This window comes from Pseudoalteromonas issachenkonii, assembly GCF_002310795.1.
Classification (GTDB): Bacteria; Pseudomonadota; Gammaproteobacteria; order Enterobacterales; family Alteromonadaceae; genus Pseudoalteromonas; species Pseudoalteromonas tetraodonis.
Window position 1 is genome coordinate 2,479,868 of the sequence record NZ_CP011030.1, and the last position, 115,343, is coordinate 2,595,210.

The 115,343-nt window shown below is 40.6% G+C and carries 110 protein-coding genes, 1 tRNA gene and 2 pseudogenes (1 of these 113 cut by a window edge); 32 read left to right on the forward strand and 81 right to left on the reverse strand.

Features of this window, described 5'->3' with window-relative positions; all coding sequences use genetic code 11:
* The 15 genes and pseudogenes from PISS_RS19155 to PISS_RS11590 form a co-directional block, all read right to left on the reverse strand.
* Positions 1 to 64, reverse strand: partial view of a flagellin gene (locus tag PISS_RS19155; protein ID WP_414704468.1) — the 5' portion only. The gene continues 557 nt to the left of window position 1, outside the view; the window shows 64 of its 621 coding nt (coding positions 1-64); its start codon is at positions 62 to 64; its stop codon lies beyond the left edge, outside the window.
* A 417-nt stretch (positions 65 to 481) separates the two neighbouring features.
* Positions 482 to 892 (reverse strand): annotated as a pseudogene (locus PISS_RS19160) (flagellin N-terminal helical domain-containing protein); the annotation flags it as partial.
* 275 nt (positions 893 to 1,167) lie between these two features.
* Positions 1,168 to 2,427 carry a flagellar hook-associated protein FlgL gene (gene flgL, locus PISS_RS11530; protein WP_013465585.1) on the reverse strand — a complete coding sequence of 420 codons (1,260 nt, stop codon included), beginning with the start codon at positions 2,425 to 2,427 and terminating at the stop codon, positions 1,168 to 1,170.
* Positions 2,428 to 2,429: 2 nt separating this feature from the next.
* Positions 2,430 to 4,436 carry a flagellar hook-associated protein FlgK gene (gene flgK / locus PISS_RS11535; protein WP_058155111.1) on the reverse strand — a complete coding sequence of 669 codons (2,007 nt, stop codon included), beginning with the start codon at positions 4,434 to 4,436 and terminating at the stop codon, positions 2,430 to 2,432.
* 1 nt (position 4,437) lies between these two features.
* A complete protein-coding gene (gene flgJ, locus PISS_RS11540; RefSeq protein ID WP_008113076.1) occupies positions 4,438 to 5,433 on the reverse strand; it encodes a flagellar assembly peptidoglycan hydrolase FlgJ in 996 nt (331 codons plus the stop codon).
* Positions 5,434 to 5,569: 136 nt separating this feature from the next.
* The gene (locus PISS_RS11545; RefSeq protein WP_028833974.1) at positions 5,570 to 6,664 is read right to left on the reverse strand and encodes a flagellar basal body P-ring protein FlgI; all 1,095 of its coding nucleotides are present in this window, start codon (positions 6,662 to 6,664) and stop codon (positions 5,570 to 5,572) included.
* 12 nt (positions 6,665 to 6,676) lie between these two features.
* A complete protein-coding gene (flgH, locus tag PISS_RS11550) occupies positions 6,677 to 7,360 on the reverse strand; it encodes a flagellar basal body L-ring protein FlgH (RefSeq protein WP_013465588.1) in 684 nt (227 codons plus the stop codon).
* A gap of 14 nt (positions 7,361 to 7,374) precedes the next feature.
* A complete protein-coding gene (gene flgG, locus PISS_RS11555) occupies positions 7,375 to 8,163 on the reverse strand; it encodes a flagellar basal-body rod protein FlgG (RefSeq protein ID WP_013465589.1) in 789 nt (262 codons plus the stop codon).
* Positions 8,164 to 8,184: 21 nt separating this feature from the next.
* Positions 8,185 to 8,928: a flagellar basal body rod protein FlgF gene (locus PISS_RS11560; protein WP_013465590.1), complete on the reverse strand. Its 744-nt coding sequence runs from the start codon at positions 8,926 to 8,928 to the stop codon at positions 8,185 to 8,187.
* Positions 8,929 to 9,061: 133 nt separating this feature from the next.
* On the reverse strand, positions 9,062 to 10,384 hold the full coding sequence (gene flgE / locus PISS_RS11565; RefSeq protein ID WP_024602010.1) for a flagellar hook protein FlgE: 1,323 nt from the start codon (positions 10,382 to 10,384) through the stop codon (positions 9,062 to 9,064).
* 58 nt (positions 10,385 to 10,442) lie between these two features.
* The gene (locus PISS_RS11570; RefSeq protein WP_013465592.1) at positions 10,443 to 11,120 is read right to left on the reverse strand and encodes a flagellar hook assembly protein FlgD; all 678 of its coding nucleotides are present in this window, start codon (positions 11,118 to 11,120) and stop codon (positions 10,443 to 10,445) included.
* A 13-nt stretch (positions 11,121 to 11,133) separates the two neighbouring features.
* Positions 11,134 to 11,565 carry a flagellar basal body rod protein FlgC gene (gene flgC, locus PISS_RS11575; protein WP_013465593.1) on the reverse strand — a complete coding sequence of 144 codons (432 nt, stop codon included), beginning with the start codon at positions 11,563 to 11,565 and terminating at the stop codon, positions 11,134 to 11,136.
* Between the two features lie 2 nt (positions 11,566 to 11,567).
* Positions 11,568 to 11,978, reverse strand: coding sequence for a flagellar basal body rod protein FlgB (flgB, locus tag PISS_RS11580; RefSeq protein ID WP_013465594.1), 411 nt, complete (start codon positions 11,976 to 11,978; stop codon positions 11,568 to 11,570).
* A 129-nt stretch (positions 11,979 to 12,107) separates the two neighbouring features.
* On the reverse strand, positions 12,108 to 12,938 hold the full coding sequence (locus PISS_RS11585) for a CheR family methyltransferase (protein WP_013465595.1): 831 nt from the start codon (positions 12,936 to 12,938) through the stop codon (positions 12,108 to 12,110).
* Positions 12,939 to 12,958: 20 nt separating this feature from the next.
* The gene (locus PISS_RS11590) at positions 12,959 to 13,891 is read right to left on the reverse strand and encodes a chemotaxis protein (protein WP_013465596.1); all 933 of its coding nucleotides are present in this window, start codon (positions 13,889 to 13,891) and stop codon (positions 12,959 to 12,961) included.
* A gap of 138 nt (positions 13,892 to 14,029) precedes the next feature.
* Between PISS_RS11590 and flgA the strand changes: the two genes are divergently transcribed.
* The 3 genes from flgA to flgN all read left to right on the forward strand — a co-directional run bounded on the left by flgA (position 14,030) and on the right by flgN (position 15,557).
* Positions 14,030 to 14,737: a flagellar basal body P-ring formation chaperone FlgA gene (flgA, locus tag PISS_RS11595; protein ID WP_167380511.1), complete on the forward strand. Its 708-nt coding sequence runs from the start codon at positions 14,030 to 14,032 to the stop codon at positions 14,735 to 14,737.
* A gap of 75 nt (positions 14,738 to 14,812) precedes the next feature.
* Positions 14,813 to 15,133, forward strand: coding sequence for a flagellar biosynthesis anti-sigma factor FlgM (gene flgM / locus PISS_RS11600; protein WP_013465598.1), 321 nt, complete (start codon positions 14,813 to 14,815; stop codon positions 15,131 to 15,133).
* A complete protein-coding gene (flgN, locus tag PISS_RS11605; RefSeq protein WP_013465599.1) occupies positions 15,126 to 15,557 on the forward strand; it encodes a flagellar export chaperone FlgN in 432 nt (143 codons plus the stop codon). Before flgM ends, flgN begins: the two co-directional genes overlap by 8 nt.
* A 68-nt stretch (positions 15,558 to 15,625) precedes the next feature.
* Here flgN and PISS_RS11610 read toward each other — a convergent pair whose 3' ends face one another.
* Entirely contained in the window at positions 15,626 to 16,084 is a 459-nt protein-coding gene (locus tag PISS_RS11610) for an LPP20 family lipoprotein (protein WP_010387855.1), read from the reverse strand.
* Positions 16,085 to 16,223: 139 nt separating this feature from the next.
* On the opposite strand from PISS_RS11610, the gene PISS_RS11615 reads away from it, so the two are divergent.
* Positions 16,224 to 17,411: a flagellar assembly protein T N-terminal domain-containing protein gene (locus PISS_RS11615; RefSeq protein WP_013465600.1), complete on the forward strand. Its 1,188-nt coding sequence runs from the start codon at positions 16,224 to 16,226 to the stop codon at positions 17,409 to 17,411.
* 14 nt (positions 17,412 to 17,425) lie between these two features.
* Here the strand turns inward: PISS_RS11615 and PISS_RS11620 are convergent, their stop codons facing one another.
* A complete protein-coding gene (locus PISS_RS11620; RefSeq protein ID WP_024602007.1) occupies positions 17,426 to 18,325 on the reverse strand; it encodes a LysR substrate-binding domain-containing protein in 900 nt (299 codons plus the stop codon).
* Between the two features lie 114 nt (positions 18,326 to 18,439).
* Between PISS_RS11620 and PISS_RS11625 the strand changes: the two genes are divergently transcribed.
* The 4 genes and pseudogenes from PISS_RS11625 (at position 18,440) to PISS_RS11640 (ending at position 22,460) form a co-directional block, all read left to right on the forward strand.
* Positions 18,440 to 19,168 (forward strand): glutathione peroxidase, encoded by a 729-nt coding sequence (locus PISS_RS11625; RefSeq protein ID WP_008466566.1) that lies wholly within the window; start codon positions 18,440 to 18,442, stop codon positions 19,166 to 19,168.
* Positions 19,169 to 19,222: 54 nt separating this feature from the next.
* Positions 19,223 to 20,671 (forward strand): dihydrolipoyl dehydrogenase, encoded by a 1,449-nt coding sequence (locus PISS_RS11630; RefSeq protein WP_058155113.1) that lies wholly within the window; start codon positions 19,223 to 19,225, stop codon positions 20,669 to 20,671.
* 133 nt (positions 20,672 to 20,804) lie between these two features.
* Entirely contained in the window at positions 20,805 to 21,737 is a 933-nt protein-coding gene (locus PISS_RS11635) for a DHH family phosphoesterase (protein ID WP_058155114.1), read from the forward strand.
* 318 nt (positions 21,738 to 22,055) lie between these two features.
* A pseudogene (locus PISS_RS11640) lies at positions 22,056 to 22,460 on the forward strand (DUF1801 domain-containing protein).
* A 332-nt stretch (positions 22,461 to 22,792) separates the two neighbouring features.
* On the opposite strand, the gene PISS_RS11645 reads toward PISS_RS11640, so the two are convergent.
* The 17 genes from PISS_RS11645 to rppH all read right to left on the reverse strand — a co-directional run bounded on the left by PISS_RS11645 (position 22,793) and on the right by rppH (position 38,769).
* Positions 22,793 to 22,867: transfer RNA gene (locus tag PISS_RS11645), tRNA-Arg, on the reverse strand.
* Between the two features lie 74 nt (positions 22,868 to 22,941).
* The gene (locus tag PISS_RS11650) at positions 22,942 to 23,619 is read right to left on the reverse strand and encodes a FlgO family outer membrane protein (RefSeq protein ID WP_013465605.1); all 678 of its coding nucleotides are present in this window, start codon (positions 23,617 to 23,619) and stop codon (positions 22,942 to 22,944) included.
* 8 nt (positions 23,620 to 23,627) lie between these two features.
* Positions 23,628 to 24,305 carry a FlgO family outer membrane protein gene (locus PISS_RS11655; protein WP_013465606.1) on the reverse strand — a complete coding sequence of 226 codons (678 nt, stop codon included), beginning with the start codon at positions 24,303 to 24,305 and terminating at the stop codon, positions 23,628 to 23,630.
* Positions 24,306 to 24,317: 12 nt separating this feature from the next.
* Positions 24,318 to 24,911, reverse strand: coding sequence for a FlgO family outer membrane protein (locus PISS_RS11660; protein ID WP_013465607.1), 594 nt, complete (start codon positions 24,909 to 24,911; stop codon positions 24,318 to 24,320).
* 67 nt (positions 24,912 to 24,978) lie between these two features.
* Positions 24,979 to 25,641: an SPOR domain-containing protein gene (locus PISS_RS11665; protein WP_013465608.1), complete on the reverse strand. Its 663-nt coding sequence runs from the start codon at positions 25,639 to 25,641 to the stop codon at positions 24,979 to 24,981.
* Between the two features lie 18 nt (positions 25,642 to 25,659).
* Positions 25,660 to 28,620, reverse strand: a complete 2,961-nt coding sequence (locus PISS_RS11670; protein WP_232311322.1) for an MSCRAMM family adhesin SdrC — start codon at positions 28,618 to 28,620, stop codon at positions 25,660 to 25,662.
* A gap of 33 nt (positions 28,621 to 28,653) precedes the next feature.
* Positions 28,654 to 29,478 (reverse strand): fimbrial biogenesis chaperone, encoded by an 825-nt coding sequence (locus PISS_RS11675; protein WP_013465610.1) that lies wholly within the window; start codon positions 29,476 to 29,478, stop codon positions 28,654 to 28,656.
* Positions 29,479 to 29,499: 21 nt separating this feature from the next.
* Complete coding sequence (locus PISS_RS11680; protein ID WP_013465611.1) at positions 29,500 to 29,949, reverse strand: DUF4402 domain-containing protein; 450 nt, start codon at positions 29,947 to 29,949, stop codon at positions 29,500 to 29,502.
* Positions 29,950 to 29,988: 39 nt separating this feature from the next.
* The gene (locus PISS_RS11685; RefSeq protein WP_013465612.1) at positions 29,989 to 30,579 is read right to left on the reverse strand and encodes a DUF4402 domain-containing protein; all 591 of its coding nucleotides are present in this window, start codon (positions 30,577 to 30,579) and stop codon (positions 29,989 to 29,991) included.
* A 136-nt stretch (positions 30,580 to 30,715) separates the two neighbouring features.
* Positions 30,716 to 31,312, reverse strand: a complete 597-nt coding sequence (locus PISS_RS11690) for an SPOR domain-containing protein (protein WP_013465613.1) — start codon at positions 31,310 to 31,312, stop codon at positions 30,716 to 30,718.
* 70 nt (positions 31,313 to 31,382) lie between these two features.
* Positions 31,383 to 32,234: an SPOR domain-containing protein gene (locus PISS_RS11695; RefSeq protein WP_198147829.1), complete on the reverse strand. Its 852-nt coding sequence runs from the start codon at positions 32,232 to 32,234 to the stop codon at positions 31,383 to 31,385.
* Between the two features lie 276 nt (positions 32,235 to 32,510).
* Positions 32,511 to 33,389 (reverse strand): UTP--glucose-1-phosphate uridylyltransferase GalU, encoded by an 879-nt coding sequence (gene galU / locus PISS_RS11700; protein ID WP_058155117.1) that lies wholly within the window; start codon positions 33,387 to 33,389, stop codon positions 32,511 to 32,513.
* 17 nt (positions 33,390 to 33,406) lie between these two features.
* A complete protein-coding gene (locus PISS_RS11705; RefSeq protein ID WP_013465616.1) occupies positions 33,407 to 34,258 on the reverse strand; it encodes a thymidylate synthase in 852 nt (283 codons plus the stop codon).
* A gap of 13 nt (positions 34,259 to 34,271) precedes the next feature.
* The gene (gene lgt, locus PISS_RS11710; RefSeq protein WP_013465617.1) at positions 34,272 to 35,075 is read right to left on the reverse strand and encodes a prolipoprotein diacylglyceryl transferase; all 804 of its coding nucleotides are present in this window, start codon (positions 35,073 to 35,075) and stop codon (positions 34,272 to 34,274) included.
* 12 nt (positions 35,076 to 35,087) lie between these two features.
* Positions 35,088 to 35,897 carry a sulfite exporter TauE/SafE family protein gene (locus PISS_RS11715; protein WP_013465618.1) on the reverse strand — a complete coding sequence of 270 codons (810 nt, stop codon included), beginning with the start codon at positions 35,895 to 35,897 and terminating at the stop codon, positions 35,088 to 35,090.
* A 65-nt stretch (positions 35,898 to 35,962) separates the two neighbouring features.
* Complete coding sequence (ptsP, locus tag PISS_RS11720; RefSeq protein ID WP_058155119.1) at positions 35,963 to 38,227, reverse strand: phosphoenolpyruvate--protein phosphotransferase; 2,265 nt, start codon at positions 38,225 to 38,227, stop codon at positions 35,963 to 35,965.
* 23 nt (positions 38,228 to 38,250) lie between these two features.
* Positions 38,251 to 38,769, reverse strand: a complete 519-nt coding sequence (gene rppH, locus PISS_RS11725) for an RNA pyrophosphohydrolase (RefSeq protein ID WP_013465620.1) — start codon at positions 38,767 to 38,769, stop codon at positions 38,251 to 38,253.
* A gap of 529 nt (positions 38,770 to 39,298) precedes the next feature.
* On the opposite strand from rppH, the gene mutH reads away from it, so the two are divergent.
* Positions 39,299 to 39,970 carry a DNA mismatch repair endonuclease MutH gene (gene mutH / locus PISS_RS11730; RefSeq protein ID WP_013465622.1) on the forward strand — a complete coding sequence of 224 codons (672 nt, stop codon included), beginning with the start codon at positions 39,299 to 39,301 and terminating at the stop codon, positions 39,968 to 39,970.
* 13 nt (positions 39,971 to 39,983) lie between these two features.
* Here mutH and PISS_RS11735 read toward each other — a convergent pair whose 3' ends face one another.
* The 6 genes from PISS_RS11735 to rlmD all read right to left on the reverse strand — a co-directional run bounded on the left by PISS_RS11735 (position 39,984) and on the right by rlmD (position 48,584).
* The gene (locus PISS_RS11735) at positions 39,984 to 40,958 is read right to left on the reverse strand and encodes a prolyl hydroxylase family protein (RefSeq protein ID WP_013465623.1); all 975 of its coding nucleotides are present in this window, start codon (positions 40,956 to 40,958) and stop codon (positions 39,984 to 39,986) included.
* A 143-nt stretch (positions 40,959 to 41,101) separates the two neighbouring features.
* Positions 41,102 to 42,400 (reverse strand): phosphopyruvate hydratase, encoded by a 1,299-nt coding sequence (gene eno / locus PISS_RS11740; RefSeq protein WP_013465624.1) that lies wholly within the window; start codon positions 42,398 to 42,400, stop codon positions 41,102 to 41,104.
* 96 nt (positions 42,401 to 42,496) lie between these two features.
* Positions 42,497 to 44,131 carry a CTP synthase gene (locus tag PISS_RS11745; RefSeq protein ID WP_013465625.1) on the reverse strand — a complete coding sequence of 545 codons (1,635 nt, stop codon included), beginning with the start codon at positions 44,129 to 44,131 and terminating at the stop codon, positions 42,497 to 42,499.
* Positions 44,132 to 44,288: 157 nt separating this feature from the next.
* A complete protein-coding gene (gene mazG, locus PISS_RS11750) occupies positions 44,289 to 45,113 on the reverse strand; it encodes a nucleoside triphosphate pyrophosphohydrolase (protein ID WP_058155120.1) in 825 nt (274 codons plus the stop codon).
* Positions 45,094 to 47,250, reverse strand: coding sequence for a GTP diphosphokinase (gene relA, locus PISS_RS11755; RefSeq protein ID WP_013465627.1), 2,157 nt, complete (start codon positions 47,248 to 47,250; stop codon positions 45,094 to 45,096). The genes mazG and relA overlap by 20 nt, the downstream gene beginning before the upstream one ends.
* Before the next feature lie 8 nt (positions 47,251 to 47,258).
* The gene (gene rlmD, locus PISS_RS11760; RefSeq protein WP_058155122.1) at positions 47,259 to 48,584 is read right to left on the reverse strand and encodes a 23S rRNA (uracil(1939)-C(5))-methyltransferase RlmD; all 1,326 of its coding nucleotides are present in this window, start codon (positions 48,582 to 48,584) and stop codon (positions 47,259 to 47,261) included.
* A gap of 111 nt (positions 48,585 to 48,695) precedes the next feature.
* On the opposite strand from rlmD, the gene barA reads away from it, so the two are divergent.
* Complete coding sequence (barA, locus tag PISS_RS11765) at positions 48,696 to 51,470, forward strand: two-component sensor histidine kinase BarA (protein WP_013465629.1); 2,775 nt, start codon at positions 48,696 to 48,698, stop codon at positions 51,468 to 51,470.
* A 29-nt stretch (positions 51,471 to 51,499) separates the two neighbouring features.
* Here the strand turns inward: barA and pdxJ are convergent, their stop codons facing one another.
* The 10 genes from pdxJ to rpoE all read right to left on the reverse strand — a co-directional run bounded on the left by pdxJ (position 51,500) and on the right by rpoE (position 60,049).
* Entirely contained in the window at positions 51,500 to 52,231 is a 732-nt protein-coding gene (gene pdxJ / locus PISS_RS11770; RefSeq protein WP_010387803.1) for a pyridoxine 5'-phosphate synthase, read from the reverse strand.
* A gap of 21 nt (positions 52,232 to 52,252) precedes the next feature.
* Positions 52,253 to 52,945 (reverse strand): DNA repair protein RecO, encoded by a 693-nt coding sequence (recO, locus tag PISS_RS11775; protein ID WP_013465631.1) that lies wholly within the window; start codon positions 52,943 to 52,945, stop codon positions 52,253 to 52,255.
* Positions 52,946 to 52,967: 22 nt separating this feature from the next.
* The gene (gene era / locus PISS_RS11780) at positions 52,968 to 53,900 is read right to left on the reverse strand and encodes a GTPase Era (protein WP_013465632.1); all 933 of its coding nucleotides are present in this window, start codon (positions 53,898 to 53,900) and stop codon (positions 52,968 to 52,970) included.
* On the reverse strand, positions 53,890 to 54,567 hold the full coding sequence (rnc, locus tag PISS_RS11785) for a ribonuclease III (RefSeq protein WP_008466504.1): 678 nt from the start codon (positions 54,565 to 54,567) through the stop codon (positions 53,890 to 53,892). Before rnc ends, era begins: the two co-directional genes overlap by 11 nt.
* Before the next feature lie 2 nt (positions 54,568 to 54,569).
* Positions 54,570 to 55,505: a signal peptidase I gene (gene lepB, locus PISS_RS11790; RefSeq protein WP_013465633.1), complete on the reverse strand. Its 936-nt coding sequence runs from the start codon at positions 55,503 to 55,505 to the stop codon at positions 54,570 to 54,572.
* Positions 55,506 to 55,521: 16 nt separating this feature from the next.
* On the reverse strand, positions 55,522 to 57,309 hold the full coding sequence (lepA, locus tag PISS_RS11795) for a translation elongation factor 4 (RefSeq protein ID WP_013465634.1): 1,788 nt from the start codon (positions 57,307 to 57,309) through the stop codon (positions 55,522 to 55,524).
* A 122-nt stretch (positions 57,310 to 57,431) separates the two neighbouring features.
* Positions 57,432 to 57,881, reverse strand: coding sequence for a SoxR reducing system RseC family protein (locus PISS_RS11800; protein WP_013465635.1), 450 nt, complete (start codon positions 57,879 to 57,881; stop codon positions 57,432 to 57,434).
* Positions 57,882 to 57,893: 12 nt separating this feature from the next.
* Complete coding sequence (locus tag PISS_RS11805; protein ID WP_016899682.1) at positions 57,894 to 58,847, reverse strand: MucB/RseB C-terminal domain-containing protein; 954 nt, start codon at positions 58,845 to 58,847, stop codon at positions 57,894 to 57,896.
* Between the two features lie 4 nt (positions 58,848 to 58,851).
* Complete coding sequence (locus tag PISS_RS11810) at positions 58,852 to 59,466, reverse strand: sigma-E factor negative regulatory protein (RefSeq protein ID WP_024602341.1); 615 nt, start codon at positions 59,464 to 59,466, stop codon at positions 58,852 to 58,854.
* A 1-nt stretch (position 59,467) separates the two neighbouring features.
* The gene (gene rpoE / locus PISS_RS11815; RefSeq protein ID WP_058155123.1) at positions 59,468 to 60,049 is read right to left on the reverse strand and encodes an RNA polymerase sigma factor RpoE; all 582 of its coding nucleotides are present in this window, start codon (positions 60,047 to 60,049) and stop codon (positions 59,468 to 59,470) included.
* A 245-nt stretch (positions 60,050 to 60,294) separates the two neighbouring features.
* Between rpoE and nadB the strand changes: the two genes are divergently transcribed.
* Complete coding sequence (gene nadB / locus PISS_RS11820) at positions 60,295 to 61,905, forward strand: L-aspartate oxidase (protein WP_013465638.1); 1,611 nt, start codon at positions 60,295 to 60,297, stop codon at positions 61,903 to 61,905.
* Here nadB and PISS_RS11825 read toward each other — a convergent pair.
* Together PISS_RS11825 and PISS_RS11830 are read right to left on the reverse strand one after the other, a co-directional pair.
* Positions 61,880 to 62,236, reverse strand: coding sequence for a hypothetical protein (locus PISS_RS11825; RefSeq protein ID WP_013465639.1), 357 nt, complete (start codon positions 62,234 to 62,236; stop codon positions 61,880 to 61,882). The genes nadB and PISS_RS11825 overlap by 26 nt on opposite strands.
* A gap of 55 nt (positions 62,237 to 62,291) precedes the next feature.
* Positions 62,292 to 62,543, reverse strand: coding sequence for an FAD assembly factor SdhE (locus PISS_RS11830; protein WP_013465640.1), 252 nt, complete (start codon positions 62,541 to 62,543; stop codon positions 62,292 to 62,294).
* 152 nt (positions 62,544 to 62,695) lie between these two features.
* Between PISS_RS11830 and ygfZ the strand changes: the two genes are divergently transcribed.
* Together ygfZ and PISS_RS11840 are read left to right on the forward strand one after the other, a co-directional pair.
* Positions 62,696 to 63,607 carry a CAF17-like 4Fe-4S cluster assembly/insertion protein YgfZ gene (gene ygfZ / locus PISS_RS11835; RefSeq protein WP_016899678.1) on the forward strand — a complete coding sequence of 304 codons (912 nt, stop codon included), beginning with the start codon at positions 62,696 to 62,698 and terminating at the stop codon, positions 63,605 to 63,607.
* 11 nt (positions 63,608 to 63,618) lie between these two features.
* On the forward strand, positions 63,619 to 64,104 hold the full coding sequence (locus PISS_RS11840; protein ID WP_013465643.1) for an FKBP-type peptidyl-prolyl cis-trans isomerase: 486 nt from the start codon (positions 63,619 to 63,621) through the stop codon (positions 64,102 to 64,104).
* A gap of 41 nt (positions 64,105 to 64,145) precedes the next feature.
* Here the strand turns inward: PISS_RS11840 and PISS_RS11845 are convergent, their stop codons facing one another.
* From PISS_RS11845 to PISS_RS11855, 3 genes are read right to left on the reverse strand one after another with little or no spacing between them, the layout of a single operon-like run.
* Positions 64,146 to 64,631, reverse strand: a complete 486-nt coding sequence (locus PISS_RS11845; protein ID WP_013465644.1) for a hypothetical protein — start codon at positions 64,629 to 64,631, stop codon at positions 64,146 to 64,148.
* Positions 64,632 to 64,658: 27 nt separating this feature from the next.
* The gene (locus PISS_RS11850; RefSeq protein ID WP_013465645.1) at positions 64,659 to 65,471 is read right to left on the reverse strand and encodes a DUF481 domain-containing protein; all 813 of its coding nucleotides are present in this window, start codon (positions 65,469 to 65,471) and stop codon (positions 64,659 to 64,661) included.
* Positions 65,472 to 65,517: 46 nt separating this feature from the next.
* Entirely contained in the window at positions 65,518 to 65,838 is a 321-nt protein-coding gene (locus tag PISS_RS11855) for an HI1450 family dsDNA-mimic protein (protein WP_013465646.1), read from the reverse strand.
* A 290-nt stretch (positions 65,839 to 66,128) separates the two neighbouring features.
* Between PISS_RS11855 and PISS_RS11860 the strand changes: the two genes are divergently transcribed.
* From PISS_RS11860 to PISS_RS11890, 7 genes are all read left to right on the forward strand, one after another.
* A complete protein-coding gene (locus tag PISS_RS11860) occupies positions 66,129 to 66,920 on the forward strand; it encodes a crotonase/enoyl-CoA hydratase family protein (RefSeq protein WP_058155125.1) in 792 nt (263 codons plus the stop codon).
* Positions 66,921 to 67,003: 83 nt separating this feature from the next.
* The gene (locus PISS_RS11865; RefSeq protein ID WP_013465649.1) at positions 67,004 to 67,357 is read left to right on the forward strand and encodes a CidA/LrgA family protein; all 354 of its coding nucleotides are present in this window, start codon (positions 67,004 to 67,006) and stop codon (positions 67,355 to 67,357) included.
* The gene (locus tag PISS_RS11870; RefSeq protein ID WP_016899674.1) at positions 67,350 to 68,081 is read left to right on the forward strand and encodes an LrgB family protein; all 732 of its coding nucleotides are present in this window, start codon (positions 67,350 to 67,352) and stop codon (positions 68,079 to 68,081) included. Before PISS_RS11865 ends, PISS_RS11870 begins: the two co-directional genes overlap by 8 nt.
* Positions 68,082 to 68,118: 37 nt before the next feature.
* A complete protein-coding gene (locus PISS_RS11875; RefSeq protein WP_016899673.1) occupies positions 68,119 to 68,952 on the forward strand; it encodes a mechanosensitive ion channel family protein in 834 nt (277 codons plus the stop codon).
* Between the two features lie 76 nt (positions 68,953 to 69,028).
* Positions 69,029 to 72,283, forward strand: a complete 3,255-nt coding sequence (locus PISS_RS11880; RefSeq protein ID WP_058155127.1) for an nSTAND1 domain-containing NTPase — start codon at positions 69,029 to 69,031, stop codon at positions 72,281 to 72,283.
* Positions 72,284 to 72,306: 23 nt separating this feature from the next.
* Entirely contained in the window at positions 72,307 to 72,684 is a 378-nt protein-coding gene (locus PISS_RS11885) for a DP-EP family protein (protein WP_058155128.1), read from the forward strand.
* 181 nt (positions 72,685 to 72,865) lie between these two features.
* On the forward strand, positions 72,866 to 73,861 hold the full coding sequence (locus PISS_RS11890; protein ID WP_058155130.1) for a GGDEF domain-containing protein: 996 nt from the start codon (positions 72,866 to 72,868) through the stop codon (positions 73,859 to 73,861).
* 131 nt (positions 73,862 to 73,992) lie between these two features.
* Here PISS_RS11890 and PISS_RS11895 read toward each other — a convergent pair whose 3' ends face one another.
* Both PISS_RS11895 and PISS_RS11900 read right to left on the reverse strand, forming a co-directional pair.
* Positions 73,993 to 75,345 carry a magnesium transporter gene (locus tag PISS_RS11895; protein ID WP_058155131.1) on the reverse strand — a complete coding sequence of 451 codons (1,353 nt, stop codon included), beginning with the start codon at positions 75,343 to 75,345 and terminating at the stop codon, positions 73,993 to 73,995.
* Positions 75,346 to 75,644: 299 nt separating this feature from the next.
* A complete protein-coding gene (locus PISS_RS11900; RefSeq protein ID WP_024602336.1) occupies positions 75,645 to 77,312 on the reverse strand; it encodes a methyl-accepting chemotaxis protein in 1,668 nt (555 codons plus the stop codon).
* 401 nt (positions 77,313 to 77,713) lie between these two features.
* Between PISS_RS11900 and purU the strand changes: the two genes are divergently transcribed.
* Positions 77,714 to 78,544, forward strand: a complete 831-nt coding sequence (purU, locus tag PISS_RS11905; protein WP_013465657.1) for a formyltetrahydrofolate deformylase — start codon at positions 77,714 to 77,716, stop codon at positions 78,542 to 78,544.
* Between the two features lie 73 nt (positions 78,545 to 78,617).
* Here the strand turns inward: purU and PISS_RS11910 are convergent, their stop codons facing one another.
* From PISS_RS11910 to acs, 3 genes are all read right to left on the reverse strand, one after another.
* A complete protein-coding gene (locus tag PISS_RS11910) occupies positions 78,618 to 80,225 on the reverse strand; it encodes an AbgT family transporter (protein ID WP_058155133.1) in 1,608 nt (535 codons plus the stop codon).
* A gap of 154 nt (positions 80,226 to 80,379) precedes the next feature.
* Complete coding sequence (locus PISS_RS11915) at positions 80,380 to 81,030, reverse strand: response regulator transcription factor (protein WP_013465659.1); 651 nt, start codon at positions 81,028 to 81,030, stop codon at positions 80,380 to 80,382.
* A gap of 92 nt (positions 81,031 to 81,122) precedes the next feature.
* Complete coding sequence (acs, locus tag PISS_RS11920; RefSeq protein ID WP_013465660.1) at positions 81,123 to 83,063, reverse strand: acetate--CoA ligase; 1,941 nt, start codon at positions 83,061 to 83,063, stop codon at positions 81,123 to 81,125.
* A gap of 404 nt (positions 83,064 to 83,467) precedes the next feature.
* Between acs and PISS_RS11925 the strand changes: the two genes are divergently transcribed.
* Together PISS_RS11925 and PISS_RS11930 are read left to right on the forward strand one after the other, a co-directional pair.
* Positions 83,468 to 84,637: a DcaP family trimeric outer membrane transporter gene (locus PISS_RS11925; RefSeq protein ID WP_058155135.1), complete on the forward strand. Its 1,170-nt coding sequence runs from the start codon at positions 83,468 to 83,470 to the stop codon at positions 84,635 to 84,637.
* A gap of 201 nt (positions 84,638 to 84,838) precedes the next feature.
* Entirely contained in the window at positions 84,839 to 86,959 is a 2,121-nt protein-coding gene (locus PISS_RS11930) for a TonB-dependent siderophore receptor (RefSeq protein ID WP_198147817.1), read from the forward strand.
* A 109-nt stretch (positions 86,960 to 87,068) separates the two neighbouring features.
* On the opposite strand, the gene recA is transcribed toward PISS_RS11930, so the two are convergent.
* The gene (gene recA, locus PISS_RS11935) at positions 87,069 to 88,112 is read right to left on the reverse strand and encodes a recombinase RecA (RefSeq protein ID WP_058155138.1); all 1,044 of its coding nucleotides are present in this window, start codon (positions 88,110 to 88,112) and stop codon (positions 87,069 to 87,071) included.
* A 68-nt stretch (positions 88,113 to 88,180) separates the two neighbouring features.
* Positions 88,181 to 88,669, reverse strand: a complete 489-nt coding sequence (locus PISS_RS11940; RefSeq protein ID WP_058155140.1) for a CinA family protein — start codon at positions 88,667 to 88,669, stop codon at positions 88,181 to 88,183.
* A 21-nt stretch (positions 88,670 to 88,690) separates the two neighbouring features.
* Between PISS_RS11940 and mutS the strand changes: the two genes are divergently transcribed.
* Positions 88,691 to 91,282 carry a DNA mismatch repair protein MutS gene (gene mutS / locus PISS_RS11945; protein ID WP_058155143.1) on the forward strand — a complete coding sequence of 864 codons (2,592 nt, stop codon included), beginning with the start codon at positions 88,691 to 88,693 and terminating at the stop codon, positions 91,280 to 91,282.
* 51 nt (positions 91,283 to 91,333) lie between these two features.
* Here mutS and rpoS read toward each other — a convergent pair whose 3' ends face one another.
* The 11 genes from rpoS to PISS_RS12000 form a co-directional block, all read right to left on the reverse strand.
* Positions 91,334 to 92,305, reverse strand: coding sequence for an RNA polymerase sigma factor RpoS (gene rpoS, locus PISS_RS11950; RefSeq protein WP_008110338.1), 972 nt, complete (start codon positions 92,303 to 92,305; stop codon positions 91,334 to 91,336).
* 117 nt (positions 92,306 to 92,422) lie between these two features.
* Entirely contained in the window at positions 92,423 to 93,247 is an 825-nt protein-coding gene (locus PISS_RS11955; protein ID WP_058155145.1) for a peptidoglycan DD-metalloendopeptidase family protein, read from the reverse strand.
* Between the two features lie 41 nt (positions 93,248 to 93,288).
* A complete protein-coding gene (locus tag PISS_RS11960) occupies positions 93,289 to 93,867 on the reverse strand; it encodes a YqaA family protein (protein ID WP_008110336.1) in 579 nt (192 codons plus the stop codon).
* A gap of 9 nt (positions 93,868 to 93,876) precedes the next feature.
* A complete protein-coding gene (locus PISS_RS11965) occupies positions 93,877 to 94,515 on the reverse strand; it encodes a protein-L-isoaspartate(D-aspartate) O-methyltransferase (RefSeq protein WP_036953558.1) in 639 nt (212 codons plus the stop codon).
* Positions 94,505 to 95,269, reverse strand: coding sequence for a 5'/3'-nucleotidase SurE (surE, locus tag PISS_RS11970; RefSeq protein ID WP_028833935.1), 765 nt, complete (start codon positions 95,267 to 95,269; stop codon positions 94,505 to 94,507). The genes PISS_RS11965 and surE overlap by 11 nt, the downstream gene beginning before the upstream one ends.
* Positions 95,250 to 96,299 (reverse strand): tRNA pseudouridine(13) synthase TruD, encoded by a 1,050-nt coding sequence (truD, locus tag PISS_RS11975; protein ID WP_036981589.1) that lies wholly within the window; start codon positions 96,297 to 96,299, stop codon positions 95,250 to 95,252. The genes surE and truD overlap by 20 nt, the downstream gene beginning before the upstream one ends.
* Positions 96,296 to 96,778, reverse strand: a complete 483-nt coding sequence (ispF, locus tag PISS_RS11980) for a 2-C-methyl-D-erythritol 2,4-cyclodiphosphate synthase (RefSeq protein ID WP_058155147.1) — start codon at positions 96,776 to 96,778, stop codon at positions 96,296 to 96,298. Before ispF ends, truD begins: the two co-directional genes overlap by 4 nt.
* Positions 96,775 to 97,476 carry a 2-C-methyl-D-erythritol 4-phosphate cytidylyltransferase gene (ispD, locus tag PISS_RS11985; RefSeq protein WP_058155148.1) on the reverse strand — a complete coding sequence of 234 codons (702 nt, stop codon included), beginning with the start codon at positions 97,474 to 97,476 and terminating at the stop codon, positions 96,775 to 96,777. The genes ispF and ispD overlap by 4 nt, the downstream gene beginning before the upstream one ends.
* Complete coding sequence (gene ftsB, locus PISS_RS11990; RefSeq protein WP_013465673.1) at positions 97,466 to 97,753, reverse strand: cell division protein FtsB; 288 nt, start codon at positions 97,751 to 97,753, stop codon at positions 97,466 to 97,468. The genes ispD and ftsB overlap by 11 nt, the downstream gene beginning before the upstream one ends.
* Before the next feature lie 34 nt (positions 97,754 to 97,787).
* Positions 97,788 to 98,375, reverse strand: coding sequence for a hypothetical protein (locus PISS_RS11995; RefSeq protein WP_418054965.1), 588 nt, complete (start codon positions 98,373 to 98,375; stop codon positions 97,788 to 97,790).
* A 115-nt stretch (positions 98,376 to 98,490) separates the two neighbouring features.
* Complete coding sequence (locus tag PISS_RS12000; protein WP_036953550.1) at positions 98,491 to 98,964, reverse strand: DUF2947 domain-containing protein; 474 nt, start codon at positions 98,962 to 98,964, stop codon at positions 98,491 to 98,493.
* A 61-nt stretch (positions 98,965 to 99,025) separates the two neighbouring features.
* Between PISS_RS12000 and PISS_RS12005 the strand changes: the two genes are divergently transcribed.
* Genes PISS_RS12005 through PISS_RS12015 form a run of 3 tightly spaced genes read left to right on the forward strand, consistent with a single transcriptional unit; the run spans position 99,026 to position 101,342 of the window.
* Complete coding sequence (locus tag PISS_RS12005; protein ID WP_054201791.1) at positions 99,026 to 99,250, forward strand: DUF1653 domain-containing protein; 225 nt, start codon at positions 99,026 to 99,028, stop codon at positions 99,248 to 99,250.
* A gap of 54 nt (positions 99,251 to 99,304) precedes the next feature.
* Positions 99,305 to 100,153 carry an AAA family ATPase gene (locus PISS_RS12010; RefSeq protein ID WP_008464234.1) on the forward strand — a complete coding sequence of 283 codons (849 nt, stop codon included), beginning with the start codon at positions 99,305 to 99,307 and terminating at the stop codon, positions 100,151 to 100,153.
* A gap of 1 nt (position 100,154) precedes the next feature.
* Positions 100,155 to 101,342: a vWA domain-containing protein gene (locus tag PISS_RS12015; RefSeq protein WP_058155151.1), complete on the forward strand. Its 1,188-nt coding sequence runs from the start codon at positions 100,155 to 100,157 to the stop codon at positions 101,340 to 101,342.
* Positions 101,343 to 101,595: 253 nt separating this feature from the next.
* Here PISS_RS12015 and PISS_RS12020 read toward each other — a convergent pair whose 3' ends face one another.
* From PISS_RS12020 to tkt, 6 genes are all read right to left on the reverse strand, one after another.
* A complete protein-coding gene (locus PISS_RS12020; protein ID WP_058155153.1) occupies positions 101,596 to 102,477 on the reverse strand; it encodes a hypothetical protein in 882 nt (293 codons plus the stop codon).
* A gap of 152 nt (positions 102,478 to 102,629) precedes the next feature.
* A complete protein-coding gene (locus PISS_RS12025) occupies positions 102,630 to 103,142 on the reverse strand; it encodes a hypothetical protein (protein WP_058155154.1) in 513 nt (170 codons plus the stop codon).
* A gap of 204 nt (positions 103,143 to 103,346) precedes the next feature.
* Positions 103,347 to 104,579 (reverse strand): NRAMP family divalent metal transporter, encoded by a 1,233-nt coding sequence (locus tag PISS_RS12030; protein ID WP_058155156.1) that lies wholly within the window; start codon positions 104,577 to 104,579, stop codon positions 103,347 to 103,349.
* Between the two features lie 141 nt (positions 104,580 to 104,720).
* Complete coding sequence (gene hpf / locus PISS_RS12035; RefSeq protein WP_013465684.1) at positions 104,721 to 105,077, reverse strand: ribosome hibernation-promoting factor, HPF/YfiA family; 357 nt, start codon at positions 105,075 to 105,077, stop codon at positions 104,721 to 104,723.
* A 189-nt stretch (positions 105,078 to 105,266) separates the two neighbouring features.
* Positions 105,267 to 105,581 (reverse strand): pyrimidine/purine nucleoside phosphorylase, encoded by a 315-nt coding sequence (gene ppnP, locus PISS_RS12040; protein ID WP_058155157.1) that lies wholly within the window; start codon positions 105,579 to 105,581, stop codon positions 105,267 to 105,269.
* A 298-nt stretch (positions 105,582 to 105,879) separates the two neighbouring features.
* Complete coding sequence (gene tkt / locus PISS_RS12045; protein ID WP_058155158.1) at positions 105,880 to 107,871, reverse strand: transketolase; 1,992 nt, start codon at positions 107,869 to 107,871, stop codon at positions 105,880 to 105,882.
* A 265-nt stretch (positions 107,872 to 108,136) separates the two neighbouring features.
* Between tkt and metK the strand changes: the two genes are divergently transcribed.
* The 5 genes from metK to serA all read left to right on the forward strand — a co-directional run bounded on the left by metK (position 108,137) and on the right by serA (position 112,534).
* Positions 108,137 to 109,288 carry a methionine adenosyltransferase gene (gene metK, locus PISS_RS12050; RefSeq protein WP_010387726.1) on the forward strand — a complete coding sequence of 384 codons (1,152 nt, stop codon included), beginning with the start codon at positions 108,137 to 108,139 and terminating at the stop codon, positions 109,286 to 109,288.
* Positions 109,289 to 109,427: 139 nt separating this feature from the next.
* Positions 109,428 to 109,973, forward strand: coding sequence for a hypothetical protein (locus PISS_RS12055; RefSeq protein WP_058155159.1), 546 nt, complete (start codon positions 109,428 to 109,430; stop codon positions 109,971 to 109,973).
* An 18-nt stretch (positions 109,974 to 109,991) separates the two neighbouring features.
* The gene (locus PISS_RS12060; protein WP_058155160.1) at positions 109,992 to 110,588 is read left to right on the forward strand and encodes a 5-formyltetrahydrofolate cyclo-ligase; all 597 of its coding nucleotides are present in this window, start codon (positions 109,992 to 109,994) and stop codon (positions 110,586 to 110,588) included.
* A 53-nt stretch (positions 110,589 to 110,641) separates the two neighbouring features.
* Positions 110,642 to 111,295, forward strand: coding sequence for a ribose-5-phosphate isomerase RpiA (rpiA, locus tag PISS_RS12065; RefSeq protein ID WP_013465690.1), 654 nt, complete (start codon positions 110,642 to 110,644; stop codon positions 111,293 to 111,295).
* Between the two features lie 9 nt (positions 111,296 to 111,304).
* Positions 111,305 to 112,534: a phosphoglycerate dehydrogenase gene (serA, locus tag PISS_RS12070; RefSeq protein WP_028833921.1), complete on the forward strand. Its 1,230-nt coding sequence runs from the start codon at positions 111,305 to 111,307 to the stop codon at positions 112,532 to 112,534.
* Positions 112,535 to 112,626: 92 nt separating this feature from the next.
* On the opposite strand, the gene PISS_RS12075 is transcribed toward serA, so the two are convergent.
* Entirely contained in the window at positions 112,627 to 113,559 is a 933-nt protein-coding gene (locus tag PISS_RS12075; RefSeq protein WP_058155161.1) for a hypothetical protein, read from the reverse strand.
* A gap of 85 nt (positions 113,560 to 113,644) precedes the next feature.
* Positions 113,645 to 115,030 carry a DNA repair protein RadA gene (radA, locus tag PISS_RS12080; RefSeq protein ID WP_013465693.1) on the reverse strand — a complete coding sequence of 462 codons (1,386 nt, stop codon included), beginning with the start codon at positions 115,028 to 115,030 and terminating at the stop codon, positions 113,645 to 113,647.
* Positions 115,031 to 115,343: the final 313 nt, after the last annotated feature.

Below are 115,343 nucleotides of genomic sequence, written 5' to 3' on the forward strand. Positions count from 1 at the left end.
TTGTTGCAGGGTCGTAAATAGCATCATAACCAGCTTGCTGCATATCGCTAGTTAAACGCTCCATATCACCACCGTAGGTACCTAAATCAAATGACTTTTCTACAGCGCCATTCTTTTTAATTTCAATAACACCCGTACTTGATGAGGTAATACCTGCAAAACTCGTATCAATTTTGGCCTCTGCAACCACGCCTGCACCCGACTTATTAATTGTATCTGCAATTACAGCCGCACCGGACCCACCGGCAATAACAATATCTGTACCATTAATGTTAACTGTATCAGCACTGGTGCCATGGTTGGTCGCTAAGTTAACCGTTTGTACATCGCCAAGCCTAGTATTTGCATCTGCGGCGTTGCCTGGCCCTTTAATTTCATGCGCACCAATTGAATCTGCTGCTACATTACGTAAGCTTACATTAATGGTTTCATTCGCGTTTGCGCCCACTTGGAATTGTTTTGTACCAAAGGTACCATCAAGTAAGCTGGTGCCACCAAATTTGGTGGTGTCTGCAATTCGAGTAAGCTCTTGTTGCAGTGCACTGACTTCTTTTTGCAGGGATGCACGGTCAACCGCACTGTTTGAACCATTCGCTGATTGCAGTGATAAGTCACGCATACGTTGTAAGATGTTTGCAGACTCTTGCATCGCACCCTCAGCGGTTTGCGCCATTGAAATACCGTCATTGGCATTACGCTGAGCAACTGTTAGGCCATTAACCTGAGAAGTTAGTCGGTTGGCAATTTGTAAACCTGCAGCATCGTCTTTTGCGCTATTAATACGCAAACCAGATGATAGTCTCTGCATTGAGGTTTCAAGTGCCATGCTAGATTTAGATAGATTGCGTTGCCCATTAAGTGATGCAACATTTGTATTTACGCTTAAAGCCATTTTACCATCTCCTAGTTTCAATCAGAATGTGGTTCAAAATATTTAAGCAAAAACCACACTTTCTATAACTAGCTAAATGCATTAGTTGTGCCAACTAGTAAAAAAAGATTAACCTTATGTTTTAAAACAACTAAATAACACTTATTGCGGCTTTAAATTAGAAGTTAGCGATTTTTTGACAGAAGATAAAAAGGGGGTGACAGTTTTTTGCCGCTTCGTTAAGGCAAGTTATTACCTACTTTTCTCGTAAAGTAATAACCTGCCTTGGATAGTATTTATAAATAATCGAATAATGAAAGTTTAGCCAAGCGACCAAAAGTCGCTTGTGAAGCCTGTAAACCAGACTCATGTTTAGTAAGATCGCTGATGGCTTCAGCGGCATCAATCTCAATCAGGCTGGATCTATTTTCTTGATTATTAATATCCAGTGCACTGTTTGAATCGGTCACACGCTCAACCACATTCATCCGTCCACCTAAACCAGCTTGTGTAAATACAATCTGTTCACTAGCATTTTTAAGCTGAATTAAACCATCCGATAATGCTTGGTTAATTTGCGCTTCATCAAGTTGTTCGTCATTTAGGCTAATGATCAAATCTTCTAGTGTATTCAATACATTTTCTTTGCTTGGTTTCTCAAGGGTAAAATCAAGCTGCCCCGGTGCTACACCTTCAAGTTGAATTTCCATACCGGCAAATTCAATCGGCTCATCAGTTACTTCACCAGTCACAGGTGGTACAAGAGGATTACCATCACGTAATATCTCATACTGATCAGGCGATGAAGGGGTCGCACCAGGGATCACATTAACGTTATAGGTATTGATCGTTGGAGAAATAAGCGGATCTGGGTCTGAGTTATAATTATCTTTATGAAAACGATCAAACTCACCTTGATTTTGAACATAAACAGTTCCAGCGGTAATACCGCCTGATGGCGCTCCACCATTCGATACCACATCAAGACGTGCATCAACTCGTTCAAATACATTAAAGCCATTATCGCTTGATTTGATCTCAACGCCTTTTGCAATGGTTACTTCGTGCTGGCCTTGATCGCCTTGGTATTCGTATTTGCCATTAGTGCTATTAAATGTATAAGTTTGAATATCGTCTTGATAGCCAGAGAAAAGGTATTTCCCCCCTTCAGATTGACTATTCATTAAGTTAAGCAGCGATTTTTGCAATTCTTTTAGTTCACTGGCAACCGAAGCCAAATCACCTTTATCTAACGAACCATTGCCCGCTCGTATAGTTAACATTTGCGCTTCTAAAATAGTGTCGTTCATACCTTGTAATAAACTTTCTTCGGTTTCTAAACGCCCTTTTAGCTGGTTAATATTCTTCGTCAGCTGCTCATTAGTTTCTATTTTATTGGTGTACAACATACCCTGCGAAATAGCAGCAGGGTTTTCTGAGGTACTCAAATATTTTTGACCTGTCGTAACGCGCTCCTGCGCACCAGCTACATTTTGTTGATTCTCAAGTATTTTATTAATGTTATTTTGATACATTAAATTATTTGATAAACGCATAATTACCTCGCCGCACTCAGTAAAGTGTCAAAAATAGAACGTGCTGCAGACAGTACTTGAGCCGATGCAGCATAAGATTGCTGAAAACGCAGCAAATTAGCTGCCTCTTCATCTAAATTTACGCCGGATAACGATTCATACCAGGCTTCTGATTGCTGTGCTAAAGCATCAAATGCCGCCCCGTTGGTTTTTGCTTGACTGGTTACTACACCAACATCGGTTACTAATCCAGCATAGGCCTGGTTCAAGGTTTTATGATTATCGGCTGAGGCACTTGCTACCACATTTTGACGTACTAAATCGCTATTTTGTAAGTCAGCGAGTTTTTGACCATTACGGTTATCATCAAAACCGCCTTCATTAAATTCTAAATTAAAGGTATCTCCTGTAGCCGGTACCCCTTCAATATTAAAGTCAAAACCATAGCCATCATAAGGAGGCCCCGCTTGCGCCAAAATATTGTTAGCAGGCGGTGTAACCGTAAACGTGGTTGTACCATTACCATCAGTAAGTTGATATTCGTTAGCATTAGCAGTTTTAACAATGTTAATAGGACCATTTGCTAAGCCTAAAGGGTTTGTAAAACTGCCGGTAGTTACATCGCTCACATCACCCGGTGAAATAGTCCCAGTGCCTGTATTATCAAGCCCGTCTGCTGTTCTAATTGGAGAGGCCAATGCAATGTCTTCTCCTCGACCTGTTGTCAGCGATATATTGCCAGCCGCGCCACTATTAAGTTTTATCTGAAATTGATCACCGGCATTACCGGCTCCGGTTACGTTTAGCTCTAAACCAAACGACTCCCCGCTGGTGATTGCCGCAGAGTCAATAATGCCACTCGGTGGAATAACAGCTAACGATGCACTGCCTAAAGGCTCGCCTTTATTATCTATTGGCTGAATACTTACTTCGTTAGGGTTCCCCGTATAGGTGATCACAAAATCACTCGCTGGTAGTTCACTGCCTTTACCAGCTTCAACGGTTGCTGACATATTAGCTGTTCCGGTATTTGCTTGATAAACAAAAGCACTGACCGTTGGGATATCAAAAATATCGCCTCCAAGCTCACCGTTTGCATCCATTCCTAAACGGTTTTGCTGATTAAACGAATCAGCAAGCGCAATGCCCATCTGACCTATTTGATTTTGTGCAGGCACCAAAATATCGTCTCTAAATGCCAATAAGCCACCAATTTTACCTTTGAGTTTAGTGGGATCTATTTCTAGTGGAACGGCTTGGCCACCATTTACATCTAAGCGTAACTCTTTAAAATTGGCATCGGGATCGCCACTAATCGAAAACAAGTTAAATGAACCATTTTGCATAACAACCGCTTCACCTGTGCCCATAAATACTTGTTTTTCACCATTAGGGCCATCGAGTGTTTCTATATCAATTAGTTTTGATAAATCACGTATTGCTTTATCACGCTCGTTGTAAGCTGAGCTAGCATCTGCTTCGTTTTTAGTGCCATGAACACCCGCAATTTCTTGATTTAACGAACTAATACTTTCGATTAACGTATTCGCCTCTTCAGAAAATATTTCTAATTGCTCATTAACCACTGCTTTTTGCTCTGAAACAATACCTGCAAGCCGGTCCATTTGATCAATCAGATTTTGCGCATCACTCATCACCAATGAACGAGCAACCGTAGATGAAGGTTGGTTAAGTGCTTCTTGCACGTTGTTAAACATCGAGTTGATACTAGTTGATAAGCTGTTTGATTTTTCTGAAAAAATTTGATCAACCCGACTCGCCTCGCTAACAAATTGATCAAAAAAGCTTTTATTTGAGGTATCTCGGTTTAATTGCTTTTGTGCAAACTCATTTAATAACCGGTACGTTTGACCGCGGCCCACCTGATTATCAATCATGGTAGTAAATTCAGTGCGCTCTCGTACATACCCTTCAGTATTAACGTTTGCGATGTTTTTACTTGTCGTTTGCAATAACTCAGAGTTTGCTCTTATTCCTGAATTAGCAATATTTAATAAATTAAACGACATGTTACTCTACTCCTTGGCGGATAACGCTTGTGGCGATATTCTTTAACTCGTTACTGTTAAGCACTCTTTTTATTTTGTCTGCATAGTTAGGGTCGGTTGCATAACCGGCTTGCTGTAAAGAGTCTAAAAATTTGTGCGGCTTTGCTGTATTGTTTAATGCATCTTGATAGCGAGGGTTCTGTGTTAAAAAATCCACAAAATCATTCACGCTATCTTTTATTGAGTCATACGCTCTAAAGCTTGCTTGCTTTTTAACTGCAGCGCCTTGCTCAAACTCTAAAGTGACCTTACTGGCTTTTTCGCCCTGCCAACTTTTATCTGACTTTATATTGAATAAATTATTTGAGCTATTGCCATCACCTTTACTGATAATATGTTTACCCCAACCAGTCTCTAATGCTGCTTGCGCAACCATAACCGCCGGATTTAAACCAATTTTCTTAGCCGCTGTTTTTGCGTGTTCCCATACGGTGCTTACAAATTCCTCAGCATTTTCAAATGTGCCAGACGCTATGTTTTGTTCGCTTTTTTCAGTTGAATCAACGAGCGGCACTTTTTCAGTGACCTTTTGGTTTTCTTGATGAGGTAAGGTGCTACCCGCACGTTGGTCACTAAAGAAATCAGACGTTGTACGAAGAACAGAGCCTGGCATAAAGTTTTTTCCATCTGGCGATAGTTGCTGCACAATTAAATCTGCAAGTCCCAAAGAGCCATTTGATGAAAGCTCTGTAGCCATCTGTTGGTCGTGCATTTCTTCAAAAAACTTCACGCCACTTGCATTAAATGGGCTTTCTTTGTCTTCAAAAGCCTCATTGGCTTTACGCATACTTTTCAGTAGCATTTGGGTGAAGATAGCTTCAAATTGTGCCGCCGCTTTTTTTAACGCCGCTTTAGATGCATCGGTTGATGCATCACCGCTGTTTAAAGCATCTCGACGCAAAGAGTCTAAGTTGCCTAAATCAAAAAAGTTTTGCTTATCTAGATGATTTGTTTCCATCAGCTTTTTGACACAATAATTAATAATACCTAGTTAAATGCAATAATTGAGCCAAAAGAAGAGTAGCGATGAAAGGTTAAGGATGAAAGGTTAAGGGTTAAAGACCCTAGGGCTTAGGGTCTAGAATCTTATAAAACTAAATTACAACAAGCTGACCGTTAATTGCACCGGCTTCTTTAAGTGCTTCAAGAATCGCCATTAAATCGCCAGGGGCAGCGCCAACTTCATTAATAGCACGAACTAAATCATCAAGGCTTACACCTGGGTCAAATACAAAAGCACGTGAATCATCTTGATTAACGTCAATAATACTTTGTTGGGTAACCACTGTTTCCCCCTCTGCTAGAGGATTTGGCTGCGCCACATTTTGTTGCTCAGCAATGGTCACAGTAAGGCCACCATGTGTAATTGCCGCAGGTTGTAATTTTACATTTTTTCCAATAACTATAGTGCCGGTACGTGAGTTAACAATTATTTTTGCCGAAGTATCCGCAGGCTTAAACTCTAAGTTTTCAAGAGTTGATAAATACGATACGCGCTGTGAGGCATCTCGTGGCGCAACAACCCGAATAGAGGCGGCATCGAGTGCTTGTGCGCTATTTGGGCCGATTAAATCATTTATGGTTTTCTCTAAACGTTTTGCGGTTGTAAAGTCCGGACGGTTTAAATTAAAGGTAATATAATCGTTTTGCATAAATGGGCTTTTAACGGCACGTTCAACCGTGGCACCGTTTGGCACACGCCCTACGGTTGGCGTATTAATAACGACTCGGCTGCCATCTAGGCCTTCAGCACCTAAGCCACCAACAATTAAGCTCCCTTGTGCAATAGCGTATACATTACCATCAACCCCTTTTAAAAATGTTTGTAATAATGTGCCACCGCGCAGGCTGCCAGCACTGCCAATCGATGACACAGTAATATCTATAGTTTGCCCTGGCTTTCTAAATGGAGGGAGTTCTGCATGAACCGCGACTGCTGCAACATTTTTAATTTTTGGCTTTAAGCTCGCAGGTAGTGTAATACCAAAACTATTAAGCATGCCTTTAAAACTTTGCTCGGTAAAACGGCTTTGCTCTCCGGTACCCGGTAAACCAACAACCAATCCATAGCCCACTAATTGGTTTGAGCGCACCCCTTCGACCATAGACACATCTTTAATTCGCTCAGCACTGGCAGTAAATTGCCAGCCTAGTAGCACCATAAAACAAAAAACTTTAAAACCATTCATGTTGAATGTCCTCTAAAAGGGAAACAATGAGCTACTAAAGAAACGCGTTAACCAACCCGGGCTTTGTGCCTCTTGAGTTTGACCCTTACCTGAATACTGAATACGCGCATTCGCAATACGATTAGACTCAACGGTATTATCAGCATTAACATCTTGTGGACGCACTAACCCCTCTAAGCGAATAAATTCTTCACCGGTATTTAGCGTTAGCCATTTTTCACCGCGAATCACTAAATTACCATTTGGTAATACTCGCATCACGTTAACCGAAATATCGCCAACTAGGCTGTTTGATTGATTTGATTTTGAGTCACCTTTAAACGACGCATCACTACCAACCCCAAATTGAATACTATCGCCACCAATATTAACCGGTAAACCACCTAAACCAATAACAGGATCGAGGCTAGCATCTGTTTGTTTATCTGTTTCTGTTTTAGCCGCTTTTGTGGCTTGGGTTGACTCTTGCAATTTAACCGTAATGATATCGCCTGTTCTAAGTGCTTTCTTATCGGCATATAAGTCATTCGATAACTGAGTACTGAATAAAGAGCCAGTTGCTACCACTGGCTCCATATTAGGCTCAGGATACATAGGTGCATAGTAGGGATCGTCCTGCACTACTTCATTATTTTGTGTAGATACACAACCGCTTAACAGTAAAGTCCCTACTGCAAATAACATGATATTACGCATACAATCCCCCAAGACTATAATTGTTGATTGATGTAGCTCATCATTTCATCAACCGCTGAAATTACCTTTGAGTTCATTTCGTAAACTCGCTGAGTTTCAATCAAATTAACCAACTCTTCGGTCACATTTACATTTGATGTTTCAAGTGAACCTTGAATAATTGTACCTAAGCCCTCAACCCCCGGGTTACCTTGAACAGGTGCACCACTTACTGCAGTTTCGGTATAAAGGTTTTGCCCTATAGGCTCAAGGCCCGACGGATTGATAAAATCACTAATAGTAATTTGACCAATAACCACGTTTTCGGCTTGACCTTTAATTCGAACTGACACTTCACCATCTTGAGATACGGTGATTGACTGTGCATCATCAGGCACATTCATTTCAGGCTGAACAACGTAACCGGCACCCGAAGTTACAACTCGCCCCTCACCGTCGGTGGTAAACTGGCCGTTACGCGAATAGGCAATATTGCCATCAGGCTGTAAAACCTCAAAAAATCCAGGACCAGAAATCATCCAATCTAATGAATTTTCAGTGGTGAGCATGTTACCTTGGGAAAAGTTTTTCTGATTAGCGACCACTTTCGTACCCGCGCCCAGCATTAAGCCTGACGGCATTTCGGTGTCTTGCGATGAGCGACCGCCTGGTTGATTAATATTTTGGTAGAGTAAGTCTTCAAAAATAGCGCGGCTTTTTTTGTAACCCACTGTACTGGCATTCGCTAAGTTATTTGATATAACCGATATATCTGTTTGTTGAGCGTCAAGCCCTGTTTTACTTATCCATAATGCTGGATTCATAATAATATCCTCACGTTATAGTTAAACGATGCGCATCAGCTGTTCTTGACGTTCGTCAATCTCTTCAGCTGTTTTCATCAGTTTTACTTGTAATTCAAATTGGCGTTGATGACTGATCATATCGACCATTTCATGCACAGGATTTACATTCGATTTTTCTAATGTGCCACCTAATACTTGTACATTGGCTGATGTTTCGACTATTTGGCCTGGTTTAGCTCTAAATAAGCCATCGTTACCCTTCTCGAGTGTAGCGTTGTTTGCATCAACTACTTTTAGCCGATCAACTTCTTCTAAAAAGTTAGCCGGTGCACCTTGAGGGCGAACTTGAATAGTGCCATCTTTGCTAAATTCAATTTTTTCAATCGGTACAGGTAATATGACTGGCCCACCTTCGCCAATAACTTGACGACCGTCGCTGGTAGTCAACATTCCTTCAGCCGTTATATTTAACGAACCCACTTTTGTATAGGCTTCATTACCAGAGGCATCCTGAACACTCAGCCATGCGTTATCACTCATAGCAATATCAAGGCTGCGACCTGTTTCAACAACACCGCCCGATGTCATGTTTGATCCTGGGCGCTCCTGCATAGCAAAAACACGAGTCGGCAAACCTTCACCGAAAGCCTGCATTGACCGTGCTTGCGCAAAATCAGATTTAAACCCAGTGGTATTCGCATTTGCCAAATTATTGGCTTTAAGAGCAAGCCCTTGCATGCTTTGTTTAGCGCCAGATGCCGCTATGTAGACCATTTTATCCATAACATCGACTCATTAAGAAATCTATGTATGAGTAAATGCAATATAAGTGCCAAATTAAATTTAAGTGTGAATAAGATTTTAGGAGAGGAATAAAAAAGGCTGCACTAAGCAGCCTTAGTAAATCAAAATATGATTATCTGATCTGAAGGATGTTCTGTTGAATAGTTGAGTTAACCTCAAGCGCACGAGAGTTTGCTTGGAAGTTACGCTGCGCACTAATCAAATCAACCAGCTCATTGGTTAAGTTTACGTTAGACTGCTCAAGAGCTGACGAATTAATGTTGCCTAGTGTGCCTGAACCTGGCTCACCCGCAATTGGTTCCCCCGAGGTCAAACTTTTTTTCCATGAAGTGTCACCTACTTGCTGCAAACCTTGTGAGTTTGAAAAGCGCACCATGGCAACTTGACCTAAGTAAGTTGAATCACCATTACTGTAAGATGCAACAACTTTTCCATCTGTACCAATATCAATACCCGCTAAGCGACCTACTGTCGCACCATCTTGCTCTAGTGCTTTCACCTCAAAGCGACTCGCATATTGAGTAGGCGTTCTATTTGCAGTACCGGCCTCATCGCGCCAATTAATCGCAATATCATCAAATTGGGCGCCATTAGATAAAATACCCGATAAATTAGCTCCGGTTAAATTAACATCAGTAAAGGTTGGACCAACATTTGGAGCACCATTAGTCGTTGCAGGCAAACCGCTAGCATCAAACCCAAAGGTACTTAGCGGGCTTGGTGTTGCTGTCGCGGCACCAGTTGCATCAAAGGGAGTTTTATCAAGCGTACCATGTACTTGCCATTCATTAGGCGCTGTTTTTACAAAAAAGAATTGTAGAACATGTGGCTCACCAAGTGAGTCATACATTGTGGTCGATGTCGAAGAGTTATAAGTAGTACTGTCTGTTGCATCAAAAGGGACAGCTATTACATCTTCTCGAGAATCGACGTTAAATGATGTATAAACGTTTGAAGTAGAGCGCGGAGAGCCCGAAGAATCTGGTATTTGTAAAGCAGATGAAGTACTAAGACTTACAGAGGTCGTATCACCACTAACTTCATCAACTGGGAAGCTTTGTAAAAAATTACCTTTAGCATCTACAACAAAGTTATCTTTATTAAGCTTAAATGCACCCGCACGCGTGTAGGTAAAGTCTTGTGCGCCTAAGTCTTGACTGGTAGCAAAATACCCCTCACCTGTGATCGCTAAATCCAGTGAATTATTAGTAAACTGCAGCGAGCCCTGATGAAACTGCTGGGCAACCATAGTGGTTTGTACACCATCACCATTTTTCGTTTTACCGGCGCTAAATACTGATGATGCGTACACATCAGCAAATTCAGCGCGAGACTCTTTAAAGCCCGTGGTATTTACGTTGGCAATATTATTGGCGGTAACATCTAAATCTTTTTGTGCGGCAGCAAGGCCTGTTAATGCAATATTGAAGCTCATAATTAACCTCTAACCTAAAAAATATTTAGCCTATTGGCTAAAAAATACATAAAATCTATTACGCGATTTCTGCGACATCAGTCAGCCTAACCGCACCTTCTTTGGTATTAATAATAATGCCGCTTGAGCCATTAATATTAACACTCTCAATATTTTTGAATGAGGCAATTGGTAAGCTAGAGAATTCGCCATCCGTACTGCCTTCAGCTTTAACATTGTATTCACCAGGAGGAAGTCGTTCACCCGCTTCGTTTTTACCATCCCATGCAAAGCGAACCGCACCTGCAGGCTGCGTGCCTAAATCAATAGTTTTAACTAATTGCCCTGATGCATCTTCAATACGAAGCGTTAAATTGTCTACCGGCTTTTCAGCAACAATCGCTCCCTTTACCTCACCCGACTCATTAAGCTCAAGTGTGTCAGACTCCAGCAGCGCTTGCTTACCAACCAGTGTTGATGCTTGCAATGCTGAATTTGATGTCATCGACGCAGCTAAAGACTCAAAGTTAGAGTTTAAATTTGAGATCCCTTCAGCCATAGTAAAGTTTGTCATTTGTGCAATCATCTGATCGTTATCAGCTGGTTTGCTGGGATCTTGATATGACAACTGCTGTGTTAACAACGAAAAGAAATCTTCTTGGGTTAACGCATCACTCTCTTCTTTTTTTGGCACTTGCTTATCTTGCCAACGTAAAGAGTCCATGTAGGATGAAGAAGTACTAATATCGTTACTCATGAGCTACCCTCAGTTACCGCTGACCTAACAGCAGTGTTTTACTTAACATTTGCTTAGCTGCATCAGCAACTTGAACATTTGTCTGATAAGAGCGAGAAGCAGAAATCATATTTGCCATCTCCTCAACAACATTCACGTTGGGTTTGTAAATATATCCATTTTCATCCGCACTCGGGTGATTTGGGTTATATTCGATTTGTAGTGGTTTATTACTTTCAACCACTCCTAACACTTTTACACCAACGGCAGAGCCCTGTGGGTTGCTTGCTGACGCTGACGCTTTTGTTAGCTCCGCAGCAAATACAGGTTGTCGCGCTCGGTACGTCTCATTTTGTGAAGAGCTAATTGTATTGGCATTAGAGATATTACTTGCCGTGGTATTTAATCGCACGTTTTGCGCGCTCATACCAGAACCAGCAATATCAAACACATTATATAAACTCATAATTAGGCTCCTTGACTACCGAGGGCTTTTTTCAGGCCTTTAAATTTACCATTAAGAAACTGGACACTGGCCTGATACTCCATAGCATTCTGTGTATACAAGTTCCGTTCCACTTGTATATCAACAGAGTTGCCATCACCTGTATCTGTTTGATTTGGCGTACGAAATAGTTCATTACTACCTACACTACGGGTACCACCGGCAATGTGTTTTTCATTGGTTCTTACCATGGTATTGCCGCTTAGTTGGTTGGACTTTGCCGTTTTTAATGCTGAGGCAAAGTCGATATCTTTTGCTTTATAGCCGGGCGTATCAGCATTTGCGATATTAGTAGCGAGCATTTCTGCTCTTTGCGAACGGATCAACATCGCATGCGGATGCACGCCTAATGCTTTATCAAAACTGATAGCCATAACTACCTCCAAAAAATTGACTCAGTACCGATAAAGCAATAAATGAGCCAGCAGTGAAAATAGTGATGATAAAAACAAAAAACGACGCAATAGGCGTCGTTTAGAGGAGGGATAATATATTAATGAAGGTCATTTCTTTTGATAAATGATACCAGGGTTACAACGCACCATATCAAAGTCAGTACTTAAACCAGACATAGACTCCGACGCACCTAAAAATAAATACCCCTTAGGGTTAAGTGCTTGAGAGAATTGTGCAATTATTTTGGCTTTCACCTCAGGTGAAAAGTAAATTAAAACATTACGGCAAAATATAATATCGAACTTACCCATTAAAGCGTACGAATCGAGCAAATTTAAATGCCTAAAGCTCACTTGCTTTTTCAATGAATCAACCACTTGTGCCATACCATTGCCGCTGTCTTTAAAAAACTTTTTACGACGTTCAGCAGAGAGTCCGCGAGCCAATGCCAATGCATCATATTCAGCATGTTTACACATATCAAGCATGGTATTTGATATATCTGTACCAATTATTTGTGCACCCATTTTTAAAACACCAGGGCTGCTGGATTGAAACTCAGCAACCGACATCGCTATTGAGTAGGGTTCTTGTCCTGATGAGCTCGCCGCAGACCATATTTTTAATGGCCTATTTAACGTTTTAAACTCAGGGAATAATCTGGTTTTAAGTAACTCAAACGGATACTGATCTCTAAACCACAATGTCTCATTGGTTGTCATGGCATCAACAACGGCTGCGCGCAACTGGCGCTCATGCACACCGAGAGTTTTACTTACCAATTCAGACAACGATTCAACATTAAATCGAGACATTAATGGTGCCAAACGGCTCTTTACCAAATACTGCTTATTTTCACCTAAAACAATACCGCACTGTTGTTCTAAAAATAAGCGAAATTGATCGTATTCGTTTTGCTGCAAATCTTTATTAGTCAAATCAATAACACCTATGTTTATTAATCACGATGAACCCATTTATTAACGGCTGTTGCAAGCTCGTCTGGGTTAAATTTTGCAATAAAATCATCTGCTCCTACTTTTTCAATCATCGCTTGATTGAAAACACCACTCAATGATGTGTGTAAAATCACATGTAGTGGCGCAAGTTTAGGATTAGCTTTGATTTCTGCAGTCAGCGTGTAACCATCCATTTCTGGCATTTCTACATCAGAAATGAGTAGCCCTACTCGCTCTGTAATATCATTTACGCAATCGAGCTCTGCAATTTCTTTTAATCTTATTAAAGCTTCTTTACCATTTTTAGCCAACTCAGTTGTTACACCTAATGGTTCCAATGCTCGTTTTACTTGATTTCGCGCAACAGCCGAATCATCAGCAATAAATACTATTCTCTCGCCTAAATCTTTTTGTATATTACCTTGCGAGGCAACATCATCGCTCACGGTAGTATTAACTGGGCAGATTTCGTTTAAGATTTTTTCTACGTCGAGTATCTCAACGAGCTCATTTTCAATTTCAGTGACAGCTGTTAAATAAGAATAACGACCCGCTCCTGACGGCGGTGGCATTATTTTTTCCCAATTCATGTTAACTATACGTTCAACACCACCTACTAAGAATCCTTGCACTGTACGGTTATACTCAGCAATTATTATAAAGCCATCTTCTATGCTTTTTATTGGGCGCCCACCTACAGCCATAGATAAGTCAATTACCGAAATAGTTTGCCCACGAATATGTGCTACGCCACGGATATAAGTGTTAGATTTCGGCATGCTAGTCAATGGAGGGCATTGAAGAACTTCTCTTACCTTGAACACATTAATACCAAAGCGCTGACGCCCATTAAGCTTAAATAACAATAATTCCAAGCGGTTTTGCCCAACCAACTGTGTACGTTGGTTTACTGAGTCTAAAATACCTGCCATTTAAATCTCCTAAGAAAACAAATATAAGGAACGATAATTGCTTTCAATTAATAAAGCGTCATAACACAACGGGGGCGTCTAAATTCTGACGCAAAATATTTATACCCTGTTTGCAACCATAAGCATAGTCGAAACATTATGAGTTTGTTAAAAAAAACCAGAAGATACAGTGTTTTTTATTTTCTTGCTAGCCTCTGCTTCGCTTTGCCACTAAAGGCACAAGTATTTAGTAAAGAGTTATTGCAAGAAATGGCTGTATCTTATGTTGCTCAAAAAGCAGTGACTACAAATGATAACAAAATACAGTTTAGCGCATTACCGCTAGATAGCCGCATTCCCGATCGCCAATGTAATTCTGAGCCTGAGCTAATAACGCCAAGTGAGCCTCCCTTTAATCGCCAAGTCACTATTCAAATAAAATGTAACGATAGTAACAACTGGGCACAGTACGTTCATGTCAGAATCACTGAATCAGCACCTGTTGTAGTTGCAACTACCAATTTAGCACGAGGTGAAGTGATTACTCCATCTCATTTAAGTATTGATATGCGCCCTGCACACTTTATCAGAGCGCAGTACCTTGAAGATCCAACGGCTCTTATTGGTAGTCGTAGCAAACGCAACATCCGTGAAGGAATGCCCGTTTTACTTAATCAAATATGTATGGTGTGCAAAGGTGATTCTGTTACAATTTATGCTAATATCAAAGGGTTAAGAGTGAAAACGACGGGTATTGCATTAGAGGATGGCACCTTGGGCGAGCAAGTAAGAGTAGAAAACAAAAAGACAGGTAAAGTTTTAAATGCGCGTGTAGATGGTGTAGAGTCTGTGCAAGTAAATATTTAATATAAATTTATGCTAAAGTATCTTTAATAAATGCCGATATAAAGGCATCAGTTGGGCAATATACGGATTTTTATTATGGTCGGTCAAGTAAATAAATCAAATCAACAACCGAGTGTTTTAACAAACACTCAACAGCAAAAAGTTGATTTAAAAAGAGATAATGCAAATACACAGGCGGCACAAACGCCTTCACCTAAAGCTGCCAGCGATTCGGTGAGCTTAACACCGCAAGCTAAGCAATTAAAATCGTTACAAGAGAAAGCGCAGCAGTCTTCTGGTTTTGATAGCAACAAAGTTGCTGAGCTTAAAAAAGCGATTACTGAAGGTAATTATCAAATCGACAGTGAGAAGCTTGCCAAAAATCTAGCAGACTTTGAGTTTAACGTTTATGGCTGATCACAATAGTTTAATTACAATTAAACTAAATGAGCAAATTACTTGCTTAACAAAACTGAGCGAGTTACTCACTCAGGAGCTTACAGCGATTGCATCTCGAAGAGGTGAAGGTTTAAAAGAAATTGCCCAACAAAAAATGTCTTTTTTAACCAGTATAAGCACCCTTGATAAAGAACTCAGCAAACTGATTGCCAGTAATGATCAGCAAACAGATGAAAACGCTGACTTAATAAAGCTAACTAGAGAAAAGCTTGAGCAGTGTCAAAAACAAAATGAAGTTAACGCTCACGCAGCGCATCAAGCGCAGTTAAGTGTAAAGCAATTAAAGGGTATTTTAATTGGCGCACCTTCGTCTATGACCTACGATCAAGCCGGTAGCGTAGTTAATACTGACAACAGTATTGTGCGTAACCTAAAAGCCTAAAGAATACTCATAAAAAACGCCTAAACGATTATTCGTTTAGGCGTTTTTTATGAGTAATAACTTGTCGCTTAGTAATAAGTAACTTTTTTCACTTCCCGTGGTTTTATCTCACCGATGTACAAGTCGTGTACGCGCTTCATATTAAGCTCAAGCTCAGTAATATACATATCATTAACGGCATAAGTTTTTATAATTTGCGCGCCTTTTATAATACCTTGCACTTTACTCTGTAAATAATCATCTTGGGCAACAGAGCCTGCGACGGTTGTGCCTGCGGTAATTTTTTGCCCGTACACTTGTTCCGTTAGTTCGCGGTATGCTTCTAGCTTAGAGGCTTTAATTGCCATAAGCTGTTTTTGAGTGTCATTACTTCCCGACTGCAAACTAATGGGCGCGTACCCTATTGCTTTTAATACAGGGTAATTATTTGGCTCAACATATTTATATTCAACGTGCTTATCAAATATATTGCTACAACCGCTTAACGTTAAGCAGCCTAATGTGATCATTAATGGCATTACTCGCATCATACAGGGCCTTTAAAAACTAATTAAACTCAGTTATGCACGTTTAATGCCAGTGATACATATATTCTGTAACAACAAATAATAGTGGTACATTACTTGCTGAGACTCATTAACGCTAACGTTTAATTGGAGTAAGAGTATGAAGTCGTTTTTAAAAGCAGTATTGGCAGGATTAAGCACCACTGCTGTATTAACGTTTTCACCTTTTACCCACGCTCAGTGGTATGAGTCTACAGGCCATGCGGTTATTCAAAATAGCGACATTCCCGGTGCAAAGGCCGCTGCAATAAAAGATGCGATTACCCAAGCCCTTGTATTCTCTGGTGCGCGGGTGAGCTCGGTGCAAACGCTTGTTGATGGTGTTTTAACCCAAGATCAGCTAAAAATAAGTAGCCAAGGCGAAATTCAAAAAATAGAGCTTGTCAGTGAAAACCGCAGTAGTGATGAGTTTGCAATTACCTTACGCTTAGATATCTTTGCGCAAACAGAGCAATGTCCACAAAGTAACTTTAATAAGTTTATAGCCGTCACGCAAAGCCAATTAACAAATCGTGAACAAGCGAGAATGGGTCAAATATTTGACATTAACAAAGCAGTCAGTAAAAACATTTATACCTCGTTGCAAAAATCAAAAATGAGTGCAATACCCGTTGCCTATTTCAACAAAGCTATAAAGGTTGATACCTACTTTAATCAACAGCATGACTATTCAAACAGTCAGTTAGAAGAAATTTCATCACGTAGCAACGCGCAATATGTGCTGTTAAGTCAAATAACCAGTTTATCTACCAGCGATAAACTCAATAGCGACTATGCGTTTTGGCAAGATGAAAGCTATCAGCGCCACTACCAAATAGAGTTTAGCTTATTTAATGGCACCACTTATGAGCCTTTATGGCAAAATAGCTATCAAAGCCAAGCAATTTGGCCATTTGAAAAAACAGCTATTATTGATGTAAATAGTAATCGGTTTTGGCAATCACCTTTTGGCCAAAGCATTAGTGATATAAACCAAACCTTAAGTTACGACCTACAAGCTGCCATGGCCTGTCTACCTACTCAAGGTAAAATAATGCATATGGAAAACAATAAATTAGTGATTAATTTAGGTAAGGCTCATGGCTTAGAAAAAGGCCAACAACTGAGTATTGCCCATCATAATTATTTAACCGACGCACAAGGCAACACTATGCCGCATACCATCACTACACTTAACCGTATACGAATTGAACAGCTTTATCAGCACAGCGCTATTGCCGTTAGTATTAATGATCAGCCTTTGCCGGGCGTACAAATTAATGACATTGTAGAAATTGCCGAGCAATAGCCGCATGTAAAATGCTAAAGCGCCTCGCTTAGTTTAGCCCTTAAATTAGAGTGGGCGCTTAACCACTGAGCCAATTGCTCAACCCCAGATAAGTGCGGGTAATGCTTTCTACATGCAAATACAATATTACGTTGTTGATTAGGAAAAATAGGCAAATAATGAATACCCACTCGTGGTATTGCTGCAAGTTTTGGCACAAATGTAATTCCATCATCCATCGCCACCAGCGCTAATAAAGTCTCAAGGCTATTTCCTTGATACTGGCTGGAAACATCGACCCCTGCCGAAAAACAAAACTGCTGGGCTTGATCTTTAAAGCAATGGCCATCACTTAACATTAGTAGGTTGCAACCTTGCAGGTCTTGCAGTGCCACTTTTTTATGCTTACACAATGCGTTATCGCTTGATACGGCAACTAAAAAGTCTTCTTTATATAAATCAATGGTATGGTAACTTTTAAGTTCAGGTACATCCGCTAAAATTGCAAAGTCGACTTCACCACTTTCTAGCGCAGCTAAAATAGTGGTTGTTTGCATTTCAGTAAACGAAAACTGGCTATTTATAAACGCTGCTTTCATTGATGTTAGTAGCGTAGGTAATAAATAAGGCGCAATCGTTGGAATAATACCAATGGTAAGCTTACCCTGCAGTGGTTCATTAGATGTTGCTGCCAGCTCTTTTAATATTTGTGTTTGCTCTAAAACGACAGCTATTTGTGTCAATAAACGTTCACCTTTGGCAGTTAAGGTAACGTGCTTGGTAGAGCGATCAAAAATAATAACACCCAATTCTTGCTCAAGCTTTTTAATTTGCCCGCTTAAAGTAGGCTGGCTTACAAAACAGGCATCGGCCGCTTTACGAAAATGCTTATAGTGGGCAACCGCTTTGACATACTCTAAATCTTTTAAGTTCATATTCACACTCAACCTGATAGCTTACATCTATCAGTTTAATACAAACAAACGATTGGAACTATATTTAAATACTCGCCATAATGGCTATCAACAAATCAAGAGGAACTAAAAAACATGTTAAACAATATTGAAGGTCAAACAATCCCAAACGTAACATTCGCAACGCGTCAAAACGACGAATGGAAATCAGTGACTACAGACGACATTTTTAAAGGTAAAACGGTTGTTGTATTTTCACTACCAGGTGCATTTACACCTACGTGTTCATCAACGCACTTACCACGCTATAACGAACTAGCTGGCGTACTTAAGCAAAATGGCGTTGATGACATTGTTTGTGTATCAGTAAACGATACGTTTGTAATGAACGCATGGGCTGAACATCAAGAAGCGCAAAACATTACCTTACTACCAGATGGTAACGGTGAATTTACGGACGGCATGGGCATGTTAGTTGATAAAAACGATTTAGGTTTTGGCAAGCGCAGCTGGAGATACTCTATGCTGGTTAAAGATGGCGTAGTAGAGAAAATGTTTATTGAGCCAGATTTACCAGGCGACCCATTTGAAGTATCAGACGCTGACACTATGCTTGATTACATTAACCCAACTCAAGTAAAACCAGAAGCAGTTACTCTATTTACTAAACCAGGCTGTCCTTTCTGTAAAAAAGCAAAAGAGCTACTTACAGCTAAAGGCTTTGCATTTGAAGAAATCGTAATGGGCGCTGGCGCATCACTTACCAGCCTTAAAGCGGTATCGGGCCGTGAAACAGTACCACAAGTATTTATTGGCGGTAAGCACATTGGTGGCTCAGACGACCTAGAAAAATACTTTGCTTAATTAAGTAAATAAAACAGGGGCCGCAACGCCCCTGTTTACTAAAGGAAAAACACTATGAAAGAATTGCAAACCGACGTTGTTGTTATAGGTGCAGGTACCGCTGGTTTAAGTGCCTATCGTAATGCTAAACAATTTACTCAAAACGTACTTATGATTGAATCTGGCCCATACGGTACAACCTGCGCACGTGTTGGTTGCATGCCAAGTAAATTATTGATTGCCGCAGCAGAAGCCGCCCATTCAATAGTAATGGCCCCTGCCTTTGGTGTTCACAGCTCAAAACCGGTTATTGACGGTAAAGCCGTTATGGCACGAGTAAAAAGTGAACGCGATCGCTTTGCAGGATTCGTAGTAGAAGCGGTAGATGAAATACCTAGCGAAGATAAAATTCGTGGCTATGCACAATTTTTAGACGCCAACCGCGTACAAATAGACGACCACACCATTATTACTGCCAAACGCTTTGTAATTGCAACGGGTTCACGCCCTTCTTACCCAGGCGTATTTAATAACTTTGGCGACCGACTGATTATAAATGACGATGTATTCGACTGGGATGATTTACCAGAATCAGTGGCCGTATTTGGCCCTGGCGTTATAGGCCTTGAAATTGGCCAAGCGTTACACAGATTGGGTGTAAAGGTAAAACTATTTGGCGTAGGTGGTGCCATAGGCCCATTAACCGATCCCGTGGTTAAAGATTACGCTAACACTGTATTTGCAGAAGAGTTTTATGTTGATACCGACTCAAACGTATCAGACATGAAAAAAGTAGGTAATAAAGCAGAGCTAACCTATACCGACAAGCAAGGTGTTAAACATACTGAGCAGTTTGACTATGTACTGGCTGCAACTGGGCGAGTACCAAACACCGATAAGCTAGGGTTAGAAAACACCGGCATAGAGCTTGATGAACGTGGCGTACCAACGGCCGATGCCCATACTATGCAATGTGGCGACTCACACATATTTATAGCCGGTGATGCCAGTAACATGATCCCACTGCTTCACGAAGCATCTGATCAAGGAACAATTGCCGGACAAAACGCAGGCCGTTATCCAAGTGTGCGCGCAGGCTTACGCCGCGCTAAAATAGCTGCCGTTTTCAGCGACCCACAAATTGCCATGGTTGGTGAAAGCTTTAAAGAAATTAGCCAACGTTTAGGAAGTTGTGATTGCTTTGAGATAGGCGAAGTTAGCTTTGAAAACCAAGGTCGCAGCCGCGTTATGCTAAAAAACAAAGGGCACATGCGCGTATATGCCGAGCACGGTACCGGCTTATTTTTAGGTGCTGAATTTATTGGCCCACAAGCAGAGCACATAGCACACTTACTTGCATGGGCTGTACAAAACAAAATGACTGTACCGCAAATGCTAGATATGCCTTTTTATCACCCTGTTATTGAAGAAGGTCTACGCACTGCACTGCGTGATTTAAACGCTAAATTAAAATTTGGCCCAGACATTCTTAACCATTGTATGGAATGTGGCCCAGGCGCATAACACATCACTAATACACACTTGCTACTCAAAGCCAAAACCATTGTTTTGGCTTTTTTTATGTTAAAAACTGGTATATAAAATGGAGTTTAAACTGCTACACTCAGATTAATAAACAAACAAAAATGGACCGAAAATGAGCAATAATAAATATAGACTTGTCACTCGAAGCGATTTTGACGGCCTAGTGTGTGCCGTATTACTTAAAGATTTAGACTTAATCGACGATATTTTATTTGTGCATCCAAAAGACATGCAAGACGGTAAAATAGCCATTACCAGCAACGACATTACCACTAACCTCCCCTATGTTGCCGGTTGTCATATTGCATTTGATCATCACTTGAGTGAAACCGTTCGTAACGCAAGCGATATAAAAAACCACATTATTGACCCAGATGCGCCCTCTGCAGCACGCGTTGTATACGACTATTATGGCGGTGCAGAGAAATTCCCTAATATTTCAACTGACATGATGGAAGCCGTTGATAAAGGGGATTCTGCACAATTTTCAAAAGACGAAATTTTAAACCCAACAGACTGGGTACTGATGAACTTTATTATGGATGCGCGCACAGGACTTGGTCGTTTTCGTGAATTCAAAATTTCTAATTACCAGTTAATGATGAAGCTAATTGACGCCTGTAAAGATCACAGCATAGAACAAATACTAGCAATGGAAGATGTTGCCGAGCGTGTTGCTTTATATCAGGAGCACAACGCACAAGCTAAAGAGCAAATAGACCGCTGCTCATCAGTACACGACAACTTAGTGGTACTCAATTTAACCGAAGAAGAAACCATTTACGCCACTAACCGCTTTGTTATTTACGCCATGTTCCCCGAGTGTAATATTTCAATTCATAAAATGTGGGGGCTTAAAAAGCAAAACGTGGTGTACGCCATTGGTAAATCAATCACCAACCGCAGCTCAAATACTAATGTTGGCGAGTTATGCCTTAAATACGGCGGCGGCGGCCATTTAAATGCCGGCACTTGCCAAGTAGAAACCAGCAAAGCCGAAGAAGTATTGAGTGAGCTGATTGCTACAATTACCAGTGATGGCTGATTTATAGCCTCGGGGTTCGGGGTTCGGGGTTCGGGGTTCGGGGTTCGGGGTTCGGGGTTCGCAAAGTATTTTATAGAGCGAGCTAATTATAGCTCGCTTTTTTATTATGCAGAATTTAATGGAGGGCTTCTTTGAGCGATCACCGAACATTGAGGTGAGTCTTCATTTACTTAGTAAGAAAGAAAAAAACTTTCCTCTTTTTTATACGCTCAGATAAGCTACAAGAATAATAATAGAAGCTCATAAAATATGGACGTTTTCGCGCTAGAATAGGGCAAGTGTCCTCTGATAAAGTTGTTATTTGAATAGGAGCTTTCAATGGACGAGGTAGTCAAAAATCGCTTCGAAGAATATCCCGAAAAAGTTCGGCTATGACTTGAGGAGTTACGAACTTTAATCCTCAAGCTTGCATCCAATTTGGAGCTAGGTGAAGTCGAAGAGTCACTGAAATGGGGTGAGCATAGTTATAGTGTAAAAACAGGCAGTCCAATTAGAACTGATTGGAAGTTGGAATCGCCAAACCAATACTACTTGTTCTTCAACTGCCAAACTAAGTTAATCGATACATTTAGAGAGCTGCACAATGACACACTCGAATTTCAATGTAATAGAGCAATCGTATTAAGTTTATCTAGTTCGTTGCCTGAGGCGGAAATCAAGAACTGCTTAGAGCTAGCTTTAACCTATCAGCAGCGAAAGCATTTGCCACTTTTAGGCGCGTAATAGGTCGTCACATATAAGACACTAAACTAGCTCCTTTTGGTCACTACCCGTTAGCTTAGCGTTACTAATGTTCAACCGATAGTCGTTATAGAGTGGTTTAACTTACAGTGTAAAGCAGTTGTTTCTGGTAGATTCATCATTTTTGTCGGATGGCGTGGCTCCGCCACTTATCCGACCTACGTCAAAATGTAGGTTGGTTAAGCCGAAGGCGCCACCCAATAGGCTTTCAAATTCACTTTTCATCCGCACATGGCACATAGCTGACATTGCTACAAATATACTACATAGAGTTGGGATAGGAATAGAGAGAAAAAATAACCCATTGATTTAATTGGTAGCCCCTGCAGGAATCGAACCTGCAACTGCCCCTTAGGAGGGGGCCGTTATATCCATTTAACTAAGAGGCCACGCTGGGTGCTAAGTACTAGGTGTTTGGAAATTATAACGGCATCTGGTTTTTTATATCAAGCATCAAATTAAGTTAATTGCTTGATAAATATATATCTTCTTTATTTAATACGTAAAGCGGTATAAATGTTCGGCTACTGGCTGCTAAGCGTTTGCTTTGAATATCAATAACGCGTGCGTTTATTTCTACCCCGTCCTCTCTATAAATAAGGGTGCCTGACAATACATGGCTGGCTATACTGGTACCAGCAAGTTTGCGAGTGTTTCGTGTAAAGGCAAAGTCGCCTTGCTTATTTACGGTAATTAAATTGGCTGTTTTAAAATCAACGGCGCTGTAACCAAACTTTTGTAGCTGATGTATAAAGGTTTCTGATAACTGATTACCTAACTGGCTTGCTGTAGTTAAACTTGCGTCTAAATCAACGAACGACGTAACTGCAATCGCTGCATCTTGCGGGGCAACTTGCATAGTGTCGGTTAAATCAAGTGCCATTTGCTCTACGTAGTTAACTAAACTTTTGTGGTGCTTGTTTGGGTTAAATTGCGTTGTATCAGCATATTGCTCTTGCTCGTCATTGCGCTGCATTTGCGCCATGATTTGGTTAAAATCAAGGTTACTTACCACCGTTTGTTCAGGCTCAGCCTTAGCGGGTTCGGCCATGCTAGATTCACCAAGTAAATTACAGCCTGAAAGTAATATTAATAATGCACTTATGCTAATTATAGCTGAGCGCTTAGCTAAGTTAGCCATGATAAACCTCACTTACTCGCTTGTTTTAGCATGATGCCATCAGCACTGTTACTGCTATTTAACGCGTCGATCACTGATTGCGGAATAAAGCCCTGTGCAGAGCCTACAACCGCTTTACTCGCTAAACCAACAATACGTGCGTTTACTAGTATGCCACCTTGGTGGTTTACTAGCGTGCCGGCTAATACGTAACTAAAATTTTGTTCTTGGTTAAGCTCTAAGTAGTCGCGACTAAAAACAAAATCGCCGCCAGGTGTTACACGCATATAATCGGTGGTTTTAAAATCGATTACCGGTACACCAAAATTATGCAGCTCATGCATAAAGCTCTCTGCTATTTGATTACCCACTAAGTCAGCATTGTTGTAGTCACGGTCTAAAAAAACAAAGCTTGATACCGCTAATGGCGTTTTAGTATTTACGTACTGTAAATTTTCAGCCATGTCTTGCATGATGCCACGCACATAATGATTAATATTTTTACGTGTTGGCGTGTTAACTTGTTTGTTTTTATTCATCACTGCTGTTTTATTTTGATACAGCGAGTCGCTTTGTGTAGGTGCGGCTACAGGGCGTTGCTCAAAAAACATAGGCGCATCGTCGGTAATTTGTGTGTCACTATGGTTTGTCATTTGTGAACAACCAAAGCCTAGTGGCAAACATAAAGTTAATAGTAGGCGTTTCATGTGTGCTCCTAATTAATATTCACTGCGGTAAATATAGTCACCGCGCTGCTGTATTTTTTCATTGCTCCACATCACATTGATGGGAATTTCAGTACTGCCGGCAGATACAACTTGGTTGGTTTGCATATTTACCATTCGTGCATTAACAATATAAGCATGCTCTTGGCGAGTTAAAGTACCGGTGATGACAAAGTCAATAATCTGACGCTGCTTTAAGTTGCCAGTATTGCGGCTAAGTACTGAGTCTGCACTCGCTGATAAGTTAAGTTGGTTTTCAAGCCGATATTCAACCGTGTTATAACCTAATTGGGTGAATTGGGTTATTAAGCTTTCCTGAATCTGCTGGCTAAGCCCTGCCCCCTGTCCTTGAGCAACGTGAGAATCTAGGGCATCTGCTAAATAAAAGCTACTGACCGCAATTGAAGCAGTGCTTTTAAAAGGCTCTTTAATATGGCTAAGCTGGGCACTTAAGCTACTTACGTACTGGTTCACCGTATAAGGTGCCATAACCGCTTTAGGCGCATCAGTGCTTATACTCGGCTTTGGCTGAGGTGTTAAACTACAGCCCGCTAAATTTAATAATAGTAAGGGTAACAAAAGGCGCATAGTTGCCATCCTCTAAAAACATAATAACAACAAAGCAATTATTATGCCGAATACCCTTGTCACATATTTATTTTAAAGGCTGCTGGGTGTAATGACTCACAATGCAGTTGATTTGGCGCTGTTTAAGTTTATCGCAATCAGCAGCCGCATTCGCTTGTTCCTGATAAGCCCCAAGCTTTAAACGGTAGTAGGTCATGCCACTCACGTTGATAGTTTCTACATTCGCCACAAACTCCCCCTCAAATAACGAAGATGCGCTGGCTTTTATTTGATTTAAACTTTGGCTAAGTCGGTCTTTGTCGGTAACGGCTGCAACTTGGAGGGCAAACAGCGCTTTAACGGCTTGTTTTTCATCAGCTGCTGCATTCGTTGCCACTTGAGCTTTTTGTGCTACTTTTGGTGATACCGTTTCAGCTGAAGCTTTAGCTGTTGGTACTACAGGCGTATTTGTTGATGCGGTGTCTTGATTTGCCACCGCATTTAATTGGCTTATTAATAGCTTTAAGTCTTGTTCAATCACTAGTAGACGCTCAACACCTGCTTTGGCTGCTTGCCACTGCTGAGACGATGCTTTTAGCTGCGCTAACTCCTCGTCAGAAAGGCTTGCACTGGCTTGTTTAGGCTTAGGCGATTCCACTGCTGTTTTGGGACTGCTGCATCCAGATATAAAAAGAGCACCAATACAGGCGATGAGTATTGAATAGCGTTTATATAAATTAGCATGTTGCATGGTTAAACCTTATTGTTATTAGTGGCTAATAAGTTGCGCTTGGACTTGGCAGTTCAAGCCCTTCACTTTTAATTCTGCGCATACTTGTTCAAGCTCTCCTTGGGCAGACTCGGCATAAGCGACGGCTAAAATATACCGTTTTTGTTTATCGTCTTTAATATAAAAAGCATCACGCTTTGATTGCTCATTTAGATGGCGCTTAATTAATTGATAATACGCTTTCATAATCGGCAATGATGAAAACCCACCCGCATTAGCAATATACGCTGGCGTTTGTGTTTTTTCTTTAAGCTCAAAGTCAACGCCCATTACCACTTCACCTTGTGCTGGTAATTTAACCACCACCTGTTGCGTATCTTTTAAGGATTTACGTTGCTTAAACTCATCATCTATAACCGCTTTATATTCGCCAGGGCGTAAATCGGTAAACAAATAATAGCCATCATAGGCAGCTTGCGTTTGCGCCACTTGCTTACCTTGTTTGTCGAGTAATTTTACGGTAGCAAAAGGCTGTACTTCACTGCTGCCTTGCTCATCTTGTTTGTAAACAGTTCCCTCCAATTCACTACTGTGATTAAGCGGTATTTCCATATATTCAACAAAACCGGCACGCGGTGTAATTGAAAAGCCATCGTTGGCGGCAACTAAAAAAGGCTCGCTAATACTAGCAGGATCAATCACTATGTCGGTTGTTCTATTCGCCGGCATACCTTTAAGTATCGCTAAGCCATTTTCGTTAGTTACAGCTCGGCGATAATTTTGAACTCCTTTTACCTTAACGCCTTCAATTCCCTTTTCCCCATCATCTTGAATATTGTTATTATTTGAATCAAGAAAAACTCGAACCATTAAAGTCCCTGAATTTACGAGGCTTCTTTTACTTAAAAAGTACTCGTCAGTGTTCGTATCAAAACCGATACTAAAGCGACTAAATAAACCTAGTCGCCAATTATCATCGTCATCGTAGCTCATTGTGCTATTTAAGCTAAAACTATCGCTTTGCCAATTTAGACCCAACTCCATAGAAACTAAATCGTTTATACGAGAGTTTCTTAGTGTGAATTCAGATTGCAAATTCTGAGATAAATTACGGCTTAATTCTGCTTGGTAACCCAGTATAGTCGAACCAGAGTCTGCGCTGTAGTCAACACTAAAACGAGTGTATGTTTTACCAAATCGATGTTGAAGACGCATACTGCCAAGTGTTGTTGCATCATCTAAAGAATCAAATTTTCGCCAAATTAAATTGTTACTAACAACGGTACCACCTAAATTATACGATAAGGTATTATCAACACTTAAATATGAGTCACTAAATTCTCTGTTGTTATAGGCGAGCGTATTTTGATAGCTCAAGCTTCCAAATGATTCATCAAATAACTTTCCTGCCGTGTATAGTTGATAACTTTCAGTTTTCGCTGTATCTGTATCACCAACTATTTTTTCATTGTTTTGAGACAGGCTTAAACGTACCGATTGACCAACTAATTCACCTCTAGCTGCGACCTCTAGCTTATCTTCATCGTTATTATTTTTTTCATAATCTAGATTAAGTAATACCTTATCAAATATACTCAGGTTTGAACCAAAGGCATAATTGTTAACATTATCACCCGAATTGCTATTTAATATTGATGTACCAGCATAAACCGATAAATAATCAGTTAATCCCGTTTCATAACGACCCGCTAGCTGCCAACCTTTGCCTTGTGTCGAATAAAGTGACTGATTGAATAACTGCTCACCTTGCTCAGTAATTGACAACTCATAAAACGATTCATCTGCTGACAAACTATTACCATCTATAAAATATTGCTCTGTTTTTCGCTCTACTTGTCCTTGTGGACCATAAAAAATCAGCTCAAAATTATTAGCGCCAAATAATAAATCAATGTCTTCAAATAGATAGCGCCCATCAGCTAAGCTAAACTGCTGCGCTAGCAGTACATCATTTCTATATAACTCAACATCCCACCCTGGTTGAATGGCACCCGTTAAGTTAATTTGATTACTATTAACCTGTTTAAAAAGTGGTTTGTTATCAACTTTTACTCCTCTGGCGTAACTACCATTAAATCGTTTACCGACTTGAGTTGCTAATACATCTCCAAGTTGAACCGTTGTCGCATTTAAAGGACCTAATAGGCGTGCATCTTTACTTTGACGGCTAAATGATAATCTTGAATCAGATAGTAAATCTTGTTTTCGTCCTGCAAAAAAATACTGAGTATTAAAATAGGCCAAGTCATTTGATCCTAATACAGAGTACCCTATCGCTGAATCCGTATTACTCTTAGTTGCACTAAGCTGCACATCAGCAAGAGGCGATGAAATTGCGCTGTATGGACTGGCCTTCCAAGGTAAGATTGCTTGACGTGACTCTCTATTAGTTACAGTTTCTCGCTGCTCTCTTTCGCGTTTTAATTCTATAGGCAATTTGGTAGGGGAGCTTACATTTAGCTCAAGTGCTGAATATTCAATATCAATATCTAACGAAAACCACTGCGCTAACAAGTTACTATCAACAAACATATCGCCGTTCTCAGCATAAGCTTGTTGGCTGTTAAATGAATATCTAACGCCGTTAATTTGTACTGTATTTGTATTTAGGTCTAGATAAAACTGATTATCTTCACGAATAAACCAGCCTTGAGCAATAAGGTCATCGCTATTTATATCGATAGCAAAATCCAGGCTTTCTGAAAAACTTAATAAATCTATTAATACACCGGTTTTACTTTTCACCCCGAGCATTTCACCCAGGTAATTTTTTTTCACGAACGATGAAAAAAATAATAACTCCCCTTCGGGGATGCCCTCACCTTGCTGCACATTAAGCTCGGGCTCTGTTCTTTCATTTGCAGCTTGACCAGTGTTGTATTGCTGCCATTTTTTATCTATTTTTTTTATGCTAGCAAGAATGGCCTGAGTGTCAGGCTCTGCTGCTAATAATGGATCAATTGATAAAAAAATGATCAACAACCACTTTGAGCGCTTAAAGTAATACATCGCCTATTTCAAGTTACCGATAATTGCATTATTAATTGGCGCAACCTTTTCACTAAAAATAGTATCGCGATATTCTTTAAGCCCTGTATAAATTACGCGAATTTGACCATTTTTCGGGATATTTTGATCTGCAAAAATTGGTATCGTCGCCGTTGTTGTTTTTAGCTCAGGGTAAATACTAAAATCGTTTAACATAGCGATCTTTTTCTCTGTATCCGTTCCTTTTTGCTTAAAGAAAACTTCTAACTTGCCAAAAGAGCTAAAGCCCCCCTCTCGCTTAATTTCAATCTCAAGCGCTTTTTTTTCTGGGCTATGTATAAGCTGTAAATTGCTAATATTAACATTAGGTTTTTCAGCGCCTTTTCGCAAAATAACAGGGATAGTGTAACTTAATAGTAATTTCAAATTAATACCAAGTCTTTGTTGCTGACTTTGAACTTCATTAGGGAGTGCTTTAAATGCTAAGTGAGAACGGTATTCCTGTTCTATTAAACCTTTTGGCTTTCGAATAGCAAGCTTAACAATCTGCCTTTCTCCTGGTGCTAATCTAACTTGCGATGGGCTGATCCTAACCATATTTTTAAGTGAAGATGAACTTTCTTGATCAGCCGCTAAATTAGCATACCCACCGCCAGCTAGTGCAACTTTGTCTTGCCACTCCAACCTATAAGTTTTTGCTTCATTAGAGTTATTAACAACAATAACTTTAGCAACACGTTGACGCTCATCAAAATTGATTCTTGTTGGCGAGATAAGTAAGTTTGCATAAGAATGGAAGCTAGTTAAGATAAAGCTTACTAAGATAAAAAAAGTTTTTATTATTGTCATTTAATCAACATCTCTAGTTGTCTAATAATTTAGCGTCACTTCAATTGTAGTATCAAAGATACCATCTTTATAAGTATTTCCGTCACCCGAGGTACTTAATTGCCCCCCTACTCTCAATAAAGCAGTTCCTGTGGTATCGGTTGTAATGGTCGTATTATAAATGAGTTGATTTAAAATCAGTGGCGCGCCACCAAAAATGTTATTTAGGGGCTGATCACTTACAAAGTCACTCACGTTTACCTGGATACGTGCAGGGTATCCTTCAAGCAACAATTCGGCTGCATGGCCTTTTTCAAGTAAATATATCTTATTGGTTAAGGTATTTGTGTTACTGGGCAACAAGGTCATAGAGCTAACACTTTGATTATCAATGATAACAATTTTACCAAAATTCAATTGCTCAAGCGGTGTAACTTGTGCGTATAAATCCGTAGTTAAGAAAGCTGCTAGTATGAGTAAAAATAATTTCATAAAGTAGCCTGCTTTATACAATAAAGCAGGCTTTGCCCATTAGTAATTTAATTCTAATGTAAACGTGCCACTGTATGATCCATCGATATAATCACTAGTTGCAGCAACCCCTGTTGTGGTTAATGTTGCACCAAAATTAAAAGTTGCTTCACCATTTGAATCAACCTGAATGGTCGTTGTAGCTGCGCTATTAGGCGTAGCACCGGTTAACACATAATACGTTGGAGTGCCCAAAGTAAATGCAGCAGTGCCCGCAGGTGCTGTATCAGGCGCAATCGCAGTTTCAGTCGGATTTGTAATGGTCAATGTACCAAAAGGAGAAACACCAGAAACAGAAAAAGAAGCTGGTGTACCTGCTACTAAAATTGCAATTTCAGCTGCGGTTGCATCTGTAGAAGCCGTTGTAGGAGCAGTAGCAGGGTTTGCGGCTAATACTAGTGTTGCAGTCTCCGTCCCCGTTAAATCACCTGAAGCCCTGATTGTACCAAAATCTAGTGGTGCATCATTCGTAAAGGTGAATGCGTTTTGAACTGTAACACCCGCTTGAAAAGAAGCAGTTTCTGCAGCCGCACCGAAAGAAAGAACAGTCATTGATGCAGCAAACGCTGCTTTAGTAAATATTTTGTTCATAGTTTTCCCTTAGATATAAGTTGTTAACCTTTTGTTCAGGTTAATTTAAGTATCGGCCAAAATCACTAAAAAGTTAGAAAATATTTACTTTATTTTGATTTATAATAACAGGATGCAAAAATAAGCGAAAAAAACCTTAAACATCCTCTGAAAATGCCGCTAACGTACATTTATTACCCATCTTATAAAAAAACAAACACAACTGCGCCGCCTGTTGTTGATTTTTTAGCGGGCCTGCTACAACACTATAAAAGGTACTTGATTCTTTTTGTTGCTCATTAATGCGGTATTGCAAAATACTGTTTAATTGAGGGTATTGCTCTTTTAGTCGCTCCACTTGCCTTTTGGCTCCGTTAGAAATTAAATAACGTCCAATTTGCACACCGTACATTGCTTTGTTTGTACTGGTAGTGTTATCAGCTAAAGCGGTTTCTGATGAGGGTTGTAACGATTGCTTAGAGCCATACTCAACACGTTTAACTTTCTCTTTCATCGGCTCTGGTACGGTATCAATATCTGTTTGTGCAGAAAGCGCTTGAATCAATAACGATAAGTCTTCTTCCATGGTGCTTAAGCGCGCTATTTGCTCTTTGTTGTTATCCCATTGCTCTAGGTAAGGTTTTATATCTTTTTCACGCACAAGCTTATCGCTTTGTGAATCTGAAGGCATTAGCTGGTTGCTGCAACCAGCTAATGCAAATGGTATTAATAATGTTATTAAATAAAGTTTCACTTTAGGCACCCATTACAAAAGACTAGCTATCTAAAGCTATTATGCAATAAAAGCGCCAAGTAATATTGTTTTATAACCTGATTGGTCCGTCAGTGTAGTTACTCACAAAACAGTCAACTTTATAAAATTTAAATACCTCGCAATCATCCTCTGCACTTTTAAAGTTAAAATACTCACCTAATTTTAGTCGATAATAGATTTTGTTATTAACCTTTGCTTTTTCAATATTTGTCGTGATTTTGTCCTTAAACAAAGGCGCTGCTTTTTTGTTAATTTGCTTCCATTCTTTAGCAACACTCTCTTGTGAATCGAGTGACGCAACCTGCAATGCAAATACTTTTTTGTTGGTATCAACCATTGCCACTTTTGTTAGCTTCGATGTTTGAGGGAATACTTTTTTCTTCACAATTGAGTTCGTTGCTTTCACAGGCAAACTAACAGCGTGCTTACTGTAGCTTTTTGGAGGGGCTGTAATCATTTTTGTAGGCACGCTAGCATAGCGACTACTGTGTCGCTGATTGTATGGAGCGTCCCCTTTAGAGGATTTTGCGTAGCGATTACTATACCTTTGCCTTGGTCGTTCAACTTTATCTGAGGTGCTTGCGTAATTATTACCATACTTAAGATTTGGCGGCGCCTTTGTGTTTATTACTGAGCGAGCATAACGATTGCTAACAGCCTGATTAGATTGCGCTATTGCTTTACTGTTAATAATATCTAGGTGATCAACTAAATATGTGAGCTCACGTTCTAACTTTAATAGCCGCTCTATGCCAGAGCGTGCTTGCTGCCATTGCAAGGCGGCATCTTTTAGTTGAGCAAGCTCAAGTGCAGTGATAGTTACATATTCAGGTGAATCATTAACTTGTTCATTTAATGATGTTTTATCAGGCGATATCGTACAACCAGTACTTAATAACAACAGTAATACGACTAATAGATATCGGTGATACTTTTTGCTGTATTCACACATCGATTGTTTCTCTTTCAATAGTTTAGACCGCTCAATTAAGTCAATTTTCAATTGAATCAACAAAGCACGTTAACAACAAAACAACTTGGGTTAACATAAAGATTACAACACAATGTTAAATATGTCTGTATAAGTGCAAAAATAGTGATAATTTAAAATATTAAAAAAACTATTTTACAATCAAAAAAAGCGCCATATAGGCGCTTCTAATAATGATAAGTTTATTTAAATTAACGTTTTAATAAACGTTTTAAGCTCACCGGCGAATTCATCACGACGAAGAGCAAATTCAATGGTTGCTTTTAAATAACCAATTTTACTGCCACAATCATGGCTTCGGCCTTTCATTGCGTAGGCATCTACTTTTTCATCTTGCATAAGCATGGCTATTGCATCTGTTAGCTGAATTTCATCACCAGCACCTTGAGGGGTTTTAGCCAGTAATGACCAAATATTTTTACTCAACACGTAACGACCAACCACAGCAAGGTTTGAAGGTGCCTCGTCAACGGGTGGTTTTTCTACCATGCTTTGAATGGGTGAGCTTTCACCTTGGTTTAACTCAACATCACCTAAATCCACAACACCAAATTTATCTACGTCATCTTTAGGGACTGGCTCTACCATAATTTGACTGTGTTTAGTTTGCTCAAAGCGAGTAATCATTTCAGCTAAGTTGTCTTTTGTTAGGTCACTTTCTACATCATCAATAATAACGTCGGGTAAAATAACCACAAAAGGTTCATTGCCAATAATAGGGGCGGCACAGTTAATAGCATGGCCTAGGCCTTTTGCTTCACCTTGACGTACATGAATAATGGTCACATCTTTAGGGCAAATAGACTGTATTTCGGCAAGTAATTGCCGCTTTACACGTTTCTCTAATGTTGCCTCTAGTTCAAAGCTGGTATCAAAATGGTTTTCAATCGAGTTTTTACTCGAATGCGTTACTAGCACTATCTCTTTAATACCAGCGGCAACCGCTTCGCTAACAACGTATTGAATGAGTGGACGGTCTACAACGGGCAGCATTTCTTTTGGAATTGCTTTAGTTGCCGGTAACATACGTGTTCCAAGGCCGGCTACGGGGATCACTGCTTTCATTATGCTCTCCTTATTTTTTAAACTGAAAATGGGTATTGAATAGCCTCGTGGCATTGATAACCAACCACCTCAAAATCATCACGTGTTACCCATGTTTCTATATCTTCGAGCGACTTAATCTCTGGGTTAATTTTTAATTGAGGAGAAGCAAATGGCTCGCGCTTTAATTGCACGTCTCGCATTAAATCTAGCTGATTTTCGTAAATGTGGGCATTGGTGATTTTATGATATGCCTTACCTGCTTTGTGGCCAGTAATTTGTGCAACCAGTGCCAATAAAACAAAACATTGAATTTGATTAAAGTTTAGCCCTAACGGTACATCACAACTTCGTTGGTACGAAGTTAAATACAGGGTATCGCCTAGTAATGAAAAGGTATGCGTATGCATGCATGGGCGCAAGCAGCCAAGCTCAAACTCACCTGGGTTGTAAAAGGTAATAATTTCGCCGCGATCATCAATGCCATTTTTTAAATTATTGATGACCTTTGCAAGTTGATCCAGTGTTGAACCATCAGGGCGTTGCCAGCCTCGTCCTTGCACGCCATAAACGCGCCCCATATCATCCTCACCTTTACGATTAGGATTATTGAGCCAGGCACTATTTTCATTGGCGTTAGCATCCCAGGTTTTACAACCTATATTGCGAAACTGCTCAGCACTGTCATAGCCTCTTAAATAACCTAATAATTCAGCAATAGCCGCTTTGTAATAGCTTTTTCGCGTAGTGATCATTGGGAACTGATTATTAGCCACATCGTATTCTAAATCAGCGTTTATAACCGTTAAACAACGTGTACCGGTACGCTTGTTTTCAATCCATTGTCCTTGGTCAACAATGCGCTGACATAATTCTAAATATTGTTTCATCTAACTTCTTCTTTTAAGCTTTTGCCGCTGTTTTTGATAGTGGTTGTTTATAGGCCCAAATAAGTAAGCCTAACCCGCCAATTATCATTGGTAACGATAGAATTTGCCCCATAGAAATGAAATCAGCAAATAGCCCCAATTGCGCATCTGGTTGGCGAAAATATTCAATACAAAATCTAAATACGCCGTAACCCAGTAAAAACAAACCCGACACACTTCCCGCAGGACGTGGACGCTTAATAAACCACAATAATATGACAAACAATACAAGCCCTTCAAAAAAAGCTTCGTAAAGTTGTGAAGGGTGGCGTGCAAGCGGGCCTCCGGTTGGAAACACCATTGCCCACGGAACATCAGTGGTACGCCCCCATAATTCGCCGTTAATAAAGTTACCTATACGCCCAGCCAGTAAACCAACAGGCACTAAAGGTGCTACAAAATCACCGACTTGTAATAACGATTTTTTACGCTTGTAAGCAAAAATAGCAATTGCAGTGATCACCCCCAGTGTTCCACCATGAAACGACATGCCACCTTGGTCTATTCTAAACAAATATAAGGGGTTTTCGATAAAATAGCTAAATTGATAAAACAGAACATAACCAATACGCCCACCTAATATAACGCCCAGCATGCCGTAAAAGAGTAAATCGCTGACTTCGTCTTTAGTCCAACCTGAACCGGACTTATTAGCTTGACGATTAGCAAACCACATCGCAAACGCAAAACCAATTAAGTACATTAATCCATACCAACGAACGCTAAGTGGCCCAATAGAAAAAATTATTGGATCAATTTGAGGAAACTCCAGTGCCATAAAAATAAACCTTTAGCTAAAAACCATTTTAATAGCGATGATAACAAGTAACATCGCGAAAACTTTCTTAATTGTATTCACAGGTAAGTAATGCGTTGCTTTGGCGCCTATTGGCGCTATAAACCATGAGGTAACAACAATCCCTAACAATGCAGGTAAATAAACAAATCCCATAAAACCATGCGCTAAGTCAGTTACTTGCCAACCGGCGCTGACATAACCAATAGAGCCAAAAAAGGCAATTACAATACCACATGCAGCAGCGCAACCAATTGCCTTTTTAATATCAACCGAAAAATAGTGCAACATAGGCACAAGTAGTGCGCCACCGCCAATCCCAATCAACCCAGATAGTGCCCCCATTATCGCACTAATACTTCCTAGCACGGGGCCTGCAGGCATCGGGTGACCTACGCTCACTTTATTACGGGCAGAAAGCACCATTCTCATAGCAATAAAAACCACACTCACCGCAAACACGGTTCGTAACATTTTCTCAGGTATAAAGCTGGCAGCAAAGCCGCTAATCAAGGCGCCAATGGCCACACCCGACATTACCCAAGGGGCAATTTTCCAAGGCACATTATCATTTTTATGATGAGCTAACGCTGAAGAAGTCGAGGTAAATAAAATAGAGGCTAAAGATGTCGCAATAGCGATAACCAATACATGATCGGCAGCGGCCACATTAAAACCCAGTAACAAGCTCGTTAGCACCGGCACAATGATTAAACCACCGCCTATGCCTAGAAGTCCTGCTAAAAAACCAACAATGCAACCTAATAACGCACAACTTGCAACTAGAAGTCCTAGTTCATACATAGTTATCTCTAATACATTTAAGAATATGTATATTTTAATTGATTATATAAACAATAACAGCTCTATCATTTAGGTGTATAAAATAAATTACCTAGCTGATGCTCTATCATAAAATTACGGGTTAAACGCAACACTTGTTTAGCATTGGGCTGTGCTAAACACTCGCTCAGTAATTGTTCCATGTCACTAACATTTAAGCGCCTAAGCACCCATTTCACTTTATTTAACGACGATAAGTTCATACTTAAACGTCTATAGCCCATGGCAATGAGTAATATTGCTCCCTCGGGATCGCCGCCAAGCTCACCACATAAACTAAAGGGCAATTCATAGTGCTCACATTCGCTGGCAATATTATTTAATACACGTAACACAGCTGGATGATAAGGATTGAATAAATCGGCCACACGGGCATTTGCTCTATCTACCGCTAATAAATACTGAGTTAAATCGTTACTACCCACTGAGCAAAAATCGACTTTTCTAGACCACTCTGGCAGCATAAATACACTTGAAGGTACCTCAAGCATAATGCCAATATCTGGCTTTACTATTAATTGCTCAGGAAATGTTTCGCTTAACTCATAATAGGCTTGGTTATACAATGCCAGCGACTCTTCAACTTCATCAGTGCCACTGATCATAGGCAGCATTATTTTTAAATTACCTAAGCCAATATTCGCTTTGAGCATGGCTTTGAGCTGATCTAAAAAAAGCTCAGGATGATCTAGGCTAATTCTAATACCACGCCATCCTAAAAACGGGTTTTCTTCGGTAATATTAAAATAATCTAAAACTTTGTCGCCACCAATATCTAACGTTCGCATAACTACGGGGTTAGGATAATAGCTACTGAGTACTTCGCGATACCATTTTTCTTGTTCTTGTTGCGATGGAAACTGCCCTTTTTGCATAAACCACGCTTCGGTTCTGTAAAGACCAACACCATCACAAATATGGGCACTATTTTGTTGCGTATTAAGTTCAAGCCCTGCGTTGAGCAATAAACTAATATGCTCCCCGTCCAAGGTAATTGCAGGCAGTGATTGCTCTTCTAAAAAACGATTGTTGAGTAAGTTATCTTGATGTTGTAACTCGGTATACTCATCAATAAGCATTTGCGAAGGCGAAATATATAAACGCCCAGCAAAAGCATCTAAAATCATTTCTTTGTTATCAAACTGCAATAACGGTAAATCTTCAATACCCCAAATTGCAGGCACCCCCATTGCTCGCGTTAAAATAGAGGCATGGCTATTAGCTGAACCATTAATGCTTACCACACCTGCTAAACGCTCATTTGGCACTTCGGCTAACATCGCAGGAGTTAATGTGTGAGCGATGAGGATTGTGTTTTCAGGGTAGTCTTTTATTGCATGCTCAGTGTTCACTAAGTGATGAAGCACCCGTAAGCCAATGTCTTTAACATCAACCGCACGCTCTTTAATATAAGGGTCTTGCATTTCATTAAACTGTGCAACTAAACGTTCAATCACAATTTTTAATGCACTTTTTGCACACCAACCTTCTTGTAATTGTGCCTCTACATTATGACCTAAGCTTTTAGCATCCAATAATTGCTGATACACATCAAACACCGCCAACGCTTCTTGCGGTATGGTATCGCTTAATGTCATCGATAAGGTGCTAAATTCCTTGCGCGTTGCAGCAACCGCTTGCGTGAATAAACGGCGTTGTTCATTCACATCACTATTTTTAGTAAGCTCTATGGACTTAAAATTAAGTTTAGGAATAACAACAAAGGCTTTACCAATACTAATGCCTGGCGCACTAGACACCCCTTTTAAAACCGATGTTTGATGAGACGACTCATCTTGGCGCAATACTTCTTTTATTTCGGCATGCGCAAGCTGTGAAGCTAACTGCGCTGAGAGTGTAATTAAAAACGACTCTTCATCTTGAGAAAATACTCGAGCCATTTTCTGTTGCACAACAATAACGCCTAATACCTTTTTTTGATGAACAACAGGCACAGACAAAAAAGCGTTGTAGCCTTCTTCGTTCACTTCTGGGGAGAGTTTAAAGCGAGGATGCGATTTAGCAAACGCAATGTTAATCGCCTCTTCGCGCTGAGCAACTAGCCCAACAAGTCCTTCAGTAAAGCCAATTCTAAATTTACCCACCGCATCGGGGTTTAACCCTTCGCTGGCCATTAGTACAAAGTTATCTTGACTGTAATCGGCAAAATAAATGGAGCAGCACTGGGTATTCATGGCATCTTTTACCATTTTCACAAAGCACACTAACGCATCGTCTAAATTCGCTTGTTGCGAAACAGACTCAGCTATCGATCTGAGTGTTGCCAGCATACACTGCTCCTTTTTATGTAAAACTACCTTTTGCTTCGCCAATTGTCTTTTTGTTGCTCTCGCTTATTGAAGGGCATAGCAAAAGGAGCAAACTCTTTCATAACACGTCGATAAACATCCCGTTTAAACGATACTACCTGCCTTACTGGATACCAATAACTCACCCACCGCCAATCATCAAATTCAGGATGGTGCGTTTTTAGTAAATTTACATCTTCATCTTTACAGCGTAACTTCAGTAAAAACCATTTTTGTTTTTGCCCAATACACACCGGACTTGAGTCGCGGCGGATTAATCGTTTGGGTAATTTATAGCGTAACCAATGTTTTGAGCTTGCAACTATTTCTACATCTTCTGGTCGCAAACCTACTTCTTCGTGTAATTCACGGTACATAGTTTGTTCTGGTGTTTCACCATCATCAACACCGCCTTGGGGAAATTGCCAAGAATGTTGACCATAGCGTCTGGCCCAAAACACTTGCCCCTGATTATTGCAAATTACAATTCCGACATTGGCACGAAAACCTTCGGCATCAATCACCTTAGTGCCTCATTTGTAAGTCGATTTTTTATGATTGTTCCACATTAGCTGCAATACGGCAAATACTATTACGTACAAGCCCCGTTAACGTCCTCGGTTAAGGCAAATTAATAGCGAAATCCATTGCATGTGAATAACAAACAACACTGCCATGTATAAATACATAAAAACCACACTGTTTGTGCTGGTTACTCACAGCTTGTGCATAACTTTTGTAAAACACGCTCATTTAGCAAACAAATCCACAATACAAGATCTAAAAGGTGATGTTCTCCACAGAATCTGTGGATAAACATGTTTATACATCTGTATTTATCCTTACAACATTTATAGACCTTAATTAAAACTGAACACTAAAAACAAAAAAAACAATGCAGTTCAGTTACTTAGTTAAGCTTGGCGTTTTAAAACAGTGCATAAAATTGCACCACACACAGCACGAACAAAATTCAACCAACCGCTAAAGATATCCACTAACACACTAATTTGCTATCATGGCGTTGGTATTTATTCAACTAAAATAAACAGTATGCAACCTTTAAAACCTCATTCAATCAATCAATTAATGCAACGTGTCGATGCTATTGCAGGACTCACACTAGGACAACTTGCACAGCAGTACCACTTTAAAACGCCAGATGATTTATTGCGTGAAAAAGGCTGGACAGGTCAACTGATTGAGTATGTATTAGGCGCAAGTGCTGGGTCAAAACCGCTACCCGACTTTGAGGATTTAGGCATAGAACTTAAAACATTGCCTATTTCATATAAAGGTAAACCGCTAGAAACTACCTTTGTGTCGGTCACCCCGTTAATGAATGTAACTGGCATGACGTGGCACACAAGTAGTGTACGTAAAAAGTTGAATCATGTTTTATGGTTACCTATTTTAAGTGAGCGCGATATTGCTCCGTTTGATAGAACCATAGGCAGTGGCTTTTTGTGGCAACCCTCCCCTGCGCAAGATGCGCAATTACAGCGAGACTGGGAAGAGCAAATGGAGCTTATAGCGCTTGGTCGGGTAGATGAAATATCAGGGCATTTAGGCGACGCCATGCAAATACGGCCAAAAGCCGCTAATAGCAAAGTAGTTACCGATGCCATAGGCCCCAACGGGCAAATTATACAAACCCTGCCCCGTGGCTTTTATTTGAAAACCAGTTTTACAAAAGAGATATTAAAACAGCAGTTTCAGTTGTAATTATTTGTCGGTATTAATTTTTGCACCAAATAGATTCGCGTAACCAAAAAGGTTTTTCTCGCATCCAAAGGGTACAAATCCACTTTTCACCTAATAATACGGGTTTTCCACTATGTACTGAGTTTTTATCTACCTGATTACCAATCATATTATTAAATTTAATTACTTGTCCTTGCTTGGCTTTAACACTTACATTCCAGTCTTTAAAGGCGGTTTCTCCACCTTCAAATCCGTCATTTAAATTTATAATACGTGTTCGCCGTCTTTGACCAAAAAAATTAAGTTCTTTTTTAGCATTTTCATTTGAAGGTGTAATAAAATCATAGTGCCATTTGTATTGCTGACCTTGAGTATAACGATAAATAATCATAGGCTCAGCATATGCTAAGTCAGCATAGTCGTCTGAACATATGATGCGCTGTAATATAGCTATTAAAATATTATCGACTGGTAATTGTGTTATAAGCTGCTCATTGTCTCTGATGTCTATAACTTTTTGTCTTGTAGAGTTTTCAGCATACACCCCAGCTAAATTTAAATTATTATTAGCAAGCTTTATAATCTCCTGCGCTAATTCATTCGTTAGTTGCGTTTCTAATGTTGTCACAGGTAATGATTGTTCAGAGGATTGAATATTCAATGGCATAATTAAGCTACTCCACAACCCTATTAAATCGGTTTCAATACCCTGCTGTATAGTCTTAGGAAGGCCCGATATATGTTTTTCAAAGTTAATTGTTACTTGCGGATCAGCAGTTCGGATTGGCCAAAAGTGAGATAAAACCTTAAGAGCTTCAATTTTATGATACTTAGCTAAGCATAAAACAATGGCTAGCTCCTGAGAAGAAGTTGATGATGAAACCGCATGACATAACCAATAGTGAACAAATTCAGGAGCTGTTAGCGCAAAAGACACTATTTCTTGTTTTGGAGGAAGCGTGCCATGATATTTGGCATTTATGAGGTGAGTAACATAGTTATTTTTCATAATCATTTTATTGTTATTTTTAATACGCTCCTAAAGTAACAATAAATTTACAAACAATAAACCACCCACCTGTTATATTTGCATTTATGATTAAAAATCCCCGCATAAGCGAGGATTTTTATAATTTTAAACAAATTAAAGAATTACTGGCCTTTAACTTCTTTTAAACCATTGTACGGTGCTTTAGCGCCTAATTGCTCTTCAATACGAAGCAATTGGTTGTACTTAGCAACACGGTCTGAACGGCTTAATGAACCTGTTTTGATCTGGCCTGCAGCTGTACCAACCGCTAAATCAGCAATGGTTGCATCTTCAGTTTCACCAGAGCGATGAGAAATAACGACTGTAAAACCAGCATCTTTCGCCATTTTAATTGCCGCTAACGTTTCTGTTAGTGAACCAATTTGGTTAAATTTAATTAAGATTGAGTTAGCAATACCATTGTCGATACCACGTTTTAAAATCTTAGTATTGGTTACGAATAAGTCATCACCCACTAATTGGACTTTATCGCCCATTAGTTTAGTTTGATGAGCAAAGCCATCCCAATCAGACTCATCTAAGCCATCTTCAATTGATACAATTGGGTATTGCTCAGTTAAGTCTTTTAAGAAGTAGTTAAACTCTTCAGAGGTAAACTTTTTACCTTCACCTTTAAGGTCGTAGATATTTGCTTCTTTGTCATAAAACTCAGAGGCAGCACAATCAAGTGCAAGGGTAATATCTTTACCAAGCTCATAACCGGCATTTGCAACAGCCACTTTAATTGCTGCAAGTGCTGCTTCGTTTGATGCAAGGTTTGGTGCAAAACCGCCTTCGTCACCAACAGCTGTTGAATGACCATCTGCTTTAAGCACTTTTGCAAGGCTGTGAAATACTTCAGCACCCATACGCAATGCTTCACGGAAATTAGCAGCACCAACTGGCTGAACCATAAATTCTTGAATATCTACTGAGTTATCAGCGTGCTCACCGCCGTTGATGATGTTCATCATTGGTAGTGGCATAGAGTAAACACCTGGCGTGCCATTTAAGTCAGCAATGTGCTCGTATAGCTCTACTTTTTTAGATTGTGCAGCCGCTTTTGCGTTAGCAAGTGAAACCGCTAAAATAGCATTAGCACCTAGTTTTTCTTTATTTTCAGTACCATCTAAATCAAGCATTACTTGGTCTACATCACTTTGAGCAAGTGCATTTTGACCTTTTAAAGCCGCTGCAATTTCATTATTAATGAAACCTACCGCTTTTAATACGCCTTTACCTAAATAACGAGTTTTATCACCATCACGTAATTCTAATGCTTCGCGAGTTCCTGTAGATGCACCTGATGGTGCAGCAGCACGGCCCCATGAACCATCAGCTAAATATACCTCAGCTTCTACAGTTGGGTTACCACGCGAGTCCATAATTTCACGACCGATTACTTTTACGATTTCTGACATCTTGATTCCTCTATATTCCCAAAATGGTGAGTACGGCTAACCTAGGCCAGCCTTAGAAACAAAAAAGGCCGCGCAATATGCACAGCCTTTTTTAAATTACGAAGACGCTTTTTGGTAGGTATGAGCCGCAGCTACAAACCCTTCAAATAGCGGATGACCATCGCGTGGCGTTGAAGTGAATTCCGGGTGGAATTGCGCTGCAATAAACCAAGGGTGATCTTTATTTTCAATAATCTCTACTAGCTTTTTATCTTCAGATAAACCAGTAAAGCTTAAACCTGCTTGTTCAAGCTGTGCAACGAAGTTGTTATTAACTTCGTAACGGTGACGGTGACGTTCAACAATTTCGTCGCTGCCATACACTTCGTGTACTTTAGAGCCAGGCGTTAAATGGCATTTTTGTGCGCCTAAACGCATTGTGCCACCTAAATCAGACTTTTCATCACGTACTTCTACGTTACCCTCAGCGTCTAGCCACTCAGTGATTAAACCAACCACTGGAGCCTCTGAGTTTGCATTAAATTCCGTTGAGTTTGCATCAACTAAACCGGCAACATTTCGTGCGTATTCAATTAGCGCAACCTGCATACCTAAACAAATACCTAAGTAAGGCACTTTGTTTTCACGAGCATATTTAGCCGCTAAAATCTTACCTTCAACACCACGACCACCAAAACCACCTGGCACTAAAATAGCATCTAAGCGAGAAAGAATATCCGTTCCTTTAGTTTCTAAGTCTTGTGAATCAACGTATTGAATATTAATAGTTAAACGATTTTTTAGTCCCGCATGTTTTAATGCTTCGTTTACTGATTTGTATGCATCCGGTAATTCAATGTATTTACCAACCATACCAATTGTCACTTCACCCGTTGGGTTAGACTCTTGATACAATACTTGTTCCCACTCAGCTAAATCAGCCTCAGGCGCGTCTAAATGGAAACGACGACATACAAAGTTGTCTAACTCTTGCGACTTTAATAACGCAGGGATTTTATAAATACTGTCTACATCAGGCAGTGAAATAACGGCTTTTTCTTCAACGTTTGTGAACAATGCAATTTTTGCACGCTCGTTATTTGGCAGCTTACGGTCTGAGCGACAAATAAGAATATCTGGTTGAATACCTACCGAGCGTAACTCTTTAACTGAGTGCTGAGTTGGTTTTGTTTTCACTTCACCGGCAGGGCCTAAGAATGGCACTAAGGTTAAGTGAATAAAAAGTGCGCGTTCACGACCAATTTCTGTACCCATTTGACGAATTGCTTCGATAAATGGTTGTGACTCAATATCACCTACCGTACCACCAATTTCAACGATTGCTATATCATGGCCTTCAGCGCCATCATAAACACGTTGCTTAATGTCATTGGTAATATGAGGAATAACCTGAATAGTTGCGCCAAGATATTCACCACGTCTTTCACGACGTAGTACATCTTCATATACGCGCCCTTGCGTAAAGTTATTACGGCTGGTCATTTTGGTGCGAATAAAGCGTTCGTAGTGACCTAAATCAAGGTCCGTTTCTGCGCCGTCTTCGGTAACGTATACTTCACCGTGTTGAATTGGGCTCATTGTGCCTGGGTCAACGTTGATGTAAGGATCCAGCTTTAAAATGGTAACATCTAAGCCACGGGCCTCTAAAATAGCGGCCAACGATGCTGCTGCAATACCTTTACCCAACGAAGAAACAACTCCGCCAGTAACGAAGATAAATTTTGTACTCATGCGAACCCTAGAATATCAGGAATTAAAAGGAATATAATACCCAAACAAGTGATTTTGGAATATAAACAAGACGGGGCGAAATTGTACCAAAACATAGCTAAGCAATCCAGCTAAAATTGGTAAATCTGTGCACAAAAAACAAACATTTTTTATGTCCCTATTTATTTAGTTTTTTTATCGCATCCCATGCTGCATCCATTTCCTCTAAAGACGCAGAATCAATACATTTACCCTGTGCAATTAAGTAGTTTTGTACCTTCTCAAACCGTGCAGAAAACTTATCGTTGGCACTGCGAAGCAGTTGTTCGGGGTCGCGTTTAACATGGCGCGCTACATTAACGGTAGCAAACAGCAAATCACCTAGCTCTTCTGCTGTATGATCTGAGTCTGGGTCATGAGCTAAGGCTTCTTTCACTTCTTCAACCTCTTCACTCACTTTATCAATAGCACCGTGATAAGTTGGCCAATCAAACCCTAACGCAGCGACCCGTTGCTGAATTTTTTTAGCTTTTGTTAAGCTAGGTAAACTGTTTGGTATATCTTGCCAAAGCGCTGAGCTTTGATCTTGAGGTTTAGCCGCACGCTCTTGTGCTTTTATTGCTTGCCACTGCGCGGCTAATTCGGCATCAGTTGTGGGGGTGTCTTGCGATGAAAATACATGCGGATGACGGCGTATCAGCTTCTCATTTAATTGAGCCACTATATCATTAAAATCAAATAATTGCTGCTCTTGCGCTAGTTGCGCATAAAACACGATTTGAAATAACAGATCACCTAGTTCACCTTTAAGTTCATTTAAATCGTCGCGCTCAATACAATCAGCCACTTCATAGGCTTCTTCAAGAGTATGCGGCACGATTGACGCAAACGTTTGCTTGAGATCCCAAGGGCATCCGCCCTCAGGGTTTCTCAGTGTTTGCATTATTTCCAGCAGTTGGCTTATAGCCTCATTATTAGCCTGATTACTGCCCTCGTTTTGCACTGTGCACCCCTTCTATCTGGTGTAACTTAGAAAGCACTTTATTTGTGCCTTGTAAGTCATGCACTTCTATTTGCATCACAAAAATAGCCGTTTGAGTGCTATCAACCGTGTTGACATTCATATTGAGCACATTGACTTTTTCATTCGCCAAAGCAGAACTAATATCACGAATTAAACCAGACCGATCGCTGGCTTCAATACGAATAGTTAACGCGTAGGAGCTGCTAATATCATCTGACCAACTTACTGAAATAACGCGCTCTGGGTGCTTGTTTTTTAAATTACTAAACGAGTCACAATCCTCACGATGCACGGCAATGCCACGGCCTTGGGTAATATACCCAATAATTTCATCCCCAGGTACAGGGCGGCAACAGCGAGCAACATGACTCATTAAACTGCCTACTCCATCAACCACAATACCGTTTTTATCGCCAGTCACTTTACTGGGCGATTTAAAGCGAATAACCGGCTCGTGCTCCGTTCTATCGGTAATAAAGTTAAGCATTTGGTTAAGGCGAATATCGCCTGCACCAATGGCGACCATTAAGTCATCAAGCTCTCTAAAGTTAAAGCGCTTTATCGCTGGGTCTAAATCTTTGTAAGTTAACTCTAACTTTTGTAATTCGTTATCAAGGATTTCTTTACCCGCACTTAAATTTTTATCGCGGTCGAGCTGTTTAAACCAATGGTGGATTTTGGCTCTAGCGCGAGACGATTTAATATAACCCAGCGACGGGTTCAACCAATCACGGCTTGGATTTGGCTGCTTTTGGGTCAGTATTTCAACCTGATCGCCGGTACTTAATTGATGAGTAAACGGCACTATTTTGCCAAATATTTTTGCACCAATACACCGATGCCCTACATTGGAGTGAATGTAGTAAGCAAAATCAAGAGGTGTTGCTCCTAGTGGTAAGTCAAAAATGTCTCCACGTGGAGTAAACACATAGACCCGGTCTTCAACCACTTGATTTTTAAGCTCTTGCGCTAAATCGCTGCCATCAACCACTTCTTCTTGCCATTGCAGTAACTTACGCAACCAGCTAATTTTTTGCTCATAGCCTGAACCACGCCCTGGTAACGCACCTTCTTTGTACATCCAATGTGCGGCAACGCCCAGCTCTGCATCTTGATGCATGTCGTGCGTTCGTATTTGAATTTCAACAGTTTTACCTTCGGGGCCAAATACTACGGTATGAATAGACTGGTAGCCGTTTTGTTTTGGGGTTGCAACGTAATCGTCAAATTCTTTATTTAAATGGCGCCAATTAGTGTGCACTATGCCTAGGGCACCGTAGCAATCTTGCAGGCGCTCGACCACAATTCGCATCGCGCGTATGTCAAACAGCTGATCAAACTCGTAGTTCTTTTTCGCCATTTTTTTATAAATGCTGTAGATATGTTTTGGCCTGCCGTATACCTCGGCTTTAATACCCGCTTCATGTAGGCGCTGTTTTACTTGCTCAACCATATCAGCCATATACGCTTCACGGGCAAGGCGCTTATCATCAAGTTGTTTAGCTATATTTTTATAAATATCTGGGTGTAAATAGCGAAAGGCTAAATCCTCTAGCTCCCACTTTAATTGGCCAATACCAAGGCGATTAGCAAGCGGTGCAAATATATCCGCAGTCTCTTTGGCTGCAATCACTCGCTCTTCTTCAGCGGCATCTTTTACGTTGCGTAAATGGCACACCTGTTCGGCTAATTTAATCACCACGGCACGCACATCTTCCACCATAGCAAGCAACATACGGCGAATATTATCGACCTGCACGGTACCATTGCCTTGATGAGCTAACGTACTTATGGTGGCCATTTGCGACACACCCGTTAATAACACCGCAACATGATTTCCTAAATGCTCTTCGACAGCGTCAATGCTCACTACATCATTTAGATAATAAGGGGTTAAATAGGCGGTGGCTAACGAGTCAGCATCTAAATTTAGCTCAACCAAAATCTCCACCATCTCTATGGCGGTATTTTGGCGTTCGCTGTTATCACAAGTTTGGCAAAGTTGCTGCGCTTTATTGAGTAAGCTAATTTTTTCCTGAGACAAATCAAGAGATTCTACGCGTGAAAAAAAATCACCCGCTTTGTCATGTTGATGAGATTGACGTGTCGCTACCATAATGCGCTTTACCTCCGTTGAAATAACGCCATAGTTTCGATATGCCCCGTATGAGGGAACATATTCATTAGCCCTATTTTATTAAGTTCAAAGCCGGCTTGCGAAATAATAGCGCTGTCACGGGCTAAAGTAACAGGGTCGCAAGAGACATATAAAATCGCTTTAAACTGCGTTAATGGAAGCTGCTCTAAAACTGCCATAGCACCAGTGCGAGAGGGGTCGAGTACTAAAATATCTAACTCTTTATTAAACCACGGCGCTTTTTTAATACTCGTGGTTAAATCAAAACAATGAAATTGAGTATTTGTAATAGAGTTAGTGTGCGCATTTTGCGTCGCTAATGCAACCGCCGAAGTAACGCCTTCAATTCCTGTTACTGTTTTAGCCTGCTTTGCTAACACTAAAGAGAAGTTACCAATACCACAAAATAAATCCAGTACATTTTCATCACCTTGTAATGCTAACCAGCTCGCCGCTTGAATTAACATTGCCTGATTTAAACTCGCATTGACCTGAATAAAGTTATTTAGTCCAAATTCAAATTTTATATCTAACTGATCAAGCTTATAAAATGGCATCGCTAAATGGGCATGATCAATCATATCGCTATCACTTTGCCACACTAATTGCCAATGATGCGCCGAGACACTTTGCTCAACAAACGCTTTATCTGTGGGCGAAATGGCTTTTGTATGACGAATAACAATAAAGTGTTGCTCATCTGCAGCGCATAACTGCAAATGACTTATACTGTGCAGCGCCTTATTATGATTAATTATGTTATCAAATACGTTAAATACCTCTGCAAATACGTCACTTAATACTGGGCACTGATTAATGCTAACAATACTTTTAGAGCCACGTGCTCTATAGCCTACCCGCATTTTTTTTGCTGCTTTGTCGAACATTACGGCAATGCGGGCACTACGTCGGTAATGCGTTGCTTGGCTTAGCAGCGGAGCTTGCCAGTTCAAATCAGTTAATTTTGCAAACTTGGCAAATAATTGATTTACCGCCGCTTGCTTTTCAATGACTTGTTGTGTGGCATCTAAATGCTGTAACTGGCAACCACCGCATTGACTGTAATGTTCACAAATGGGTGTAGTGCGATATTCACTGGCTTTGAGTATTTTAAGCGTGTCAGCTTGGCTGTAACGTGCTTTATCATCAACTAACTTGGCTTTTACTCGCTCACCAGGTAATGCCCCACTGACAAAACACACTTTATTATTGTACTTAGCAATACCACGTCCGTGGTGATCCATTGCCGTTATATCAAGTTCAAGTGATTGCTGTTGAAGTGGTTTTTTCTTTGCTTTAAATATTTGTGCCATTAGGCATTACCTTAAAAGGTTGATGAATCACGTCTCTACCTAGATACTTTGAGAATAACTATGAGTATGTATATACTCACATTCAATAAAAATGATAATAATGCTCAGATTATGACCAAACTAGGCTTGCGCGATTCTGTTTTAACACTCACCCTGATCCCCACAGTGATCATCGGGCTATTACTAGGTGGTTATTTTACAATAAATCGTTACATTGAGCTTGATGAAATTTTATATCAACAAGGCACAACGATTGCTGAACCTCTGGCTATTGCACTTGAACAGCCTTTACTGGAAAAAAATAAAAAACTGCTTAATCGCATCATTCGCTATACACACAACAAACACTCCCCTTCGATTAAATCGATTGCCATCTTTAATGATAACAACCAACTTATTATAACCAGTAATTATCATCGCTCATTCGACACTTTAATTGAGCAAACGCAATTAAATGGCTTTAAAGCCACCTATGTTCAGCAAAGTGAAGACTTAGTAACCTTTTTCACCCCTATCATTAACCATACAACCCCCAATAGCGACTGGAATACTTCTGAGTTCCAAACCTCATTGGGCACCGTTGTGATTCAGCTTAACCGCGACAAAGCTGTTATTGGCCAACAACGTGCATTATTGGTCAGCGGTATTATTATTATTCTCGCCTTAGTATTAGCCGCTATTTTAGCGCTAAGACTTAGTCGGATGTTTATGACCCCGCTTAATAAGTTAGTACTTGCTACCGACAGATTGATTGAAGGTAAAAGACAAACCGGATTAACTGAACCCATGAATGGCGAGTTTGAGTTATTACGTGAGGGGCTCAATACCATCTCGCATTCTATGGTGATGCAAAAAGATGAAATGCAAAAAAATATTGATCAGGCAACCAGCGATTACCGCGAAACGCTTGAACAATACGAAACACAAAATATCCAGCTCACCATGGCTAAAAAAGAAGCGCAGGATGCTAACCGCGTTAAATCTGACTTTTTAGCTAAAATGAGTCATGAGTTACGCACCCCACTTAACGGGGTTATTGGATTTACCCGTCAGCTTTATAAAACGCCTCTGAATAAAAACCAAAAAGATTACCTTGATACCATAGAGCTTTCGGCTAACAGCTTAATGACTATTATTAGTGACATATTAGATTTCTCCAAGTTAGAAGCAGGAGCCATGGAGCTTGAGTCTATTCAGTTTCAACTGCGCGATAGCGTAAACGAAGTAATGACATTACTAGCACCTAGCGCACACGACAAACAACTTGAGCTTTCTATTTATATTAATCCTCAGGTGCCTGACCACTTAACCGGCGACCCCACACGGTTTAAACAAGTGCTGATTAACTTATTAAGTAACGCTATAAAATTTACTGAAAAAGGCGCGATAAAAGTTGATATTAGCCATCGTTTGCTTGATGAAGAGCGCACCTCTGTCTTGGTGTCAGTCGCAGATACTGGGGTAGGTATTCCAGCAGATAAACAAGACGCGCTATTCACCGCCTTTGGTCAAGCCGACTCCAGTATTACCCGCAAATTTGGCGGTACCGGCTTAGGGCTTATTATTACTAAACATATCGTTGAAGCAATGAGCGGCCGTATTACCTTAAATTCAGCCCCTGGTAGCGGAACTTGTTTTACCTTTAATGGTGTATTTAGATTACCAAATCATGTATTTATCAACGATTTGCCTACCCAGTCATTAATTGGTAAACGTGTTCTTTATTTAGAGCCGCATAAGCATACCCATCATGCTGTTGCCTCATTATTACAAGAGTGGAAAGTTAGTGTCACTCCTTGCTATAACGAAACCGAATTTTTAGAGTGCATAAAAAATTCAGAGATCAATTTTGATATTTGTCTTATTGGTCACATGGCATCAGTTGACGATATGCAGCGTTTAAAAAGCTATGTAAAAGCGGTTAGAGAATCAACCGATTATTTATATTTAATGCTCAATACCGTATCGCACAACATGCGCGAAGCCTTCATCGGCAGCGGCGCTGACGCCTGTTTGAGTAAACCTCTTAATCACCGAAAGCTATGTGAGCTGTTAGCAGCACCTTATCGACTCGACCACCCGGCACATAATATAGAACAGCATGAACAAACCCTGCTGCCACTAAAAGTGTTAGTGGTGGATGATAATGACGCTAATTTAAAATTAATTTACACCCTACTCAACGAGCAAGTTGAATTAATTGATACCGCGCATAATGGGTCACAAGCGTATAGTTTAAGCAAAAGCCATAAATATGATGTGATTTTTATGGATATTCAAATGCCTATAATGGATGGTATTACAGCCTGTAAACTCATTAAAGAGTCATCTTTGAATGAAGATACTCCTATTATTGCCGTAACTGCGCATGCACTTAATAGTGAAAAAGAACAGTTATTGAAAGATGGTTTTGAAGGTTATTTAACTAAGCCTATCGATGAAGATATGCTAAACCAGATTATTTGCGATCATAGCCCGCAATTACCAGTGAGTCGTGATAAGTCAAAAAGCACATTTGAACATAGCCCTGCTCCTTTTGATAGCACTCGCCTTGACTGGACGCTGGCATTGCAACGTGCAGGCGGTAAAGCAGAATTAGCCAATGAAATGCTTAATATGTTACTGCTAAGCGTGCCCGAAACCCTAAACTTACTAAATCAAGCAATAACCAGCGAAGATTGCCCTCAAGTACTTAGCGTTATCCATAAATTTCATGGCGCATGCTGCTATACAGGTGTACCAAAATTAAAAACATTGGCTGAAACGATCGAAACATCACTTAAAAATGAATGTACGCTTGAGAATATTGAGCCCGAGTTATTTGAGTTGCAAGACGAGCTTGAAAACTTACTTGTTGATGCCAACATTGATATCACTAATAAATAAGCTCGTCTTTAATATCGTTAATTATAACTCTACGCGCGAGCTTCAAGCATTAAGCGTTTCATATCACGAACCGCTTTATCTAAACCGTCAATGGCTGCGCGGGCAATAATAGCGTGGCCAATGTTTAGCTCATAAATCTCTGGCATCGCCGCAATTGGTTTTACATTGTGATAATGCAGACCATGGCCAGCATTAACAATTAAACCAATACTGGCTGCATATTTCACCCCTTGGCGAATGTGCTCAAGCTCTTTGGCAGTGTCTTCATCGTTGGTGGCATCTGCGTAAGCCCCAGTGTGAATTTCAACATAAGGTGCACCACACGCTTTTGCTGCATCTAACTGCGCTTTATCAGCATCAATAAACAGCGATACTTTAATTCCAGCTTGCGTTAATGTTTTAGTTGCAGCGGCTATTTTATCGATATTGCCTGCCACATCTAAGCCCCCTTCAGTGGTAAGCTCTTCACGTTTTTCAGGCACTAAGCATACATATTCAGGTTTAACCTCAAGTGCAATAGCAATCATTTCATCGGTTACTGCGGTTTCAAGGTTCATACGTGTTTGAATGGTTTTAGCCATTACATACACATCGCGGTCTTGAATGTGTCTGCGGTCTTCGCGTAAATGAATAGTAATGCCATCAGCACCGGCATGCTCTGCAACACTGGCTGCATGGGCAGGATCAGGATAAGAAGTGCCTCGTGCTTGGCGAAGCGTTGCAATATGATCTACGTTCACGCCTAGAAGAATATCTTTCATTTTTGTACCTGTGAAATTTGTTTATTGAGAGGCCGTAAATAATTCACGACTTTTTAATGGCTTGTTGCCCAACAATGGTTTTAATAAATAACGACTTAATTGCTTTGCCATATATAACACATCCGCTTGGCTAAAGTCATGATTTGCTATAGCATTGAGTTGTGAACCAGTAAACCCAGAACGCGAGTCGTGTTGCACCGCAAAGCCCACTTCTGCAAAGTAGCTATACGTTTGCGTGTCATCAATTGGCTCACCATCCGCATCAAAACTAAAATCAACCCCATAACCTAGTAGCTCTAGCAATTGAAACTCATAAGAGCGAAGCACTGCTTGCATGTCAGTCCCGCTATTAAGGTTTTCTAGGTGAGTTTTATAAAGTTGAAAAACCTGATCAATGGGTTCATTAATCGGCACAATTCGGTTGGTTAATTCATTTAAATAAAAGCCACAGTAAAGCTTATCACCGGTTAAAAATAACGGATTACCATGAAGCTCAAATTTATTGATGTACTTTAAATCGTATTTGCCATTGTAATGGACGAGTAAGGCTTGAAATGGTTGGAGTTGGGCTTTGTATTTAGTGGCCTGGCGGCCACTAACTCGTGCGAGCATTCTAAGCTGGCCAACGCCTTCTACTAGCATATCGAGCATTACTTGCGAGTCGCTATATGGACGCCGATGTAATAAATAAGCTTTATAGAAATCGCTGTCCATAAATTATGCTGCGTATAAAATGTTAATCTTCACCGTAACCTAAGCTTCTTAAGGCACGCTCATCGTCAGCCCAGCCCGATTTAACTTTAACCCACAGTTCTAAAAACACTTTATTTTCAAGCATTTCCTCTAAGTCTTTACGCGCTTCACGGCCGATTACTTTTAGCTTTTCGCCTTTGTTACCAATTACCATGCGCTTTTGCGTTTCACGCTCAACTAGTATCAGGCCATTAATATGCCAAATACCGTTTTCTTGCCATTTAAACTGCTCTATTTCCACAGTCACTGAATACGGTAACTCTTCACCCATAAAGCGCATTAGCTTTTCACGGATAACTTCAGCCGCCATAAAGCGCATTGAGCGGTCAGTTACGTAGTCATCAGGAAAATAAAATTCGCACGGTGGTAAGCGCTTAGTCACTTCTTCTTTGATCAGGTTAATGTTTTTACCCTGAGTCGCAGATACAGGCATAATACCGACAAAATCAAACTTATCGCCTAAAAACTTCATATGTGGAAGTACAAGGTCGCGATCTTTCACTTGGTCAATTTTGTTAATAACTAACAATACCGGCTTGCCACTTTGGCTTACTTTGTTAAGTACCATGTCGTCATCGGCATTCCAATGAGTGCCTTCAACCACAAAAATGATCAGCTCAACATCACCAATTGAGCTAGACGCTGCACGGTTCATTAAACGGTTAATAGCACGCTTTTCTTCAACGTGCAGGCCTGGGGTATCGACGTACACCGCTTGGTGCTTACCCTCAGTATGAATACCCATAATACGGTGGCGCGTGGTTTGTGGCTTACGTGAGGTAATACTGACTTTTTGCTCAATAATTTCATTAAGAAGTGTTGATTTACCCACATTAGGACGGCCAACAATCGCAACCATGCCACAAAATGTGTCTATTTCGCCTTCATGAGGCTGTATTAAGGTATCAAGATTCATTTTTAAGTATCTTCAATGCTTTTTCGGCCGCTTTTTGTTCGGCTTTACGCCGTGAGCTGCCAACAGAAATAATGCTATCCATTCCATCAACGATACATTCAACCGTGAATGTTTGATTGTGTGCCTGACCTTTAGTATCAACTACGGTGTAGCCTGGTAATGATAGCTTACGAGCTTGCAAATACTCTTGCAGCAGGGTCTTAGGATCTTTTTGGTTAAGCCCTGGTGAAATAGCATCTAAACGTGATTCATACCACGCTAAAATAAGCTCGCCGCAGCGATCTATGTCTGAATCTAAAAATACAGCGCCAATAATAGCTTCAACTGCATCCGCTAGGGTTGACTCGCGTCTAAAACCACCACTTTTTAGCTCGCCAGGACCTAAGCGTAGGTAATCACCAAGCTCAAATTCAAGGCCAAATTCAGCTAACGTCTGGCCGCGAACTAAAGTCGAACGCATGCGGCTTAAATCGCCTTCGCGTGCTTTAGGAAATTTAGCGTACAGTGCATTGGCAATGACAAAGCTCAAAATTGAGTCGCCCAAAAATTCGAGTCGCTCGTTATGTTGACCTTTGTGGCTGCGATGCGTCATTGCTTGCTCAAGTAACCCTTGATCAGCAAATGTGTAGCCAATTCTTTTGTATAACTCTGTTACATTTTTTTTCATTGTTACTGAATATTACCTAGGCGTTCAAAACGAACACCAGTTGGAACCCATCCTGGTAAAATGTCATCTGGGCCATTATCAAATTCAAAACTCATCCATATAAAGACAGCTTTACCCACCAAGTTTTCTTTTGGTACAAAGCCCCAAAAGCGACTATCTTGGCTGTTATCGCGATTATCACCCATCATAAAGTAATGATCAGCTGGAACCACCCATTCATCCGCAGGTGTGCCCAATTGCTGGTAGTAACGCCCCTTACGTTCAGGCGATTTTGGGTTGATTAAAATGTCATGGTTAGTCGTGGTTAAATCTTCATTTAAACGCGCTAAATCCATTGGGCCTTGCTTAAATTCATTATCATTAATTAATTTAAAATCAATTTTATTGAATTCATTACAAAGAAGTGCGCCCTTTTGAACTTCGCCTTCTTCGCATTTTGGTTGAATATATAAACGCTTATCACGATAAACAATTTTATCGCCAGGTAAACCTATAGCACGTTTAATATAGTCCACTCTCTCATCTAACGGGTATTTAAAAACAACAATATCGCCACGCTCTGGTTCGCTTACATCCACTAATTGGCTGCGCCATACTGGGTCTTTAATCCCATAAGAATACTTTTGCACTAAAATAAAATCACCCACTAATAAGGTGGGCATCATTGAACCCGATGGGATCTGAAACGGCTCAAAAATAAATGATCTAAAAATAGTGATAGCAGCAATCATCGGAAAAATCGACTTTGCTGTTTCAGTAATCATTGGCTCAGGCGCAATCAATGCTGCGGTTTCTTCATCAAGTTGACCACCGGCAGAAGTTTGAGCAATTGCTAAACGTTCCTGCCTTTTAGGGGCAAACATTAAGTGATCTATTAACCATATTAGACCTGAGCCTAAAGTTAACAACACCAATAAAACTGAAAAGTAGCCAGCCATTTATTATCCTTTATTTTTATTTACCAACTTTCAAAATGGCTAAGAACGCTTCTTGAGGCACTTCAACGTTACCAAGTTGCTTCATTCGCTTTTTACCATCTTTTTGTTTTTGAAGTAATTTCTTCTTACGGCTCACGTCACCACCGTAACATTTAGCGATTACGTTTTTACGTAGTTGCTTAACAGTTGTTCGGGCGATTACATGTTGACCAATTGCTGCCTGAATCGCAATATCAAACATTTGACGTGGTATAAGTTCTTTTAACGCATCAGCAAGCTGTCGACCACGTGATTGTGCGCTGTCGCGGTGAACAATGATAGCCAATGCATCCACACGCTCGCCATTGATAAGTATATCTACACGTACCATGTCTGAAGTTTGGAAATGCTTAAAGTTATAATCAAGCGAGGCAAAACCACGGCTTGTTGATTTTAGCTTATCAAAGAAGTCCATTACCACTTCAGCCATTGGCAGTTCATACGTTACTGCAACCTGCTTACCGTGATAACTCATTTTAGTTTGCATACCGCGCTTATCAACACATAAGGTGATTACGCTGCCTAAGTACTCTTGTGGAACTAAAATATTAGCTTCTACAACCGGCTCACGTATCTCTAAAATATCGTTAACTGGCGGAAGATCAGACGGGTTATCAATTTGCGTCGTGCCCTCTTTAGTTACCACCTCGTAAATAACCGTTGGTGCCGTGGTGATTAAATCAATGTCGTATTCACGCTCTAAACGCTCTTGGATAATTTCCATGTGTAACATGCCCAAGAATCCACAACGGAAACCAAACCCTAACGCAGTTGAATTTTCTGGTTCAAAGAATAACGAGGCATCGTTTAAGCTAAGTTTGTTAAGGGCATCGCGGAATGACTCGTAATCATCAGAGGCTATTGGGAACATACCCGCATAAACTTGCGGCTTAATTTTTTGAAAACCAGGTAAGCGTAGTGGTGCCGCATTTTTTTGATGAGTAATGGTATCACCCACCGGTGCACCATGTATTTCTTTGATACCAGCAATAACAAAGCCTACTTCACCAGTGCGTAAAACACCGGTGTTAGTTTGTTTAGGCGTAAAAATCCCTACATGATCTGCGGTATGTACGTTCTCGTTTGACATGATTTTAATTTTGTCGCCCGCGCGAAGTTCGCCATGTTTGATACGCACTAGCGATACAACGCCTTGGTACGGGTCAAACCAAGAATCGATAATTAGCGCTTGTAATGGCGCGTCTTTATCACCAACTGGTGGCGGTACATCTTTAACGATCATTTCAAGTACTTCAGCAATACCTACACCTGTTTTGGCGCTACATTGCACGGCATCAAGGGCATCAATACCAATAATGTCTTCAATTTCTTCGGCTACACGTAATGGATCAGCTTGCGGTAAATCAATTTTATTAAGTACCGGTATAACTTCTAAGTCCATTTCAATGGCGGTGTAACAGTTTGCTAATGTTTGCGCTTCTACGCCTTGACCAGCATCAACAACGAGCAGTGCCCCTTCACAAGCCGCTAACGAACGCGATACTTCATAGGTAAAGTCAACGTGCCCAGGGGTGTCGATAAAGTTAAGCTGGTAAGTTTCACCATCATTCGCTTTATAATTTAAGGTTACACTTTGTGCCTTGATGGTAATGCCACGTTCACGTTCAATATCCATTGAATCCAGAACTTGCTTCTGCATTTCACGGTCGGTTAAACCACCACAAACTTGGATCAAACGGTCAGAAAGGGTCGATTTACCATGGTCAATGTGGGCGATGATCGAAAAATTACGGATATGCTTCATAAACTGGATTCTAAACTTCTATTTTAAAGGACTAAGGTCATATGCCTAAATAACTTGAAAATACTTGCTGTGTATTTTCAAGTTACTGTGGCATAAAAACGCAATTTTACATTTAATTGGCGTCAATCACCATCTATTTGAGTTAAAGGGAGGCTAATTGGATGAATTTTTATCACTTTTATCTCATGTCTTAATGATTTCACCCATGTTTTAGCAATTAAAAAGCCGGTGATCCCACCCAATATCGCGGCTAAAATTTGCCAGCCTTCGGCTAACAATATCAATTCACTGGCTATTAAAGCGAATATTAAACTCAAAAACAAAGGCAGCATGTAAACTGCAAAGGCATGCTTTACAACATGGCTATCATCCAATGACAAAGTTACTTTTTGGCCTATTTCTAACTGTGTTTCAAATTTATAAGGTAATGTTTTTTTGGCGGTACCAAATAACTTACTAAACACTTGTGAGCCACAACGTCCATTACAGCCTTCACAGGCCTGTTTTTGTTGGGCTTCTAAATGCGCAACGTGGCCACTAAGGGCCACGACGGTTAACGTTTGTTCAATCATAGTTTAGTTACTTTATAATGCCCGCGATACAGACTCAGCAATGGCTTTGGCACTCATGGTTGGAATGTTTCCCACCACAGAGACATCAAAATTTCCGCCGTTGTGTACATAAATCGTAGTTGCCCCTGAGGTGAGGGCACCGCTTAAACGCTTACCCGGTAGTGGTCGTTGTACAAACACCGATACTTCAACAAACCCATCAGAAAATAAATAATAATCTGTTAATTCATTATTTAAGTCGAGCTTATGCCTGTCTGACTTAAGTAATTCAAACCCCTCAGGTAACCAGCCAATAGTCCAGTTCATGGCATTCGCTTTAGTTTGTTCGTCAATTGAATTGGCAGGTAATGGGGTTGGAAAGTTACGATTAAGCACTTCTAATAATAAGTTTGCCGGTTGCTCAGTCACGCTAATATGAGTGAGCTGTAATTGCTCAAGCGCTTCACCTTGATGATTAACATACGCCGCTTTTAATAATAACGACGACTCAGTATCAATCCATATCCAATAGTTGTATTTGTCTTCGTTTTTAGATTCAATTCGAACTAATTGCGCGGGACGCCCAGCAATACGGCCTTTACCACCAAGCACAAAATCATAATGCGCACTTAAGCGGTTAATATCTTTAAAAAGCACTTCAGGAATAGGGCCGGCAATTGAGTCGGTTGTTAATGAATACGGCTCTGATTGTGGCTCAAAATAGGTAACTTGGTTGTCAATGCGGATCATTTCAAGGCCAGCACCGTTGAGTAAACTCAAATGCTCAAGCTCAACGTCCCCCTGTTTAGCATGCACCCAACGGTAGGGCTCCATACTTTTGCCTTTAACAACAACAAAAGAGGCATCAAAATTACGTGTATGAACTGCACTGGCCATTTCAAGCAGTAAATCTTTAGCGGGGTTTGTGTCATTGGCGAAAGCATTAAAACTTAACACCAACGACATAACAAAAGTTATTACTTTCATCTAATTAGTTTTTTTCCTCTTGTGACGTTTCATCTGTTTTCGCAGTTTTCAACGAATGAGCCACACGTGCTTGACGCTGGTGTTCAAGTACTAGAGCGCCAATACGTTGCTGTTGAAGCTCTCGTAAGCCTTTCTCTGCGTTCTCTAGCGCCGGTGCTGATGAATAACTCACTGGCGATGCCATGCCGGTTAACGGCGTGGTTTGTAATAAAGGAATTTCGTTTTGCACAGCATCTTCACCTTGCGGCAAGGTGTTCACGCCAACAATAGTAAACATTGCCACGCTAGCTGCAATTGCTAACTGCGCAACCGGCTTGCGCCAATTAAACGCCACGATTTTATTATCGGCTTCAGTATTTACCGGCTTTGCCACACTTTCAGACTGGCTAAAGTCTGCATAAACCGGCTCACTATCAAGTGCTAACGAAATGCGATCGCTAATATCAAAATCCATATTTTTGTTGTTTTCTTTAGCTCGCATTGCATCACCGATTAACGCGTAACGGCCAAATGTAGCTACATCAGCAGATGCAATCTCGGCATCATTTAATGCTTGCTCACCGTCAAGTAATGCTGATAACGATTCGTTATCTAAGCGGTTAACGTGTGCTTTTGTCATACTAAGACTCGCCTATTAATGGGTTTAATTTGTTATCAATTGCTTCACGGGCACGAAAAATACGCGAACGCACCGTCCCGACTGGGCAATCCATCACCATGGCTATTTCTTCATAGCTCATCCCCTCAATTTCTCTAAGGGTAATCGCGGTTTTTAGATCTTCAGGCAAACTATCAATCGTATTAAAAATAACAGCGCGTACTTCTTCGCTTAATAGTAAATTTTCAGGTGATGCGTTTGAACGCATTGAATCAGCACCCTCATAAAACTCGGCATCGTCAGCATCTATATCATTTGCTGGCGGTTTACGCCCTTGAGCCACTAAGTAATTTTTAGCACAATTAACGGCGATACGGTAAAGCCAAGTATAAAAAGCACTGTCACCACGAAAATTAGGAAGGGCACGATACGCTTTAATAAACGCCTCTTGTGCTACATCAGCAATGTCACCCTGATTTGATACATAACGTGAGATCAAACCGGCAATCTTGTTCTGATACTTCTTAACTAATAGGTTAAAGGCGTTTTTATCTCCCTGCTGAACCCTTTCCACTAACGCTAAATCTAATTCCTGCTCGCTCATTCGAGCCGGTACTCCTCTGATTGATTCTTGCTTATTATTCATAGTGTCGCCATTGTTCACACCTACTCTGACCCTTAGATGAATAAAAAGTTCTGCTGCATATTGTTTTTTTATAAAATAGCTAAAAAATTACGTATTTATACGCTAAAACCACTTAGTAGTAGTTCAACAAATATGGTACAACTATAAGTATTAAAAATAAATATTGCTCTATCTGAGCATTGTAACCGCAAAGTACCTCACAGATGAACCAAAATAAACATCACATTACCGATGTCGCTATTATTGGTAGCGGCGCAGCAGGCTTATCACTTGCTTTATCTTTGGCTAATTACTGTAACGTTACCGTAATTAGTAAAGGTGAATTAACCGAAGGTTCTACTCTTTATGCCCAAGGCGGAATTGCCGCTGTTTTTGATAAAAAAAATGACAGTATAGAGTCTCACGTTGAAGATACCTTAGACGCCGGTGGCGGTTTATGCGACAGAGAGGCGGTTCATTACACTGCCAGCAATGCTCATGACTGCCTGCAATGGCTGATTGACCAAGGCGTGCCTTTTGATATGGAGTTTGATAGCAAAGGTAAAGAGCGCTTTCATTTAACTCGTGAAGGTGGGCATAGCCACCGACGCATTTTGCATGCAGCCGATGCTACAGGTAAAGCTGTGCAAACAACCTTGATTAGCCAAGTTCAAGCGCACAGCAATATCACCTTGTTAGAGCATTACAACGCAATTGATTTAATTACCGATAAAAGTATTGGCAAAACGGGTTCACATGTTCATGGCATGTATGTGTGGAATAAAAAAGCCAAAAAAGTAGAAACAATTGGCGCAAAATTTGTTGCCCTAGCAACGGGTGGCGCAAGTAAAGTATACCTTTATACCTCTAACCCTGATGTTTCTAGCGGTGATGGTATTGCCATGGCATGGCGTGCAGGGTGTCGCGTTGCTAATATGGAATTTAATCAATTTCATCCAACCAGTCTTTATCACCCTGAGTTGCAAAACTTTTTAATTACCGAAGCAATGCGTGGTGAGGGAGCCTATTTAAAACGCCCAGATGGCACGCGATTCATGAAAGAGTTTGATGAGCGAGAAGAACTCGCCCCGCGCGACATAGTCGCGCGCGCTATCGATTTTGAAATGAAGCGCCTTGGTGCAAATTGCTTATATTTAGATATTAGCCACAAAGACAAAGATTTTATTATTGAACACTTCCCAACGATTTACGCCAAATGTTTAAGCGTAGGGCTTGATATCACCAAGGAGGCAATTCCTGTTGTCCCTGCTGCGCATTATACCTGTGGCGGCGTTATGACCGACTTTAATGGCAAAACCGACTTAGCTAATTTATACGCTGTAGGTGAAGTGGCTTACACTGGGCTGCACGGTGCTAACCGTATGGCAAGTAACTCATTATTAGAGTGCATTGTATTTGCCCATGCAGCAGCAAAAGACATTTTGAGTAAAATAGAGACCGCTCCTGCACTGGTTGAGTTACCTAGTTGGGATGAAAGCCGCGTATCTAACTCAGATGAAGAAATCGTGATCACCCATAACTGGCATGAGCTGCGATTATTTATGTGGGATTATGTTGGGATTGTGCGCTCAACCAAACGACTTGAACGCGCGCTTCATCGTGTTGAACTATTACAGCAAGAAATCCACGATTACTACGCGAACTTTAGAGTGAGTAATAACTTACTTGAGTTACGTAACTTAGTTCAAGTAGCCGAGCTTATAATTAGAAGTGCTATGGAACGTAAAGAAAGTCGCGGACTGCACTTTACCATTGACTACCCAGAGCAAAACGAAAATCCAACGCCAACTATTTTGACTCCAAAGCGCAATTAATTGCCGCAAGTGTTGCCCGTTTTAAACGCGCATAGCTTTGCTCATCAACACTATTGGCTGAGATAATCAGCCAATAGTTTTCACTAAAGCCATTAATATACAACCACACACTGCGACCAAGTAATCGGCTTTGCTTACCAATAACCCCTTGAATTAGCAGCTTTTCATTCTCAAAACGAAATTGATTTGGCTCTAATAATATAACGCCCTGCTCTGGCTGAGCAGCCACGATTTTTCGCCAAACGATAATGCCAGCAACGATATTAAGCGCAATGCAAAAAAGAGTTGCCAAAATAGAAGTGGTAAATAAGCATAATATTAAAGTTAGCACACAAAAAAAGACCACAATCTGTTTGTGGTCTGTCTGATTATTTGTGACGGTAAACCTATACACGAACTCGGTCTAAAATTAGCTCAACCATACTGTTTAGCTCAACGTCTTTACATTTTTCATGGCCCATAAACCAAGCAAATAAATCTGGGTCTTCTTGTGTTAATAAGCGCTGAAAAGTCGCCTGCTGTTTAGCATCTAACGAATCATAAGCTTCTTCAACAAACGGCATAAACAAAACATCTAGTTCTAACATGCCACGGCGGCAAGCCCAACGGATACGTGCTTTACTATGTATTTCAACCATTTTAAACCTCATATTTAATTAATTCGAGTTTAACAAATGCACGTTAATTTAACAGCACTAAATTATAAAAAAACAACGCTTGTTGGTGGCTGTACCATCGGCTTTAACTACGTTATTATGTGGTTTCATTTGTTATTGCAAAGAAGGTGTTTATGTCTCTGGTTTATGCATGTCCTTTATCACATCAGGTTATTAGCCTCTCAGGCACAGATAAATTATCTTACCTACACGGACAAATCACTCAAGATCTCAATAAAATCAACAACAACAACTTTTTGTGGACAGGTCACTGTAGCGCAAAAGGTAAGCTGTGGGGTGTATTTAAGCTATTTTCTTACCAGCAAAACTATTATTTAACCGGATCAAGTGCTGAAGTAGAACGCTCACTGGCTGAGTTAAAAAAATACGCTGTATTTGCAAAAGTTGAAATTAATAAAGCCCCAGAGCGATTAATTGGTTTATTAGGTGATGACCTAACTGATTTGCTTACGCAACTTGATATTCACTTTAGTGACGATGCCACAGCATGCGACTTTGCTAACGGCAAAGCCCTTAAACTTGCGCCAAACCGCGTTTTACTTATGGTTGATAGCCAATTTTGCTTACCTGATGAAGTATCTACCCTCGACAACGACGCTATGTGGCAACAGGCCTCACTGCTAGCTGGTGAGCCTCAGTTAAGCGTTGATGCAATTGATGAGTATGTGCCGCAAATGGTTAACCTTCAAGCCATCAATGGCATCAGTTTTAAAAAGGGTTGCTACACCGGCCAAGAAACCGTCGCACGTATGAAATACTTAGGTAAAAATAAACGTGCCATGTATATCGTTACAGGGCAAAGTGAAGGATTGCTCGATGCACCCGATATCGAAACCCAGTTAGGTGAAAACTGGCGCCGCGCGGGCAAACTTATTGCGCAAAGCTTTAATGAAAAAACACACACTTTAACTGGCTTAGTTGTGTTGCCAAACGATACTGACACCGCTCAGGTTCTTCGTGCAAAACATACCCCTTCGGTAGAGCTAAACATTCTGCCTCTACCTTACTCTCTTGAAGATGAATAATAGGAATGACTATGATCGTTGCAGCAAATAAAGTGGTAAAAATGCATTACTCTGTACTAGATAATGACGGCAATACCATTGATAACTCATTTGGCGGTGAGCCATTAATTTTTATCGTTGGTACGGGTTACCTGATCTCAGGACTTGAAAACGCGCTGCAAGGCAAACAAGCTGGCGATACACTAAGTGTAAAAGTTGAACCTGAAGAAGGTTACGGTGAACGTCATGATCACCTAATGCAAGCCGTGCCAAAATCAATGTTTGAAGGCATGGACATTGAAGTGGGCATGCAATTTCGTGCAACCACCGATGACGGCGACCAGTCAGTCATGATCATCGATATTCAAGACGAAGAAGTGATTGTTGATGGTAACAACCCACTCGCTGGTATTACGCTCAATTTTGATGTAGAGATTTTAGAAGTACGCGATGCAACGGCTGAAGAGCTTGAGCATGGCCATGTACATGGTGAAGGCGGTTGTGGTCACGACCACTAAACCCTAATCCAGTAATAAAAAAAGCGCCTCAGGCGCTTTTTTTATAGCATATTATTATGCGTACGTAATTTAACTTGAGGCTCTGCTGCTGGTGCTTCGCCAGGGGTTATTTTATCTTCAAGCGCAGCAACTAATCCGGCTTGGTCATTAGTGCCTAAGCGGTATTGGCTGCCATCTTTAAGCGTTAATTGCACGGCACTAAAGCCTGATACTGAATAAATCCAACCATCATGCGTAATGCGAATACCAATACCGTGACGGTATGAGTTTTGTACTGCTTTTACGTCAACTATGTCCTCTAGTGCTAATTTTTGACCCGCAACGCCTGGACCAAATGCCCAGCTAATATGGGCTTCATCAACTTTAATGGTTAAACCATGAAATAAAAAACCCACCAGCAATAAAATACCTGCAAATACCATTAACGGCACATCGGCACCCATTAAATTCCATGCAAGTGCAACAAACCCACCTATCCATGCCAATACTACAAATATAAATACCGCATACTGCTTATGCTGATACATAACACTCTCAATTAAAAAGTTAAAAAATTAAAAACTGTATACTAACGTTGCGCTGAGCTCTGAATCATATTTAAGCTTATCTTCTTCAGGCTTAGAGTTATAACGGTACATATAAGCAAACTTGAGCGATACAGCCCCAACCACTTGGCTAATTAAGGCGGTTTCTGACTTTAACCGTGAGTTAAGCCCAGATAAAGACTGCTCTATACTAATGTCTTGATTAAATCGGGTGCGCTTAGATACTAATCGCTCCCATTGCATGGCAATACGTAACAAGTAACCCATTTTGTCTTTATCATCTTCGCTTATTGTTGACTCATCATCAGCAACGGAGCGATATAAACCAGGGCCAATATCTATATCTACTTTGTTTTTAACCCCTTGATAAATACGTGCACCATAGCCGGTTGCCACCGTACTTTTAAAATCCAGACCGCTAAATTCATCCTCTTCATAATCGCCATAAATAAAGAAAGACGAATTTTTAACACCAACTTTATAGTTACCCTGCGCAGAAACAAACACGCGATTAGCCGTAACATCCGACTGGCCCGTTTCTTCATTTTCGTCACGTTTGTATAAGGAATCTATTTTGAATTGATTACGCCAGTTTTCAAAATCTTGGTAAAGATTACCTTTGAGTTTAAAACTGGTTGAGTTGGTATTACCTTTACTTAAAATAAAACCAAACTCGGTATCACCATAAAGTACTTCGCCTTTGTGTAGCTCATGAATTTCTTCATCAGAGAGCTCCCCATATTGATGAAAATCTTCAAAGGGATCCACTGCCCAGCTGTAGGAGCTAAATAATAAAAGCAGTAATACAACGTACTTTCGCAAAATACATTCTCTTGCAAATGGTAATAATGAAAAGGGGCCGAAAAAGTTATTCACTTTCTTTCCATAAAATATGGCAAAAAGGCGCGTCTTTATCACGGCTAATTAAAATTTTCGCAAATAAGACGTCTTCGTTATCAAACTCAAGGCCCACTAATACTTGAATAAAATGCTCAGGCTCTATTTCTAGTGCAACAAAATCTTGCCACTGTTCATCGGGCTCATCTTCTTCAATAAAGCCAAGTTCTTCACGATGCAGGTTAAATTCTTCAACATCTTTATCACTCAGGTTGTTGGGAGCCAGCTCCAAAAAAATATCATAAGCTTGATGGGTTGCTTCTTCTACCGTAAATAAACGTGGACCTGACATGAGTGGTTAACCTCTGAGCTTTTAAGTTGGCGCCATAATATCAAAAGTTGTTAGTGTTTTGATAAAAAAAACACGTTAAATACTGACTTTTTTACTTTTACCTAATACTTATAGATATTAATGGATTGGTTAGCATTAGGGTCTGTTGACTTTTAAAGATTAAATTTGCCTTGAAAGATAACAGACCGCAATTGCATTAAAAAATTCACTTTGTTTTTTATTCATCTTCACCCACTTTACTTAGCACAAATAAAAACATAAGCTCAAGTAACAGGTCAGAGGAGTGCGAGATGATAAAACTAGAAAAAAAACAGGGCATTGCCACCGTCACATTAAATCGAGTAGAAAAACAAAATGCCTTAAGCTTTACTATGTTTGTTGAGCTTAACAAGGCTATTAAAAATATTAAAAAAGATGCCAGTATTCGTGCGGTTGTATTAACCGGTGAAGGCGAACACTTTTGTGCAGGGCTTGATATTAACGCGGTTATGGCCTCGCCAATAAATATTATAAAACTCCTATTTAAATGGCTTCCTGGTAATCAAAATTTAGCGCAAAAAGTAGTACTTGGTTGGCAATCATTGAGTGTGCCTGTTATTGCAAAAATAAACGGAAATTGCCTTGGGGGTGGATTGCAAATAGCACTGGGTGCCGATTACCGGATTGTTCACCACGATGCCAAACTCGCCATTATGGAAGCGCGCTGGGGGTTATGCCCAGATATGGGCGCTAATGTTATGCTTTCAGGCTTAGTAAAACGCGACCAAGCGCTTTGGTTAGCAAGTCACGCAAATCCAATAAACGCACAACATGCTTTTGAACTAGGTTTAGTAACCAAAACAACCGACGATACAGATAAAGCAACTAAAGAGATGCTTGATACACTGCTAGCGCGCTCACCTGACACATTAGCCGCAATAAAGCGTGTAACTCAACAAAGCTATAAAGCCCCTGCTCGAAAAATACTCGCTAAAGAAACATGGAGCCAAATTCGCTTACTGATCAACCCTAATACTAAAAAAGCCATTGCTAAAGCTAAAGGGAAAGCTGATATTGAGTTTACAAACGCCAAGCGCTGGTAACATTGATGGTAATACTAAGGCACAATGCATAAAACAGCGTTATTTGTTAAAGTTAGGCTCTTCTATTCTAGTGAGCCAAATTAATGAAATACCTACTAAGTAGCGCAATTATTTTATTGTGCTTGGCAACAAGCAAATTCATTATGCATCTTCTTGATGCAAGTTTTCCTGCTCCTCTACTCGCCATGGTTTTGCTGCTAACGTTACTGTTATTGGGCATAGTTAAAGAACATCAACTCGCTCCCTGCGCATCACCTATTTTGAATGTAATGCCTATTTTCTTTATTCCTGCAGGCGTCGGTTTTATAGAACATTTAGGGCTAATTAAATCACATTGGCCTTTCTTAACTGCGGTCATCTTATTAGTCCCACTCAGTAGTTTAATTTTAGTGGCAAGCCTAGTGGGCTATTTTAAAGGCAGAGCTAATAATGACTAACTTAACCACCAGCATAACCCCCAGCCTATGGTGGTTAACCGTGCCATTTATTATTATTCTCTTTATTGCACTAAGAGCGGTTAATCTTAAAATAAACCAGAGTATTTTAAAGTCATTAACCAACCCTGTTTTTTTAAGCATTGGCATTATTGCCCTACTGTTAGTCAACCTTAAATTACCCTATTCACAATTTGCCTCACATAGTCAGTTACTAAGTTGGCTATTAGAGCCGGCCATAGTTGCTTTAGCCTTGCCGCTTTATCAGCAATTTATGCACGTACGTAAAAACTTACTATTAATTGTCGCTACTTGCAGTATAGGTATTGTTAACGCCACACTAGTGGCTTTTGTATTAAGTATTTTATTTGCTGTGCCCTCACAATTGAGCGCCTCTGTTGCGGCACTCAGTGTAACAACCCCTATCACACTGCTGGTTACTGACTCATTAGGAGGAATTAGCTCACTTGCCGCTGCCATGGTTATTTTTATTGGTTTATTGGGGGCTTTGTTTGGCTTTATGTTACTCAAATTAGTTAAGATTTATAACTTTGAGGCACAAGGAATTGCAATCGGTACCGCGTGCCATGCAATTGGTACGGCGGCAGCTATTGCCGAACACCCAAAAATAGGCGCATTTTCATCAGTGGCTATGGCACTCAGTGCATTATTAACCGCAGTGATAGTACCACTATTATATCCAATTTTAGTTAACACTTTGTTATAGTAAGCAGATAACAGTATCGCTAAAAATAGAGCCCAGCATGATCAGTTCCGAAATTCAGCAATTTGAAAAGTACTACGCCCTGCTTACCGAGTATTTAGTTACCTACAGTATGCAAATAGTGGGCGCTATTTTTATTCTACTCGTTGGCCTGTGGGTCGCTAAAAAGCTCGCCGAAGTTGTCGCAAACTTAATGACCCGCCACAACATTGATATCACCCTGACTAATTTTGTCAGTAATGTTGTAAAAGTACTGCTGATCATTATGGTGATCATTATTGCGCTTGGTAAAATTGGCATTAGTGTGACCCCATTTGTAGCTGCAATAGGTGCCGCCTCATTAGGCGCAGGCTTAGCGTTACAAGGTATGCTTTCTAATTATGGCGCGGGGCTTGCCATTATTGCTACGCGGCCATTTGTGGTTGGCGATACCATAGAAGTAAAAGGCGTTAGTGGCCAAGTAAAAGTAATTGAGCTGGGGCACACCATATTAATTAATGAAGAAAAAGTAGAAATAACCATTCCTAACAAACATATTGTTGGCGAAATTCTGCATAACTCATTTAATTATTCACTGGTAAAAGGTGAAATAGACATAGCCTACAGTGCCTGTAGTGATACTGCGATAAGCCTTATTGAAAACGTATTAGTCAATCATGAACTCGTAGCTAAACACCCTAATGCACAAATTGGTATAGAACGTTTTGCTGATAGCGGCGTCACCATTAGTTATCGTTATTGGGTGCCCACCACTAAAATTATTGAAACTAAACTCGCTATAAATGGCGGTGTGTATAAAGCGATTAACGATGCCAATATTGAAATTCCGTTTCCACAACGCATTGTTACGCTTAATAAAAGCGACCTAAAATAAATAAAAACCTTAATATGATTTTAAATCATATTAAATTAATTAAGCGTGCTTACAAATAAAATAATAACGAGTCCTTATGCATCAATCACCTTTTTATTTAGGCGACTGGCAGGTAACGCCTGCCAGCAATTGTATACAATGTGCTGAAAAAGTAACGCAATTAGAACCTAAAGCAATGGATGTATTATTATATCTGTGCTTACAAAAAGGCGATATGGTCACCAGTGACGAGTTACTCAATCAGTGCTGGCAAAACATTGAAGTAGGCGATAACCCACTGCATAAAACCATCACACAACTGCGAAAAGCATTGGGTGATAAGGCAAGCTCCCCGCTATACATAGAAACCATTCGTAAACGCGGCTACCGTATTATTGCAAAACTTGAGTTTCCATTTGCAGAAGATACATCAAGCCCTGTAAACACGTGGCAAGGCGGTTCTCCTTTTTTAGGCTTAAGTGCGTATAACCCAACCGATACTCATTTATTTTTTGGTCGTAACCAAGCCATCACCACCTTACTCGAAAACGTATCAAACCAAGTAAAATCTGGCCGTGCTTTTTGCTTAATACTTGGCCCAAGTGGTACGGGTAAATCGTCGTTAGTCAATGCGGGTATTTTACCAAAGCTACTTGATGAGCGTGGTTATGATGGTATTGGCGTTGTTTCATACACTCAGCTCGACTTTGCAGATGTGCATCAAACTAGGCTCTATTTAGATTTAGCCTCTGCCATGCTTGATTGGGATATAAACCAACACCCCGTATTTGAAGGATTAAGCTCGCAAACACTGGCGCAGCAATTAGAGCACACAATTGACGAAGCGATAAACACGTTACAAACTGCAATCAGTAAGGCAAATACAAAGCTAAACACACCGCAGTTTTTTTTGTTTATAGACCGCTTAGAGGTGCTGCTTTCATCGCCACTATTTAGTCCCAACACCCGAAGTCATTTTTTATCGATTATTGAACGTTTAGCCACCTCTAAAGCGGTGATCGTATTTAGTGCGTGTCGTAACGACTTTTACCCTTTAGTGGTAGAGCAACCCAGCCTTATGGCCGCAAAAGCGAATGGCGCCCATTATGATTTAACCCCGCCCAACCGCCAGGAACTACAACAAATTATTCGCTTGCCGGCATTAACCGCTAATTTAACGTTCTCACACGACCCGCAAACCAAAACTCCGCTGGATGAAATACTGTGTGCAGATACCGCCAACAACCCTGATGCCCTACCCATGTTGCAATACACACTGCAAGAGCTGTATTTACAGCGCAGTGAAAATAATGAGTTATTGCACAGCGTGTATGAAAAACTCGGCGGTATTGAAGGCGCCATTGGTAAAAAGGCAGAAGATGTTTTTATTGGGCTGAGCGCAAAACAACAACAACAACTAAAAAGCGTATTATCGCAGTTAGTGACGCTAAACCCAGATGGTAAAACCATTACTAGCCGTGCGGCCCGCTTACAAGCATTAACCAACACCAGCCAAAAAGAGCTTGTACAAGCCATGGTCGACAGCCGCTTATTTGTATCGCACTTACAAAACCAAGAAGCCTGCTTTAGCCTTGCCCACGAGGCATTATTACGCCAATGGCCACGTGCTAAACAGTGGATAAACGATCATAAAGATGCCCTTGCTATTAAAAGCCGTTTGCACCACCACACGCAGCAGTGGCTTAATGAACATAAAAGTAGCGCTTACCTATTAGCACCGGGTAAACCATTGCAAGAAGCGCTCACGTTATTAAACGACAATATATTCAAACTAGACAATGACGAACGCGCGCTTATAACCAGCTCTCTTAAACACAGTAAAACAAAAACAACCATAAAACGCGGCACGATTGCACTGCTTTGCTTACTTACCTGTGTTGCCCTATTCATGAGCTTCACTAGTTTTCAAGCGCAGCAACTTGCACAGCAAAAGCGCCAAGAGGCCGAAAGCCTACTTGGCTTTATGGTCGGTGACTTTGCCGATAAACTGCGCAGCGTTAAGCGTATGGACTTACTTGATGGCATTAGTAATAAAGCACTTGAGTATTTTACCAATCAAGTCGAGGAGCCAAGCTCACTATTTAACTTTAGCAGTCAACAAGCCGAGTTTAAAAGTCGTTTTCAGTACGCACAAACCCTCGAAGCCATGGGCGAAGTGGCCTATTCGCGCGGTAAAACCATTGAGGCCTTCACTGCCTTTGAAAACGCCCGCATTCGCCTTGAAGCACTATTAAAAATACAACCAGATAATTTAGAGCTATTAACGCTTGCCGGTGCCAATGCCTTTTGGCTCGGTCAGCTTCATTATGATAAAAGTGATTACGCTGCCACTGAGCCATTATTTAAAAAGTACCATACTTATAGCGAAACAATGTATTCATTAGCACCCAATGACTTTAACTCCATTATGGAGTTGTCGTATTCACATAATTCATTGGGGTCTTTGTATTTAAAGCAATTTAACTACACTGGCGCGAAACAACGCTTTACAGAGTCGCTCGCCCTTAAAAATGAAGCCCTTGAGCTTAAACCCAATAACAAAAATTTATTGCGCGATAAAGCAGACACCATTAGTTGGCTTGCAAAAACTGAAGAAAGGCTTGGTAACTTTAATGCCGCATTAACCATGTATGAAAATGCATCTAATGAGTTAAAAAGTTTATTAATTGAATATCCAGATGATGCCAGTTTATCAAGCAGTTTAGCTTATACTTATATTCAACAAAGCTACCTTTTGAGCTACCTGCCAAATAAACAACCAGCCTACAAAAAAGCACAGCAAGCCACAAAAACAGTTAATACCGCACGATTGCAAGATCCAAAAAGTAAAGACATTCAACATTCTTATTATCGTTTTTTAGCCCACCAGCTAATGCTTTCACCTAATAAAAACATTGATAACCGAGTTAAGGATATTATTAACTTTTTGAAAGTGCAGGACTTTAAAAATAACTTTGCAATTAATACTCAATTGATCCTTATACAGTACTTTATTGATAGACAGTCACCACTTAAAGCATATGAGTTTTTAACAGCCCTTGAAAATGATACAAGCTACCAACAGTACATAGCTAATAAAGCAAAGAGTGGTGATAATGTAGACTTTACGAATATAAATTTACTTAAAGCTAAATTAGCTGAAAATACCGTACAGCGAGAGCAATTTTGCTTAAATGCGCTTAAAGCCATTGCTGAAACAGTAAAAATAAACCAAAGCGTTCACGTAACGCACCCGCTGTTACAGGCATACACCTGCTTAAATAGAGCAAACGAAATCCCCAAAATAAAAGCAAGTCTAGTTAAATTAGGCATTACTCACTTTAAACTATAACCACGAATACAAAAGGAAATAATATGGATAATACCCAAGAGCAAATTCACTTTACTGTAAATATTGAATTAGACAGTAACGACAACGCCAATTTTACATACTTTAAAGATAACAAAGAAGTCTCTGGCGGTGGCGTTGTCAGAACTGAAACCGCAGGTATTTATAGCTTAAATGAAGCAACACTTGCTAAAGGTTTTTTATTCACCGGAGCCACTATCACTGATAAAGAAGGTGGCTGTGCTGGTGATTTTAAATCAGAAATCAATGATGATGGCCAATCAATCACCATCACAGACACAGATGAAAATAATGGCACTGTGTGTTTAATATTTAATGTTGAGTGCAATGGTAAAGCCTATGAAAGCGCCGACCCACAAATTGAAAATAAAGACAAAAATTAATCAACAACGCTTAATATTTAATTTTTGTTTTCCAAATTGCACAGGCCTTTAACGCCTGTGCATAATAAAAAATACTATTAATCAAAAACTTAAAAACAGAAGATTACCGAAAGGTTTAATTGCACTTTTTTATGTAAATTTGTAGACATCAAAAACGTCTGTACCATGCTAAGGCTAAAACGTGTCTAAACAAATTAATAAAAAAGAGACAGCGGCGGTTAAAAACGATAAAGCATTGCCCCTCAATAGCGCTTTATTATCCCCTTTTTCGCATACTCAATTTGGCGCTTTAATTGAATTATTTAACGGCACCGCCGAAGGCATTTTTGTACTTAATGAGCTCGGTGGTTTTGAGTTTGCAAACCCAAAAGCAGCGCAGCTATTAGGTTACTCTCAGCAATCTCTGATAGGCGAAAATTTACTGTCGTTTTTACACGGTGCAGACCTTGATAAATATAAACAGACCTTATTAAATTGGATTGGCATTAAGGACACCCCTCTTAGCATTGGCCCAAATGAAGTTACTATAAACAAAGCCAATGGCGATGTGATTGAAGCAGACTTATCAATATCAAGCATGCCAAAAAGTATTGCATCGGCGCAAAAATTATACGTTTGCATACTTCATGATCTCAGTACGCATAAAGCAATGTATAACCGTTTAAAAATACAGGCCTCAACCGATCACTTAACTGGGCTCGCTAATCGATTAGCTTTAGATGAGTCACTAAAAAAATACTGGCAAGAAAGTATTCAAAGCCAACAACCTCTAACCAGCATATTGATTGATGTAGATCACTTTAAAAAATTCAACGACACCTATGGGCATATTAAAGGTGATAAATGCTTACAAAAAATTGCAAAAATGCTTTTGCATTGTATCCCGTCAAGAGAGTGTTTGGCAGCGAGATATGGCGGTGAGGAGTTTGCTATTATTTTACCGCGTTGCGATATAAAAAGTGCAACGATTGTTGCCAAGCATGTACAACAACAAATTAATGCGATGACATTTACAGATATAGGCCTGCCACCAGAGGTTAAAGTTAGTGTGAGCCAAGGGATTGCCTGTGAGCACAATAGTCAATACCGTACCTACGAGGCGCTGTTGTACGCCGCAGACACGGCTTTGTACCGCGCAAAAACCGAAGGTAGAAATAAAATAAGTACTGTTGTTTAAAGTTTAAAGTTTAAATTAAAGGCCATTCCATGGCGCTATATCTACTCTAAAAGCCACTAAATTGAGTTACTTTACTGGCGTTTAGATTAATTTTAAATGCTGTAGATAAGAGATTAATCTTTATATAAAAATTACAGTAATAACAAACTACCTAACCCTAAAAAGGTCACAAAGCCGACAATATCAGTGACTGTGGTTAAAATCACTGAACCCGACAACGCAGGGTCAATTTTCATTTTATCTAAAATAGAGGGGATCACTACGCCCGCCAACGATGCAGCCACTAAATTCAGCAGTATTGCCACGGTAATGGTTATACTGAGCATAATATCGTTAAACCATACAAAGGTTAGCAAACCAATCACTAATGCCCACACCAAGCCATTTACCGCCCCTACTCGCAGCTCTTTTTTAAGTAATGCGTTTCGGTTTGAGTCAGTAACCTGACCCAGAGCCAGTCCTCGTACAATAACCGTTAAGGTTTGGCTACCGGCAATACCGCCCATTGACGCCACTACAGGCATTAATACCGCAAGTGCAACCACTTGCTCTATAGTTGCGCCAAACAAACCGATAAACCACGAGGCTAAAAATGCGGTTGCTAAGTTTATACCTAACCAAATACCACGGTTTTTAGCACTTTTACGAACACTGGCAAATAAGTCTTCGTCTTCTCGTAAACCACCAGCCTTTGCTGCCGCTTCGTCGGCTATTTCTTGACGTAATTCATAAGCTGATGCAATAGTTAAACGCCCTATTAATTTGTTATCGACATTAACCACGGGCATGGCCATTTTCTCGCTATGAATAACCACTTCAGCGGCTTCATATAAATCATGGTCTGCGTGCAATGAGGTAAAATCATGATTAGCTAACGTCATTAAACTCTCGTTATCATGCGCTTTTATCAGATCATTAACCGCAACTTCACCGATTAAGCTACCTTTACGGCTCACCAAATAAATAACTTCGCTGTATTGCGGTAAGCCTTTGTGTAGCAGCTTTTTAGCGCCACCCGCAGTGAGTTTGTCTGACACCTTTAAAAAATCAAACCCAATCCAGTGACCTAATTGCTCTGGCGTATATTGCTGAGCCAGTTCGTATTGCTTAGTTTGTGCTTCATCGAGTTGTTTTTTAGCGTAATCAATAAAACGTTGTGGAATAACTTCTTCTAACTCAAGTAGCTCTTCAACATTTACTTCGTCTAATAATTTAAATCCGGCACTGTCATCTAGTGTTTGTAGTAACCATAAACAGCTATCTTCACTTAAATTAACAAAAATTTCGTGCTGCGTGTCTTCATCTAATAAATGCCAAATTTCAAGACGCTGCTCTTTAGGGATCGCCTCAAACAATAAAGATAAGTGCTCAGTTGATAAAGTTTGCTGAGCATCTATAAGTAATTTATTTTTGCGCTCAGTGGTATCACACTGCAATAAGTCATTTATGAGTTGTGGTAACTGATCAACCGGATACTCTATCATTTAAAAACCCTAAAATAGTCGTTTCACTATAAATTTACTGTAATAAGTAAGTACTTATTAATGAGATTAGCTAGGATCTGTTTATCTTTCGAGGTTGAACATGTTTCAATCCAAAAAGGTCAACAGACCCTTATAGTGTACATTAGTCGCTAATAAAAATATTAAAAAATCGCTGTGCTGTTAAATATTTATGGTTGTAGCAGGCAATAAACTATCGCGCTTTAGCTAAAAATAAAGCAAAAAAAAGCCGTAACTAAATAAGTCACGGCTTCCAAAAGCAATTAATAGCTAAGTGTTATTTATATTTTAAACTGACCGACTAAATCACCTAAGTTTTGACCTCGTCCCGCTAAGTGCTGACTTACCGAAGAGGTCGTTTTACTCGATTGCGTTAATTCATTCACAATTTCTTGAATTGCATACACGTTACGGTTTATCTCTTCTGTAACGCTACTTTGCTCAGTAGCTGCGGTGGCAATTTGTGTACTCATATCGTTAATTGTTGTTACCGATGTAGTAACCGCACCTAAACTTTCAGATATAGCGCGTGAAGACTCTACAGAGCGGTTACAGCTTTGTTGACTCGCTTGCATGGCTCCTACAGCCGCAGTAACTAAGTTATGTAATTCGCTAAGCATTTCATTAATTTCTAATGTGCTATCTTGAGTGCGGCTTGCTAAGCTTCTTACTTCATCAGCTACAACGGCAAAACCACGACCTTGCTCACCCGCTCGTGCAGCCTCAATAGCGGCGTTTAATGCCAGTAAGTTCGTTTGCTCAGCAATACCCCCAATAACACTCAACACGCTATTAATCTTTTTAGACTGTTCACTTAACGAGTTTACTTGCTCAGCGGCTTGGTTAATTTCACCCATTAAATTTGAAACTTCACTGAGTGAAACATCCACACAATCTTGGGCATTGGCCACTTCTTTTGTTGCTGCCTGCGTTGATACCGCAACTTGTGTAGTGTTTTGCGCCACTTCATGCGAGGTTGCTGACATTTCAGTAATAGCGGTGACTACTAATTCAGTTTCATGATTATGTTTTAATAATTTATCTTCAATTAATAAAGTTTGCGTATTGATATCTGATGAGGCCGTTTTAACATCGCTCGTCACATCGACCACACCGGAAATAATACTATGCAGCTTACTAACAAACAGATTAAACGATTCACCTAATTGACCAATTTCATCATGGGTGTCAATCACTAATCTTCTGGTTAAATCACCTTCACCTTTGGCTATGTCATCTAAACTTTGTACCATTCGATGTATTGGTTTAACCATATTACTCGCTGCATATAAAGCACCCACTGCTGCTAAACCAAGTAGCAGAAGTGATATTAAAAATAAGGTGGTCATTTTTTCAGTTAAATGCTCAGCCATGGTTGCTTGGTATTTAACTAGTTCAGCCTCAATGTCATCCATATAAGTACCCGTACCAATCATCCAGTTAGTACCTGGGATCATGGCTGCATACCCTATTTTTTCAATCAAACCCGTCGTGTTAGGTTTTTGAAAGTGATAGGTAAAAGACCCACCCCCTTTACGAGCTTGCTCTAGTAAACCAACCACTATTTTTTTACCGTTTGGGTCGGTCATGTCTATTTTATTTTGCCCTTCAATTGCATCGCCTAACAATGCATGAAAAACACTCACGCCATCGGTATCGTAAATAAAATAATAGCCATCTTCGCCAAATTTTAAATCCCTTAGCGCATTTTTTGCGTCTTGTTCATTACCTTGTGCTAATTGGTATTGCACTATTTGAGAACCAATTTCAATTTCTGTTTTTAGCAGCGTTTGTTTATCTGCTATTAGTTTGGTTTTGAATTCATTAAAGTATTGCTGCTGATTTTGCTTCTCTAAATAATATGAACCCGCCATAAAACTGATTAGCAATACAATTAATGGTAAAACAGCCAACAGTAGCAATTTGTTTTTTAAGCTTAAATTACCCATTATTTCTCCAATTAACATTACAAGCCATCAAGCTCTTTTTATTTTGTAGCCCGTTAGCTAAAAAATTTCATTGTTTGCATTACTATACAACGCATACCTGTATACAAATTAAGCACAAACGAGATCGTTTAGCAATTTAATACACTCTTGCAATAGTAAAACACACTAAAAAACACTTTATAACTAGACGATAGTATATAAGCAGTAATAAAGAACCAAAACCAATTTAGCCTTTCAAATAGCCAGTACACAGCTTGTTAAACTTCCTTAAAGCTAAATTAACCTGACTAACGCTATTTTAGCTTTAATGAAATTAAATATTGGGCATCACACAAAGGTCTTGCTTTCTGAGTTAAAACGCAAATAATGAAGCAACTAACTACTGGGTAAGAATGAGGAAAATGAGTTACATACTAACCACCCAATGCGCCGATGATATTGGCTTAATCGCCAAAATTACCGGACTGTGTCACCGACATAACTTAAACATTATTCGTAATAACGAGTTTGTAGATAAAGATGCACAGCGCTTTTTTATGCGCACTGAACTCACTGGCGAACCCCACACTGAGTTTTTAGCACAGCTGCGCGAAGTATTACCCGCAGGTGCAAAAGTGGCGCTACACGGTGAAGAAAAAACCAAAGTTGTTTTATTAGCCACAAAAGAAGCCCACTGTTTAGGCGGCATGTTGTTAAAGCAATTTGAACAAACCCTAAACATAGAGATACTTGCCGTGATTGCCAATTATCCTACATTAGAGCCTTTGGTTAAGGGATTTGATATTCCTTTTCATGTGGTTTCTCATGAAGGACTTACGCGCAGTGAGCACGACGAAAAAGTCGGTGACTTAATTGCCAGCTATAACCCTGACATTATTGGGTTAGCTAAATACATGCGTATTTTAAGCCCTGAGTTTGTTGGTCGATTTGAGGGTAAAATCATCAATATTCATCACTCATTTTTACCGGCTTTTATTGGTGCTAAACCGTATCATCAGGCGTTTGAGCGCGGTGTAAAAATTATTGGTGCCACGGCTCACTTTGTAAATAATGAGCTAGATGAAGGCCCTATTATTTTACAAGACGTATCGAGTGTAACCCATGCTAATACGGCTGAAATGATGGCTAAAATGGGTAAAGACGTGGAAAAAACAGTGTTTTGTAAAGCATTGCAACTAGCATCAGAACATAAGCTATTTATTAATGGCAATAAAACCGTCGTATTTTCATAATTTTTACTTTTTAAATAAAAATGCCAGCTAATAAGCTGGCATTTTTTATCAGTAAATATTAAACCTTACTTAGTTAGGGTGTGTAATACGTTGGTGCCCCAGGGCCTACTGGCATACCTAAAACAAATACCCATAAGTAAAACAGCACCACCCAACCAACAAAGAAAATAATACTATATGGCAACATAGTCGCTACCAAAGTACCAATTCCCATGTCTTTTTTGTATTTAGTGGCAACCGCGAGGATCAAGCCAAAGTAACTCATCATCGGGGTAATTAAGTTAGTTACCGAATCACCAATACGATAAGCTGCTTGAATTGTCTCGGGGGCATAACCTATAAGCATCAGCATAGGAACAAAAATAGGGGCTGTTACTGCCCACTGCGCTGACGATGAGCCTAGCGTTAAGTTCACTAAAGCACACATTAAAATAAACAACACAAATACTTCCGGCCCCGTTAGGCTAAGTGCCTGTAATAATGCAGCGCCATTAATGGCTAAAATAGTACCTAAGTTAGTCCACTTAAAAAATGCCACAAACTGCGCAGCAAAAAATACTAATACAATGTACATTCCCATAGAGCTCATACTTTTGCTCATGGCGTTAATCACGTCTTTATCATTTTTCATGGTGCCAACAACGCGGCCATACACAAAACCTGGAATACCAAAGGTGACAAAAATAAAAACCACAATCCCTTTTAAAAACGGCGAGTGAGCAACTAGGCCTGTTTCTGGGTTACGTAAAATACCGTCTGCGGGTACAACCGTCCACGCGAGTAGTAATGAAACAACAAGTAATGAGAATCCAGCCCATTTTAAGCCCGACTTTTCTTTGTCAGTTAAACCGGCAATGTTGTTTTGAGCTAAATCTTCACTGGCTTCGTCTGGGTTATATTTGCCTAATCGCGGCTCTACAATTTTCTCAGTAACTAGCGTGCCTAATATGGCAATTAAAAATACCGATATCATCATGAAATACCAGTTTGCTTCTGCGCCTACTTGGTAAGTTGGGTCAATCATTTGTGCAGCTGGTGTGGTAATACCGGCTAGTAACGGATCGATAGTACCCAATAATAAATTAGCACTGTAACCGCCAGATACCCCAGCAAATGCTGCAGCAAGACCGGCAAGCGGATGACGACCTAAGCTATGAAATATCATTGCCGCTAGCGGAATCAATACCACATAGCCAAGCTCAGAAGCTGTATTGGATAATATAGCGGCAAACACCACCATAAAGGTCACTAAGCGTTTTGATGCCCCCATTACCATGCCACGCATAGCGGCAGACAATAGCCCTGAATGCTCAGCTACACTCACACCTAATAGCGCAACTAATACCGTCCCTAATGGCGCAAAGCTAGTAAAGTTAGTCACCAGCCCAGTTACAATACGCTGTAAGCCTTCTGCACTGAGTAAGCTTACTACTTCAATAACACCATCTGGATCGCGCCCAGCAGAGCCCTCAGGCCGTGGATCGATAGCACTGAGTCCAAACCAATCGGCAACGCCACTAAATAAAATAATGGTAATACAAAACAATGCAAATAACGTAATTGGGTGGGGAAGCATGTTCCCTAAAAATTCTACAGTGGCTAAAAATCGATTAAACCAGCCGTTCTTTGCGACCTGATTTTCATCTTGGGATGTGTTTGGTGAGTCTATTGAGTCTGACATACCATGCTCTCTTAATTACAAAATGCCCGTAACCTAGCATTATTTACCCAGCAGGTCATGTAATAAAGATGAATGACTTGTTATGTCATAGTAACTGAATGGTTTCGCGTGCTTGAGTTGCAAAAAAGAGGCTCTCGCCTCTAATTTAACCTGTTTAAACTTGCTCTATGGGTTCTAGTTGTAATTTTGCGGCAATTAAAACAGCTTGAGTTCGGTTATAAACACCGAGTTTTCTAAATATGGCAGTTATGTGTGCTTTGACGGTGGCTTCTGAAATATGCAGTTCGTAAGCTATTTGTTTATTAAGTAAGCCTTCGTGCAAATATTGCAATACACGGTATTGCTGTGGAGTAAGTGATGCAACTTGTGCGGCAATTTCCCTATCTTCGCCTTCTATTTCAGCTACCTTACTTTTTAGTTCAGTTGGCAGCCAAGTGTCGCCTTCAAGTATTTGGTTTATTGCATTAGCAATATCATCCGATGAAGATGATTTGGGAATAAACCCCATAGCGCCATAACCCATTACCTTAGAAACAATATTTACATCTTCACTACCCGAAACCACCGCAATCGGTAAGCTCGGATAATCTTCACGAATACGGATTAATCCGTATAAGTCACCGTTACCTGGCATGTGTAAATCTAGTAGTAATATATCAAGATCTTCTTGTTCGCTTAACACTTTCAATGTGCTATCAAAATCGGCCGATTCAAAAACCTCTAAACCTGCAAATTTTGCGCTCAAAGCGCCCTTTAATGCTTCGCGAAATAACGGATGATCGTCCGCTATTAAAAACTGACTCATTGTTCACTCCCAAAAATTCGGCTGCTATCCGATAGACAACAGCCGATATACTACGTTTAGAATCAACTTCTAATCAAGCTTTTAACGCGAAATTAACGATTTAATCGATTTTCTACTAGCTCATCAACGACTGACGGATCGGCGAGTGTCGACGTATCACCAAGCTGTTGATACTCATTTGCAGCAATTTTACGTAAAATACGACGCATAATTTTGCCTGAGCGAGTTTTTGGTAACCCTGGCGACCATTGGATCATATCGGGTGATGCAATAGGGCTAAGCTCTTTACGTACCCAATTACGGATCTCTTTTGTTAGCTCATCACTCACTGTTACACCCTCGTTAGGTGTAATGTAAACATATATGCCTTGGCCTTTAATATCGTGCGGGTAACCGACAACTGCAGCTTCAGCCACAGCTTCATGAGCGACTAAAGCACTTTCAATTTCAGCAGTACCTAAACGATGCCCAGATACATTAAGCACATCATCCACACGCCCTGTGATCCAGTAATCTCCGTCTTCATCACGACGACAACCGTCACCGGTGAAGTAAACACCCGGGTAGGCACTAAAATAAGTTTGCTCAAAGCGCTCGTGATCGCCATACACAGTTCGTGCTTGCGAAGGCCAGCTATCTAAAATAACTAGGTTTCCTTCAACAGCGCCCTCTAATGTATTACCCTCAGCATCAAATAACGCCGGTGCAATACCAAAAAATGGACGAGTTGCAGAGCCTGGTTTCATATCAGTTGCACCTGGAAGCGGCGCAATCATAATGCCGCCAGTTTCAGTTTGCCACCAGGTATCAACGATTGGGCAGTTAGATTTACCAATTTTTTCGTAGTACCACGTCCACGCTTCGGGGTTAATTGGCTCACCTACTGAACCTAAAATACGCAGGCTATCTCGGTTTGAACTGGCAATTGGCTCATCACCTTTGGCCATAAGCGCTCGAATAGCAGTAGGTGCGGTGTATAAAATAGTAACGTTATGTTTATCAACAACTTCACCCATACGCCCTGCTGTTGGGTAAGTTGGCACACCTTCGAATACAACTTGCGTACACCCATTAACAAGCGGGCCATAAGCAATATAACTGTGACCTGTGATCCAGCCCACATCGGCACTACACCAAAAAATATCATCTTCTTTTAAGTCAAAAACATATTCATGAGTCATTGATGAATACACTAAATAACCACCAGTGGTATGTACCACACCTTTAGGCTGACCCGTAGAACCTGAGGTATATAAAATAAACAATGGGTCTTCAGCGTTCATGCGCTCAGGCTCACACTCGGGTGCTTCATCAGCAACTAAGTCATGCCACCAAATATCATGGCTATGCCAATCAACATCGCCAGAGGTTAGTTTATGAACAACTACATGCTCAACGGTAGTTACCGAATCTTGTAACACCGCTTCATCAACATTGGCTTTAAGCGGTACACAGTTACCCGCACGTCGACCTTCATCTGATGTGATCACCACCTTAGCGCCTGAATCATTAATACGATCTGCAATAGCCGATGGTGAAAAGCCACCGAATATAACAGAATGAATCGCACCTATACGGGCACAAGCTTGCATTGCATAAATAGCTTGTGGGCTCATTGGCATATAAATGGCAACACGGTCACCTTTTTTTACACCCAATTTTTTTAAGCCATTGGCAAATTTAGCGACTTCGTCATGTAATTGTTGGTAGGTAATATTTTCACTTTGCGAAGGATCATCGCCTTCCCAAATAAGCGCTACTTTATCTGCTTTTGTTTTTAAGTGGCGGTCGATACAGTTGTAAGATGCATTAAGGTAGCCATCTTCATACCATTTGATATTAATATGGCCTTTATCAAATGAAGTGTTTTTTACTTTTGAATAAGGAGTAAACCAGTCAAGACGCTTACCGTGCTCAGCCCAAAACCCTTCAGGGTCTTCTACAGACTGTTTATACATCGTATTATATTTTTCATTATCGACGAGCGCTGCGTTTTTAATATGCGCAGGAACTGGGTAGATACTTTGTGACATATTAGTCTCCAATTTATATTACTTGCCTTAGGCTTTTCATCAAGGATTACTCAGCGGTGCACTATTAAATATTAGACATTAGTTGTATCTAGGTTCAAACAGCTATTATCTTATCTATAATCCCCTTAGTTACACTTGATATACATAAAAATACACATTATTTAAGCAAAGAATATGAACAACTCATATTTATTAAACCTTAGTCTAATAGACTAATAGTTGATTGAGTAAATTGTGTACATATACAACAGTAGCTTAAATACTTAAAAGTATTGACTGTTTATTAACAATCCTTATTTACTTATAAATTAAATTAAAACTATGTAAATTCAATTTGTTAGTACTATATAAGTAACACACGTTAGAAAAAACATACAACAAGTAGCCTATAAAAGGACGCAACAATGAAACTTACTCCAATTAAAACACTGGCAGCTACAGCTGTACTTTGTGCACTTTCTAGCACAGCTTATGCCGCAACAGCTGCAAAAATAGGTGATACCGAATTCACCTACGGTGGATACATTAAACTCGACGCAATGTGGAGTGACTACTCAGCAGGTGCGCCTGCAGGCACCAGTGTTGGCCGTGACTTTTATGTACCAAGTACATTAACCGTTGGCAGCGATAATAACTCAGATGCTGTATTTGATATGCACGCACGTGAATCTCGCTTTAACTTTGGTACGTCTACACTTTTAGATAATGGCAAAACGGTTAAAACTAAAATTGAGTTAGACTTTTTAGCTTCTGCTCCTGGCGGTAACGAGCGTGTGTCCAATTCATATTCTCCGCGTATTCGCCATGCCTTTATTTCTTATGATGGCTGGTTATTTGGTCAAACATGGTCAAACTTTCAAAACGTCGGTGCATTACCAGAAGCGCTTGATTTTGTTGGCCCAGCTGAAGGCACCGTCTTTGTTCGTCAATCTCAAATTAAATACACTACGGGCGCATGGTCTTTCTCTTTAGAAAACCCAGAAAGTACAATTACAACACCTGGTGGTGGCATGGCAGTGACAGATGATGCCTCATTACCTGATTTTACTGCACGCTATACCCACAATGCTGACTGGGGTAACTTTGTAGTTGCTGCACTCGCTCGTCAATTAACTTATAAAGTAGGCGGTGTTGATGCCGATGAAACTTCTTTTGGTGTCAGTGCATCAGGTATGGTTAAACTAGGTGAAGACAACCTTAAATTTATGCTTACTCAAGGTAAAGGGTTAGGCCGTTATGTTGGTCTAAACGTAGCACGTGGTGCGGTACTCAACGGTGATGATTTAGATGCCATTGATTCAACATCAGGTTTTATTGCTTATCAACATAAGTGGAACAGCCAATGGCGCTCTACATTGCTATATTCGTTTTTCTCAGCAGATAACAATACAGACTTACTTTCATTCTCAGGTGATCCGACAGAATCAAGCCAAAGCTACAGCGCAAATATTCTGTACTCACCGGTTAAACGCTTAACCTTTGGTGCTGAATTAAAACATGCAGAACGTGAGCTTGAAAGTGGCGTAGATGGCGATATGGATCGCTTACAGTTCTCTGTTAAATATGCATTTTAATTTCTTTACTGATTAAAGTACTGATTTACTTCCTGAGCGGCTTCGGCCGCTTTTTTGGTTTTTAACTAGCGCTCAGGTTAACTACAACCACACGCTTTATTTAAAAAATATCAAAGATGTGTAAAATACCGACTTAACGCAATTGCAAATCACTCTCATTTAGATTAAATTACACCCACATTTTATCTTATGGGAAACAAGATGCTGTACAAACATAAAAACTCTGCATTTAAACTGAGTCTACTTACTTCACTGGTTTTATCTGGGCATGCTATTGCTAACGACACGCAAGACGACCTACCTTTAGAAAAAATTGCCGTTTATGGGCAACATCATAAAAATTATATTACCGAAGAAGCACAGTCAGCGACTAAGCTAGGTTTAACAATTAAAGAAACTCCACAGTCAATTTCTGTTGTCTCACGCGCGTTGATGGATGACTTTTCACTTGATGATATTAATGCGGTATTAGAAAGCACCCCAGGCGTAACAGTGGAACAAATAGAAACCGATCGTACTTACTTTAAAGCCCGTGGTTTTGAAATAACTAACTTTTTAATTGATGGTTTAGGCACGCCGCAAAGCTCAGGTTCAATTCAAGGTACACTTGATACGGCAATTTACGATCGCGTTGAAATAGTGCGTGGTGCCAACGGCATGATGACCGGTGCAGGTAACCCATCGGCTACTGTTAATATGGTGCTAAAAAAACCAACCTACACAACGCAAGCTCATGCATCCGCTTCTTATGGTTCGTGGAATAATAAACGTGTAGATATTGATGTTTCCACACCGATTAACGACGAACACGCTGTTCGTGCTGTATTTACTAAGCAAGATAAAGAGTCATACCTAGACCGTTACGAAACCGATAAAACCGTTGCCTACCTTGCCTATGAGGGTAAGCTGACTGACGATACACTACTGAGCATTAACTACGTAAACGAACAAAAAGATGCCGACAGTCCTTTATGGGGCGCGTTACCACTTTATTACACTGATGGCTCAGCAACTAACTATGATGACTCAACTAGCACAGCTGCAGATTGGTCGTATTGGGATAATAGCGCTGAACGTGTTTATGTAACACTTGAGCAAAACTTATCAGCGACTTGGGTCGCTAAAGCGCGTTATGCCCACATAAAAAATGAACAAAATTCAGAGTTGTTTTATGTGTATGGCACACCAGATAAAGGAACTGGTTTAGGTTTAACGGGATATGCGAGTCGTTATGATTACAAAGACACCCAAGATTTGTTTGATTTATATGCCAGCGGTAAGTTTGAGCTATTTTCTTTAGAGCACGACTTATCATTCGGCATTAGCCAAGCAAACATGGACTTTAATGACCAATCACTTTATGACTACAGCACAGGAAATGGTTTCCCTGCGATGCCTGATTTAGCGACTTGGGATGGGATAGCACCAGAAGCAACACTGGTTGATAAACCTAACGGCAGTGATGTACAAAATACACAAAGATCGGCCTATGTTTCAACTCGTATAAAACTAGCAGAGCCATTAAGCATTTTGGCTGGCGTACGCTATACCGACTGGGAAACTAAAGGTACTGCTTATAGTGTAGTGCAAACCCGCGATGACTCAGAGGTTATTCCTTACATTGGTACTGTGTACGATTTTACCGAGTCATTATCAGCTTACGCTAGCTACACAGAAACGTTTGTGCCGCAAAAAGAATTAGACATTAACGCTGAACAACTGGCTCCTGTTATTGGTAAAAGTGCTGAAGTTGGTTTAAAAGCACAACTTTTAGATGAGCAAGTATTTGTAACACTGGCCTATTTTGATGCTAAGCAAGATGGACTTGCTGTTGCACTTCCGGGCTCCCTTCCAAGCGATACGCGTTATTACGCTGCAGATGGTATTAACAGTGATGGTTTCGAAATTGAATTAAGCGGTCGCTTAACTGATGATTTAAGTGCCAGCATCAGCTTTAGTAATTTAAGTATTGATGGTGATGAACTCGTTAAAGATTACACCCCAGAAAACCAATTAAAAATGGCAGCCACTTATCAAGTGCCATTTATTGATGGTTTAACCTTAGGTGCTAATTACCGCTGGCAAGATTCTATTAGCCGTGTGCAAGTAAAAGATCCAGCAGGCAACGCATTGGCAACTACAAAACAAGATGCTTATGGCTTATTAGATTTAATGGCCACCTACGAAATTACTCAAAACGTCGGTGTTACCTTTAATGTTAATAACAGTACTGATGAAAAGTACATAAACAGCCTTTATTGGGAGCAAGGTTACTACGGGGCACCGCGTAACTACTCATTGTCAGTTAACTGGCAGCTATAAAGCTAACTAGGCTTTAAGTCACTTTATAGCAAACAATAAAAAAGCGCTAACCTAATGGTTAGCGCTTTTTTTAAGCTCGGGTCAAATCAAGCTTTTAAAACAAATGGGCTTAAAGGTCGCCTTCATCACCTAATACGTCTTCGCCATCTTCTGGCTCAACCGTTGCTTTTAGCAATAGCATTTCACGTAATTTACCTTCTATTTCATCTGCAATTTCAGGGTTTTCTTTAAGGAACTTAATTGAGTTAGACTTACCTTGGCCAACTTTGTTGCCATTATAACTGTACCAAGCACCTGCTTTTTCAACAATTTTATGCTTAACACCTAAATCAATCAGCTCCCCCTGCTTAGAAATACCTTCACCATACATAATGATAAATTCAGCTTGTTTAAACGGCGGTGCCACTTTGTTCTTCACAACTTTAACACGCGTTTCATTACCAACAACCTCGTCGCCTTCTTTTACCGAACCAATACGACGAATATCAATACGTACAGAGGCGTAAAATTTCAGGGCATTACCACCAGTTGTTGTTTCAGGGTTACCAAACATTACACCAATTTTCATACGGATTTGGTTAATGAAAATACATAGCGTGTTTGAACGCTTAATGTTACCTGTAAGCTTACGTAATGCTTGTGACATTAAACGTGCTTGTAAGCCCATGTGTGAATCACCCATGTCGCCTTCAATCTCAGCTTTTGGTGTTAATGCAGCAACCGAATCGACAATCACTACATCAACCGCGCTTGAGCGCACTAACATGTCACAAATTTCCAGTGCTTGTTCACCCGTATCTGGTTGAGATACAAGTAACTCATCAATATTAACGCCTAGCTTTTGTGCGTAAACCGGATCAAGAGCATGCTCAGCATCAACAAAGGCACAGGTTTTACCTTCTTTTTGAGCTTGCGCGATAACTTGTAATGTTAGCGTTGTTTTACCTGATGACTCTGGGCCATATACTTCAACAATACGCCCCATTGGTAAGCCGCCTATGCCTAAAGCAATATCAATACCTAGCGAGCCTGTTGATACAGCGTCAATGTTTAACGCCTTGTTATCACCCAATTTCATAATTGAGCCTTTACCAAATTGACGTTCAATTTGTGATAAAGCTGCGTCCAATGCCTTTTGTTTGTTATCGTTCATTTTACTCTCCAAATCCAGCTAATGCAGACAAGTATACTGTATGAAATCACAGTATCAAGCTAATTTTATTATTTTATCTTCTCTATTATAGTTTTTAAAGAAAATACAATAGCTTGCAGCCTAACTTGCGCCCTATCTCCATCAAATACTTGCTCAAACGCCCAGTGTTTACCGTTAATTTGTAGGCCAAACCACACAAGCCCTACCGGTTTGCCCTCAGTGGCACCACCGGGACCTGCAATTCCTGAAATAGCAATGCCAATATCAGCATTAGCCGCCTTACATGCGCCTGCTGCCATCTCAATGACTGTTTGTTCGCTCACCGCGCCAAATTCCTCTAAGGTATCACGCTTCACATTGAGTAATTCATGCTTGGCGTTATTGCTATAAGTGACAAATGCACGGTCAATATATGCTGAGCTGCCTGGGGTATCGGTAAGCGAATAACTCACTCCACCACCAGTACATGATTCAGCGGTAGTGATCCATAAGCGTTTATCCGTTAAAATAGCGCCTAATTGCGCAGCAAGTGTCTTAATCTCTTGATGTAATTCCATATTCAGCCTTTGGGTAAATACATGTCGTTTGATCTTTATGCACAGCACACTATAAAACAACAAACCCCTATGATGCAGCAGTATCTAAAAATAAAATCAGAGCATCGCGATATTTTATTGTTTTATCGGATGGGGGATTTTTACGAACTTTTTTTTGACGACGCAAAACGCGCCGCGCAATTGCTTGATATTTCACAAACACATCGTGGCAAAGCCAGCGGCGATCCTATTCCTATGGCGGGCGTGCCTTATCATGCAGTAGAAAACTATTTAGCCCGCTTAGTACAAATGGGCGAGTCGGTGGCTATTTGTGAACAAGTGGGCGACCCAGCCACCAGCAAAGGTCCTGTTGAGCGCAAGGTAGTCCGTATTGTCACCCCGGGTACTATTTCTGACGAAGCCTTACTGCAAGAACGCCAAGACAACCTTTTAACCAGTGTTTGGCAAAATAAAAAAGGCCAATACGGTGTTGCGTATCTTGATATCAACTCTGGGCGCTTCAACATTGTTGAAGTTAGTACCGATGAAGCATTTAGCTCAACGCTACAACGCTTAGCGCCTGCTGAATTACTATATAGTGAACACTTTGAAAACACTCATTTAATTGAACATATTAAGGGAGCGCGTCGTCGCCCTGATTGGGAGTTTGACCTTGATACCGCGCAACACTTACTGTGCGAGCAGTTTGGCACCAAAGATTTAGTCGGTTTTGGGGTCGACAAAGCACATAGCGCCCTGGTGGCAGCAGGCTGTTTAATGCAGTACGTAAAAGATACCCAACGCATTGCATTACCGCACATTCGTGCAATTACCCTTGAGCATAATGAACACGCAGTAATTTTGGATGCGCCAACTCGCAAAAACCTTGAACTTACCGTTAATCTATCAGGTGGCTTTGAAAATACCCTTGCTCAAGTGCTTGATAAAACCGCCACAGCGATGGGCTCGCGATTACTTAAGCGTCGTATTCATACCCCTATTCGTAATAAAGACGAGTTAAACTCTCGTCTAAATGCCATTAGTGCTATTTTAGATGTGCAATTATGCAGTGAGCTGCATGACGCGCTCAAAGAGATTGGTGATATAGAACGTGTAATTGCTCGCTTGGCATTACACACGGCTCGCCCACGTGATTTAACAAGGCTTCGTAGTGCGCTTCAAGCATTAGCACCGCTGCATAGCTTATTAAACGATGCCACAGATGCGCGTATTTCTCATATTATAGCCCACTCTAAAGAGCTTCCTGAGCTTCAAGCATTACTTGAACGTGCAGTGATTGATAACCCACCGGTGTTAATTCGTGATGGCGGTGTTATTGCGCCAGGGTATAACAGCGAACTTGATGAGTGGCGTAATTTAAGCCAAGGTGCCACCGATGTGCTTGAACAGCTAGAGCAGCGCGAACGTGAACGTACAGGTATTAGTACACTTAAGATTGGTTATAACCGTGTGCATGGCTTTTTTATTGAAGTGAGCCGCGCCAACTCGCACTTAGTGCCTGCAGATTACATTCGTCGTCAAACATTAAAAAATAACGAGCGCTATATAATCCCAGAACTAAAAGAACACGAAGACAAAGTTCTCGGCAGTCAATCAAAAGCGTTGGCCCTTGAAAAACAATTATACGAACAGTTATTTGAGTTTATTGCTCCGCATATTGAGCAACTACAAATAATGGCCTCGGTCATTGCCGATTTAGATGTACTGAACAATTTAGCAGAGCGTGCCCAAACACTTAATTATGCCAAACCTGAGCTTTGCGATAACGATAATATCAGCATTAAACAAGGCCGCCACCCTGTGGTAGAGCAGGTAATGAAAGACCCGTTTATTGCCAACCCTGTGGAACTCAATAACCAGCGTAAAATGTTGATTATTACCGGCCCTAACATGGGCGGTAAATCAACCTACATGCGCCAAACTGCCCTTATTGTGCTTATGGCACATATTGGCTGTTACGTTCCTGCCGATAGCGCTAAAATTGGTAATATAGATAGAATATTTACCCGTATTGGCGCCAGTGACGACTTAGCATCTGGGCGTTCAACCTTCATGGTTGAAATGACCGAAACCGCGGCAATTTTAAATAATGCCACTGCACAATCATTGGTATTAATGGATGAAATAGGCCGAGGAACCAGTACTTACGATGGTTTATCGCTGGCGTACGCCACGGCTGATCACCTCGCTTCAAAAATCGCGGCTAAAACTTTGTTCGCAACCCATTACTTTGAACTCACTGAGCTTGCAGAACAAACGCCTGGGCTGGTTAATGTGCACCTAGATGCCATTGAACACAACGATACCATTGCCTTTATGCACACGGTATTAGATGGTGCCGCAAGTAAAAGTTTTGGTTTGCAAGTAGCGGCACTGGCCGGGGTGCCTAAAGCAGTTATTGCCCAAGCTAAACAAAAGCTAAGCTTGCTTGAAAACCATCAAAGTGTCACCACAGTCACTACAGAGCAACAGGTTTTACCGTTTGATAGTGAACCGCAAATAATTCAGCCTAGTGAGCTTGAGCAACAAATGAGCGCAATAGACCCTGATAACCTATCACCGCGTCAGGCGCATGAACTGCTTTATAAATTAAAAGCACTGCTTTATACGTAAACAGCCCGGCTTAAAAAAGCCGGGCGATATTCATTTTTCTGTGTGTTTAGATTAAGCGAACTGTTCAAATAAGCTTTTGGTACTTAAGCCTTCTTGTTGCAAAATATCTTTTAACCGACGTAGCGCCTCAACCTGTATTTGGCGAACTCGCTCACGGGTTAAGCCTATTTCACGGCCAACATCTTCAAGGGTTGAGGGTTCATAGCCTAGTAAACCAAACCGACGTGCCAGTACTTCGCGTTGCTTAGGGTTTAACTCACCTAACCAGTCAATAATATGCGTATTCATATCGTTGTTTTGTACTTCACCTTCAGGGCCTACATTTTTTTCATCGGCTATCACATCTAATAATGCACTGTCATTCTCGCTACCAATGGGCATATCTACAGAGGCTATTTTTTCATTTAGGCGTAGCATTTTAGTAACGTCTTCGACCGGTCTATCTAAGCTTTCTGCAATTTCTTCTGCGGTAGGCTCATGATCAAGCTTTTGCGTTAGCTCACGTGCTGTACGTAAATAAACGTTAAGCTCTTTAACAACATGAATAGGCAAACGAATAGTACGCGTTTGATTCATTATCGCCCGCTCAATGGTTTGACGTATCCACCATGTAGCATAAGTAGAAAATCGAAAACCACGTTCAGGATCAAACTTTTCAACCGCTCTAATGAGTCCTAAGTTACCTTCTTCAATTAAATCGAGTAGAGCAAGCCCACGATTGTTATACCTGCGCGCAATTTTCACAACCAAGCGTAAGTTACTTTCAATCATGCGTTTACGGGAAGCTTCACAGCCTTTAAGCGATTTTCGTGCAAAAAAGACTTCTTCTTCGGCACTTAATAGAGGGGAAAAACCAATTTCGCCTAGGTATAACTGAGTGGCGTCGAGGTTTTTAGTGACTTCTTCTTTAACAAATACGTCTTCATCTTCCACGTCATCAAGTAGTTGCGTTGGATCTTCAACTTTTGAATCGTCAAACTTATCATCAGTGGGGGTTTTCTCAGCTTTTGCTACATCAGCCATAAGACTTCTCCTGAGCAAGCTATCAATAACTTTATGATTAAGGTCTGTAGTCGTTTTATTAGCTTTTGCTGTATTAGCCATGAGCCTTCTCCAGAACAATCAATCAACACCTTTAGTTCAGGGTAGGTATTTAGCAGGGTTAACAGCTTTTCCTCGATAACGAATTTCAAAACGAAGTGCCGTTACTGAAGACTCTGAATTACCAATTTCTGCTATTTTTTGTCCCGCCTTCACTGTTTGCTTTTCTTTAACAAGTAACTTTGAGTTATGTGCATAAGCACTTAGGTAATCATCATTATGTTTCAATATAATTAAATTACCGTAACCTCTTAGTGCACTACCCGCATAGACTACCGTTCCTTGAGCAGCGGCGAATACTGCCGACCCCTTTTTATTAGCAATCTGTAGGCCTTTATAACCATTTTCCTTGTTAGAAAAGCGTTGGATTATTTTACCTTTAGCAGGCCAAAACCAACTCAACTTTCTGTTTGCAGAACCTTGAGACTTGCTAATTTTTTGGTTAGCTTGTTTTTGAACATACCTTCGTTTTTTCGGCTTATCAAGCTCTTTCTTTGATTTTTTGTTACTTTTTTGTAAATTAGATGACTTTTTAGCTGGGTGTTTTTGATTCGTTTTTGCTGTAACTCTTGGCTTGCTTGGTTCTAAAAGAGAAACAACCTGACCAGGAACAATAATGTAAGGTGATGCAATTGAATTGTTTTTTGCAAGCTCCCTGAAATCTTTTCCGGCACTAAAAGCAATCGAGTAAAGTGTATCGCCTTTTTGTACTGTGTATTTTCCGCCGTTAATATTAATCCGTGAGGGATAGTCATTAATATTATTATTTAAACTGCTTACCGGTGCGGGAACATGGCGAGACGAGCATGCACAGAGAAAAACACTAATAAATAAAGCAACATAACAGCGTATTTGTTTATTCAATGCGTTTTGCCCTCTGCGTTAATAACATTAATATATAGTACTTAACGTAATAAAATGTACGCAACAACAATTAAAGCAACCACAGCCCAGCCAAGCACTTCAATATATTGACGTAATTTTTGCTCCATTTTAACTCCGCCCCATTTCATTAAAGCAGATACTAAAAAGAAACGCGCCCCTCGTCCAACCGCCGATGCAACAATAAAGGGTAAAAACGCCATTTGTAATACCCCTGCACCAATAGTAAATACCTTATAAGGAATAGGCGAAAACCCGGCTAAAAATACCACCCATACGCCATAGTCTTTAAACCATGCAAGTGCCGTATTAAATTTATCTTGCCATTGCATTTGCGCAATAAAAGGCTCTACAACAGGTTCAAATAACCAAAACCCTAGTAGATAACCTAGCACGCCGCCAAGCACAGAAGCTACGGTAGCAAAGCTTGCAAATCGCCATGCTTTACTCGGTTGTGCCAGCGACATAGGCGCTAACATTACATCGGGTGGCACCGGAAAAAAAACCGATTCGGCAAAGCTCATCCCTGCTAAATAACGTTCTGCATGGCGATGCTTAGCCCAAACTAAGGCCATATCATATAACTTGGTAAACAACTTCAAAATGAATTCCTATTCAATATCGCCAGGGACCAAAGGTACAAATCTTACTGGCGCAATTACATGCTCTGTAAAGCTATCGCCTTGGCGAATAACCATGGTTAATTTTTGTTCTGCCTCACCAATGGGGGCGAGTAATACGCCTCCATCTGCAAGTTGTGCGAGTAGTTCTGGAGGGATAATCGTTGCCGCAGCGGTCACAATAATGCCATTAAATGGCGCTTGCGATTGCCATCCTTGCCAACCGTCACCGTGTTTCATAGTGACATTATATAAATCGAGCTGATGTAATCGACGCTTTGCTTGCCATTGCAAAGCTTTTATACGCTCAACCGAATACACCTTATCAAAGGTTTTAGCCAGTACCGCGGTTTGATAGCCGGATCCGGTACCAATTTCTAACACTTTACTTTTCACGCCGGCTAAACGCATCAATTCGGTCATACGGGCAACAATGTAAGGCTGAGAAATAGTTTGTCCTTGCCCTATCGGTAGCGCCGTATTTTGATACGCTTTGTGCTTTAGTACATCATCAATAAAAATATGCCGAGGAATTTGCGAAATCGCCTTTAAAACCTCCTTATCTTCTACGCCCTCTCGTTGTAATAGGTCTGAAAGCGCTTGTGCACTGCGGGTATAATTAGCCAGCACGATTAATCTCCAACTCGGCTAACCACTCTCCCACAGCTTTGATACTGTCTTTAGCGGTCATATCAACGCTCAATGGGGTGACTGATGCATAGCCATTATTTACAGCATAAAAATCGGTGCCTTCACCGGCATCGCTTTCTGTACCCAAAGAACCATACCAAAAAATATCGCGTCCCCAAGGATCGCTTTGCTTGGTCATGGTTTCTGCTTTGTGTCGCGCGCCTAAGCGAGTTACCTGAACCCCTTTTAGCTCACTTAAAGGAATATCTGGCACATTAATATTGATGATCTGATCTTTAGGCAGCGGATGCGAAGCAAGCCCTTTAATAATATTGACCGTAACGGCTGCTGCCGTTTCAAAGTGTTCACCATGATGAGAGCACAAAGACACCGCAATTGCTGGTAAGCCCAGATGACGACCTTCAGTCGCCGCAGCAACCGTACCAGAGTAAAGTGTATCGTCACCTAAATTGCCGCCGTGGTTAATACCGGCTACCACTAAATCGGGCTTTTCATCCATTAATTGATTCACACCTAAATGCACACAATCCGTTGGCGTGCCATTAACCGACATAAAGCCATTGTCGAGTGTCGTTGCACGCAAAGGATTCATTAACGTCAGTGAATTACTTGCGCCACTGCAATTTCTATCTGGCGCAACCAGCGTTACCTCAGCAATTTGTGTTAATGCTTGGTATAAAACAGCAATACCTTTGGCATTAACACCATCATCATTACTTAATAGAATCTTCATCTGCGTTATCCTTTTCTTTTCGCTCGCGAGGACTGGCGTCAGTATAATCAACCAGTTCGCGCAGTAAAGCCGTTGCAAAGCAGCCTTTGGGTAAACCAAAGCTGAGTTTTAATGTGCGTTCATCAAGTGTTTCTACACTTAGATCTTGAGGGATTAAACGCAGCATTCTGCGCTCGTTTTTAAGCCCTAAATCCCCTAAGCCATCACACCATGCTTGATACGGTGCCAACCATGTTTTTTCTTGTTCGGTAAGGCCTTTTTCACTTTTGCCAACCATGGGCGCCGACATCATAATGTCGCCTGAGGCAAGACGTGCAATATTTTCATCACTTATCGCATCTTCAAAAAATGCATTGCTACCACTTAGCATAAATACTTCGCGATGCATGGTTTTAGCAAGGCCATGCTCAGCCACGCGTAAACTAACAATTTGATTAAACACATGTGAACGCGCAGCAGAAATAATAATGCCTCGCAGCTTTTTATCGCGTATGCGCTCACCGGCAAACATTTTTTCAGCCATGACTAAGTTATGCCCATCACGGCCAAAACGCTGCTCACCAAAGTAGTTAGGCACACCTGCGCGTACTGCGTTTATACGGCATAAAATATCAAGCGGCTCGGTTACATTGCGCAAGGTAATAGTAAATCTATTTCCTTTATGGCAACCAGTGCGTAATTTTCGCTCATGGCGCTGCTGCGAAACCACAAACACGCTTTCGCTGTTGAGCTCAGTAAAATCAATATGTTTTTTAATCGGTACTTTTACGCTAAACCACTGCGAGCATACTCCATGGCGGTCTTTCATACCGGCATAGCTTACATCACGTGGCGATACACCCGCTTTTTGTGCAATCAGCTTGGCAACATATTGGGTGTTTTCACCCTTTTTAACCACTTGCAAACACACGTGTTCACCACTGCCGGTAAACTCTATACCGAGCTCCTCATCAACCATAAAGTCTTCTGCGGTGGTTTTAAAGTCGGCTTTGGAAAGCGGCGCGCCATATAAATAATTTAATTCGCTCATGCGTTTTGTTTGCTCATAATGACCACGGCATGGCTTGAAATGCCTTCTTTTCGCCCCTCAAACCCGAGTTTTTCAGTGGTTGTGGCTTTAACATTTATCTGTGAAAGCTCAGCATTTAAATCACTGGCAAGATTGGTTCGCATTGCTTGAATGTGTGGCAGCATTTTTGGTGCTTGTGCCACAATAGTGATATCCGCATTGCCTAATACATAGCCCTGTTGCTTGGCTAGGTTTACTACATGGCGAAGTAAAATACGGCTATCGATATTTTCATACTCACTGGCTGTATCTGGAAAGTGCTTACCAATATCGCCCAGCGCTAATGAGCCTAAAATCGCGTCACACAACGCATGAATAGCTACATCTCCATCTGAGTGTGCTAAAAAGCCTTGCGGGTAATCAATTTTTTCGCCGCAGATGGTTAAAGGCCCTTGGCCTCCAAATTTATGCACGTCAAAACCATGGCCTATTCGTATCATGTTGCACTCTCATTATTTTGTTTTTGCAGTAAAAAGCCTGCTAAATCTAAATCTTCTGGGGTGGTAATTTTAATATTATCACTGCGCCCCGCCACCAGCTTTACCGGCTTATTTGCCCACTCCATTGCACTGGCTTCATCAGTAATGGTTGCACCGCTGTTAAGCGCACTTTGCAATGCCGTTTTAAGCTCGTCGTATTTAAACAGTTGCGGGGTAAGCGCTTGCCATAAATCATCACGAGGCACAGTTTGCTGCGCATGGCTTTGCCCTCGTTTTATAGTGTCTTTTACTTTGCTGGCTAAAATGCCGCCTTCATCAGCCTGCATGCATTGTGCGATTAAGCGCTCTATATCAGCAATATCGACTAAAGGTCTTGCAGCGTCGTGCACCAAAACCCAAGCAGGTGGGTTGGCAGCTAAAAACAATAAACTGTTTAACACTGAATCTGCGCGCTCTTTACCGCCAATAGCACGCACAATGCGAGGGTCAGATAGCGTAAGGTCGTTAAAGTAGGGGTCGGTTTCGCTCAATGCCACCACTATAGAGTTTAACTGCGGTAACTGCGATAACTTAGCGAGCGTGTGCTCTAAAATGGTTTTCCCTGCTAAGGAAATATATTGCTTTGGTGTTGTATGTTGCATTCTGCTGCCAACACCTGCGGCAGGAACAATAGCAGCAATGGTTTGTTTATTTGTCATGGTGTTGAGCCGGTAAAACACGAATAAAGGTTTCGTCCGGTTTAATCATTCCTAATTCGTTGCGGGCACGCTCTTCAATACCTTCAAGGCCGAGCTTTAAATCTTCTATATCCGCTTTTAATACTTTATTACGCTTGATCAGCTTTTCGTTTGTTTGTTGGTGCGATGCCACCGCATTTTTTAAACGGGTGTAGTCTTGCACACCATTATGGCCAAACCAAAGTCTATACTGAATAAAAAGTGCTAAGCACAACAAGCCAAATTGAAAAAATCGCATTAAACACTCCTTATTTTAATTTTTAATTATCTACTTATGCTAGCGGCCGCTTAACATTGCGCCAATTAATATTGGCAGCTAGTAACATTTCCCGTAATGACAAAACCCGTGGCGTGCTACGCTTTGAAAACTGCCACTGGTGGCCACAACACGCCGCTGTAAGGCTCGTTTTACTAGGTTTAAGCAATTGCGCACTTTGTTGCTCAAGTCCTTGGCCTAAAAAATCAAACCAGCCAAGTTCATTACAATGCAGTTGCGTATCAGCTACTTGATCAATGCTATCTATTCTAACCCGAATTTGACCGTGACTTTTTAATAATACAGGAATTATTAGCCCTACTTTGGCATACGCTTGATAAAAAAGTTCATTCGCTGAAGGATTAGCCTCTGGCGGTGTTAATTTTTGTTTTTCAAGCCAGCCTCCATTTTGCGCATCAAGCGTAAAAGGCAATGGTGCATTAGCTATACGTGTTGCGGCACGTTCAATGTAATAAGGCAGGCTTTTTAATTGCCTGCGTAAACGATCACCATTAGGTTCAGCCACTAAGCGCTGCACCTCACGCTGATAAAAGGCATTACATAATTGTGCATAAAGCACTTTTTGTGCATCAGTTTGCCACATTTCAACTTGTTGGTTTGTGTCAAACTGCTTATTTTTACTGACCAATCGCTGTACTCAAAAACACCTTAATAGATGTTTTATAACACAGTAATGCACAGTTTTTAAGCACCGATTGTTAGGGCTTTTCGCCTAATTTCGCAATGCCTGATTCTAAAAATTGCACAACAGTATTACGTTTTTTTCCAATTAATAAACTGCCATCGGCTAAAAACATAAAGTTTTGCCAGTTGCGTTTAAACACATCAAAGCTCGTTTCAATAATATTATCGCGCGCCATACAAAAATAAACGGTGGTGTTAGCCTGCCAGTCTAGGTGGTTTAAAATAGCGTCAGGAAATTGGGGAGCTTCGCTTTCCCATGCGTCTTCCCAATTTACTTCTTGGCTAAAGTTTTGCTCTTGCGCGCACCAATCGGTTTTATCAAAAAAGTCAGGATGATCATGTTCACGACTCACCATGGTTGTCCATAGCACTGCAGCACGCTCGCTGGTCATCGGTTTAATATTAGCTGCATCAATATCTGAAACCGGAATATCTTTGTGGCGAAATACCCAGGCTTTTTTGTAATCATCAAGAGAAATATAATTCATAGTATTGGCGTATTCTTTGGCATAATAAAAAGCGAAGGCAAATTATACAAGATAACAGACTATGACTACAGCACTAAAACTGGGTTTATATCAACACTACAAAGGCCCACAATATAAAGTTATGCATGTGGCAACTCACAGCGAAACCAACGAGCAATTGGTTATTTACCAAGCCTTATACGGTGAATACGGCATATGGGCACGCCCACTAAGTATGTTTACTGAAACCATTGAAAAAGACGGTAAAACGATTGCGCGTTTTGCCTACCTTGGTGAAGCCGATTAACTATGGCATTATAACGCATAATAATTACTGCTCAGACCAGATAAAGGATAACCCGTGCAATTTAATTCTACTGATAATTACATCGCAAGCTCAGCATTAAAACAGGCCGTAAACGCCGCTATTATGCTGCAAAAGCCGCTTTTAATTAAAGGCGAGCCGGGCACAGGTAAAACCATGTTGGCTGAAGAGCTGGCAAAAAGTTTAGATACCGAGTTGATTCAGTGGCATATAAAATCAACCACTAAAGCGCAGCAAGGTTTGTACGAGTACGATGCAGTATCGCGTTTACGCGACAGCCAGCTAGGTGATGAGCGCGTTCACAATATTAGTAACTACATAGTTAAAGGTAAGCTGTGGCAAGCCTTCATGTACGCTGAACTAAACGGAAAACGCCCAGTACTGCTTATTGACGAAATAGACAAAGCCGATATTGAGTTTCCAAACGATTTACTGCTCGAACTCGATAAAATGGAATTTCATGTATACGAAACCGGTGAGCGCATTGTGGCTAAAGAGCGCCCTATTGTGATCATCACATCAAACAATGAAAAAGAGCTGCCTGATGCGTTTTTACGCCGCTGCTTTTTCCATTATATTGATTTTCCAAATAGCGACGAAATGCAGCAAATTATTGATGTGCACTACCCGCATGTTAAACAAGATTTAGTTCGCCAAGCGCTAGAAGTATTTTTTAACTTACGCGAAGCCAATGGCCTTAAAAAGAAGCCATCCACCAGCGAGTTACTGGATTGGTTAAAACTATTAATGGCTGAAGATATAGATGCCAAAACGCTGCATGACAAAGCGCAAAAAGGCGGCTTAATGCCGATGTTCGGCGCACTACTTAAAAACGAGCAAGACATAAGCCTAATCGAAAAGCTCGCGTTTATGAGCCGTCGCTAATATGTTGGTACAGTTTTTTTTCACGCTACGCAAATACCGCTTACCCGTGAGTCTGCGCGAACTGCTCGATTTAATCAACGCTTTAAAACAAGGCGTTATATTTGCTGATGTGGACGCGTTTTATCATTTAGCGCGCACCATAATGGTAAAAGACGAAACCCATTTTGACCGTTTCGATAAAGCTTTTAGCGATTACTTTAGCGGTATTGCCGACTTAGACCTGCTCGAGAGCTTAAAACAGCAGCACAACTTACCTGAAGATTGGTTGCGTAAAGAGTTTGAAAAGCACCTAAGCGATGAAGAAAAAGCCCAACTAAAAGCCATGGGCGGGCTCGACGAGCTAATGAAAACTCTTAAAGAGCGTTTAGAAGAACAGCAAAAACGCCACGCTGGCGGCAATAAGTGGGTAGGTACCGGCGGCACCTCGCCTTTTGGGGCATACGGCTATAACCCTGAAGGTGTGCGTATTGGTCAAGATGGCAACCGCAATCGCCAAGCAGTAAAAGTGTGGGATAAGCGCGAATACCGTAACCTCGATTCCGACCGCGAAATTGGCTCACGCACCATAAAACTGGCCCTTAAAAAGCTACGCAAATTTGCCCGCACTGGCGCAAGCGACACCCTTGATTTAAACGAGACTATTCGCGCGACCGCCAAGCAAGGCGGCATGCTCGATGTAAAAATGGCACCCGAGCGCCACAATGCAGTAAAAGTACTGATGCTGTTTGATATTGGCGGTTCAATGGATGACTACATTCATACCTGTGAAGAACTATTTAGCGCCGCCCACAGCGAATTTAAACATTTAGAGTTTTACTACTTTCATAACTGTTTATACGAACACGTGTGGCAAGATAACCAACGCCGCCACTCAAACGTTATTGACACCATGACGCTGATCAACAAGTTTACCAGCGACTACAAAGTTATATTTGTCGGTGATGCCACTATGGGCCCATATGAAATTGCCTACCCTGGCGGCTCAGTAGAACATTGGAATGAAGAACCGGGCAGTGCGTGGTTGGCACGAATCACTAATCACTTTGATAAAGTCGCGTGGCTCAACCCACAACCGGTTGAACACTGGCCGTATTATCAATCAATTGATTTTATAAAGCAGCTAATGAACAACCGCATGTACCCGCTGAGTTTAGATGGAATAAGTAGCGCGATAAAAGAGCTGAGTTAAATATTAATTTACGACAGCTCAGCGCTAGCAGCAGAGCTTCGGGCGTGAACCCATAACTTTGTTGGGTAGCGCCTTCGGCTTAACCAACCTACCTTTTGACGTAAGTCGAATAAGTGGCGAAGCCACGCCATCCGACAAAAAATATGAATTTACCATAAACAGTCCGACGCACCGTGTTGCATCACGGCTTAATCACTAAATTAAAATGTAATAAATATACCACTCGTGCAAAATAGCTTTTAAACTGTTTTTCTCACTTTCTCACGAACGTTATATCCGAGTAATTAATTGAATCTCTGTGCTTTTCTTTCAAATGTTCATAAACTTCAAACCAATTAAGAGATAAATCAATACTTTTGTGTTGATGCTCTACCTTACATATATAATTTTTAAAACCGGCTTTGGTAGCATAGTTTTTACACATTGTTCTGAGTGAGGTTTGAGCCTCGCTAACAGCTATCTTTGTTAGCTTACGGTTTAACATATGCATTTTGGAAATAGCGTATACAAAGCCGTCAATAATGTCTGTAAGATCAAGCTTAATATCTTTGTGTAACATTTTTTCAGGCACCCCTGCTTCTTCTAAATCTTTGTAATTATAAAAGATACCGAAATGAGCTGTCTGGTTTAGAGTATCTGGAGCATATCTTACACTTGTTGTGAAGCATCGGACTGGTAATGAACTATGCTGACTATGACCACGAAGTTTACAGCCAACCACATAATTTAGATTCGCATTATAAATTTCACTGCGATGCTCTAAGACTTGCTGTTTTATACTATCATCATTTGTTAATTCGAACGAAAAACAGCGATTCTTTTTCTCATTATAATGCCAGTCTAGATATAGCTTACTTAAATTAAATAAATTAAAAGCCAAACGGTTCAATGAGCTACGGACTTCGTAATTGAAGATATAGTCTGCAAACGGGAATGATACTGACCTCAATTCCCAATAATTAACTTTGTTCTTGTAATCCCAGTAAGCTTCAATGATTTGGTCGTAAATAGTTTCTATATCAAGAGCTTTGGCCAAAAGACTTCTGTAATCTAGAGCTTCTGTAATTTCACATTCAGAAACTTCAAAATCTTTGTTTTTTAATTCATCTGTACAATATATGATTAAATTTTTCATAAACTCTCAAAAACTCTAACAAAACTGTAGAATAATTTTATAGTCACAAGGATGTTCATAAAGTGGCACTCCCCCATTAACGGGCAATAAATAGTTGTTTTAATTTGCCGAGTAGAAGCATCTGGCTATGAAATTACTTAAATAACTTGTTATTAGTTTGGAATATATTGCGAAAACCTGCGCTTCAAGCTGTCAGGCCATTTGCTGTGGTCACCTCCCCAAATACTTCTAGCTTCTGTGTACCCAAGTTCTAACTCTATTTTTTTACCTTTAACTAGGTTGTCCCTATAGAGTTGATAATACAAAATCGCTTTACTAGAAAACTTAGATTTATCATCCTCTTTATTTTCGCGCTTAGCACAAAGCTCTAATTTGTTATAAATTTTATGAATACTTACACTTATAAATGCATATTGAATTTCTTTACATTTATGCGAAAAATTTCGCTCATTAATATTTCTTATTAAAGGTATTAAAATCTCTTCAAAATATTGTTCTAATTCATTATAACGACCCGCTTTTTGATAATAGGGAATAACCTTAATGATTTCAGCATCTGAAACTTCGTTGCTTTTATATAGTTCACTAAGCAGCTGAATCGCATAATCATACTTTTTTGATTTAGCTAACGAAGTAGCATGTTTCACTAGTTGATAATTTTCCATTTATACTCCATTGCTAAACACACCTAATACCTCAACTTTAGGCTACAACACTTCTTAAAAATATAAATCACAGCTCTTTAATAAAATTTATCGCTCGCTGCAGCCTATCGCGGTCTACAACAGTCGGTATTTATGCAGAGGTTGTTTGATTTGTACCTTTCACCTCGAACCTCGAACCTCGAACCTCGAACCTCGAAAATAAAATCACATCAACTTCCAAACCACAAACGCTACAGCAAAACCAACCAAGTACACTAAACCTAACCACGTTAAGCTACGCAAAAGTAGACTGTGTTTAATCGCGGGCTCTGAGCGCACTAGGCTGAAGTTAAGCCATGCAAAAACCGGTGTGGTTACAAAAGCAAGTGTCATTGCAAAGGTAAGCATAGGGCCAAGGGCTGATTTAAAAAATAAAATAACCGCCATACCGGCCAATGCTTGCAGTATAAGCCACGTATTTAAGCTGTGTTTAGATTGCTTAAAACCAAGTAATTTGTGTGATTCGTTAAGTGTGCGGGCGTAACCGTCAAGTACGGTGAGTGTGGTGCCAAACATACACAAAAACGCGATGGCTGATACCAAAGGCCTTGCCCACTCGCCTATTGTTGATGCGTACATATCAATCAGCTGTTTAGCAAACGCTACACCACCGAGCTCTATATTACTGTTTTGCCCATATTGCACTAACGCACCTAAACTAAAAAATACCAGCGCAAGCCCGGCGGTTAACCAATAACCTAGATTAAAATCGAATAAGCCTTGGTTTTTAGTCACACTTTGCTGAGCTTGTTTTTCTTTAAGCCACAACGAGCTCAGTGCTGATATTTCAATAGGCGCTGGCATCCAGCCCATTAAGGCAACCATAAAGCCTAACATGGCAAGTTCATATGGTGAGGGGCCAACGTAGTTTACAGGCGCTACTGGGCCGTTATTTATAGCAATAACCAATGCAGTGATGGTTGCTATAGTAAGTAGCCCCATAATAGCTTTTGCTACGTTATCGAGCGCTTTAAAATGCCCCAGTAATAATATAATTAAACACATGGCCAATATTACCCAACACAATAAGGTAACAGGAATGCTAATAGGTAATGCGTAGTGTAATAAGCTCGCCGTAAGCAGCAATACGCCCGCGGTATTTACCACAGCGGCGATAATATTCAGGGCAATAAAACTGTAAAAATAGCCAGGCCCTTGGTTTTTATACCCTTCTACTAAACTATTTTTGGTGGCGAGTGTGTATTCCATACCAAAACGAAAAAACGGGTACTTTAAAACGTTAACAACCACAATAAGCCAAAATAGCTGCCAGCCAAATAATGCGCCTGCTTGAGTAGAGGCCACCAAGTGTGAGCCACCAATGGCAGCGGTTGCCATTAAAATACCTGGGCCGAGCGCCCCTAACCGAGACTTCCATGTGTTTTGTGTGTACTGCATTAACTTCTCAAATTTGGTGTGTTATGTGCTTTTATTATTAATTTTTATCATTAATAAACCGTATGAATGCATAACTTACCTAATTTGCAGGCAATAAAAAAGAGCCCTTAGGCTCTTTTTAAAATAACACGCTGTTAGTTATTAATTTAAATCCATCTCTTGGATGATTTCATGTGCTATTTCTGGTGTGGTACTTACAGGCTTTTCATGTAAATTTGCTTTTATTTGCCCTTTACGATGCTTTAATGCGGCATCGAGTTTTTTAGCTGCGCTGGAAATAGCAGGATACATAACTTCGTTTTCCCCTTTTACCGATATACGCGCACCTTCATAATTTGTGCTAATTTCTGCTTGGAACTTATGATGCTCTTTTGAAAGAATAATATCTAGAGATATCAATGATGGAAAATGGCTCGCGACTTTTGAGAACTTTTCGTTAATGTGTTCTTTAATAGAATCAGTAACGTCAACATGGTGACCAGAAAGATTAATTTTCATAGGGTATCCTTTTATTTGTTACCTCATAGTTAGTATTGGGGGCTAAACGAATTAACACAAGAGAAAAAATGAAAATTACGCAATTATTTATTACCCCACCTGATTTAGATCATTCATTTAGCATTAAGTATGCAAAAAGCCGCTTTGTAGCGGCCTTTAAAGGTGTTGATAATTTAATCAACCAATAAATTAATCGGTGTATGAACAACAATAATCTGCAAAATCACTTACTTTTACATGAAAGCTCACATTAGCATCAACGTTAAATGACTCGCCCGCGTTAAATGTTTGCCACTGTGTTTCACCAGGTAATAGTACATCCCACTGCCCTGCTAACAACTCCATGCACTCTTTTTGGTTAGTATTAAACTCAAATTCACCGGGTTGCATAAAACCCAAGGTTTTCGCTTCACCATTTCCTAAAAGCACAGTTCGGCTTGATACTTTGCCATCGAAATACACATTGGCTTTTTTTACCACACTAACGTTATCGAACTTTGGCATGTTAACTCCTGTTGTTAATTTATAATTTTGTTACCCCCACAGTGCCTGATACATAAAAACCTTGCAAGTTAAGTGCTGTGAAAATTACTCATCTAAAATCCAAAAGGTTAAAAAAGAACGACTTTATAGAGAGATATGCTTCGAGCAACGGGCTACGAGTTTCGAACAGTACTTTTAGTGATTTATGGACAAAGAGAACTAAAAGACGCTGCGCTTTAGAGAAGTGATAAAAGTACAGCTCATAAAAAAGCCCGCCCTATTTTACGCAGGGCGGGCTTTTAAATGTTAAAGCAGTTGCTTAAAACAATGCGTTTGCTTTGTTAACTACATTTTCTACCGTAAAGCCGAAGAACTCAAATAGCTCGTTTGCCGGTGCCGACTCACCAAAGGTGGTCATACCAACTACGGCGCCATTTAGGCCTACATACTTGTACCAGTAATCAGCAATACCCGCTTCAATCGCTACGCGACGTGAAACGCTTGCTGGTAATACGCTTTCTTTGTACTCAGGCGATTGGTCTTCAAACGCATCAGTACATGGCATAGATACAACACGTACCTTTTTACCCTGCCCACGTAGCTCTTTCGCAGAGTCTTGCGCTAGCTGTACTTCAGAACCCGTTGCAATCAAAATAAGCTCTGGATTGCCGTCACAACTTAAGATGTAACCACCCTTTTTAACGTCGCTTAATTGCTGGGCATCACGAGCTTGCTGCTCTAAGCCTTGGCGAGTAAAGATTAATGATGTAGGACCGTCTTTACGTTCAATAGCTTGTTGCCATGCAATTGCTGACTCAACTTGGTCACATGGGCGCCAGTTGTATAGGTTAGGCGTTAAACGCATGCTCGCAATTTGCTCTACTGGTTGGTGAGTTGGACCATCTTCACCTAAACCAATTGAATCATGCGTGTATACAAAAATGCTTGGTTGCTTCATTAATGCAGCCATACGTACCGCGTTGCGTGCGTATTCCATAAACATTAAGAACGTTGCACCGTAAGGAATAAAGCCTTTATGCAGTGCAATACCGTTCATAATGGCCGACATACCAAACTCACGTACACCGTAGTAAATGTAGTTACCACTTGCATCATCAGCAGTTAAGCCTTTAGAGCCATCCCAAATTGTTAAGTTTGAACCCGCTAAATCGGCAGAACCACCCATAAATTCAGGTAGTAACGGGCCAAACGCATTTAATGCATTTTGCGACGCTTTACGTGATGCTGGGTTTGCTGGGTTTGCTTGCAGCTCTTCAATGTACGCTTGTGATTTTTCAGCCCAGTCAGCTGGTAATTCTGAATGTGTACGGCGTTTGTATTCTGCTGCTAGCTCTGGGTATGCTTTTTCATATGCGGCAAATTTTTCGTCCCAGCTTGCTTCAAGCTGTTGGCCTTTTTCTTTGTTATCCCACTGTGCATAAATATCTTCAGGGATTTCAAATGCATCGCCCGTCCAACCTAGAAACTCGCGAGACGCTTTAATTTCGTCATCACCAAGCGGTGCACCGTGACAATCGTGGCTACCTGATTTATTAGGTGAGCCGTAACCAATAATAGTTTTACAACAAATTAGTGTTGGCTTATCAGTCACGCTTTTAGCTTCTGCAATTGCTGCACTTACTGCATCGCTATCATGGCCATCAACGTCACTAATTACATGCCAGCCGTATGCTTTAAAACGTGCTGGGGTATCATCACTAAACCAACCTTCAACTTCACCGTCGATTGAAATGCCGTTGTCATCCCAAAATGCCACTAATTTGCCTAGGCCTAATGTACCGGCTAGTGAGCATGCTTCATGAGAAATACCTTCCATTAAACAACCATCACCCATAAACGCATACGTGTGGTGATCAACAATGTCGTGGCCTTCACGGTTAAACTGCGCTGCTAATGCTTTTTCAGCAATAGCCATACCTACCGCATTTGTGATCCCTTGACCTAATGGGCCCGTAGTGGTCTCAATTCCTGGCGCGTATCCATATTCTGGATGGCCTGGTGTTTTAGAATGCATTTGGCGGAAGTTTTTAATTTCGTCCAGTGGCAAGTCATAACCACTTAAATGCAGTAGAGAATAAATTAGCATTGAACCGTGACCATTTGAGAGTATAAATCGATCTCGGTCAGCCCACTCTGGATTTGTTGGGTTATGTTTTAGATAATCGCGCCATAATACTTCTGCGATATCAGCCATGCCCATAGGGGCTCCAGGGTGACCAGATTTGGCCTTTTGTACTGCGTCCATTGACAAGACGCGAATAGCATTTGCAAGTTCTTTGCGAGATGGCATGAATTCTCCTACCTTTATATGTATTTGCGCGGGTATTTATTTATCCCCATTCTTACTTATTGTGGGGGCTGTGTGCAATTAAAAACCCATAAAAATAGGGCATTATGAATATTTTTTAAGAACCATTTACTATTAGATATTTTATTTAGACGTCTAGGCGTAAAAAAACTATGCAAGTTCATTTGTTTTAGATAAAATACGCGCCTTAATTTTTTAGCGCTAATACCGACGTTTGTGAAGCGCAATATTTGTGAGCATAATTACAATGGCAAAACATTTATTTACTTCTGAATCTGTTTCTGAAGGTCATCCGGATAAAATCGCCGATCAAATTTCTGATGCGGTACTTGATGCTATCCTAGAGCAAGACTCTCATGCCCGTGTAGCGTGTGAAACTTACGTTAAAACCGGTATGGTTATGGTTGGTGGTGAAATCACGACTAGCGCATGGGTTGATATCGAAGAAATTACACGTAAAACAGTACGTGAAATTGGTTACACACATTCAGACATGGGCTTTGATGCCGATTCGTGTGCAATTTTAAACACTATTGGTAAACAGTCTCCTGACATTAACCAAGGTGTTGACCGTACAAGCCCTGAAGAGCAAGGCGCTGGCGACCAAGGCCTAATGTTTGGTTACGCATGTAACGAAACTGAAGTATTAATGCCTGCTCCAATTACTTATTCTCACCGTTTAGTACAACGCCAAGCACAAGTACGTAAAAGCGGCGAGCTTAACTGGTTGCGTCCAGATGCAAAATCACAGGTTACGTTTGCATACGAAAATGGCAAGCCAGTAGGCATTGATGCCGTTGTACTTTCTACTCAGCACAGCGAAGATGTATCGCAAAGTGATTTAGTAGAAGCGGTAATGGAAACGATTATTAAGCCAGTACTTCCTGCTGAGCTGATTACTAGTGCCACTAAATTCTTTATTAACCCAACTGGTCGTTTTGTAATTGGTGGACCAATGGGTGACTGTGGTTTAACTGGTCGTAAAATCATTGTAGATACTTACGGTGGCATGGCTCGTCACGGTGGTGGTGCTTTCTCTGGTAAAGATCCATCAAAAGTTGACCGCTCAGCGGCTTATGCTGCACGTTATGTTGCTAAAAACATTGTTGCTGCTGGCCTTGCTGACAAGTGTGAACTTCAAGTGTCTTATGCTATTGGTGTTGCAGAGCCAACATCTATCAGTGTTGAAACATTTGGCACAGGTAAATTAGAAGAAGCGCGTTTAATCGAACTTATTCGTGAACACTTTGACTTACGCCCTTACGGCCTAATTCAAATGCTTGATCTTGAGCGCCCTATTTATCTACCAACAGCGGCTTACGGCCACTTTGGCCGTGATGAATTCCCATGGGAACGCACAGATAAAGCCGACGCACTTCGCGCAGCAGCTGGCCTGTAAGCCACCTAGCTAATATTAAAACGGCCCTTTTTAGGGCCGTTTTGCTATGTGTATTAAGTTAGTCATAAAACAGTCTCGAACTGTTTAACATTTTAGGTATATACTCTGCTTATACAATAAAGCGTGTTAGGGATAAAAAATGGCCGACAATTTTCGTGTTATATTTGTAGGACTTGCAGAAGGCGCAGACAGCCAAGCAGTGACCAATGCACTGACAGAAAAACTAAAAACCTCACCTGAAAAGGTGGCGGCATTTTTTAATGGCAAGCCGCTGTTTGCTCCTAGCAACAAAGAAAAAGCCCTTAAGCAAGCTAAGTTACTTTCAACGCTGGGGATCAAAAGCAAACTTCAGCAAACAGCCCCTACACAAGCTACTTCTCAAAAAGCGCACGACAGCCAGCGAGATCAGCGCTTATTTGATGCCCTAGATTACATTACTAGTAGCTTAATTCGTCTTGAAGAGAAACTTGAGGATCTTGAGCAACGTCTCCCCGAGGTTGAGTTATCACTGCCTGATGAAAATGACGAACCATGGGAAGATGACGATTTAATGCTAGATGAGCCACTCTCTACAACACCCAAAAAACGCAGTAACCTTGTTTTATATTCACTGATTGCCACAGTTGTAATATTACTTATTGTGCTTGCTGTGTATTTAATGTTCCCGAACTTATTCTCTTTTTAATTATGGTTTAGTTATTTAATGAGCAATAATCGCGCACAAATAAGACTCGATATTCGTAAAGCACGGAATAATCTATCAAAAAACCAGCAAGAAATAGCGGCCCACTCGCTTAAATTGAATTTTATTCAATATATAAAAAGCCAAAAAACAGCTAAAAAAAAACATATCGCCATTTATTTAAGCAATGATGGCGAATTAGATACATCATTGTTAATTAAAGAATTATGGCTCAAAAAACAGCATGTTTACTTACCTATAATTCACCCTTTCAACGGGGCTAATTTACTATTTCAACGATATGAAAAAAACTCACCCATGAGAGCAAACCGCTATGGTATCTTGGAGCCTAAGCTGAACTGCTCTCAAATATGCCCATTGCCAGCGCTTGATTATCTACTTATGCCACTTGTTGCATTTGATAAATTTGGTAATCGCCTTGGAATGGGGGGTGGGTTTTACGATAGAACCTTGGCACGTTTACACGAAGAAAACTGGCAGCAACCACAACTTATTGGCCTAGCACACGAATGCCAACAAGTGGATAAGCTCCCAATTGAATCGTGGGATGTGCCTCTTAAAACTATTATTACACCCAATAAAACCTACTGTTGGTAACAATTAATCTTGTAAACTAACAGTCTATTTTTGACATAAATGAGCACATAGCAATGACACAAGATGAATTAAAAAAAGCAGCTGCATGGGCTGCACTGGAGTTTGTAAAAGAAAACACCATAGTGGGTGTTGGTACAGGCTCAACCGTTAATCATTTTATTGATGCTTTAGGCACAGTAAAAGACACCATCGTTGGTGCAGTATCTAGTTCAGAAGCGTCTACAGCACGTTTAAAAGAACTTGGTATAGAAGTATTTGAGCTAAATGATGTTGATGCTCTGGATGTATACGTTGATGGCGCAGATGAAATTAACGCTCTAAACGAAATGATTAAAGGCGGTGGTGCAGCGCTCACCCGTGAAAAAATAGTAGCGGCAGTGGCTAAACAGTTTGTGTGTATTGTTGATGACACCAAACTAGTCGATACCTTAGGGGATTTCCCGCTGCCAGTTGAAGTTATTCCGATGGCGCGCAGCTATGTTGCCCGCGAATTATTAAAACTTGGCGGTGACCCTGTGTATCGCCAAGGTGTTGTAACCGATAACGGCAACGTTATTTTAGATGTACATAATTTAAAAATTACCCATGCTAAACAGCTTGAAACACAAATAAATCAAATTGTTGGCGTAGTCACCAACGGCCTATTTGCAGAGCGCGGTGCTGATAAAGTGATTATCGGCACAAAAAATGGGCCACAAATTAAATAGGATATGGTTATGAGTAAGGTATCGTTAGCAAAAGACAAAATTAAAATTCTCTTGCTTGAAGGTGTTCATCAAAGCGCTGTTGAAACGCTAAAACGTAACGGTTATAGCAATATCGACTACGTTAAAACATCGCTACCTGAGGACGAGCTTATTGAGCGCATTAAAGATGTGCACTTTGTCGGGCTGCGTTCTCGTACTCATATTAATGAATCGGTATTAAATGCAGCTGAAAAACTAGTTGCTATCGGTTGTTTTTGTATTGGTACCAACCAAGTAGATTTAAATGCAGCACGTGAACGCGGTATTGCAGTATTTAATGCCCCGTTTTCAAATACTCGCTCTGTAGCTGAGCTTGTACTAGGTGAAATACTGCTTTTATTACGTGGTATTCCACAGCGAAATGCCGCTGCGCACCGTGGTGGCTGGTTAAAAACAGCCAATGGCTCGTTTGAAGCGCGCGGTAAAACCTTAGGTATTATTGGCTACGGTCACATTGGTACTCAGTTGGGCATTATGGCTGAAAATATTGGTATGAACGTGGAGTATTACGACATTGAAGACAAACTGTCTTTAGGTAATGCGACACAAGTACATAACTTAACGCAGCTATTGCAACGCGCTGATATTATTAGCTTGCACGTACCTGAAACACCGCAAACTAAAAACCTGATTGGCACGGCTGAATTGGCGGTAATGAAGCAAGGCTCTATTTTAATTAACGCTTCACGTGGTACTGTCGTTGATATTGACGCCCTAGCAGAAGCGCTAACAGAGAAAAAACTCAGCGGCGCAGCAATTGACGTATTCCCAGTTGAACCTAAATCTAACGATGAAGAATTTATCTCGCCACTGCGTGAATTCGACAACGTTATTTTAACGCCGCATATAGGTGGTTCTACTCAAGAAGCACAAGAAAACATTGGTATTGAAGTAGCGGGTAAACTCGCTAAGTACTCAGATAACGGCTCAACTATTACTGCGGTTAACTTCCCTGAAGTATCATTGCCAGAGCTTGCTAATCGCAGCCGCTTGTTACACGTGCATCACAACCGCCCTGGCGTGCTAACGCAAATTAACCAAGCGTTTGCTCAGCACGGTATTAACATTGCCGCACAGTACTTACAAACCGATGAAGCAATTGGTTACGTGGTTATTGATGTAGACACCGATCACTCAGAAGTCGCACTTAAAGAGCTCAGTGCAGTTGAAGGTACAATTAGAGCGCGTATTCTTCACTAACTATCAGCTAAAATAATAAAAGCCGTACTTGAATAATCAAGTACGGCTTTTTTGTTTTAAATTGAATCCTGACGGCTTATAACTTACCGCTGTTATTTGCCTTTAACTTCTAAATTTATAAACTTAACCAGCTCTTCGGGTTGTCCTGCTAACATCATTAGTTGCTGATTCACTTCCATCATAGTTTTACCTTCAGGCAGTTTTGCAGACACACTAAACGAATTTAGTCCTTTAGCAAAATCAGTTAACGCCTTGGCTATTTCTTCGGTCACAGGTGCTTGTTGAAGCTGTTGATCAAGCATTGTTTGCATTTGCTCTAACGTCATACCTTGCTTTGCCAGCTCGCTTTCTAATAAGCCTTTAAGATCACCTTGGTTATTAACAACTAAGCTAACATTACGTGGCTCTAGCTTACTCATTGCTTGCATAATCATTGTTTGCTGCTGTAACTCTTGCTCATAAGTAAGTGGCGTACTGCCTGCAGCTTGTTGAGCCTTACTGATTTCAAGTGAAGCGTCCATAAGCGCTTTAGAATTAGCCAGCCCCATGTCCATATCAATACTAGCAATATCATTAGCTTGCAGCTTAACAACAATATCACTGTTACCTGACTGCTCATCGTAATCTAATGAAGAGTGTAAATCATAACTGGCTGAGGCAAGTTGTGTATTTGTATCTGCAGGCAGTGTATCGACAAAGCTTTTATCAAATTGGAAGTTCTTTAGTGTAAAAGCGGTATGTGGCGATATTTTATCGGTTTCGTAGCCTGTCACTTCAACATGCTCAACCGTGGCAATTTTATCGCCCTCAGGGCTAGTCACTTCAATATTACTAATGGCAACACTGTTTGAAATAACACTCGCCGATAGCTCTGCGTAGTTAAAACTAGCACCTGTTTGTTCGCTGACCAAGGCCAACTGTTTATCAACCTCAGCACGTACCTCTTGTGTTGCAACATAGTTTGCATAGCTTACGCCACCCACACCTGCAGCAATAATCGCGGCTGCAATCACTAATTTTTTCATGTCATTTCCTTATTAAACTCTTTATATAAGTGGCTTTAAGCAAGACTAACATTGAGAACATGCATCGTTAAGCACTTTTTGTTTGCTAGTTAATTAAACTCAGTAGCTCGTGCACTGTTTTAACTGGCGTTATTTTAGCACCCAGCCCTTCCATCGATTTATGGTAGTTACGAAATGGGATAAATATTTCAGTAAACCCATGTTGCGCCGCTTCTTTAACACGGGGTACACCACTGTCGATTGGACGCACATCACCGTTTAAACTTAGCTCCCCCATAATACAGGTGGTTCGAGGTACAACAAACTCGTTCAAACTACTTAAAAGTGCAGTAACAAGCGCTAAATCAATACAGGTTTCTGATTCATCAATTTTTAGGCCGCCCACAATATTAAAAAACGTATCGTGAAATATTTTAGTTTTAGTGTGTTTACGTAAAATACCGGTGAGCATTTTAATCCGGTTCATATTTAAACCAACACATACTCGCTGTGGAAATTCTGCTTCTGTTTCAGTGGTTAAACATTGAATTTCGAGTAGTAAATTACGATTACCTTTACGAATACAGGTAATCGTCGACCCCGGTGATTCAGTGGTTGAACCGGATAAGAAAATTTCGCTGGGGTTATCCACACTGAGCATACCGCGTTCACACATTTTAAAAATGCCCACAGTATCTATATCACCAAAGCGGTTTTTATTAGCACGCAGCGTACGCACTTGACCATCGTTGGTATCAATATGTAACAGTGCATCAACAATATGCACTAATGTTTGCGGGCCAGCTATTTCATTATTTTTATTTACGTGAGCAATAATGAACATAGTGACATCGTTTTGCTTACAATATTGGGTTAGCGCTTGAGCGGCACTTTTTACTTGCGAGGGTGAGCCAGGGCTACCATTAGCGGTGTCGGTGACCACGGCTTGAATAGAGTCGATAACGGCAAACTTAATTTTGTTTTTATCCAGCTCTTCAATAATGGTTTCAACACTGGTTTCAGAAAGTAAATAGAGCTCATCTTCGTTATAGTTAAGTTTTAAACGGTTTACTCGGTTTTTAAACTGCGACAAAGACTCCTCAGCAGTACAATAAAGCGATGGCATGCGCTGAGACATTCTTGCCACTAAATCCGATAGTAGCGTGGTTTTACCCGCCCCCGGATCGCCAGAAATAATATTAACCGAGCCGGTGGTTACACCGCCGCTTAGTACACGGTCAAGTTCGCCAATTTCAGTAAGCTGTTTTTCTGCCTCTGAGGTTGCTACTTCATTAATTTTTTTAGAGCCACCGCCAATACCACCGGCGTAGCCACCGACACTTGCACGAGCTGCTACTTTTTTGCTTTGCCCTGCAGAAGGTTTAAACTCTGCTAATGTGTTCCACGCACCGCAGCGACACTGACCTTGCCAGCGTTGATAGTTCATGCCACATTCTGTACAAACAAACTCTACTTTTGCCGCTTTAGCCATTTAAAACCTTACCTACTATTCTTTATTTTGAAATATTGACTGTTAAGCGCTTATTTTGCCATTGCTGGCTTTACCTTAGCAACAACGCCTTGTGGAATAGCGCATTTAGTATCACACTCACACTATACTGGTGCCGTTTTACTGAACCTGCTTTAGGGCATGCTTCTTGCTTTAAAAAGCTAATAAAAACATGCCAATTAATTGGCTCATAACGAATAACAATAAACACAAAGTATAGTTACGCATAATATCGTGGTCGCATTTAACTACTTTTCGATATTAGATTTATTTAATTCTCTAATAAATGATTGCA

Excerpts from the sequence above, each read along its gene's own strand:
- flgL (WP_013465585.1), bottom strand. The coding sequence starts at position 2,427 with ATGCGTTTATCAAATAATTTAATGTATCAAAATAACATTAATAAAATA.
- flgK (WP_058155111.1), bottom strand. The coding sequence starts at position 4,436 with ATGTCGTTTAATTTATTAAATATTGCTAATTCAGGAATAAGAGCAAAC.
- flgJ (WP_008113076.1), bottom strand. The coding sequence starts at position 5,433 with ATGGAAACAAATCATCTAGATAAGCAAAACTTTTTTGATTTAGGCAAC.
- PISS_RS11545 (WP_028833974.1), bottom strand. The coding sequence starts at position 6,664 with ATGAATGGTTTTAAAGTTTTTTGTTTTATGGTGCTACTAGGCTGGCAA.
- flgH (WP_013465588.1), bottom strand. The coding sequence starts at position 7,360 with ATGCGTAATATCATGTTATTTGCAGTAGGGACTTTACTGTTAAGCGGT.
- flgG (WP_013465589.1), bottom strand. The coding sequence starts at position 8,163 with ATGAATCCAGCATTATGGATAAGTAAAACAGGGCTTGACGCTCAACAA.
- PISS_RS11560 (WP_013465590.1), bottom strand. The coding sequence starts at position 8,928 with ATGGATAAAATGGTCTACATAGCGGCATCTGGCGCTAAACAAAGCATG.
- flgE (WP_024602010.1), bottom strand. The coding sequence starts at position 10,384 with ATGAGCTTCAATATTGCATTAACAGGCCTTGCTGCCGCACAAAAAGAT.
- PISS_RS11570 (WP_013465592.1), bottom strand. The coding sequence starts at position 11,120 with ATGAGTAACGATATTAGTACTTCTTCATCCTACATGGACTCTTTACGT.
- flgC (WP_013465593.1), bottom strand. The coding sequence starts at position 11,565 with ATGAGTTTATATAATGTGTTTGATATTGCTGGTTCTGGTATGAGCGCG.
- flgB (WP_013465594.1), bottom strand. The coding sequence starts at position 11,978 with ATGGCTATCAGTTTTGATAAAGCATTAGGCGTGCATCCGCATGCGATG.
- PISS_RS11590 (WP_013465596.1), bottom strand. The coding sequence starts at position 13,891 with ATGGCAGGTATTTTAGACTCAGTAAACCAACGTACACAGTTGGTTGGG.
- flgA (WP_167380511.1), top strand. The coding sequence starts at position 14,030 with ATGAGTTTGTTAAAAAAAACCAGAAGATACAGTGTTTTTTATTTTCTT.
- flgM (WP_013465598.1), top strand. The coding sequence starts at position 14,813 with ATGGTCGGTCAAGTAAATAAATCAAATCAACAACCGAGTGTTTTAACA.
- flgN (WP_013465599.1), top strand. The coding sequence starts at position 15,126 with ATGGCTGATCACAATAGTTTAATTACAATTAAACTAAATGAGCAAATT.
- PISS_RS11610 (WP_010387855.1), bottom strand. The coding sequence starts at position 16,084 with ATGCGAGTAATGCCATTAATGATCACATTAGGCTGCTTAACGTTAAGC.
- PISS_RS11615 (WP_013465600.1), top strand. The coding sequence starts at position 16,224 with ATGAAGTCGTTTTTAAAAGCAGTATTGGCAGGATTAAGCACCACTGCT.
- PISS_RS11620 (WP_024602007.1), bottom strand. The coding sequence starts at position 18,325 with ATGAACTTAAAAGATTTAGAGTATGTCAAAGCGGTTGCCCACTATAAG.
- PISS_RS11625 (WP_008466566.1), top strand. The coding sequence starts at position 18,440 with ATGTTAAACAATATTGAAGGTCAAACAATCCCAAACGTAACATTCGCA.
- PISS_RS11630 (WP_058155113.1), top strand. The coding sequence starts at position 19,223 with ATGAAAGAATTGCAAACCGACGTTGTTGTTATAGGTGCAGGTACCGCT.
- PISS_RS11635 (WP_058155114.1), top strand. The coding sequence starts at position 20,805 with ATGAGCAATAATAAATATAGACTTGTCACTCGAAGCGATTTTGACGGC.
- PISS_RS11650 (WP_013465605.1), bottom strand. The coding sequence starts at position 23,619 with ATGGCTAACTTAGCTAAGCGCTCAGCTATAATTAGCATAAGTGCATTA.
- PISS_RS11655 (WP_013465606.1), bottom strand. The coding sequence starts at position 24,305 with ATGAAACGCCTACTATTAACTTTATGTTTGCCACTAGGCTTTGGTTGT.
- PISS_RS11660 (WP_013465607.1), bottom strand. The coding sequence starts at position 24,911 with ATGCGCCTTTTGTTACCCTTACTATTATTAAATTTAGCGGGCTGTAGT.
- PISS_RS11665 (WP_013465608.1), bottom strand. The coding sequence starts at position 25,641 with ATGCAACATGCTAATTTATATAAACGCTATTCAATACTCATCGCCTGT.
- PISS_RS11675 (WP_013465610.1), bottom strand. The coding sequence starts at position 29,478 with ATGACAATAATAAAAACTTTTTTTATCTTAGTAAGCTTTATCTTAACT.
- PISS_RS11680 (WP_013465611.1), bottom strand. The coding sequence starts at position 29,949 with ATGAAATTATTTTTACTCATACTAGCAGCTTTCTTAACTACGGATTTA.
- PISS_RS11685 (WP_013465612.1), bottom strand. The coding sequence starts at position 30,579 with ATGAACAAAATATTTACTAAAGCAGCGTTTGCTGCATCAATGACTGTT.
- galU (WP_058155117.1), bottom strand. The coding sequence starts at position 33,389 with ATGAAAGCAGTGATCCCCGTAGCCGGCCTTGGAACACGTATGTTACCG.
- PISS_RS11705 (WP_013465616.1), bottom strand. The coding sequence starts at position 34,258 with ATGAAACAATATTTAGAATTATGTCAGCGCATTGTTGACCAAGGACAA.
- lgt (WP_013465617.1), bottom strand. The coding sequence starts at position 35,075 with ATGGCACTGGAGTTTCCTCAAATTGATCCAATAATTTTTTCTATTGGG.
- PISS_RS11715 (WP_013465618.1), bottom strand. The coding sequence starts at position 35,897 with ATGTATGAACTAGGACTTCTAGTTGCAAGTTGTGCGTTATTAGGTTGC.
- ptsP (WP_058155119.1), bottom strand. The coding sequence starts at position 38,227 with ATGCTGGCAACACTCAGATCGATAGCTGAGTCTGTTTCGCAACAAGCG.
- mutH (WP_013465622.1), top strand. The coding sequence starts at position 39,299 with ATGCAACCTTTAAAACCTCATTCAATCAATCAATTAATGCAACGTGTC.
- PISS_RS11735 (WP_013465623.1), bottom strand. The coding sequence starts at position 40,958 with ATGAAAAATAACTATGTTACTCACCTCATAAATGCCAAATATCATGGC.
- eno (WP_013465624.1), bottom strand. The coding sequence starts at position 42,400 with ATGTCAGAAATCGTAAAAGTAATCGGTCGTGAAATTATGGACTCGCGT.
- PISS_RS11745 (WP_013465625.1), bottom strand. The coding sequence starts at position 44,131 with ATGAGTACAAAATTTATCTTCGTTACTGGCGGAGTTGTTTCTTCGTTG.
- relA (WP_013465627.1), bottom strand. The coding sequence starts at position 47,250 with ATGGTAGCGACACGTCAATCTCATCAACATGACAAAGCGGGTGATTTT.
- rlmD (WP_058155122.1), bottom strand. The coding sequence starts at position 48,584 with ATGGCACAAATATTTAAAGCAAAGAAAAAACCACTTCAACAGCAATCA.
- barA (WP_013465629.1), top strand. The coding sequence starts at position 48,696 with ATGACCAAACTAGGCTTGCGCGATTCTGTTTTAACACTCACCCTGATC.
- pdxJ (WP_010387803.1), bottom strand. The coding sequence starts at position 52,231 with ATGAAAGATATTCTTCTAGGCGTGAACGTAGATCATATTGCAACGCTT.
- recO (WP_013465631.1), bottom strand. The coding sequence starts at position 52,945 with ATGGACAGCGATTTCTATAAAGCTTATTTATTACATCGGCGTCCATAT.
- era (WP_013465632.1), bottom strand. The coding sequence starts at position 53,900 with ATGAATCTTGATACCTTAATACAGCCTCATGAAGGCGAAATAGACACA.
- rnc (WP_008466504.1), bottom strand. The coding sequence starts at position 54,567 with ATGAAAAAAAATGTAACAGAGTTATACAAAAGAATTGGCTACACATTT.
- lepB (WP_013465633.1), bottom strand. The coding sequence starts at position 55,505 with ATGGCTGGCTACTTTTCAGTTTTATTGGTGTTGTTAACTTTAGGCTCA.
- lepA (WP_013465634.1), bottom strand. The coding sequence starts at position 57,309 with ATGAAGCATATCCGTAATTTTTCGATCATCGCCCACATTGACCATGGT.
- PISS_RS11800 (WP_013465635.1), bottom strand. The coding sequence starts at position 57,881 with ATGATTGAACAAACGTTAACCGTCGTGGCCCTTAGTGGCCACGTTGCG.
- PISS_RS11805 (WP_016899682.1), bottom strand. The coding sequence starts at position 58,847 with ATGAAAGTAATAACTTTTGTTATGTCGTTGGTGTTAAGTTTTAATGCT.
- PISS_RS11810 (WP_024602341.1), bottom strand. The coding sequence starts at position 59,466 with ATGACAAAAGCACACGTTAACCGCTTAGATAACGAATCGTTATCAGCA.
- rpoE (WP_058155123.1), bottom strand. The coding sequence starts at position 60,049 with ATGAGCGAGCAGGAATTAGATTTAGCGTTAGTGGAAAGGGTTCAGCAG.
- nadB (WP_013465638.1), top strand. The coding sequence starts at position 60,295 with ATGAACCAAAATAAACATCACATTACCGATGTCGCTATTATTGGTAGC.
- PISS_RS11830 (WP_013465640.1), bottom strand. The coding sequence starts at position 62,543 with ATGGTTGAAATACATAGTAAAGCACGTATCCGTTGGGCTTGCCGCCGT.
- ygfZ (WP_016899678.1), top strand. The coding sequence starts at position 62,696 with ATGTCTCTGGTTTATGCATGTCCTTTATCACATCAGGTTATTAGCCTC.
- PISS_RS11840 (WP_013465643.1), top strand. The coding sequence starts at position 63,619 with ATGATCGTTGCAGCAAATAAAGTGGTAAAAATGCATTACTCTGTACTA.
- PISS_RS11845 (WP_013465644.1), bottom strand. The coding sequence starts at position 64,631 with ATGTATCAGCATAAGCAGTATGCGGTATTTATATTTGTAGTATTGGCA.
- PISS_RS11855 (WP_013465646.1), bottom strand. The coding sequence starts at position 65,838 with ATGTCAGGTCCACGTTTATTTACGGTAGAAGAAGCAACCCATCAAGCT.
- PISS_RS11860 (WP_058155125.1), top strand. The coding sequence starts at position 66,129 with ATGATAAAACTAGAAAAAAAACAGGGCATTGCCACCGTCACATTAAAT.
- PISS_RS11865 (WP_013465649.1), top strand. The coding sequence starts at position 67,004 with ATGAAATACCTACTAAGTAGCGCAATTATTTTATTGTGCTTGGCAACA.
- PISS_RS11870 (WP_016899674.1), top strand. The coding sequence starts at position 67,350 with ATGACTAACTTAACCACCAGCATAACCCCCAGCCTATGGTGGTTAACC.
- PISS_RS11875 (WP_016899673.1), top strand. The coding sequence starts at position 68,119 with ATGATCAGTTCCGAAATTCAGCAATTTGAAAAGTACTACGCCCTGCTT.
- PISS_RS11880 (WP_058155127.1), top strand. The coding sequence starts at position 69,029 with ATGCATCAATCACCTTTTTATTTAGGCGACTGGCAGGTAACGCCTGCC.
- PISS_RS11885 (WP_058155128.1), top strand. The coding sequence starts at position 72,307 with ATGGATAATACCCAAGAGCAAATTCACTTTACTGTAAATATTGAATTA.
- PISS_RS11895 (WP_058155131.1), bottom strand. The coding sequence starts at position 75,345 with ATGATAGAGTATCCGGTTGATCAGTTACCACAACTCATAAATGACTTA.
- PISS_RS11900 (WP_024602336.1), bottom strand. The coding sequence starts at position 77,312 with ATGGGTAATTTAAGCTTAAAAAACAAATTGCTACTGTTGGCTGTTTTA.
- purU (WP_013465657.1), top strand. The coding sequence starts at position 77,714 with ATGAGTTACATACTAACCACCCAATGCGCCGATGATATTGGCTTAATC.
- PISS_RS11910 (WP_058155133.1), bottom strand. The coding sequence starts at position 80,225 with ATGTCAGACTCAATAGACTCACCAAACACATCCCAAGATGAAAATCAG.
- PISS_RS11915 (WP_013465659.1), bottom strand. The coding sequence starts at position 81,030 with ATGAGTCAGTTTTTAATAGCGGACGATCATCCGTTATTTCGCGAAGCA.
- acs (WP_013465660.1), bottom strand. The coding sequence starts at position 83,063 with ATGTCACAAAGTATCTACCCAGTTCCTGCGCATATTAAAAACGCAGCG.
- PISS_RS11925 (WP_058155135.1), top strand. The coding sequence starts at position 83,468 with ATGAAACTTACTCCAATTAAAACACTGGCAGCTACAGCTGTACTTTGT.
- PISS_RS11930 (WP_198147817.1), top strand. The coding sequence starts at position 84,839 with ATGCTGTACAAACATAAAAACTCTGCATTTAAACTGAGTCTACTTACT.
- recA (WP_058155138.1), bottom strand. The coding sequence starts at position 88,112 with ATGAACGATAACAAACAAAAGGCATTGGACGCAGCTTTATCACAAATT.
- PISS_RS11940 (WP_058155140.1), bottom strand. The coding sequence starts at position 88,669 with ATGGAATTACATCAAGAGATTAAGACACTTGCTGCGCAATTAGGCGCT.
- mutS (WP_058155143.1), top strand. The coding sequence starts at position 88,691 with ATGTCGTTTGATCTTTATGCACAGCACACTATAAAACAACAAACCCCT.
- rpoS (WP_008110338.1), bottom strand. The coding sequence starts at position 92,305 with ATGGCTGATGTAGCAAAAGCTGAGAAAACCCCCACTGATGATAAGTTT.
- surE (WP_028833935.1), bottom strand. The coding sequence starts at position 95,269 with ATGAAGATTCTATTAAGTAATGATGATGGTGTTAATGCCAAAGGTATT.
- truD (WP_036981589.1), bottom strand. The coding sequence starts at position 96,299 with ATGAGCGAATTAAATTATTTATATGGCGCGCCGCTTTCCAAAGCCGAC.
- ispF (WP_058155147.1), bottom strand. The coding sequence starts at position 96,778 with ATGATACGAATAGGCCATGGTTTTGACGTGCATAAATTTGGAGGCCAA.
- ispD (WP_058155148.1), bottom strand. The coding sequence starts at position 97,476 with ATGACAAATAAACAAACCATTGCTGCTATTGTTCCTGCCGCAGGTGTT.
- ftsB (WP_013465673.1), bottom strand. The coding sequence starts at position 97,753 with ATGCGATTTTTTCAATTTGGCTTGTTGTGCTTAGCACTTTTTATTCAG.
- PISS_RS11995 (WP_418054965.1), bottom strand. The coding sequence starts at position 98,375 with ATGTGGCAAACTGATGCACAAAAAGTGCTTTATGCACAATTATGTAAT.
- PISS_RS12000 (WP_036953550.1), bottom strand. The coding sequence starts at position 98,964 with ATGAATTATATTTCTCTTGATGATTACAAAAAAGCCTGGGTATTTCGC.
- PISS_RS12005 (WP_054201791.1), top strand. The coding sequence starts at position 99,026 with ATGACTACAGCACTAAAACTGGGTTTATATCAACACTACAAAGGCCCA.
- PISS_RS12015 (WP_058155151.1), top strand. The coding sequence starts at position 100,155 with ATGTTGGTACAGTTTTTTTTCACGCTACGCAAATACCGCTTACCCGTG.
- PISS_RS12020 (WP_058155153.1), bottom strand. The coding sequence starts at position 102,477 with ATGAAAAATTTAATCATATATTGTACAGATGAATTAAAAAACAAAGAT.
- PISS_RS12025 (WP_058155154.1), bottom strand. The coding sequence starts at position 103,142 with ATGGAAAATTATCAACTAGTGAAACATGCTACTTCGTTAGCTAAATCA.
- PISS_RS12030 (WP_058155156.1), bottom strand. The coding sequence starts at position 104,579 with ATGCAGTACACACAAAACACATGGAAGTCTCGGTTAGGGGCGCTCGGC.
- hpf (WP_013465684.1), bottom strand. The coding sequence starts at position 105,077 with ATGAAAATTAATCTTTCTGGTCACCATGTTGACGTTACTGATTCTATT.
- ppnP (WP_058155157.1), bottom strand. The coding sequence starts at position 105,581 with ATGCCAAAGTTCGATAACGTTAGTGTGGTAAAAAAAGCCAATGTGTAT.
- tkt (WP_058155158.1), bottom strand. The coding sequence starts at position 107,871 with ATGCCATCTCGCAAAGAACTTGCAAATGCTATTCGCGTCTTGTCAATG.
- metK (WP_010387726.1), top strand. The coding sequence starts at position 108,137 with ATGGCAAAACATTTATTTACTTCTGAATCTGTTTCTGAAGGTCATCCG.
- PISS_RS12055 (WP_058155159.1), top strand. The coding sequence starts at position 109,428 with ATGGCCGACAATTTTCGTGTTATATTTGTAGGACTTGCAGAAGGCGCA.
- PISS_RS12060 (WP_058155160.1), top strand. The coding sequence starts at position 109,992 with ATGAGCAATAATCGCGCACAAATAAGACTCGATATTCGTAAAGCACGG.
- rpiA (WP_013465690.1), top strand. The coding sequence starts at position 110,642 with ATGACACAAGATGAATTAAAAAAAGCAGCTGCATGGGCTGCACTGGAG.
- serA (WP_028833921.1), top strand. The coding sequence starts at position 111,305 with ATGAGTAAGGTATCGTTAGCAAAAGACAAAATTAAAATTCTCTTGCTT.
- PISS_RS12075 (WP_058155161.1), bottom strand. The coding sequence starts at position 113,559 with ATGAAAAAATTAGTGATTGCAGCCGCGATTATTGCTGCAGGTGTGGGT.
- radA (WP_013465693.1), bottom strand. The coding sequence starts at position 115,030 with ATGGCTAAAGCGGCAAAAGTAGAGTTTGTTTGTACAGAATGTGGCATG.